The sequence below is a fragment of the Daejeonella oryzae DSM 19973 genome (genome assembly GCF_000422945.1).
Taxonomy (GTDB): Bacteria; Bacteroidota; Bacteroidia; order Sphingobacteriales; family Sphingobacteriaceae; genus Daejeonella; species Daejeonella oryzae.
Map to the genome: position 1 here is coordinate 1 of NZ_AUHA01000007.1, position 98882 is coordinate 98882.

The 98882-nt window shown below is 38.7% G+C and carries 89 protein-coding genes, 2 tRNA genes and 1 pseudogene; 43 read left to right on the plus strand and 49 right to left on the minus strand.

The features are described 5' to 3' along the window. Positions 1 to 757: 757 nt before the first annotated feature. Entirely contained in the window at positions 758 to 1927 is a 1170-nt protein-coding gene (locus G521_RS0112085; RefSeq protein ID WP_026898773.1) for a chromate transporter, read from the minus strand. 514 nt (positions 1928 to 2441) lie between these two features. Between G521_RS0112085 and G521_RS0112090 the strand changes: the two genes are divergently transcribed. From G521_RS0112090 to G521_RS0112115, 5 genes are all read left to right on the plus strand, one after another. Next, on the plus strand, positions 2442 to 5426 hold the full coding sequence (locus tag G521_RS0112090; protein ID WP_051189727.1) for a TonB-dependent receptor: 2985 nt from the start codon (positions 2442 to 2444) through the stop codon (positions 5424 to 5426). A 34-nt stretch (positions 5427 to 5460) separates the two neighbouring features. Continuing rightward, entirely contained in the window at positions 5461 to 6027 is a 567-nt protein-coding gene (locus G521_RS18370; RefSeq protein WP_245580867.1) for a sulfite exporter TauE/SafE family protein, read from the plus strand. Next, on the plus strand, positions 5976 to 6395 hold the full coding sequence (locus tag G521_RS18435; protein ID WP_262496287.1) for a sulfite exporter TauE/SafE family protein: 420 nt from the start codon (positions 5976 to 5978) through the stop codon (positions 6393 to 6395). Before G521_RS18370 ends, G521_RS18435 begins: the two co-directional genes overlap by 52 nt. A gap of 147 nt (positions 6396 to 6542) precedes the next feature. After that, positions 6543 to 6974 carry an RrF2 family transcriptional regulator gene (locus G521_RS0112100; protein WP_026898775.1) on the plus strand — a complete coding sequence of 144 codons (432 nt, stop codon included), beginning with the start codon at positions 6543 to 6545 and terminating at the stop codon, positions 6972 to 6974. A gap of 1003 nt (positions 6975 to 7977) precedes the next feature. After that, positions 7978 to 9321 (plus strand): sigma-54-dependent transcriptional regulator, encoded by a 1344-nt coding sequence (locus G521_RS0112115; RefSeq protein ID WP_026898776.1) that lies wholly within the window; start codon positions 7978 to 7980, stop codon positions 9319 to 9321. Here G521_RS0112115 and G521_RS17145 read toward each other — a convergent pair. Further along, positions 9318 to 10367 carry a PAS domain-containing protein gene (locus tag G521_RS17145; protein WP_051189728.1) on the minus strand — a complete coding sequence of 350 codons (1050 nt, stop codon included), beginning with the start codon at positions 10365 to 10367 and terminating at the stop codon, positions 9318 to 9320. The two genes, G521_RS0112115 and G521_RS17145, sit on opposite strands and share 4 nt — an antisense overlap. A 316-nt stretch (positions 10368 to 10683) precedes the next feature. Between G521_RS17145 and G521_RS0112130 the strand changes: the two genes are divergently transcribed. The 8 genes from G521_RS0112130 (at position 10684) to G521_RS0112160 (ending at position 19752) form a co-directional block, all read left to right on the plus strand. Further along, complete coding sequence (locus G521_RS0112130) at positions 10684 to 11040, plus strand: DUF7674 family protein (RefSeq protein WP_026898777.1); 357 nt, start codon at positions 10684 to 10686, stop codon at positions 11038 to 11040. Between the two features lie 103 nt (positions 11041 to 11143). Further along, positions 11144 to 11221, plus strand: coding sequence for a K(+)-transporting ATPase subunit F (gene kdpF, locus G521_RS18515; protein WP_081675079.1), 78 nt, complete (start codon positions 11144 to 11146; stop codon positions 11219 to 11221). Between the two features lie 166 nt (positions 11222 to 11387). After that, complete coding sequence (kdpA, locus tag G521_RS0112135; protein ID WP_026898778.1) at positions 11388 to 13085, plus strand: potassium-transporting ATPase subunit KdpA; 1698 nt, start codon at positions 11388 to 11390, stop codon at positions 13083 to 13085. A gap of 13 nt (positions 13086 to 13098) precedes the next feature. Further along, positions 13099 to 15141: a potassium-transporting ATPase subunit KdpB gene (gene kdpB / locus G521_RS0112140; RefSeq protein ID WP_026898779.1), complete on the plus strand. Its 2043-nt coding sequence runs from the start codon at positions 13099 to 13101 to the stop codon at positions 15139 to 15141. Between the two features lie 6 nt (positions 15142 to 15147). After that, positions 15148 to 15702 carry a K(+)-transporting ATPase subunit C gene (locus G521_RS0112145; RefSeq protein WP_026898780.1) on the plus strand — a complete coding sequence of 185 codons (555 nt, stop codon included), beginning with the start codon at positions 15148 to 15150 and terminating at the stop codon, positions 15700 to 15702. A gap of 66 nt (positions 15703 to 15768) precedes the next feature. Next, positions 15769 to 16842, plus strand: coding sequence for a porin (locus G521_RS0112150; protein WP_026898781.1), 1074 nt, complete (start codon positions 15769 to 15771; stop codon positions 16840 to 16842). Between the two features lie 21 nt (positions 16843 to 16863). Further along, positions 16864 to 17988, plus strand: coding sequence for a histidine kinase (locus tag G521_RS0112155; RefSeq protein WP_026898782.1), 1125 nt, complete (start codon positions 16864 to 16866; stop codon positions 17986 to 17988). 45 nt (positions 17989 to 18033) lie between these two features. After that, positions 18034 to 19752 (plus strand): HAMP domain-containing sensor histidine kinase, encoded by a 1719-nt coding sequence (locus tag G521_RS0112160; RefSeq protein ID WP_026898783.1) that lies wholly within the window; start codon positions 18034 to 18036, stop codon positions 19750 to 19752. 4 nt (positions 19753 to 19756) lie between these two features. On the opposite strand, the gene G521_RS17150 is transcribed toward G521_RS0112160, so the two are convergent. The 8 genes from G521_RS17150 to G521_RS0112200 all read right to left on the minus strand — a co-directional run bounded on the left by G521_RS17150 (position 19757) and on the right by G521_RS0112200 (position 24621). Then, positions 19757 to 20170 carry an SOS response-associated peptidase gene (locus G521_RS17150; RefSeq protein WP_245580868.1) on the minus strand — a complete coding sequence of 138 codons (414 nt, stop codon included), beginning with the start codon at positions 20168 to 20170 and terminating at the stop codon, positions 19757 to 19759. Beyond that, positions 20146 to 20550, minus strand: coding sequence for an Arm DNA-binding domain-containing protein (locus G521_RS0112170; protein WP_026898784.1), 405 nt, complete (start codon positions 20548 to 20550; stop codon positions 20146 to 20148). The genes G521_RS17150 and G521_RS0112170 overlap by 25 nt, the downstream gene beginning before the upstream one ends. Positions 20551 to 20765: 215 nt before the next feature. Further along, positions 20766 to 20839, minus strand: a tRNA-Pro gene (locus G521_RS0112175). 102 nt (positions 20840 to 20941) lie between these two features. Beyond that, a tRNA-Ser gene (locus G521_RS0112180) sits at positions 20942 to 21028 on the minus strand. A gap of 68 nt (positions 21029 to 21096) precedes the next feature. Then, entirely contained in the window at positions 21097 to 23181 is a 2085-nt protein-coding gene (locus G521_RS0112185; protein ID WP_051189730.1) for an HD family phosphohydrolase, read from the minus strand. Positions 23182 to 23294: 113 nt separating this feature from the next. Beyond that, positions 23295 to 23756 (minus strand): RrF2 family transcriptional regulator, encoded by a 462-nt coding sequence (locus G521_RS0112190; RefSeq protein ID WP_026898786.1) that lies wholly within the window; start codon positions 23754 to 23756, stop codon positions 23295 to 23297. Further along, on the minus strand, positions 23753 to 24226 hold the full coding sequence (locus G521_RS0112195; RefSeq protein ID WP_026898787.1) for a hypothetical protein: 474 nt from the start codon (positions 24224 to 24226) through the stop codon (positions 23753 to 23755). The genes G521_RS0112190 and G521_RS0112195 overlap by 4 nt, the downstream gene beginning before the upstream one ends. After that, positions 24226 to 24621 (minus strand): group III truncated hemoglobin, encoded by a 396-nt coding sequence (locus tag G521_RS0112200; protein WP_026898788.1) that lies wholly within the window; start codon positions 24619 to 24621, stop codon positions 24226 to 24228. The genes G521_RS0112195 and G521_RS0112200 overlap by 1 nt, the downstream gene beginning before the upstream one ends. Positions 24622 to 24762: 141 nt before the next feature. Here G521_RS0112200 and ric point away from each other — a divergent pair, with 141 nt between their 5' ends. From ric to G521_RS0112265, 12 genes are all read left to right on the plus strand, one after another. After that, positions 24763 to 25515: an iron-sulfur cluster repair di-iron protein gene (gene ric / locus G521_RS0112205; protein ID WP_026898789.1), complete on the plus strand. Its 753-nt coding sequence runs from the start codon at positions 24763 to 24765 to the stop codon at positions 25513 to 25515. 244 nt (positions 25516 to 25759) lie between these two features. Further along, the gene (locus tag G521_RS0112210; RefSeq protein ID WP_309425081.1) at positions 25760 to 28204 is read left to right on the plus strand and encodes a heavy metal translocating P-type ATPase; all 2445 of its coding nucleotides are present in this window, start codon (positions 25760 to 25762) and stop codon (positions 28202 to 28204) included. A gap of 55 nt (positions 28205 to 28259) precedes the next feature. Then, the gene (locus tag G521_RS0112215) at positions 28260 to 29189 is read left to right on the plus strand and encodes a 1-phosphofructokinase family hexose kinase (protein ID WP_026898791.1); all 930 of its coding nucleotides are present in this window, start codon (positions 28260 to 28262) and stop codon (positions 29187 to 29189) included. Positions 29190 to 29308: 119 nt separating this feature from the next. Continuing rightward, positions 29309 to 30049, plus strand: coding sequence for an outer membrane lipoprotein-sorting protein (locus G521_RS0112225; RefSeq protein ID WP_051189732.1), 741 nt, complete (start codon positions 29309 to 29311; stop codon positions 30047 to 30049). 20 nt (positions 30050 to 30069) lie between these two features. Next, the gene (locus tag G521_RS0112230) at positions 30070 to 31287 is read left to right on the plus strand and encodes an ABC transporter permease (RefSeq protein WP_026898793.1); all 1218 of its coding nucleotides are present in this window, start codon (positions 30070 to 30072) and stop codon (positions 31285 to 31287) included. 16 nt (positions 31288 to 31303) lie between these two features. Beyond that, the gene (locus G521_RS0112235; protein WP_220096073.1) at positions 31304 to 32506 is read left to right on the plus strand and encodes an ABC transporter permease; all 1203 of its coding nucleotides are present in this window, start codon (positions 31304 to 31306) and stop codon (positions 32504 to 32506) included. An 11-nt stretch (positions 32507 to 32517) separates the two neighbouring features. Further along, positions 32518 to 33240, plus strand: a complete 723-nt coding sequence (locus G521_RS0112240) for an ABC transporter ATP-binding protein (RefSeq protein ID WP_026898795.1) — start codon at positions 32518 to 32520, stop codon at positions 33238 to 33240. A 10-nt stretch (positions 33241 to 33250) separates the two neighbouring features. Next, on the plus strand, positions 33251 to 34402 hold the full coding sequence (locus G521_RS0112245) for a hypothetical protein (RefSeq protein WP_026898796.1): 1152 nt from the start codon (positions 33251 to 33253) through the stop codon (positions 34400 to 34402). Between the two features lie 95 nt (positions 34403 to 34497). After that, on the plus strand, positions 34498 to 34710 hold the full coding sequence (locus G521_RS0112250; protein WP_026898797.1) for a YtxH domain-containing protein: 213 nt from the start codon (positions 34498 to 34500) through the stop codon (positions 34708 to 34710). Positions 34711 to 34861: 151 nt separating this feature from the next. Then, a complete protein-coding gene (locus G521_RS0112255; RefSeq protein WP_026898798.1) occupies positions 34862 to 37381 on the plus strand; it encodes a cation-translocating P-type ATPase in 2520 nt (839 codons plus the stop codon). Between the two features lie 105 nt (positions 37382 to 37486). Further along, positions 37487 to 39112 carry a sensor histidine kinase gene (locus tag G521_RS17155; RefSeq protein ID WP_051189733.1) on the plus strand — a complete coding sequence of 542 codons (1626 nt, stop codon included), beginning with the start codon at positions 37487 to 37489 and terminating at the stop codon, positions 39110 to 39112. Between the two features lie 140 nt (positions 39113 to 39252). Further along, positions 39253 to 40311, plus strand: a complete 1059-nt coding sequence (locus G521_RS0112265; protein WP_026898799.1) for a response regulator — start codon at positions 39253 to 39255, stop codon at positions 40309 to 40311. A gap of 38 nt (positions 40312 to 40349) precedes the next feature. Here the strand turns inward: G521_RS0112265 and G521_RS0112270 are convergent, their stop codons facing one another. Both G521_RS0112270 and G521_RS0112275 read right to left on the minus strand, forming a co-directional pair. Then, on the minus strand, positions 40350 to 41570 hold the full coding sequence (locus G521_RS0112270; protein WP_026898800.1) for a hypothetical protein: 1221 nt from the start codon (positions 41568 to 41570) through the stop codon (positions 40350 to 40352). A 31-nt stretch (positions 41571 to 41601) separates the two neighbouring features. Next, positions 41602 to 42222, minus strand: coding sequence for a Crp/Fnr family transcriptional regulator (locus G521_RS0112275; RefSeq protein ID WP_026898801.1), 621 nt, complete (start codon positions 42220 to 42222; stop codon positions 41602 to 41604). 310 nt (positions 42223 to 42532) lie between these two features. Here G521_RS0112275 and G521_RS0112280 point away from each other — a divergent pair, with 310 nt between their 5' ends. From G521_RS0112280 to G521_RS0112315, 8 genes are all read left to right on the plus strand, one after another. Beyond that, on the plus strand, positions 42533 to 43015 hold the full coding sequence (locus tag G521_RS0112280) for a c-type cytochrome (RefSeq protein ID WP_026898802.1): 483 nt from the start codon (positions 42533 to 42535) through the stop codon (positions 43013 to 43015). A 130-nt stretch (positions 43016 to 43145) separates the two neighbouring features. Then, a complete protein-coding gene (gene nosZ, locus G521_RS0112285) occupies positions 43146 to 45140 on the plus strand; it encodes a Sec-dependent nitrous-oxide reductase (RefSeq protein WP_026898803.1) in 1995 nt (664 codons plus the stop codon). Positions 45141 to 45369: 229 nt separating this feature from the next. Beyond that, positions 45370 to 46410: a nitrous oxide reductase accessory protein NosL gene (locus tag G521_RS17160; protein WP_036679249.1), complete on the plus strand. Its 1041-nt coding sequence runs from the start codon at positions 45370 to 45372 to the stop codon at positions 46408 to 46410. Continuing rightward, a complete protein-coding gene (locus G521_RS0112295) occupies positions 46389 to 47636 on the plus strand; it encodes a nitrous oxide reductase family maturation protein NosD (protein ID WP_026898804.1) in 1248 nt (415 codons plus the stop codon). The genes G521_RS17160 and G521_RS0112295 overlap by 22 nt, the downstream gene beginning before the upstream one ends. A gap of 115 nt (positions 47637 to 47751) precedes the next feature. Further along, complete coding sequence (locus tag G521_RS0112300; protein ID WP_026898805.1) at positions 47752 to 48456, plus strand: ABC transporter ATP-binding protein; 705 nt, start codon at positions 47752 to 47754, stop codon at positions 48454 to 48456. A 93-nt stretch (positions 48457 to 48549) separates the two neighbouring features. Then, positions 48550 to 49317, plus strand: coding sequence for an ABC transporter permease subunit (locus G521_RS0112305; RefSeq protein WP_026898806.1), 768 nt, complete (start codon positions 48550 to 48552; stop codon positions 49315 to 49317). A gap of 2 nt (positions 49318 to 49319) precedes the next feature. Next, complete coding sequence (locus G521_RS0112310; RefSeq protein ID WP_036679251.1) at positions 49320 to 49763, plus strand: hemerythrin domain-containing protein; 444 nt, start codon at positions 49320 to 49322, stop codon at positions 49761 to 49763. Between the two features lie 3 nt (positions 49764 to 49766). Next, the gene (locus tag G521_RS0112315) at positions 49767 to 50168 is read left to right on the plus strand and encodes a group III truncated hemoglobin (protein ID WP_026898808.1); all 402 of its coding nucleotides are present in this window, start codon (positions 49767 to 49769) and stop codon (positions 50166 to 50168) included. Between the two features lie 23 nt (positions 50169 to 50191). Here the strand turns inward: G521_RS0112315 and G521_RS17855 are convergent, their stop codons facing one another. From G521_RS17855 to G521_RS0112330, 3 genes are all read right to left on the minus strand, one after another. Then, positions 50192 to 51751, minus strand: coding sequence for a L,D-transpeptidase family protein (locus G521_RS17855; RefSeq protein ID WP_051189734.1), 1560 nt, complete (start codon positions 51749 to 51751; stop codon positions 50192 to 50194). After that, on the minus strand, positions 51748 to 52131 hold the full coding sequence (locus G521_RS0112325) for a hypothetical protein (protein WP_026898809.1): 384 nt from the start codon (positions 52129 to 52131) through the stop codon (positions 51748 to 51750). The genes G521_RS17855 and G521_RS0112325 overlap by 4 nt, the downstream gene beginning before the upstream one ends. 266 nt (positions 52132 to 52397) lie before the next feature. Beyond that, the gene (locus G521_RS0112330; RefSeq protein ID WP_026898810.1) at positions 52398 to 52841 is read right to left on the minus strand and encodes an Hsp20/alpha crystallin family protein; all 444 of its coding nucleotides are present in this window, start codon (positions 52839 to 52841) and stop codon (positions 52398 to 52400) included. A gap of 352 nt (positions 52842 to 53193) precedes the next feature. Between G521_RS0112330 and G521_RS0112340 the strand changes: the two genes are divergently transcribed. The 6 genes from G521_RS0112340 to G521_RS0112365 all read left to right on the plus strand — a co-directional run bounded on the left by G521_RS0112340 (position 53194) and on the right by G521_RS0112365 (position 60073). Then, positions 53194 to 54036: a universal stress protein gene (locus tag G521_RS0112340; RefSeq protein ID WP_026898811.1), complete on the plus strand. Its 843-nt coding sequence runs from the start codon at positions 53194 to 53196 to the stop codon at positions 54034 to 54036. Between the two features lie 54 nt (positions 54037 to 54090). Then, positions 54091 to 54936: a universal stress protein gene (locus tag G521_RS0112345; protein ID WP_026898812.1), complete on the plus strand. Its 846-nt coding sequence runs from the start codon at positions 54091 to 54093 to the stop codon at positions 54934 to 54936. 35 nt (positions 54937 to 54971) lie between these two features. Next, complete coding sequence (locus G521_RS0112350; protein WP_026898813.1) at positions 54972 to 55814, plus strand: universal stress protein; 843 nt, start codon at positions 54972 to 54974, stop codon at positions 55812 to 55814. Positions 55815 to 55846: 32 nt separating this feature from the next. Next, positions 55847 to 56233, plus strand: coding sequence for a hypothetical protein (locus tag G521_RS0112355; protein WP_026898814.1), 387 nt, complete (start codon positions 55847 to 55849; stop codon positions 56231 to 56233). A gap of 234 nt (positions 56234 to 56467) precedes the next feature. Next, complete coding sequence (locus G521_RS17170; protein WP_036679253.1) at positions 56468 to 57475, plus strand: sodium:calcium antiporter; 1008 nt, start codon at positions 56468 to 56470, stop codon at positions 57473 to 57475. A gap of 9 nt (positions 57476 to 57484) precedes the next feature. Then, on the plus strand, positions 57485 to 60073 hold the full coding sequence (locus tag G521_RS0112365; RefSeq protein ID WP_026898815.1) for a cation-translocating P-type ATPase: 2589 nt from the start codon (positions 57485 to 57487) through the stop codon (positions 60071 to 60073). 124 nt (positions 60074 to 60197) lie between these two features. On the opposite strand, the gene G521_RS0112370 is transcribed toward G521_RS0112365, so the two are convergent. The 14 genes and pseudogenes from G521_RS0112370 to G521_RS18060 all read right to left on the minus strand — a co-directional run bounded on the left by G521_RS0112370 (position 60198) and on the right by G521_RS18060 (position 73193). Continuing rightward, positions 60198 to 60575 (minus strand): DoxX family membrane protein, encoded by a 378-nt coding sequence (locus G521_RS0112370; protein WP_026898816.1) that lies wholly within the window; start codon positions 60573 to 60575, stop codon positions 60198 to 60200. A gap of 188 nt (positions 60576 to 60763) precedes the next feature. Beyond that, positions 60764 to 60829 (minus strand): annotated as a pseudogene (locus G521_RS18520) (DUF1648 domain-containing protein); the annotation flags it as partial. A gap of 48 nt (positions 60830 to 60877) precedes the next feature. Beyond that, a complete protein-coding gene (locus G521_RS0112375; RefSeq protein WP_026898817.1) occupies positions 60878 to 61339 on the minus strand; it encodes a hypothetical protein in 462 nt (153 codons plus the stop codon). A 454-nt stretch (positions 61340 to 61793) separates the two neighbouring features. Beyond that, positions 61794 to 62354 carry a lysozyme inhibitor LprI family protein gene (locus tag G521_RS18050; RefSeq protein WP_162141794.1) on the minus strand — a complete coding sequence of 187 codons (561 nt, stop codon included), beginning with the start codon at positions 62352 to 62354 and terminating at the stop codon, positions 61794 to 61796. Between the two features lie 231 nt (positions 62355 to 62585). Further along, positions 62586 to 63062: a hypothetical protein gene (locus tag G521_RS0112390; RefSeq protein WP_026898820.1), complete on the minus strand. Its 477-nt coding sequence runs from the start codon at positions 63060 to 63062 to the stop codon at positions 62586 to 62588. Positions 63063 to 63215: 153 nt separating this feature from the next. Further along, complete coding sequence (locus tag G521_RS0112395) at positions 63216 to 63815, minus strand: hypothetical protein (protein ID WP_026898821.1); 600 nt, start codon at positions 63813 to 63815, stop codon at positions 63216 to 63218. A 9-nt stretch (positions 63816 to 63824) separates the two neighbouring features. Beyond that, positions 63825 to 64154, minus strand: a complete 330-nt coding sequence (locus tag G521_RS0112400; protein WP_026898822.1) for a hypothetical protein — start codon at positions 64152 to 64154, stop codon at positions 63825 to 63827. Positions 64155 to 64393: 239 nt separating this feature from the next. After that, positions 64394 to 65104: a hypothetical protein gene (locus G521_RS0112405; protein WP_026898823.1), complete on the minus strand. Its 711-nt coding sequence runs from the start codon at positions 65102 to 65104 to the stop codon at positions 64394 to 64396. A gap of 153 nt (positions 65105 to 65257) precedes the next feature. Further along, positions 65258 to 66169 (minus strand): DUF2268 domain-containing putative Zn-dependent protease, encoded by a 912-nt coding sequence (locus tag G521_RS0112410; protein ID WP_026898824.1) that lies wholly within the window; start codon positions 66167 to 66169, stop codon positions 65258 to 65260. Positions 66170 to 66353: 184 nt separating this feature from the next. Beyond that, positions 66354 to 67025 carry a DUF998 domain-containing protein gene (locus G521_RS0112415; protein ID WP_026898825.1) on the minus strand — a complete coding sequence of 224 codons (672 nt, stop codon included), beginning with the start codon at positions 67023 to 67025 and terminating at the stop codon, positions 66354 to 66356. An 88-nt stretch (positions 67026 to 67113) separates the two neighbouring features. Continuing rightward, positions 67114 to 68178 (minus strand): ribosome small subunit-dependent GTPase A, encoded by a 1065-nt coding sequence (rsgA, locus tag G521_RS0112420; protein ID WP_026898826.1) that lies wholly within the window; start codon positions 68176 to 68178, stop codon positions 67114 to 67116. A 218-nt stretch (positions 68179 to 68396) separates the two neighbouring features. Then, positions 68397 to 68585 (minus strand): hypothetical protein, encoded by a 189-nt coding sequence (locus G521_RS18155; RefSeq protein WP_155975791.1) that lies wholly within the window; start codon positions 68583 to 68585, stop codon positions 68397 to 68399. 1581 nt (positions 68586 to 70166) lie between these two features. Next, complete coding sequence (locus G521_RS18160) at positions 70167 to 70328, minus strand: tyrosine-type recombinase/integrase (protein WP_155975792.1); 162 nt, start codon at positions 70326 to 70328, stop codon at positions 70167 to 70169. A gap of 249 nt (positions 70329 to 70577) precedes the next feature. After that, positions 70578 to 73193 (minus strand): tetratricopeptide repeat-containing sensor histidine kinase, encoded by a 2616-nt coding sequence (locus tag G521_RS18060; protein WP_081675078.1) that lies wholly within the window; start codon positions 73191 to 73193, stop codon positions 70578 to 70580. Between the two features lie 674 nt (positions 73194 to 73867). Between G521_RS18060 and G521_RS0112445 the strand changes: the two genes are divergently transcribed. After that, positions 73868 to 77242: a choice-of-anchor tandem repeat GloVer-containing protein gene (locus tag G521_RS0112445; protein WP_026898830.1), complete on the plus strand. Its 3375-nt coding sequence runs from the start codon at positions 73868 to 73870 to the stop codon at positions 77240 to 77242. 473 nt (positions 77243 to 77715) lie between these two features. On the opposite strand, the gene G521_RS17180 is transcribed toward G521_RS0112445, so the two are convergent. After that, complete coding sequence (locus G521_RS17180; RefSeq protein ID WP_051189735.1) at positions 77716 to 78831, minus strand: WD40/YVTN/BNR-like repeat-containing protein; 1116 nt, start codon at positions 78829 to 78831, stop codon at positions 77716 to 77718. A gap of 110 nt (positions 78832 to 78941) precedes the next feature. Further along, positions 78942 to 80045 (minus strand): WD40/YVTN/BNR-like repeat-containing protein, encoded by a 1104-nt coding sequence (locus G521_RS0112455; protein WP_036679260.1) that lies wholly within the window; start codon positions 80043 to 80045, stop codon positions 78942 to 78944. A 277-nt stretch (positions 80046 to 80322) separates the two neighbouring features. Here G521_RS0112455 and G521_RS0112470 point away from each other — a divergent pair, with 277 nt between their 5' ends. Next, the gene (locus tag G521_RS0112470; RefSeq protein ID WP_026898832.1) at positions 80323 to 81213 is read left to right on the plus strand and encodes a winged helix-turn-helix domain-containing protein; all 891 of its coding nucleotides are present in this window, start codon (positions 80323 to 80325) and stop codon (positions 81211 to 81213) included. 417 nt (positions 81214 to 81630) lie between these two features. Here the strand turns inward: G521_RS0112470 and G521_RS0112480 are convergent, their stop codons facing one another. The 18 genes from G521_RS0112480 to G521_RS0112565 all read right to left on the minus strand — a co-directional run bounded on the left by G521_RS0112480 (position 81631) and on the right by G521_RS0112565 (position 96542). Further along, complete coding sequence (locus G521_RS0112480; protein ID WP_026898834.1) at positions 81631 to 82101, minus strand: JAB domain-containing protein; 471 nt, start codon at positions 82099 to 82101, stop codon at positions 81631 to 81633. A 313-nt stretch (positions 82102 to 82414) separates the two neighbouring features. Then, positions 82415 to 83479: a DUF932 domain-containing protein gene (locus tag G521_RS0112485; RefSeq protein WP_026898835.1), complete on the minus strand. Its 1065-nt coding sequence runs from the start codon at positions 83477 to 83479 to the stop codon at positions 82415 to 82417. A gap of 116 nt (positions 83480 to 83595) precedes the next feature. Further along, complete coding sequence (locus G521_RS0112490; protein WP_026898836.1) at positions 83596 to 84096, minus strand: hypothetical protein; 501 nt, start codon at positions 84094 to 84096, stop codon at positions 83596 to 83598. 697 nt (positions 84097 to 84793) lie between these two features. After that, a complete protein-coding gene (locus tag G521_RS0112495) occupies positions 84794 to 84970 on the minus strand; it encodes a hypothetical protein (protein WP_026898837.1) in 177 nt (58 codons plus the stop codon). A gap of 50 nt (positions 84971 to 85020) precedes the next feature. Next, positions 85021 to 86001, minus strand: coding sequence for a hypothetical protein (locus G521_RS17860; RefSeq protein ID WP_051189736.1), 981 nt, complete (start codon positions 85999 to 86001; stop codon positions 85021 to 85023). 53 nt (positions 86002 to 86054) lie between these two features. Then, positions 86055 to 87125, minus strand: coding sequence for a conjugative transposon protein TraM (gene traM, locus G521_RS0112505; protein WP_026898838.1), 1071 nt, complete (start codon positions 87123 to 87125; stop codon positions 86055 to 86057). A gap of 12 nt (positions 87126 to 87137) precedes the next feature. After that, positions 87138 to 87359: a hypothetical protein gene (locus tag G521_RS0112510; RefSeq protein ID WP_026898839.1), complete on the minus strand. Its 222-nt coding sequence runs from the start codon at positions 87357 to 87359 to the stop codon at positions 87138 to 87140. A gap of 2 nt (positions 87360 to 87361) precedes the next feature. Then, positions 87362 to 87976 (minus strand): conjugative transposon protein TraK, encoded by a 615-nt coding sequence (traK, locus tag G521_RS0112515; protein ID WP_026898840.1) that lies wholly within the window; start codon positions 87974 to 87976, stop codon positions 87362 to 87364. Positions 87977 to 88011: 35 nt separating this feature from the next. Further along, positions 88012 to 89208, minus strand: coding sequence for a conjugative transposon protein TraJ (gene traJ, locus G521_RS0112520; RefSeq protein ID WP_026898841.1), 1197 nt, complete (start codon positions 89206 to 89208; stop codon positions 88012 to 88014). A gap of 56 nt (positions 89209 to 89264) precedes the next feature. Next, entirely contained in the window at positions 89265 to 89915 is a 651-nt protein-coding gene (locus G521_RS0112525) for a hypothetical protein (protein WP_026898842.1), read from the minus strand. Next, positions 89902 to 90600 (minus strand): hypothetical protein, encoded by a 699-nt coding sequence (locus G521_RS0112530; protein WP_026898843.1) that lies wholly within the window; start codon positions 90598 to 90600, stop codon positions 89902 to 89904. Before G521_RS0112530 ends, G521_RS0112525 begins: the two co-directional genes overlap by 14 nt. Continuing rightward, positions 90587 to 91399, minus strand: a complete 813-nt coding sequence (locus tag G521_RS0112535) for a conjugal transfer protein TraI (RefSeq protein WP_456072973.1) — start codon at positions 91397 to 91399, stop codon at positions 90587 to 90589. The genes G521_RS0112530 and G521_RS0112535 overlap by 14 nt, the downstream gene beginning before the upstream one ends. Positions 91400 to 91432: 33 nt before the next feature. Further along, positions 91433 to 91807 (minus strand): hypothetical protein, encoded by a 375-nt coding sequence (locus tag G521_RS0112540; RefSeq protein WP_026898845.1) that lies wholly within the window; start codon positions 91805 to 91807, stop codon positions 91433 to 91435. A gap of 2 nt (positions 91808 to 91809) precedes the next feature. Beyond that, on the minus strand, positions 91810 to 94281 hold the full coding sequence (locus G521_RS0112545) for a TraG family conjugative transposon ATPase (protein ID WP_026898846.1): 2472 nt from the start codon (positions 94279 to 94281) through the stop codon (positions 91810 to 91812). 1 nt (position 94282) lies between these two features. After that, positions 94283 to 94603, minus strand: a complete 321-nt coding sequence (locus G521_RS0112550) for a DUF4133 domain-containing protein (RefSeq protein WP_026898847.1) — start codon at positions 94601 to 94603, stop codon at positions 94283 to 94285. Positions 94604 to 94616: 13 nt separating this feature from the next. After that, entirely contained in the window at positions 94617 to 94964 is a 348-nt protein-coding gene (locus G521_RS0112555) for a DUF4134 domain-containing protein (protein WP_026898848.1), read from the minus strand. A 44-nt stretch (positions 94965 to 95008) separates the two neighbouring features. Next, positions 95009 to 95521, minus strand: a complete 513-nt coding sequence (locus G521_RS0112560; RefSeq protein WP_026898849.1) for a hypothetical protein — start codon at positions 95519 to 95521, stop codon at positions 95009 to 95011. Positions 95522 to 95642: 121 nt separating this feature from the next. Then, a complete protein-coding gene (locus G521_RS0112565; RefSeq protein WP_026898850.1) occupies positions 95643 to 96542 on the minus strand; it encodes an RteC domain-containing protein in 900 nt (299 codons plus the stop codon). Positions 96543 to 97453: 911 nt separating this feature from the next. Between G521_RS0112565 and G521_RS17865 the strand changes: the two genes are divergently transcribed. Continuing rightward, entirely contained in the window at positions 97454 to 98182 is a 729-nt protein-coding gene (locus G521_RS17865) for a glycine-rich domain-containing protein (RefSeq protein WP_051189737.1), read from the plus strand. Between the two features lie 377 nt (positions 98183 to 98559). Next, positions 98560 to 98882, plus strand: a 323-nt coding sequence (locus G521_RS0112580; protein WP_026898851.1) for a KUP/HAK/KT family potassium transporter, incomplete at its 3' end; no start/stop codon positions are given.

Consider the following 98882-nt stretch of genomic DNA (forward strand, 5'->3'; position numbering starts at 1 on the left):
CATTTCCTTATAAAGAAATATAGTCTTTCTGAAGAAAAAGCATTTGGACTTGATACCAGTAATGTAGTAGTTGAAAAATTTCCACTTATCGTATCACCTGTTCCTGAATTAAATCTTATCAGGGTTAATAAACCAAATAGAATTCGAAATTAATAAGCACAGGAATGTAGAAGATAGTTTGTTAGGGGTTCTTTATAGAAGACCGGCCATATATTGTTTTAAATGATGGCCATTTTTAAATGGAAGAACAATTAGGTGCTACCTTAAATCTTCAAAATCAGGGGTAATTTTTGGCGAAACAACAGCAGGATTCAACTCTTATCTTTGCTAATTATTCTATTTTGATTCCCGTCTTTTAAAGACTCCTGAAATTCTTTTAGAAGGTTATTTTTGTTGCATCTCATCCTGGAGATTACTTTTCTGTTTAATTTATCCACCAGATCCGGATAACAATGTCCTGAATGGCTTTAGAAGTTTAGTTTGTTCATCCCCTGGCCTTCATGCAGTAAGTGCTTTTATACCTTACGTCAATGGTTTTCTGAATGCTTTTGGTAACTTCCAGCAGGGTAAATATTTTTTTGTCGGCGAGGAATTCGGGCATTTGAAAATGAATTGTTATTTGTGAAGTTAGGTTTTCAGCAATATAATAGAAAAAGGAGGTTTAAGGACCGGGAAAGCAGATTTTGTTTCCGTAGTTATTTTCAAGTATCCTCGTTGCAAATGAGAACAGTAGGAGTTGACAGATACGCTCCAGGTATTAGACCAATTTAACTAGTATACCAATTATAGCAGCAATTGCAATTATTGCTGGTTCTTGAATTTTCTTTAAATATATGAGTGCCAGTACACTGCATAAAGCAATGATTGCACTAGGAACATCTACAATAGACCGCATACCGATTACAATAGCGGCTCCGGTTAATGCACCTATCACCGAAGCTGTGATTCCGTCGACGAAAGCTTTTATGGCTGGGTTCTTTGCGATTTTCTTAAATGATGGAGCCAGCACCACGGTGAATAAATAGCAAGGTAAGAAGACCGCAAGAGCGGCAACGAAAGCGCCGGGGAACCCGGCAACGAGGTAACCTATAAAACCGACAGTGATCACGACAGGGCCTGGGGTCACCATGGCTACAGCAACTGCATCAAGAAATTGGTTCTCGGTTAGCCATCCGAATTCTTTGACTACCCCTCCATGAAGAAACGGTACAATTGCTAAACCACTCCCAAATACAAAGGCACCTGCTTTGGTGAAGAATATAGCGATATCCCAAAGCTTATCATCTGCAAATTGCCAAAAGCCCGTTCCCACCAGGAATACCGAAGGAACCAGGGGTGACGGTTTTTTCGTCCAGGCAGGTGGTGCTTTGATAAACATATAAACCAGGCCGGAAGCCAGGAAGAGCAGCACATCTTCACGTTCGGTAACTATCGTGATAATGACTCCGGAGATATAAAGTAACCAAAGGATCCACTTAGAGCGGATAGCCGCAAGTTCGAATTTACTGATGGATTTAATGGTGAGCTTATAGGCGCTCATGGCAATAATGCCGATCACCGCCGCACCTACTCCGTAAAAAACGGCCTGGATCCAGGCAAGACCGCTGTATAGCCGGTAAGCCATTCCTAATAAGACCACCATGATGAATGATGGGATAACGAAGGCAAAACCTGTTAAAGTAGCACCCAACAGACCATAATGTACAAAGCCCATATATATGCCGAGTTGAGCTGCAAGCGGACCCGGGGCAAGCTGTGCAAGCGCCAAACCTTCCCTGTATTCCTCCTCACTTATCCATTGCTTGTTTTCAACAAGGTCACGGTGCATATATCCAACTAAAGCGACCGGACCTCCAAAGCCCCATGTGCCAAGTTTGAGGAAGTATAGACTAAGATCATAAAGCGAATATTTAAGAGGCTCTTTCATTACTTATAGTTAGCGGAAATTGATATTCACTTTTTCTTACAGTGCACTTTTCTTCCGGATCGATAAATCTTGGATAAACCATGGGCAGGCAAGAGGGATAATAATAGGGGAGTTAGCGTGCCATTCCATTTCCTATTCCTCTACTTCTACCAATTGTTTTCCTCCTTAAACTTAGTAATAATTAGTAATGTAGTCTACTAAATCTATAGATTATAGAATAATTAAGCTGAAATAGTTAGTTTAAGAGACTTGTAGCTGATCGAGATCTTGTTGAATTCACTTCCAAAATACAGCTTTATACTACAAAATTGCGGTATTTAAAGAATATTAAACCTTTTTTGGCTATTTGAAAATGTTGTCTTATAATTGTCTACTAAATCAGTAGACTTTATTGTATGTACAGAAATTTACTTTTACTTTTCAACGGATCCGGCTTCTTCGGAGATAGTTTGTGTTGGTGATCGGGTATTCAGCAAGCATCCATCAATCACTCAAACACTAGCTATTAACAAATATGTCAAATCTATCAACTGCCAAAATCCAGGGAGTATTTCGCTCCATTCAAATCGTTCTCAGTTCAATCATTTTAATCATCGTACCGCAGTATGCGCTCGCCCAGGGGAATAACTTTATTGTGATTTCAGGTACAATCATCGAGGATGTGAGCAAATCGCCGATCCCCGGTGTTAGTGTCTCCGTTAAAAATACGGTCAACGGTTCATCTACAAACAACGACGGCACATTCAATCTTAAAACGAAAGCCACCTTCCCGCTCACCCTGGTGGTTTCAAGCCTGGGATTTCAAACCCAGGAGTTTGAAGTTAAGGGCGCGGATTCCCGGTTGAATATTGCTTTGATCACACAGACCCAGTTAGGCCAGGAAGTGGTTGTGACTGCTTCCAGAGTAGAAGAAAGTATTCTTAAATCTCCCGTCGCCATAGAGAAACTCGATATCAAAGCGATTCGGGAATCGCCGGCGCCGAGTTTCTATGACGCCCTGGAAAATGTAAAGGGCGTACAGATGACCACCTCAAGCATCACATTTAAGGTGCCTAATACCCGAGGGTTCAACATTCCCAATAATTTTCGCTTTGTTCAGCTGGTTGACGGCGTGGATATGCAGGCCGGCACTTTAGGTGTTCCGCTCGGAAATTCTATTGGCCCAACTGAACTCGATATCGCAAGCGTAGAGGTTACCCCCGGCGCTGCATCGGCTCTTTATGGCATGAATGCTATCAACGGAATGGCGAATCTCTTAACTAAAAGCCCTTTTTACTACCACGGTTTGAGCCTCTATCAAAAAACCGGACTTAATCAAAGCAACAGCGACGGAAATGAATTAAGTATTCTAACCGAAACGGCTCTGAGATATGCTAAAGCATTCGATAACAGGTTTGCCTTCAAAGTTAATCTGAGTTATTTAAGAGGGACCGACTGGGTTTCGGACACCCGAATAAACCAGAACCCCAATGGTCTGAACACCGCCAATCCGGGTTTTCCGGAATTAGCTGCTGACTTCGACAATCCGGCTTATGACGCATGGAACAAATACGGCGATGACGGAGGAAGTAATGCGGTTACTATTAGCGGCTTAAGTATTCCGGGGCGAACAGGTAATCAAAGTATCATCGTCAGACGAACGGGTTACTATGAAAAAGACCTGGTGAAGCCCTCGGTGGATAATTTGAAATTCGATGCTTCGCTGCATTACCGCTTAACAGAGAATGCTGAACTGTCTTACGGATACCGGACAGGCAGGATGGACGGTGTTTTTCAGCGCGGGAATAAGATCCAGCTGGACAACGTGGTCGTTCAGAATCATAAACTGGAGCTAAAGGGCGCTGATTACTTTATACGAGGCTACGCTTCTATTGAGAACACTGGTGATTCTTACAACCTAAAGCCCCTGGTCGATAACCTGGACATTACCAGCGGGGGCATTAATTCGGTTTGGGGGGCTAAATATAAAATGTCGCTGCAAAACTCTTTAAATGCAAACGTTCCCTTGGCTGAGGCATTAAGAACAGCCAGGGCGGCAGCTGATGCCGGCAGGGCAGAACCGGGAACGCCTTATTTCGAAGAATTGAAGAATACTATTGTAAAGATCAATAACTGGGATCATGATGCAGTATTGCCCGGAACAGGAGCAACTACGACCGGAGGCGCCTGGTTAACTCAAAAAAGCCGGACCTACCATACCGATGCGCAATGGAACCTGTCAAGCAAGATCAAAGTTTTTGATCTGCTGGTTGGCGCTGATGCCCGCATTTATGAAGTGATTCCGGATGGAAATAACTTTGTGGATTTTAGCAGGCCTGTAGCTGACCGGAATAAACCACTTGCGGATGGCAGTTTTGGCGATCATGTTTATTATAAGAAGTTTGGCGGATTCGCCCAGGTAACTAAAACCTTTTTCGCGGAGAAACTTAAGCTTTATGGCTCTTTAAGACTGGATTATAATCCGGAGTTTGATGCAAAGCTTAATCCCCGTATTGCGGCCGTATACACTTTAGCTGAGCGGCATAATTTCAGGGTATCTTTTCAAAACGGCTTCCGTTTCCCGGCTATATTCGAGGCGATCTCCTTTGTTAATAACGGCAATATCAGGCGGGTAGGTGGTTTATCTTACATAAACGAAGGGCTGAATTACCTCGATAATTCCTATACGCTAGCCTCCATAAACACCTTTAATGCTGCGGTAAACAAAGACCTGACCACCGGATTGCCGGCGAATGAAGCGGCTTTAAAAAACCGGAATCTTCTGGAAATAACAAGTCTGGGTGAAACTCGTCCGGAGCGGATAAATTCGTTTGAAGCGGGCTATAAGAGCATACTCCTTGATAATAAGCTGGTGGTGGATATAGACGCTTACATTAATCAGTATGAGGGGTTTTTGGGGCAGGTGGAGGTATCGGTGCCTTACAAGGCGGGTAGTGGGCGGCCACTTAGCCAGGTCACCGTAGGGTCTGATGAGGCAGTAATAGCCATGCTGGCGGCTAATCGCAGTGCTCAACAAACCCGCTACCGGGTATATACCAATGCAAAAAATACGTATAACAACTTTGGATCTTCACTGGGCCTTACGTATAATTTCTATCAGAAATACACCCTCGCGGGTAGTCTGAGCTACAATGATATCTCAGAAAATAAGCAGAGTGACTATTTTGTTACAGGATTCAATACGCCGAATCTTGCGACAAATCTCTCTTTCGGTAACCGTGAGATCGTCAAGAACGTCGGGTTTAATATCGTCTGGAAATGGCAGGATTCCTTTCAATGGGAAAGCCCTTTGGTCAACGGTGCGGTACCTTCATTCAATACATTCGATGCGCAGGTTAGCTATCGTTTTACTCAGGCAAAGGCAATCGTCAAAGCAGGAGGTACTAACATTTTTAACAGGAAGTACTTTCAATATGCGGGCGGACCCACGTTAGGCGGTCTTTACTATATAGCCCTGACGTTTGACGGATTGTTGAAGCAAAATTCAGTGAACAAATAGCTTGCCTTAGAAAGAATTCTCAAAAAAACAGCACATGACATTCAGCAAAGCAGAACATACGGTTGCCAGGGTTGTCCGGCAGGACGAGAAGAGATGGAAAAACATGGCATTTATGAGCCTTGCGCTGTTTTTGTTGCTAATCATCGGTGCAGCGATATTTGAACACCTGGGTGTTGACGTGGTAAAAGATTTAGCAAAAACCCATCTGGATAAGGCTTTCTTTTTCATGGTTTTAGTGGGATTCCTTGCCCAGATGGTGGATGGTGCTTTAGGAATGGGTTATGGTGTAATCTCTACGACACTGCTATTGTCGGGGGGGCTAAACCCGGCCGTTATTTCCGGGAGTATCCATACGGCGGAAATGTTTTCCAGCGGAGCCTCCGGATTCAGCCATTACCGGTTCGGTAACGTTAACAAAAAGCTCTTTAAGACATTGCTCATTCCCGGCGTTCTGGGAGCAATTGCAGGGGCGGTGTTACTAGGCACTTTAGGAGCCAAGTATTCAGATTGGATCAGGCCGTACTGGCCGCCTATACCTTCTTCCTGGGCGTGCGGATTCTGCTCAATGCTTTTAAGAAAGAGGGTAAGCCCACAAAAGTAAAGCGGGCGGGATGGCTTGCCGGTGCCGGGGGATTTTTAGATTCTTTCGGCGGGGGAGGATGGGGACCGCTGGTTACGAGTACTTTGATATCTAAAGGTCGAAGCCCGAAGTATGTGATCGGCTCGGTCAGTTTAACTGAATTCTTTGTAACGATGGCCAGCGCCTTAACATTTTTTGTGATACTAGGCGTGAGTCATCTGGGTACCATCTTGGGCTTAATAGTCGGTGGCATTATCGCAGCACCCCTGGCTGCGGAACTGGCTGGCCGGCTGCCAGTAAAGAAGATGTTTATGGGTGTGGGAGTGATTGTTTTAGTCTCCAGCATCCGTATTATCTGGAACTCTCTTGACAAGGTGTTTTTTAGGTAATAAAAATGTGTTTTCTTAATACCTGCAGATGAAAAGATATATATGATATGAAGGTTTCAATATTTTTAAGTACTATAGTAGAAGATTGTAAATCTCTTGTATAATTTTTGTACATGCATTCCAAACCCTTTAATTCATATTGTACTCTTGCTAACTAAAAAAACAAAATATGCACTAAGGGCCCTAATCGTATTGGTTAAGGCGAAGGATAATAAACCCATGCTGATCTCTGAAATTGCGGCGGTTGGATATTTGCCTAAAAGATTTCTGGAGGGAATACTTTTAGAGATGAAAAGAAAACAACTTCTTGGAAGTAAAATGGGTGCGGGCGGAGGCTATTATCTTTTGCAACCGCCTTCAGAGATTATGGTCAGTACTGTCATCAGGATTCTGGAAGGTCCGATAGCTTTACTTCCCTGTGTAAGCATAAATTTCTACAAGCGCTGTGAAGAATGCCAAAACGAGCGAACCTGCAGTATTCGCGAAATGATGGAAAAGGTAAGGGATGCAACTCTTAAAATCATGGGAACCACCAGTATTGCCGACCTTGCAATAAGGGAAAGGGAATTGACCCTATAAATTAGTAGATTCTTATACTTTCAGCAGTTCCTTCTTAGATCAATTTCTTTTTCAAATTATTTTGTTTAAAAATCACCTCAACTTCCTTTGAGTAGTATAAAATTTTTAGGTTGAAAGAATATCTTAAAAGGTTAAGTTATTGAAGAATCTATCATCAATGAATGTTAGAATATTAATAATCACATATCAGTTGAAAAGGAGAACGTTAAATTAAAGATGGAAATGATCTTTTAAACCCCAAAATCAACTAATTGCAGTTAAGATCTGAAAAAGAACTTAGGAATACGGATGACCAAATCACGACCGTATTAAGTTGTTATCCCCGGGCTCGACCCGGAATCTCTCAGATAATGCATTCATGCATTTGACAATGGGATTTGTCATTCGGCCCGACCGGGATCCTTATTCAAAGTCCTGCACATTTGATAGGGATTGCGGGTTCAGCCCGCAATGACATTTAGAGCTTCAAACGGGTGGTTCTTTATCAATAATATTAGCTTCGCTGAAATTATTGGATTTTATGAAAAGGATAATCACAACGTTTTTTATTTTGGTAAGGATTTTTTTAAACGTTCAGGAATGGACAGCATCAAGTTACCCGGTAATTTCAAAAGGCGACCAATATGGCGATGTTTGAGATTCGTTTCCTATACGCTGTAATTGGTTTATTGCTGTCTTGAAAAAACATTAAAGAAAATTGAGAATAACAATTTTTTTACTAAAATGAAGAAATGGAATTTCTTAAGAAATACAGATCATTTTTTTAAAGGTGGAATTTCTAAGGTTTAAGCATATCTTACAATAGAACTTATTATGAGCAATACAGTCGCGGGGATCAAAATATCCTCGTTTGCAACCAAGGACAATAAGAGGATAGTGTTGGTCCTTCCCGAAATGCTTAAAGGTACTTATGGGGATAAAGTGGATTCGATGATGAAGATAATAATATAGATATTTGTACCCTACTTCTTAATTACATTTGAGTCCTGATTTTTAGATAGTAATGACCCAGCCCTCCATACTTATTGTTGATGATGAAAATAAACTGCGTCAGTTGCTCGGGCGAATTTTACAATTGGAAGGGTATCGTGTTTGGGAAGCTGAAAATGTAAAAGAAGCTTGGAGAATTCTGGAAAGAGAAGAAATTACGTTGGTTTTAAGTGATGTGAAGCTACCCGATGGAAATGGAGTTGAACTTGCCGCTCAAATCAAATTAAAGTTTCCTGCATTAGAAATAATTGTTTTAACGGCTTTTGGAAGTATTGAAGATGGCGTAAAAGCTATTAAAAACGGGGCCTTTGATTATATTATCAAAGGAGATGATAATGATAAAATCATTCCGCTAGTTAGTAAGGCTATTAACAAATCCATTTTACAGCATAAGATTTTCCGGCTTGAAAATAAATTGCGACGGCAGTTTAGTTTTGAAAATATCGTGGGGAATTCCGCAGAGATTAAAGCGGCTATTAATATATCCCGACGGGTTGCGGTGACCGATACCACAGTTTTATTGCTGGGTGAGACAGGAACAGGCAAAGAAGTTTTCGCTCAGGCGATACATCAGGAAAGTCAGCGCCAGTCGCGGTCTTTTGTGGCGGTAAACTGCAGTTCTTTTTTAAGGGAAATTCTGGAAAGTGAATTATTTGGTTACAAAGCAGGAGCTTTTACAGGAGCCTTAAAAGATAAAAAAGGATTATGGGAAGAAGCCGAAGGAGGAACTATTTTCCTGGATGAAATCGCGGAAATGAGTATGGACCTTCAAGCAAAGCTTTTACGCGTGTTAGAGAACGGCGAATATATAAAACTGGGTGATACAAAGACAATGAAGTCGGATGTTCGCATTATTGCAGCCACTAACCGGGATTTAAGCCAGGAAATTGAAAAAGGTACTTTCCGTTCTGATCTGTATTACCGTTTATCAGTTTTCGCCATTAAATTGCCAGCTCTACGTGAGCGAGCGGAAGATATTAGTTTACTGGCAGAGCATTACCTGCGGGAGTTTTCGCATAAAACCAACCGGCAGATAACAGGCATGGATAAAGAATTTTTAATTAAAATATCCAGGTATTCCTGGAAAGGGAATGTCCGGGAACTAAAAAATACCATCGAGCGGGCAGTTATTCTTTCCGATTCTAATACCCTAACGCCCGATCTTCTTCCTATCGAATTTCACATAAATTCGGATTCTCTAAACCGGATGGATCTGGCATCGGTAGAACAAGCACATATTCAAAAAGTGCTGTATTACAGCAAGGGAAATAAGGCTGAAGCTGCCCGGCTTTTGAATATCGGCCTTACTACTTTATATCGAAAAATAGAAGAATATCAATTAGATACCGGCGTTTAAGTTTGTTTTTTTAATATATATAGTTTACCAACAGACTTGCCGGAGGTAATTATATCTAAGTCCGTATTTAATTCCGATAAATCATTTGAAGAGGCCATGATTTCCTGGATTTCTATTTGGTATTGATTGTTATTTATTATTACAGAACCACTTTGGTTGTTAGTGAATATTTTTCTCAATGGTCCGTTGTCATCAGAGAGTTTGGATACTTTAATTCCAATAAATTTCTTTCTGTCAAGATCAAAGAGTTCTATTGCCGAAGGACTGATGAAAATAATTTCAAACAAGTTGTTTATGCCAATTACCGGATCCGGAGATTGTTTTAAAATGGCATCGGTAAACAATTTTTCAACTGTCATGATGGAAGCATTTTCTGCATTCTGTTTTTCCAGGCTTTGTGCCATATTATTAAAAGCTTCAGAAACATCACCAAACTCATCCTTCCTATCAAAGTACAATCTTGTCTTATAATTTTTCCTGCTAATTTCCTCAATACCTTCAGTAATATACCGCAAGGGTTCTTCAAAAAAATCTGCCAGATTGAATACGAAGCTAAAGAGTACTATAAAGGTAATAGCTGATGCAACGCCAAGATAAATCGTGGCTTTTTTTATGGTTTGAGTTGAATTTTGACTTTTCCGTTCAATTGCCGACAAATTGAGTTTTTCAATTTGCCCCACATATTTAAGGACTTCCCGAGCCGCTTCCCTTTGCCGTTGTAAGCCTAAAGAGTTATTTGTTAAGATTCCAAAACTGCGGTTTAAACCTACGACAGCCTCGTTTTCACCTTTTTCTGTTATATTTTTTTGTTCTTTGATTAAAGCAGATTTGAATTTTTCAATTGCATCTGGTGACAAGGGTATATCATTTTCGTCCAACACAGTTCTCATTTGGTTGGTATAATCTAAGGTGGCGTAATTATCTTTAAGAATAACATCATTGCTTTTGGAAATCAATCTTAAATAGAACAATGAAAGGGCTCCAAAAAAGATAACTACAACGAACAGGAACCAAAATCCGGCGTGGAGTTTTTGTTTTAATTTCATTTAGAGCTCTTTAAAGTTGAGGTATTTTTTTGGAACCCAATGGTTTATTGAGTATTCAATTTACTAAATATTTCGCTATTTTTAAAGGAGACTTAGGGAAAACCAGTCAGGCCAGTATGGGAAGATTTGCAGCATTTCATTCTTACTAATATTTAGATCCTTTCATTTTGAAAAAACCCTTTCCATATTGGTAGGGATTATCTTCTATTTTTTTTCATATATCTAACCTTTATTGCCTTATCGGGCTGCTAACAGGCTTTTTAATATTCTGGCATTTCAATAGCATCGGGGCTATAAATAACAAATCAATTGTCCCATGATTAATGACGAACAAATTTGCGAGCTTCTGAAAAACGAAGTTCCGGAAATCAGCAAAGCTTTAAAAGGCAAAGGCAGCAAAAGCTGTATTGCCGGATTAAAATTACTTACTACGCATACCGCCAGATTAATTGAGAAAGGGAGTATAGATGGCGTAAGAAAGTTCTTTTTACTGGCGGAAGAGCTTATAGAAATTGGATCACAACTTGTAAAGTCGGTTCTAACGGTGCAGTTTCTGATAAGTATCTATCCGATGCTTAAAGCCGAGACTGTGCAAACGCAACAATTAAAAGAAATCTTAAAAAGGCGACTATTATGCCAGTACCGTTATTCGGTTAACATGGATAAATGGTAGCCACAAAAAGAAATAAATGGAAACAATCCTATTACTCCTGCTGGTTGCATTTTGCTTCTGGCTTTTTTACAAAACAGTAAACTACTTTGAAAAATTCTAAGTCATGACCGCATTATTAATCGTTGGCATAGCCGTATTTATCTATATGGTGTATGTACTTATCAAACCCGAAAAATTCTAATATGAACCATAACTTTTTACTTGCGGGCCTTACCCTGACAGCTATCTGGCTATTCCCTTAATCAGGCGAATTCTTAAGATATATGTCAGAAAGAATACTGTATCCGACCCTCTATTTATTTAACATCCGGGTATTATTTAAACTCTAAAAAATTTAAACACCACATATGAATACTGAAATTTTAAGTGTTGGATTAACTTTTCTTGTTACCATTCTCCCGGCCATTCCGCTGGGGAGGTACATTTCAAAAGTTTACAAAGGCGAGAAAACCCTGCTTGATCCGGTCCTCAATCCGCTGGATAAATTAATCTTTAAAAGCACGGGGCTTGACGCCAATCGCGAAATGAATTGGAAACAGCATTTATACGCATTGCTTACCGTTAACATGGTTTGGTTTTTTGTAGCCATGTTCCTATTAATGAACCAGGGCTGGCTTCCCTTGAACCCCGACAGCAACCCAAGCATGTCACCTCATCTGGCCTTTAATACCGCTATCAGTTTCCTGGTTAACTGTAATTTGCAGCACTATTCGGGCGAAACAGGGATGTCGTATTTAAGCCAGATCCTGTTTGTTACCTTTTTGCAGTTCGTATCTGCCGCAACCGGTTTAGCCGCTGCCGCCATGGTATTCAATGCGTTAAAAGAACGTACCACCGAAAAACTGGGTAACTTCTACAATAACTTTGTAAAATCGCTTACACGGATTCTGCTTCCGGTTTCGATCGTAGTCGCACTGATCCTGGCGTTTAACGGTACGCCGATGAACTTTCAAGGTAAAGACCAGTTTATTTCTGTTCAGGGCGATACCGTCAATGTTTCCAGAGGTCCTGCTGCCGCTATGATTGCTATCAAGCACGTAGGTACCAATGGCGGAGGATATTTCGGTGTCAACTCAAGCCATCCGCTTGAGAATCCGAATTATCTGACCAACGTGACGGAAATTATTGCCCAGATGATCATTCCCCTGGCCATGGTGTTTGCGATTGGTTTTTACCTGAAACGGAAGAAGTTATCCTGGATGATTTTCGGCGTGATGACTTTGGGGTTCCTGATGCTGGTTATTCCAACTATCTATTCGGAAATACAGGGAAACCCTCAAATACAACAGATGGGCGTTGACCAGCGTGCCGGTGCAATGGAGGGTAAGGAAACCCACATTGGTGCTGCGGCTTCAGCCTACTGGAGTATTGCAACAACCGTAATATCTACCGGTTCCGTCAATTCCATGCATGATAGTTCCATGCCCATATCCGGTATGATGCAATTGCTGGCCATGATGACCAATGCTTTCTATGGGGGTGTTGGTGTGGGGATACTCAATTTTTATGTCTTCATTATTATAGCTGTATTTATTTCCGGATTAATGGTGGGACGCACCCCCGAATTTATGGGCAAAAAAATAGAAGCCCGCGAAATAAAGATCGCCATGATCGTTGCACTGTTCCATCCCTTCTTAATATTGGTTGGAACCGCACTTTCCGCCTATGGGATCACTAATTTAAAGGATATCGCATGGCTCAATAATCCCGGCTTTCATGGCTTTTCAGAAATGCTGTATGAGTTCACCTCATCAGCGGCCAATAACGGCTCCGGTTTCGAAGGCCTGGGCGACAATACTCCATGGTGGAATATATCAACCGGGATAGTTCTTATTCTTGGACGCTTTATCCCGATTATTGGTCCCCTGGCCATAGCAGGCCTGCTGGCCACAAAAAAGAGCATTCCTGAAAGTGCCGGTACTTTAAAAACCGATACCACAACTTTCGGAGTGATGATCTTTGCCGTCATCTTTATTATTACTGCGCTTTCATTTTTCCCTGCCTTAACCCTGGGACCGATAGCAGAATATTTCTCTATCTATTAATAATCATATAAAAATGAGCATTCATAAACGTACAAGTCAAAATTTATTTCAGGGAGACCTGGTAAGAGAGGCTTTAAAGCAATCTTTCGTCAAACTGAATCCTATAATAATGTTCCGTAACCCGGTCATGTTTTGTGTAGAGATCTGCACTGTGATCATGCTGGTTGTTACATTTTTCTCGATCAGCGACAGTAGTCAGGGAAGTTTCGGCTATAATCTGACCGTATTCCTGATCCTGTTTGCCACCTTACTGTTTGCCAACTTTGCCGAGGCCATTGCCGAAGCAAGAGGTAAGGCACAGGCAAACAGTCTGCGCAAGACCCGGGAAGAAACACCGGCCAAGGTAGTCCGCGAAGATGGGGCCATTGAAAAGCGTTCTTCAAGTTCCTTAAAAAAGGGAGATGTTTTCTTATGCGAAACCGGAGATATTATTCCCACCGACGGAGAAATCATTGAGGGTATTGCAACCATTGATGAGAGCGCAATTACAGGAGAATCCGCCCCGGTGATCCGGGAGTCGGGCGGTGATAAATCATCTGTAACGGGTGGAACCAAGGTGCTTTCTGACCAGGTTAAAGTGATAGTAACTACAGAGCCCGGAGAAAGTTTTCTGGATAAAATGATAGCCCTTGTTGAAGGAGCGTCACGCCAGAAAACCCCGAATGAAATCGCCCTGACTATTTTACTGGCTGGTTTTACCCTCGTTTTCATCATTGTTTGTATTACTCTGAAACCCTTCGCTGATTATGCAAACACGCCAATAACTATAGCTGCTTTCATTTCGCTTTTTGTGTGCCTGATTCCCACTACCATTGGTGGCCTACTATCCGCCATTGGTATAGCCGGTATGGATCGTGCTTTAAGGGCGAATGTGATCACTAAATCAGGTAAAGCGGTAGAAACAGCCGGAGACCTGGATGTCTTATTACTGGATAAAACCGGCACCATCACCATTGGTAACCGTAAAGCAACTAATTTTTATCCAAGTGAAGGAGTAAATGCCCAACGTTTTAATGAAGCCTGTGTATTCAGTTCCATTTCCGATGAAACACCAGAAGGTAAATCGATTATCGAACTGGCTAAAAACGGAAATCCGAGTGCAATTTACAAGGCTCCTGCAGGATCCACTTTCATCAAATTTACTGCTGAAACCCGTTCAAGTGGTATCGACACCCCCGAAGGTTCCCGTATCCGCAAAGGCGCATTCGATTCCATTCGTAATATGGTGCTAAAAGCCGGTAATACGGTTCCGGCAGACATTGAAGAGAAGGTTAAAGTAATTGCCTCTAATGGCGGAACGCCATTGGTAGTTTCTGAAAGCGAATATGCTTTAGGAGTGATTGAACTACAGGACATCATCAAACCGGGAATTCAAGAACGATTTGAGCGTTTGCGTAAAATGGGTGTAAAAACGGTGATGGTTACCGGGGATAACCCGCTAACTGCGAAGTATATCGCTGAAAAGGCGGGAGTAGATGATTATATCGCGGAGGCAAAACCGGAAGATAAAATGAATTACATCCGCAATGAGCAGGCGCAGGGTAAATTGGTAGCCATGATGGGCGACGGCACAAACGATGCGCCGGCATTGGCCCAGGCGGATGTGGGGGTAGCCATGAACAGCGGCACGGCGGCGGCTAAAGAAGCCGGTAATATGGTCGATCTGGATAATGATCCGACTAAGCTTATTGAGATCGTAGAGATAGGAAAGCAACTCTTAATGACCCGCGGTACATTGACCACTTTTTCCATTGCTAATGACGTAGCCAAGTACTTTGCCATTGTACCGGCCTTGTTTATTGCTTCGATACCTGCATTGCAGGGATTGAACGTTATGAGGCTGGCAAGCCCCGAAAGTGCCATCCTTTCGGCCATTATCTTCAACGCCATCATTATCCCGATATTGATCCCGCTAGCCCTGAAGGGAGTTGCCTATAAGCCCATTGGTGCAAGTGCATTATTACGCCGAAACCTGTTCATTTACGGTCTTGGGGGTGTTATTGTCCCATTTATTGGTATCAAGCTTATTGATATGATTATCTCATTATTTATTTAAATCATCATGAAACAACATATTTTAACTGCCTTACGCCTGACAGCAATTTGTATCGTAATTTTTTGCGTAGCCTACCCGGCGCTAATCTGGGCTGTAGCCCAGGCAGCTCCCGGCCAGGGAAAGGGTGAAACTATCCTGAAGAACGGAAAAGTGATCGGGTATGAAAAAATAGGACAATCTTTTACTGAAGACCGCTATTTCAACTCACGCCCCTCGGCGGTTTCTTACAATGCGGCAGGTTCCGGGGGCTCTAACAAAGGAGCCTCAAATCCTGATTATTTGAAAGAGGTTCAGGCCAGGATTGATACTTTCCTGGTTCATAATCCGGATGTTAAAATAGAACAAATTCCGGTTGAGTTGATTACAGCTTCAGGCTCCGGTCTTGATCCGCATTTATCTCCAAAAGGAGCTAAAATACAGATTGGCAGGATAGCCAAAATCCGGAATATCAGGATCGAGAAATTGGTGCAACTGGTAGATCAGCATACTGATAAGCCCATCATGGGACCAGATGTCGTTCATATACTAAAACTTAATCTCGCACTCGACGAATTAAAATAATTAAAAATCACTTTGTCCGCTGGCTGTACCAGTTTACTGATATAAAACTTATAAATAAGTAATATAATGAAAAAACCATTTATACTTGCAGCACTCGCTGCTTGTACTATTTTAACTGCGAATGCACAATCTAATCCGCTTACCATTTCAGGTTATGTAGAAGGATACTATGTTCATGATTTTGCAATTCCTGTAAATAATCTACGCCCCTCATTCACTTATAATCATACCCGGCATAATGAAGTTAATCTTAATTTGGGTTTATTAAAAGCCGCTTATGCAACAGATAATGTGCGTGCCAATCTGGGCTTAATGGTAGGAACTTACGCCCAATATAACCTGGCTGCAGAAAGTGAGGTCTTCCGGAATGTGTACGAAGCCAATGTGGGTGTTAAATTAAGCAGGAACTCGGACTTTTGGCTGGATGCCGGTATATTTGCCTCCCATATTGGATGGGAAAGTGCAATTGGTAAGGATAACTGGACCTTAACGCGTAGTATTGCTGCCGAAAACTCTCCTTATTATGAAGCCGGCGCCAAAGTCAGCTATACTACAACAGATAATAAATTGTCCCTTTCAGGAATGGTATTAAACGGATGGCAGCGCATTCAGCGGCCGGATGGAAACCGTTCTGCTGCTTTTGGTACCCAGGTTACCTATAAACCCAGCGCTTCAGTTACTCTGAATTCCAGTACCTTTATTGGTAATGATAAACCGGAAGTGAGCCGCCAATACCGATACTTTCATAACTTTTATGGTATTTTCCAGTTGAATGAGCAGGTTGGATTAATTCTGGGTTTTGATGCCGGAGCTGAGCAAACATCTAAGGAGTCCGACGATCACAACACCTGGTATTCACCGGCAGCCATACTACGCTACAAGCCTTCTGAAAAAGTATCGCTGGCGGGTCGTACCGAATATTACAGTGATGAGAATGGAGTAATCGTTTCAACCGGAACACCCAACGGATTTAAAACCTGGGGTTATTCAGCCAATGTTGATTACAGTCCGTATCAAAACATGGTGTTCAGACTGGAAGGTAAAGTGTATGATAGCAAGGATGCGATTTTCACTAATGATAACAGCATTCCATCAAATAGTAACTCGGCCATAACTGCCGCGATAGCAGTTAGTTTCTAAGATTTGTATTTTAACCGAATAATGGCAGACAATAGCGAATCAGCCCAACATTTTCTGGATCTTATCCAGCAAAGCAAGAGAGGTAAGTTTAAGATCTACATCGGCATGAGTGCAGGTGTAGGTAAAACTTTCCGGATGCTGCAGGAAGCGCATACCATGCTCAGAAATGGCATCGATGTAAAAATAGGTTACGTTGAAACCCATGGCCGGGCCGAAACTGAAGTTTTGATTCAGGGTTTGCCTGTTATTCCCCGGAGAAAATTATTCTATAAAGGGAAAGAGCTGGAGGAAATGGATGTTCAGACAATCATTAACATTCATCCTGAAGTAGTGATTGTGGATGAGCTGGCTCACAGCAATATTGAGGGCAGCAAAAATGAAAAGCGCTGGCAGGATGTTGTTGATATACTGAATGCAGGGATCAATGTTATCAGTGCGGTAAATATTCAACATCTGGAAAGTTTAAACGAGGATGTTGAAGCGATTACAAGGGTTTCCATAACCGAGCGGATTCCTGATAAGATCCTGGAGATGGCTGATGAGGTGGTCAATATTGACCTAACATCCGACGAGCTTATTACACGGTTAAAAGAAGGGAAAATTTACGAACAAACCAAAATTGAAAGAGCCTTAGGAAATTTTTTTCAGCCTGAGCGGATACTTCAGCTCAGGGAATTAGCTTTAAAAGAAGTTGCTCACCAGGTGGAACGTAAAGTAGATATTGAAGTTCCCAAGAATATTAAATTAAGAAGTGAGCGCTTTCTGGCATGCATCAGTTCTAATGATAAAATTGCAAGAACCGTGATCCGTAAAACGGCTCGTCTGGCTTCCTATTACAATTCTAAGTGGTGTGTATTATATGTTCAAACCGGACGGGAGTCGGGGGATCGCATCAAACTCGATAAACAAAGGCATTTGATCAATAATTTAAAAATGGCAACGGAACTAGGTGCAGAGGTAATTAAAATTAAAGGTGATAACATTACCAAAACGATCATGGAAGTAGCGGAGCAAAAGGAAATTACGACTATTTGTATAGGAAAACCGCATATGGGTTTGTTTGAGGTAATACTAAGCACTGCCATATTTAGTCAGCTCCTGAAAAAACTCTCCTCTTCTGATATAGATTTAGTTATACTTTCCTAATAATGGAGAAGTGCTAACGCATTTCTGTAGTAAATACGAATACCAATGAAAATTAAAACAAAATTAAGGCTGGGAGTAGGATTATTGTTCGGCCTTACATTAATCGTATGTGTTTTAGCCACCTACTACCTTAATCGTCTTTCCGGGGATGCCAACGCCGTATTGAAAGATAATTATGAAAGCCTTCAGTATACTCATAATATGGCGAATGTGATTGATAATGATCGTCTCCGCTTGGATGAAAGTAACATTAAAGCCTTTGAACGTAATTTAAAAGCCCAAGAGCAAAACATTACAGAAGCAGGGGAGGCAGAGCAAACTCAAATTATCCGTGATCAGTTTAAACAGCTTCAAAATAAAGGGTCTGAAGATGCTCAGATAAGCCAGGCGAAGCTGGAGATCAAGAAAGCCCTCGGCAATGTCAATGCTGTTAATATGCAGGCTATTTACGATAAGAATAAAATTGTGTTGAATACCGTAAAAAATGCGAATATGTATTTAGCATTCATTGCTACCTTATGCCTGCTTATCGGCTTTACTTTTATTGTTAATTTCCCGGGCTATATAGCAAATCCAATACACGAACTTACTGAGGGTATTAAAGCGATAGCTGATAAAAATTATAAGCAACGACTTGAGTTTAAATCCAATGATGAATTTGGCGATTTAGCTACTGCTTTTAATACTATGGCCCGCAAACTGGATGAGTATGAAAGCAGCAATTTGTCAAAAATCCTGTTTGAAAAGAGCCGTATTGAGGCTATTATTGACCAGATGAGTGATGCCATCATCGGATTGGATGAAAAAAAGCAAATCATATTCTGTAATCCGATGGCCAGCCTATTATTAGGAATTTCCGCCCAAAAGCTAATTGGAAATTATGCCCCGGATATAGCTCTGCATAATGATCTGTTAAGAAACTTGTTAACCGAACAACCAAAAAAAGAATTAAAAATTTATGCTGATTATAAGGAGAGTTATTTTACTAAAGATGTAATAGAAGTTATATCCAATGATCAAGTCATTGGACGAGTAATCGTACTTAAAAATGTCACTGGTTTCCATGAGTTGGATGAAGCTAAAACTAATTTTATTGCAACTATTTCCCATGAGCTTAAGACACCTATTGCATCAATAAAAATGAGTTTAAAACTGCTTGAAGATAAACGTATTGGAGCTATAAATGCTGAACAGGATCAACTGATCAAGCACATTAGTGATGATGCCAACAGGCTTTTAAAAATAACGGGTGAATTACTTGATCTGGCCCAGCTAGAAACCGGGAATATTCAGCTGAATTTTGCAGCTGCCAAGCCTTCTGAAATTGTTGAGTATGCGATTAATGCTGTTCAATTTCAGGCAGAGCAAAAATCCATCCTCCTGGAACTTGATACAGACCCAAAGTTGCCTGAAGTTCAGGCTGATGTTGAAAAAACTGCTTGGGTACTTGTAAATTTTTTATCGAATGCGTTACGCTATAGTGCGGAAAAATCAAAAGTGATTATTGGAGTTCACAGGAAAAACGAGCTGGTAGAATTTTCTGTGAAGGATTTTGGAAGCGGAATTGAAGAGAAATATCAGAAACGCTTATTTGAACGATATTACCAAGTGCCTACTAATGGCAGAGGAAAGTTCGGGACAGGTTTGGGGTTGTCGATTTCTAAGGATTTTATTGAGGCTCAGCATGGTGAAATTTTCGTCGAAAGCGAATTGGGGGAAGGAAGCAAATTTGGCTTCTGCTTGCCAGTCACCCAAACAGAATAATAGACTAGCAAATTTTCATTAGTTCTAAATATTCTTCCTCATCACCTACTTTTTTAAGGGGATAAGCATCTAAAAATTCATCCGGTACCGGGCTTAGGGCATTTTTGCTTTCCTGGTAAGATAAGTCAGTATCGAGCCAGACTTTTACGGTTTCGGTGGTTAGGAATGCGGGCATCAGGCCTTTGGTGTTGTGGATTCCGGCCATTAGCGAGTTTGCCGGAAGGGTGATGATGGTGCAGCTCGGGATTAATTCCCCGGTTTCTTTGTTAGCCCATGCGGACCATAATCCGGCCATGTAGGTGAAACGGCTGTTTTTTGCTTTGATCAGGTGGGGATGTGATCCTTTCTTTTTTATGGGATCATCGTATTGCCATTCGTAGAATCCATCCGTAATTACCACGCAATGTCTTTTTCCCAACAGAGGCTTCCAGAGATTGGATTCTTCCAGTCGCTCGATGGTGGCGTAATACGGGGATTGGGGGTGATTTTTCCATTAAGGGTTTGGACGAATGTAGTCTGCTTATACAAGCAGGTAATACCTAAAAGATTTTTATGGGTTTTTTCAATCCGGGTGATCAGATCTTCCACTTGCTGGTAAAGCATCTGGTTCTTCAACCGCTGTTTGACCTGCTGTTTTTTCTGATCCCAAAGTACTGAAGGGATTAGCAATCTGGTGCTGAATTCAAATGGTTTTTGACCTGGCCGGATGATCTTGGCATACAGCGGTCCTTTTCCCTGGCAATCGATCTGAGATTTTTTAAGGAAGAGGTAAATGGTAAATTGTTTTACGGGCTCCATAAGCTTTGAGGTTTAGGGCACCCATCAACAAATCGATAAAAACTATGGCGAGTAATAGTATGGAATATTGATGACAAATAATTTTGCCATAAATTTTGCCATAAATTTTGCCATAAATAGAATGATTGGAATGCCGTTTATTAAATAGCTAAAAAAACAAAACCCTCTTTCTGATATAGAAAGAGGGTTTTTGCTACCGGATGTATTCCGTATCGTCGGGATGGCAGGATTCGAACCTGCGACCTCCTGGTCCCAAACCAGGCGCGATACCGGGCTACGCTACATCCCGAACTTTTCATTTGACATTGTGTATAAAACTCTGTCGTTTGAAGGTCTGCAAAGATAGTATTTCTGCAGTGACTGTCAAATATATTTAAAAATATATTTTCAGCGGAGAGAGAGGGATTCGAACCCTCGGTACCGTTGCCAGTACGTCAGTTTAGCAAACTGATCCTTTCGGCCACTCAGGCATCTCTCCAATTCAAAATTACGACCCTTTTGGGGTCTGCAAATATAGTAAATCAGTAATGCCTTCAAAAAATATTTTCATTTATCCAGAACATATTCGATTCGGACATGGTAAATCCCCATCAGCATAGTCTTAAAGATCAATTTTATGGTATCAATGTCTTTTAAAGTGATATTACTGTCGGTTAATTGATGCTGATCCAATTTATACTCTATAATGCGGTCTACCAGATCGCTAATGCTTTGCCCGTCAGGTTCTTTGAGACTTCGTGAAGCTGCCTCCACTGAATCTGCGAGCATCAGAACGGCTGTTTCTTTAGAAAAAGGAATTGGGCCGGGATAGCGGAAAATATTCTCATCCACGAATTTTTCGGGGAAATTCTTCAAAAAACTCTGGTAAAAATAATCTACCCGTGTATTGCCATGATGCGTACGGATAAAGTCGATAAGCATTTCCGGAAGATGATGGCGCCGGGCATTTTCTACCCCTTTATTTACATGCTGAATAATGATCTGCGCACTTTGCTCATAGGATAATGTATCATGAGGGTTAGCACCTTTATTTTGGTTCTCAATAAAATACTGAGGATTGTCCATTTTACCTATGTCGTGATACAAGGCACCGGCCCTAACCAGCAATGAATTTCCTCCGATCTTAAAAATTGCAGCCTCCGCAAGGTTTGCTACCTGAAGAGAGTGCTGAAAAGTCCCAGGAGCTTTAAAAGCCAAATCTCTTAGAAGTTTTGTATTTGTATTGGTTAACTCCATCAGTGTGACATCTGAGGTGATGCCAAACATCCGCTCGAATGCATAAATTAATGGATAGGCTAAAAGGGTGAGAAGCACGCTGAAAATAAAAGGAACAAAATTAAGCCATTCTATTACCTGCAGTGAGCCATCCCTGATCAGGGAAATTCCTAAGAATGTTACAAAATAGTTGCTGAGGATTAGTAATGCCGAGACAAGGAACTGTTCCCTTTTGATCAGGTTTTTGATGCTGTAAATAGCAACCATTCCTGATGTGATCTGTATAAAAGCAAATTCAAAGCTGTTGGGAACAAAAAAACCTGCAATTAGAACCACCAGTAAATGAATATTTAGTGCCAGACGAGTGTCGAATAATATCCTTATGATAATTGGAACAATGCAATAAGGGATATAATATAAGCTGGGAATGCTCAGGCGGATGGAATAGGATAAAACCAGCAGCATTCCGGTTATAACCATCAATATCAATGAGAGCTGACGGTTATCCATGTAAATATCCCTTCTGAAGAGATAAAGAAATGCCATTAGCAAGGACAAAACCAAGCCGACCAATAAAAACTGACCAAATAATACAAGTTTGCTGTTACCGCCAACTTTTGCATCTTCTTCATAAGCTGCTTTCAGGGATTCCAGCTTTTGATAAATTTCGCTGTTCACGTTGATGCCGTTGGCTACGATCAACTCGCCTTTTTGAACCATTCCCCGGGTTGTTGAGATACTGGTTAAAGCATCTGCCTCCAGTTTATTACTGATGCGCTCATCATAAATGTAATTCGCCTGTAAGTGACCTTTTAATAATTTAATCAGCCAGTTCCTGATTTCAGGATTTGCAATAGATTTAAATTGCTCATCGATATATTTTTCTGCGGTATTTACCGTGAAAACATCGATGCTATTGAGTGTAGCTGAAACATTATTTTTAACCAGACTGAAATTATAGTTTGGATCATCATCTTTCTGGTATTTTTTTACAGTATTAATTATACCTCTTTGATAGATTTTTTTTAGTGTATTAGTTCCCAGAATCTGATATTTATTTTTTTCAGAATCGATTCCTCCGGAATCTTTCCATTTGGTTTCAAATTCGGTTTTAAAATTCTCAAAAACATTCGCTACAACCTCTTCATTGTTCTGATAGACCGGAAGGACAGCTTTTAAAATTTCTTTTCTATCTTTTTCTATTTCTGAATTGGTTTTTTTTATTGCGAAATTGTAAGGAGAAACCAGATCCTTTTGCATCCATTTTTTACCTTTTTCGTATTCAAACCTGAACCGGGCTTGTTTGGGTAAAACCATGGTTATAATCAGAACGCTCAAAGCAAGCAGCAAAAACTTCAGGCTTGTAGAATATTTTCTATAAATAATAAGGTGTGAATTTCTTTTAAGTCTGGCCACGTTTATTCGATTTCTCCAAATTTAATAATTTATGTCAGACAGAGGGCTTGTGTTAATTTACAGGGAATAAAATCAGGAAAAGGAATTATCCACGATTTAAAATTAGGATGGGTTCAGTCGGTGGCCGCTGCAGACGAAAGCTCCATGTTATTAATAAAAGAAGTTCCGTCGCTCAGTTGGCTGGCAAGTTGCCCGATGGTAGTTTTCTGAAACGCATCCAGCAATGCTTCTCTCGCTATTTTATACTGATTATGCATCGGACAAGGATGCTTTTCTGAACATTGCTCTAATCCAAGTCCGCATTCTCTGAACACCGCCATGCCATCAATAGCATTCACAATGTTTATAACGGGTTGTTCCAATTGAAACTGATCAATGAAAAATCCACCATACGGGCCTTTAAGGGATGTAATTATGCGATGCTTGTTCAGAATCTGCAAAATCTTTGCTGTAAATGCTTCGGGCGCATCTACTTCTTTTGCTATTTCTTTCACATTCAGCTTTATGCCCAATTCTATTTTAGAAGCCACAAAAACTGTTGCTCTTATTCCGTATTTACATGCTTTTGAAATCATAACGATTGGGATGTATTTAAAGATTGAGATATCTTATCCTGCTTGTAATAAAATGTTTTAATTCCTAAAATCAACAGCAAAATAATTTTTAGTATTTCTCCTGCAACATAATATAAATGAATTGAACTCGGAGCTGGATCCGTCCCTTTTTGCATCATTGCAATCCTTAAATCCAGATTGGGCATTAACCAATACATTTGAATAAGTAATACCAATCCGGTTAAAAGAATAAGTTGGAGTATATATTTAGGAGTATCTGAAAAAAAATAACCGGCCAGCACTAACAGAAATAAAATGGTTTCTACGTTATTTAAAGCATGAAAAACTAAATTTCCAATTCCAACTCCGATTAGTAAGGTAACACCTGGAGCCTGGAATTTTAAAGGAGTTTCAATAAAGCTGATGCCCATTAATAAGCCTGCCCAAACAAAAGAAAGTGCCACGATTGCGAGTATCGCTACATTTTTCATTAAAATATTGGTTTTTTGTTTCCGGATTCAAGATCTTTTAATCTGATCTGAAACATATTTGCCATGATCATTCCTCTTTTTTTTGCATCCTCTGCAGTGGGGCCTTCAAAATTCGCATCAATAGTTTCATTAAACAAGTTTAACCAATGTTTAAAATGCTCTTCATTGATTTCCATGGTGGCGTGTTTCATAAACGGATTACCGTTATAACCTTTAACTCCAAAAAGTGCGGCATTCCAGAATGTGTACATTTTCTCTAAATGAGGAGTCCAGTGAGTGGAAAGCCGGAAGTTGAATATAGGAGCGAGGAGCTCATCTTTTTGAACTTTAGCATAAAACTCATCCACCATTAGCTTTATATCTTCAATTCCCCGGATATCGTGTTTTGTTTGCATTGTTATTTCAGGTATGTAATCTGAGAGCAAAGATAATAAAAAAACCAAAAAGGATAATTTTATCTTAAATAGATTTTGTAAGTTTGAAATGAGCAATCTGTAAGAAACATGATTTGTGATAAACCCTTAAATTTTTGCAAAATGATTAGTATAAACGATGAAACAATAGGCTCGATGGTAGCCCGGAATTACAAAGCGGCATCTGTATTTCAAAAATTTGGAATTGATTTTTGCTGCAAAGGAGGCAGAACTCTGGAGGAAGCTTGTAAGGAAAAACAAGTAGATGCAGAAACTGTAAAGAATGAGGTAGATGCTGTATTATCTAAAAAGGATAATGAATCTATTGATTTTAAATCATGGCCTTTAGATCTCCTGGCCGATTATATTGAAAAGAAACATCATCGCTATGTAACAGAAAAGGCTCCCGAATTAACTGCCTATCTTCATAAAATTAACAAAGTGCACGGAGAAAAGCATCCCGAATTAAATGAGATTTATAATTTGTTTGTCGCATCTGTTCAAGAACTGAGCAGCCACATGAAAAAAGAGGAGAATATTCTTTTCCCTTTTATCAGGAAGATGGTAGAAACAAAAAGTAAGGGAAGAGTATTAAATCCTCCTCAATTCGGAACAGTGAAAAATCCAATAGAGGTTATGATGCAGGAACATGTAAATGAAGGCGAAAGGTTTGAGCGCATTTCTAAATTAACAAATTCATATACTGCACCAGAAGACGGTTGCACCACCTATAAAGTTGCTTTTGCTTTGCTGAAAGAATTTGAAGCTGATTTACATGCACATATTCACCTTGAAAATAATATCCTTTTTCCAAAAGCCATAATACTGGAGAAAAACTTTAATGCATGCAGTATTCCGGTAGCATCCAGTCTGTAATGCAGTATAGATAAATTGAACGTAGATAGAGAAATAGCTTGGTATTAAGTTTAATGTTTTTTTCAGGCTGATCAGGCCGTTTATTCTACTCTGATAATTTTATCAGACAACTATTATATTGCGGAAAACAAAATGATAAGTACAGCATTTGCAATTTAGTGTAATGATACCTAAGCTTGTAATAGTTAGGGTTGAGAATGCCTAAGTATTTGAAGATCAACATTGCTGTACTTATTACTTTGGAATGGAAAAAACACAGATCAACCTGAATATATTATTGCCGGAAGTGCCTGATGAGCGGGACGCTTGCGTTGCCCGGCTTATCAATCAGATGGAAGGTCAAAAAGGGGTTGAAGAAGTTCATCTTAAACCACGACAGAATGGAACTCCCGCCCAGCTTTGCTTTCATTATAATGCTGATCTGATCAGCCTTGAGAAGGTAAAGTTTTATGCAGAAAAGGCCGGAGCTTCCATATCAAAGCAATACGGACATCTTATTGCAGATACCAGAGGCTTGAAAGATATGAACCAGGCCAATGTAATTGAAGATAATCTTAAAAAAATTCCCGGCATTCTGGATGTCTCTGTAGGAGGAACCGGGACAATACGAATAGAATTTGATCAGAATATTACAGATAAACACCAGGTAATATCTGCTATCGAAAAATATGACCTTAAGGTAAATGCTTATTTCCAGGTAATAGATCAGGGTCATGTTCATGACCATAATGCCGAAACTTCAGAATACCTGAAAATACATTCATCCGAGAGTGTACATGCACATTCACATGATGATGGTCATGATCACGACCATACTGAAGGTGCGGATCAAACATGGCGAATTTATGTGCCGGTTGCAATCAGCTCCGTTTTACTGATTTTTGGTTTAATAGCCGATAACTATCTAAAACCTCCATTTTTCAGCGGATTTTTACGTCTGATTTATTATATCATAGCATATATTCCTGTCGGCTGGCCGGTTGCATCCCGCGGGATTAAATATGCTGTTAAAGGAAACCTTTTTACAGAATTTTTCCTGATGACACTCGCCACTACAGGGGCTTTTTTTATCGGCGAATACCCGGAAGGAGTTGCTGTTATGCTGTTTTATACCGTAGGTGAGTTGTTCCAGGATTCGGCAGTAAATAAGGCTAAAAGAAGTATAAAGGCATTGCTTGATATCCGGCCAGAATCTGCTTCAGTATTTCGGGACGGAAAGTATCATCAAATTAAGCCGGAAGAAGTTCAGATTGGTGAAATTATCCAGATAAAACCGGGTGAAAAGGTGGCTCTTGACGGAGAAATGCTTTCTGAAAGCAGCAGTTTTAATACGGCTGCCCTTACAGGGGAGAGTAAACCTTCTACTCTTCGTAAAGGAGAAAATATTCTGGCGGGGATGATCAACCAGGAAAAGCTTCTGGAGCTGAGAGTGAATAAGCTTTACAATGATAGTTCTCTTGCCCGAATCCTAAACCTGGTGCAGGAAGCTACTACCAGAAAGGCCAAGACGGAACAATTTATCCGTAAATTTTCCCGTATGTACACGCCTGTAATTGTTTTTCTGGCTATCTGTATTGTCTTTCTCCCATATTTATTTGATAAGGATTATGTTTTCAATGAGTGGTTGTACCGGGCATTGGTATTTCTTGTAGTTTCCTGTCCCTGTGCATTGGTTATTTCCATTCCACTGGGTTACTTCGGAGGAATCGGGGCTGCATCACATGCCGGAATCCTGTTTAAAGGCTCCAATTTTCTGGACCTGATGACCAAAGTGAATATGGTGGTGATGGATAAAACGGGAACACTTACCAAAGGTGTATTCAAAGTACAGGAAGTGAAAAGCCTGCATGGAGATGAAAATGAATGGCTACCTCTTGCTGCAGCTTTGGAATCTAAATCTACACACCCGGTAGCACAGGCAGTTGCTGATTATGCAGCGGAGAAAAGTCATCAGGCTTCGGTTGAAAATGCAGAAGAAATTAATGGGCATGGCATCAGGGGGATGGTGAACGGAAAGCCATTGTTGGCCGGAAATGTCAAACTGATGGAGAAATTTAATGTAGCCGTACCTCAAGAGCTGAAAAACCTGGTTGATACAATTGTTTTAGTGGCGATAAATGGGGAGTTAGCAGGTTATATAATTATTGCTGATGAACTAAAAGAAGACAGCAAAGAAGCTATTGCCGCACTTCATAAGAGACATATTAAAACGGTAATGCTCTCCGGCGATAAGCAGGCGGTAGTTGATAAAATTGCAAGTGAACTGGGTATAGACAATGCTTACGGCGACCTGCTGCCTGAAAATAAAGTTCAGCGGCTGGAAGAATTAAAAAAAGACCTTGAAAATGTAATTGCTTTTGTCGGCGACGGCATTAATGATGCTCCGGTATTGGCTTTAAGTGATGTGGGTATTGCCATGGGCGGACTTGGCAGCGATGCCGCAATTCAAACGGCTGATGTAATTATACAAACCGATCATCCATCTAAAATTGCCAAAGCTATTGATATGGGAAAGGCAACAAACCGGGTAGTGTGGCAGAATATTTCTTTCGCATTCGTGGTTAAAGGTATCGTTCTTATTTTAGGTGCGGGTGGACTTGCCACAATGTGGGAAGCTGTTTTTGCGGATGTAGGCGTAGCTTTACTGGCTATTTTAAATGCTGTAAGAATCCAAAAAATGAAGTTTTAAAATTATTCACCCTGATCTTACATTGATTTTTAAATAAGAATTTAACCTGGTTTGTATGTCTGGAATAATAACGATCACCTTTAGTCCATGTATCGATAAAAGCACATCGGTACCGGCTTTGATCCCTGAAAAAAAGTTAAAATGCAGTATGCCTGTCCTGCAACCCGGCGGCGGGGGTATCAATGTGGCAAGAGCCATCAAATATCTTGGAGGAGAGGCGACAGCTGTTTTTCCTTCCGGAGGTTATACCGGCAAGTTTTTTAATCATCTACTGGAAATGGAAAATATCACTTCCCTTATTATAGAATCCAGTTCTGAAACCAGGGAAAATATTATTATCGTCGAAGAATCGAGTACGAATCAGTATCGCTTTGGGATGCCGGGCACCCAACTAAGCGAAGAAGAATGGAAAAAATGCCTTAAAGCGGTTGAAGAAAATGATTCAGCAGGATTCATTGTTGCCAGTGGCAGTTTACCTCCCGGAGTACCTGCAGATATATATGCGCAACTGGCCAAAATTGCAAAAAGCATCAATGCAAAACTTATTGTAGATACTTCCGGCGAAGCGTTAAAGCGAGCGGCTGATGAAGGCGTGTATTTATTAAAACCAAATCTTTCGGAATTGGGTACACTGGCGGGCTTAGAAAATATAGATGCAGGAGCAGTGGAATCAATTGCTAAGAAGCTGATTCTTGAGAATAGCTGTGAGGTGATGATTGTTTCGCTGGGAAGTGAGGGGGCCATATTGGTTACAAAAGAAGAAAGCTACAAGGTCAAACCACCAAAGGTTGACCGAAAAAGTACAGTTGGCGCCGGCGACAGTATGGTAGCAGGAATAGTCATCAGTTTATCAAGAGGTATGAGTTTAAAAGAAGCTTTGCAGTATGGAGTGGCTTGTGGTTCGGCGGCCACAATGAATGAAGGCACAAGTTTATGCAGAAAAGAAGATGCTGACAGGTTGTTTGAACGGATCAAACTTGAGTAATTATGATTTTGCCCAAATGATAGAATTGATTCCAATTTTTATCATTGAACAGGCTGATTATAATCATCAGTTAATATTCAACATCCATTTAATTTTATTTTTCTTAATATATAACTGAAATGAGCTTACTCTTTTTCTGTATGGCAATTTGTTTTTCAACTATTCTGAAGGATCAAAATGCCGCAGAAATAGTCCAGAAAGCAGATCAGAAAATGCGTGGGAGCACCATGCAGGCAGAGATGAGCATTAAAACCACAAGGCCAACCTGGTCGCGGGAAATGAAATGCAAGGTGTGGACAAAAGGAAACAGCCTGTCTATGATCCTGATCCAATCGCCTGCCAGAGATAAGGGCATCTCTTTTCTCAAAAGAAATAAAGAAGTATGGAACTGGTTGCCCGCCCTGGAACGGAGCATCAAACTACCTCCGTCTATGATGAGTCAAAGCTGGATGGGAACGGATTTTACCAATGATGATCTGGTTAAGGAATCGTCAATTGTAGAGGATTATGTGCACACCCTGAAGGGAGATACGGTTATCCAGAACAGGGAATGCTATATTATTCAGATGATTCCAAGGCCGGAAACAGCGGTGGTGTGGAGCAAAGTGATCGTCTGCATTGATAAAAAAGATTTTATGGAACTTCATAGCCGTTTTTACGATGAGGAGGGAGAGCTTGTTAATACTATGAATGGCTATGATGTGAAAATGATGGATGGGAGGCTGATACCAACACGTTTTGAAATGATTCCAACCGGTAAAAAAGGACAAAAAACAGAAATGATTTACTGGTTTATCAAATATAACCGGCCAATACCTGATGAATTCTTTAGCACTGAAAAAATGAAAGCATTGACTTAGTACTAACTAATCTATGAAAGATGTGGATGATTCAAATGGCATGGAAAAACATGTGGCGCAATCGAAGCCGGACCATCATTACCATGTCGGCGATATTCTTCGCCGTCATTTTATCCATTTTAGCAAGCAGTTTACAGGATGGAATTTTTAAAAATCTGGTTAAGAATGTTGTAAGTTTTTATACGGGCTATGTACAGGTTCATAAGCAGGGTTATTGGAATGAACAGATTTTGGACAACAGTTTTCAATCCTCAGTATATTCAGAAAAGAAAATTTTAGTAAATAAGTACGTGGCTGGTCTTACCGCCAGGCTGGAATCATTCGCTTTGGCTTCTTCTGGAGAAATTACAAAAGGATGCTTGGTTGTTGGGATAGATCCTGAAAAAGAAAATATAATCACTTTACTTAAAGACAAGGTTGTTAAAGGAAGCTATCTCAAAGATAATGACCGGGCAGTATTACTTTCTGAGGGTTTGGCGGAGCGGTTAAAATTGGGTGTTAATGATACACTGATTTTAATAGGTCAGGGCTATCATGGAGCTACGGCTGCAGGCAAATATTTAATAAAAGGTATTTTAAAATTTGGTTCCCCCGATCTTAATGAAAAGGCCTTATTCATGCCTTTGCCTATTGCGCAGGATTTTTATGGGGCATACGGAAGGGTTACGTCCTATGTTCTTGCTTTAAATAATTCCGGGGAAATGCAATCCACGGCAACGGATGTTGGTAAAGCGCTGGGAAGCAGTTTTGAAGTAATGACCTGGGAGCAAATGATTCCGGACATTAAGCAGCATATTGAATCTGATTCAAATAGCATGAAAAATATTCAGGGAATTTTATACATGCTTATTTGTTTTGGGATTTTCGGGACTTTACTGATGATGATGGTTGAACGAAAATTTGAAATGGGCATGCTTGTGGCCATCGGTATGAAGAAGAAGTGGCTCATTATTCTACTTCTGTTCGAATCTGTATTTACGGTGCTGGCCGGCTGCATATTTGGCATTATTGTCTGTATTCCTCTTGTTTATTACTTGAACAGAAATCCTCTGAAGATGGGTGGAGAAACCTCTAAAGCTTACGAAGAATTTGGATTTGAACCCATTTTCCCCACATCAATTGATGCGGCGAATTTTATAAATCAAGGGCTAATTGTTCTTGTTATTGGTTTGTTACTATCTCTATATCCCATTTATAAAATACTCCGGCTTGACCCTGTAAAGGCAATGAAACGCTAAACTCATGATTATAATAATGGCATGGCGAAATATATGGCGTAATAAGATGCGAAGCATGGTTATTATATTATCTATAGCGGTCGGATTGTTTGCAGGCATTGCTGTGCTCGCCTTGTATAAGGGAATGATGAAAAGCAGGGTACGGACGTTGATTTATGCTGAGGCTGGTCATCTGCAGATACATGACAGCAATTTTAAAAAAGATTATGATCCCCGATATGTGATTATTAATGGGTCTAAAATAATAAAAGAAATTGCATCAGCGCCAGGGGTTTTACTGGCTGCACCGCGAAGCATCACTCAAGGTATGCTGGCCACTACCACGGGTAGTGCGGGTGTTCAAATTAATGGTGTAATACCTGAATTGGAATATGCTGTATCCCAGTTAAAAAGAAAAATTGTAGAAGGGGCAAAATTTAACTCTGCTAAAAAAAATGAAGTCCTGATCGGGAAAAAACTGGCTGATAAAATGAAATTAAAACTTCGCTCCAAGCTTGTTCTGACATTTACAGATTCCTCCGGAACAATAGTTTCCGGGGCCTTTCGGGTAGCCGGTATTTTTCAAAGTGATAATGCTCCGCTGGATGAAAAAAATGTTTATGTTGATATAAAAGATTTAAATGCCTTGCTAAGTATTAGTTATGCTTTTCATGAGATTGTTATTCTGCTCGACAGAGATGAAGATGTCAGCAGCATTCAGGATAATTTAAGAAGAAGGTATCCGGGTTTGTTAATTGAATCATGGAGAGAAATATCACCCGAAACGGATCTCTTAGTAAAAACCACAAACCAATATTCCTACATCATCATGATAATCATTATGATTGCCCTGGCCTTTGGTATCATTAATACCATGCTAATGGCCATAATAGAAAGAACCAGGGAAATTGGCATGATGCTCGCTCTGGGTATAAACAGGCTGCGGCTATTTACTCTTATTTTGCTCGAAACTATTTTCCTCACTCTCGCCGGAACTCCTATTGGAATTCTGGCAGCCTGGCTGATTATTAATTACTATAACAAAAAGGGGCTTAACTTATCAGGTTTGGGTGAAGAAATGATGAGCAGCTTTGGTTTTGGAATGATCATTTATCCGGAATTTCCCATCGATAAATTAGCCGGAGTGCTGATTATAGTAATTGCTACAGCCATTATTTCCTGTTTATTTCCGGCTTTAAGAGCTTTGATGCTTCAGCCGGTTGTGGCCTTAAGAAGATAAAAAATTAAACGATGGACACTGTGATTGATGCTCATAATATCAGCAAGGTATATAACCCTGAAACCATACCGGTTTATGCTGTAAATAATGTGCATCTGCATTTAAAAAAGGGTGAATTTACTGCTTTGGTAGGTCCTTCAGGCTCAGGTAAAACAACTTTACTGAATTTGATAGGTGGGCTAGACAAACCAGATGAAGGGAATATTCTTATAAATGGGATAGACATCACTAAATTATCAGCCAATGATCTTATCGATTTCAGACTCCACAACATCGGTTTTGTCTTTCAATCTTTTAACCTAATTCCCGTTTTAACGGCGAAGGAAAATGTAGAATTTATCATGCAGCTGCAGCGCATAAATAAAAAGCAGCGGGATGAACGGATTAAACAATTGTTTAAAGAGATTGATCTGGAAGATAAACTCAACGAACGGCCTTCGAAACTTTCCGGAGGACAGCAGCAGCGTGTAGCGGTAGCAAGGGCTCTTGCCTCCAAACCAAAGTTTATTCTGGCTGATGAACCTACTGCCAACCTTGATTCTAAATCGGCCTCCAATCTGTTAGATATAATGGACAAACTAAACCGGGAGGAAAACATAACCTTTCTTTTCTCTACTCATGACCAGCGGGTTATTGACCGGGCCAGAAGAGTAATCACATTGGTAGATGGAAGAATTGTGAGCGATACGGCAGAGGTTTCAACCAAACATGAAGATGCAGATATGAAGCACTAAAGACTACAGGATGAAAAAGCTGATGCTGTTATTCTTTTGCATTACGGTCCAAATCCCTTCACTTGCTCAGGATAGCCTGATTCTGCCTAAACAGCTGGAAGTAGATGGATATATTAAGAATCTTCAGAGTCTCAATTTTGATAGAACTTTTAAAAATTTGATAACACTTAATCTCCTTCACAACCGTCTAAATTTTAAATGGAAAAGCTCTGAGCATTTTATAGCGGTAACCGAACTGCGAACCCGGGTGTTTTGGGGGGAGGAAGTAAAACAAACCCCGGGATTTGCTTCATTACTGCGAAATGAAATTGAAAAAATAAATTTACAAACGACCTGGATAGACAATGAATCGCTGGTTGCACATACTAATGTGGAGAGGCTTTACCTGGATTACAGGAAGAATAATTTAAATGTGAGATTAGGACGTCAGCGAATTAATTGGGGTGTTACAGGCACATGGAACCCCAATGATATTTTTAATGCATATAATTTCCTTGATTTTGATTATGAAGAACGCTCCGGAGTAGATGGCGGGAAAGTTCATTTAGATATACGCCCCTTGTCCAGTACAGAAATTGCGTATTCTTTTAGCGGAAAAAAAGGGAGTGTCGCCGCAATCAGGTATTCATTAAATAAGTGGAATTATGATATGCAGCTAATCACAGGCTGGTATAATGACCGTCTTACAGCCGGACTTGGATGGGCGGGTTATATTAAAGATGCAGGTTTTAAAGGCGAAACTCAGTATTACTTTGCCGCAAAAAATACCGCATCTCATATCAACCTGACCCTGGAAGGAGATTACATGCTTAAAAACGGCTGGTACTTAAATGCCGGATTTTTATTAAACCAAGAAGGTTTAAATAAGCCTGTAAGCAATTGGGAGGATATTAACCTGAAACTCTCCTCAGAAAACCTGATGCCCACTAAATGGAATTTCATATTAACTACAGCCAAAGAATTGAATCCCTTGCTGTCGGCAAATGTAGGGGTTCTATACGCCCCCGGAACAGAACTGCTGATATTGCTTCCTTCGTTTAATTATAATATGTCTCCAAATCTTGATGTAAATCTGCTAGGTCAATCATTTTTTGCTTCCTTAAACGGGAACATGGAAGCAGTTAATCACCACTTTTTTTTAAGAGTAAAATGGAGTTTTTAGCGGATGTGACAAACGTCATAATTATTAATGAGGATAGTCAATTTTAATTTACAACCTGACTATTAACTTGTAATCTCAAATAAATCATTTCTATTATGAAAAAGTCATCTAAAATACTTGCTGCGATGGGCTTTGTAGCTTTTGCAGGTGTGATTGTCGGGATTATGATTGCTCCTGATAAAGGCAGCAGAACCATCAGGAAAATTAAAGACAAGGGTAGAAGAATTGCTGATGATTTAGAGGATACCGTCCGAAAAGGTAAAGAAAAACTTCATGATCTCAGAGAAAAAGCGGATGAGTTTATTTAAAATCTTAGCATTTTATAATATACAAGGTCTTTCAAAGGATTTAAATGGTTCTCTTCTTAAATAAAATTTAAGAGAATTCTGATAATTTTTAAAATTGAATCTATTTATTGAGAGTTGTTTCTATTCAGAACATTAAATATTCTGCAATCTTATGCCGGAAAAGGTAATTCATTTACATAACATTCAGGGATTATCTGATCAGCAGGTTAACGAACTTCGGGAAAAGTATGGAGAAAATATTTTTCATGCTGATTCCTCCGGCCGCTTTATACATATAATTTGGGATATCATTAAAGAGCCGATGTTTATACTTCTGGCTATTGCATGCTCTTTATATTTTATTTTGAATCAGCCCGAAGAAGGTTTTTTGATGCTTTTGGCGATGATTTTTGTGTCAGCTATTTCTTTTTATCAGGAAGTGAAAAGCAGCAATGCCTTAAAAGCCTTAAAGCAGTATACAGAGCCGAAGGTACGGGTAATTAGAAATGCAGAGGAATTGACTATATCGTCGCAGGAACTTGTTCCCGGAGATATTATTTTGCTGGAAGAAGGCATGAATATTCCTGCAGATGCGGTCATTCTGGAGGAAAATGATTTTACGGTAAATGAATCAATTATTACGGGTGAATCTTTGCCGGCTGATAAAGAGGAAACGGAAGGAAAAAACCTCTTATATCAGGGAACCACAATCAACAGCGGGAAGTGTACAGCAAAAGTTACCACTACCGGCAACAATACTGTTTTAGGTAAACTTGGTAAATCTTTGGGGAGTTATAATCCTCCCAAAACAATGCTTCAACAGCAAATTAATGTATTTGTGCGCCGTCTTGCTTTATTTGGTTTACTTGGGTTTTTTATCATTTTCATTGTAAATTATCTCAATCACGGCGAATGGGTTATAAGTCTTTTGTTTGCTTTAACCTTAGCAATGTCTGCCGTACCCGAAGAAATTCCTGTCGCATTTTCTTCTTTTATGGCATTGGGCGCTTATAAAATGAGCAAGCTGGGGATTATTTCCAGGCAACCTCAGGTAGTTGAAAATCTTGGAGCGGTAAGCGTCATCTGTTTCGATAAAACGGGTACAATCACAGAGAATAAAATGCAGGTTAAAACTATTTATGACTTTGCCAGCGATGCCTTAATTGATCTGGATGATTCTGTTGATCTGAAAAATAAAAATGTATTGCGTTTTGGAGTTTTGGCCAGTGAAAAGAATCCATTCGATGCAATGGAGAAAGCAATTTGGGAGGCATTTTATTTGTTTGCTGATGGCAAAGGTCATGAAGTGCAGAAAATGATATTTGAATATCCATTGGAAGGGCAGCCGCCTATGATGACTCATGTTTATGAAATCAATTCAGTTAAGGTAGCCGCCGGAAAAGGTGCAGGAGAGCGGATTATAGCAATCAGCAAATTGAAAGAAGCTGACCAGGAAAAAATAGCCCAGCATATTAAAACGCTGGCTTCAAAAGGGTACCGTGTTATTGCCGTTTCGAGTGCGGTGTATTCAGGTCTTCAGCTTCCTGCACATCAGAACGATTTTGACTGGCAGTTTGAAGGTCTGCTTGCTCTTTATGATCCTCCCAAAAAGAATATCAGGGAGGTACTTAAAAAATTTGATAACGCCAAAATTGATGTTAAACTTATCACCGGCGATTATCCCGAAACAGCAATCAACATAGGTGGTCAGGTTGGCATCCCCAATCACCTTAAATTCCTCAGCGGCGAACAGGTAATGAGCCTGAGTACAGCGGAGCTTCAACAAAAAGTTAATACCATTCATATTTTTGCCCGTATGTTTCCGGATGCGAAATTAAAGGTTATTGAAGCCTTAAAAGCAAATGGAGAAATTGTAGCCATGACAGGCGACGGAGTAAATGATGGCCCGGCATTAAAATCTGCCAGCATTGGTATTGCAATGGGGCAAAAGGGAACGGAGATTGCCCGACAGGCTTCAGATCTGATCCTGACGGATGATAATATGGAACGGATGGTTACCGCCTTATATGAAGGAAGAAAAATTTTCAGTAACCTTAAAAAAGCCGTTCGATATATTATCTCCATTCATATTCCTATTGTGCTGGTTGCCTCACTGCCTGTAATTCTGGGCTGGACCTATCCCAATATTTTTACCCCTATTCATGTTATTTTCATGGAATTGATAATGGGTCCCACTTGTTCTATTTTTTTTGAAAGAGAACCTGTAGAAGAAAATATTATGCAGCAAGGTCCAAGGGAAAGAAAAGGAAGCCTGTTTACGCGGAACGAACTTCTGGTGAGTATTATTCAGGGACTGATGATTGCCGCCGGAGCATTAATTCTGTATTTTTATTATATGAGTAATGGTTCCAGTCTCGAACAAACCCGTACCATTGTTTTTACAATGCTGATACTAAGCAATATTTTCCTAACGTTTGCCAATAGATCATTTACTAAAACACTCTACTATACAGTACGTTATAAAAATAATCTGGCGCCTTATATTTTAATAATTTCCGCATTTTTCCTGATTTGTCTCCATTTCGTTCCTTATGTTAGAAATGTGTTTCAACTTAGTTCTATAACATTAGTACAGTTTTGGAATTGTTTCGGAGTAGCACTGCTCAGCGTATTTTGGTTTGAGCTTTACAAAATCAGATTCTTACATTCAGCTGTAGATCTTAAATTCTAATAATCACAAGTTTATGTTTTTTATTTCCATTAATAATCTTTGAATTTTTGTTGATTCTGAACAAAAAACCTTAAATTAATTATTATAAAATCGTGATATCTCTTTATGAACAGAAATGAAAGCTCAAATCATTTTGAAGCATTTTTTGAGTATGCTACTATGGGAATCCTGGTTACAAACAAAAACGGCGAAATTACCGCTATCAATCCTTTTGCAATTCAGGAGTTCGGGTATTCTGAGCGAGATCTGATTGGTGAAAAAATTGAAAGATTAATTCCCTCTAGATTTCATACCAGGCATATTGTTCATCGTGGAAAATTTTCCAAAAATCCACAGACAAGGCCCATGGGTTTGGGAATGGACTTATATGCACTAAAAAAGGATGGTACCGAATTTCCGGTAGAGGTTAGTCTGGGTAATTATTTTAATGAAGGAAACAGATTTGTAATTGCTTTTATCAATGATATATCCGTCCGTAAGGCAGCGGAAGCTAAAGTAGAGAAACTAAATAATGAACTGGAAGAAACCGTTGCACAGCGCACCCGGGACTTACAGGAAACATTACATCAACTGAATATTTCCAAAGATAAGCTGCAGGATGTGCTTTCTTATCAAAAAGCTTTGCTGGATAATGCAGGAGCATTAATAATTGCCACTGACGTGAACGGTATAATCAAGCTTTTTAATCCCGAAGCTTCCCGTCTTACCGGGTACAGTGAATCTGAAGTTATTGATAAGGCTACACCTCTTTTATTTCATGATCAGAGCGAAGTTGAAAAAAAGCGCATAAAATTAGAGAGTGAATTTGGACTAAAGTTTACAAATGATTTTGCAGTATTGGTTGAAAAATCCAGACGAAATATTCATGAAGAAGAACAATACACTTACATAACCAAAAGCGGAGATTCATTTCCTGTATCCTTAACTATTACTTCTATACGAGATGTTACAGGAGAAATTACCGGTTTTATGGGCATTGCAATTGATATTTCAAAAAGAATAAAAGCGGAGGAGGATCTCAGGGAGTCGCTAGAAAAGGAAAAGGAACTGAATGAACTGAAATCAAGGTTTGTTTCTATGGCTTCGCATGAATTCCGAACACCATTAAGTACGGTTCTCTCATCAGCTTATTTAATTGAAAAATATAGGGTTATAGAAGATCAGCCACAGCGTGAAAAACATCTTCAGCGTATTATTTCTTCGGTAAGCATGCTGACCGATATTCTGAATGATTTTTTAAGTGTGGGAAAAATTGAAGAAGGTAAGATTCAGGTCAGGATTACAGAATTTGACATAGAACAGCAGCTCACTTTGATTTTATCGGAAATTAAGCATATCCTAAAAGATCGTCAAAAAGTACAGTATGTTCATGAAGGAAGTTCTCTTGTGTTTTTGGACAGTTCGCTGCTAAAGCATATTGTTATGAATTTAATCTCCAACGCAAGTAAGTTTTCACCGGAGGATGGTGCTATTGAAATCAAAACCATACATAACGAACAGCATATTTATCTTTCGGTAAAAGATCATGGAATAGGAATTTCTAAAGACGATCAAAAACATTTAATGGAACGCTTTTTCCGTGGTACAAATGCAGGCCATATTCAGGGTACAGGTCTCGGATTGCATATAATTTCTAAATATGCCGAGCTGATGAATGGTGCCGTTCAATGTATAAGTGAACTTGAAAAAGGTACAGAGTTTGTCATTACATTTAATACTAAAAAAGTGTAATTAAATAAACGACTTTCACATTTATACATTGGAATAGTGAAGATGATAATGCTGGTTTTGTTTTTATAAATTATTTGATATTCACTGATTAAATGCCTTTTAAATATTAATTAAATAGAATTTAAAATCAATCTGTTCGGATGAAAACGATTTTGCTGATAGAAGATAATGACGATATCCGCAATAATACGGCGGAAATTCTGGAACTGTCAAATTACAAGGTAATAGTGGCAGAAAATGGAAAGACGGGTATTGAAAAAGCCCTGAAATACATGCCTGATTTAATCATTTGCGATATATTGATGCCCGTACTGGATGGATACGGAGTATTGCATGCCATTCATAAAAATGATAAGATCAAGAATATTCCTTTCATTTTTCTAACTGCAAAAACAGAAAGATCTGATTTTAGAAAAGGCATGGAGCTTGGAGCGGATGATTATATAACCAAACCTTTTAATGGAACAGAATTGTTAAATGCCGTTGATAGTCGCCTTAAAAAACTGGATTTATTAAAACAGGACCTGACTCCTGATTTACAAGGTCTTAAACAATTAATTCAGGTTTCATTCGGGAAAAATGTATTGCAATCTCTTACCGAAGAGCGGAACATAAATAAATACAAAAAAAAGCAAATCGTGTATTCAGAAGGCAATCATCCCAACAGGTTGTATTATGTAATAAAAGGGAAAGTGAAAGCCTATAAGACAAATGAAGATGGTAAAGAACTGGTAACTGATCTTTTTAGTCCGGGAGATTTTCTGGGACATATTGCTTTGCTGGAGGGAACAGTGTACAAAGACATGGCTGAAACTTTAGAAGAAACCGAACTGGCAGTGATTCCTAAGGAAGATTTTGAAGAAATAATTAATAAAAATCCGGAAGTAGCCAAGAAATTTATTCAGTTGCTGGCAAGGAATATTTCTGAAAAAGAAAGCCACTTATTGGGACTTGCTTATAATTCACTTCGTAAAAAAGTGGCCGATGCACTGATTATGCTCCAAAATAAATACCAGGAAACTCAGGAAGAAAAGTTTGAAATACATATCAGCAGAGAAAGTTTGGCTACTATTGCAGGTACGGCTACAGAATCACTTATCAGAACACTCAGCGATTTTCGTACTGAAAAGATGATAGATATTAAAGACGGTAATATTACTATTATTAACAGAAGTAAGCTCGAGCATTTGCTTAACTAAAACAAATTAAAAAAATGTAATAAAACGGTTTATAATAATCACTGATATTGCTTTTTTAACATGCTTAGGAATATGATGCTAGTTCCTGTGAATAAAATTACTGCAGCCACAAGCAGCATCAGATTTATGTGGGGCACAACATTATATATTAAAGCTGCAACTCCCTGTAACATTAAAAGAATTTCGTTAATAAGAATACCTGCAATAAAAATGTAAGCGCCCATTTTTATTTTTTTTGTAACAGCTATCAGTTCAAAGGAAAAGATATAGCCAATAATAAATATGCTTGTCACAGCCAATAAGACCAGATGAAGGTAACCGATTATGATGGGCCTGAAACCATATGACAACTGGCTTAATGCTGGGTGAACAGAAGCCGTCTGAAGTAGCAGCTTAATTGAAAATGCTGTTCCGGAAAGAAACAACAATATTTTACCGTGTTTTGAGAACTGTTTATTTACAATGTCCTTATTTGTGATCCAGAACTTAATTATTAAAAACCAGCCTGCCAACTGTGCAATTACAGCGAAAATAATAATTCCATAAGTAAATGCCGACATGGGTATCCATAGTATGGATAACAAGTATGCGGGGATGCATGCAAAACAAAAAAGTAGGAATGCAAACTTTAAATTTTTAACGGATTTATACAGAATTTCTAATCTGGATACAAGCAACCCTATTCCAGCAAACAAAAACCAGCCATTATATTGAAAATGTAAGTAAAAATAGATGTTTGCCAGGTGCCAGTTCTGATCGGTTAACCGGTTTATCATCATGTAAGCCAGGCCAAACGTGCCCAAAGATGAAAAAACACCGAAAGCGAGTGCGGCCTTAATCCATAGAGAACTTACTTTATTTTCCTTGATTCTGTTCAGATCTTTCCAGTAATAAATAGCAAAGCAATAAGAAACCAGAATAGACAGGGTTGAAAAACTTATAGATAAATAATTATAACCCTGTAAAAAGAAACTTATGAGCATACCATAAGCTGTAACTACATTAGCATAAAGTAACCAGCGGTATTTTTTTAGAATCTGTTCTCCGTGTGTTAAAGCTAAATGGTGAATCAGTAACACCATTAAAGTTTGCGTAATCCAGCCTGCAAAAGCAAAATGAGAATGACTGTGTAAGACGTATTTCTGTTCTATGAATGGAAGGGAAAATTCAATTTTATAGCGAAGGATAAATCCAAGAACGGCAACCAGCAATAGGTTTAGAAAAGAAACAGTTAGCCACCTGTGTAAGAATTTACTCATGCAATTTTTCTCAAAATAACATCAAAGAAAATTAAATGAGTATGACTTCAATCATATCGGTAAAAAACACTTTTCCTTTTGCTATGGTCAGTTCTCCCTTATCATGCATATGGCGCATCGTTCTGATCACAGTTTCAACCCTTAAACCCGTCATGTCTGCAATTTGCTGACGGGTTAATTTAAGCTGATTACAATCATTACAAAAGTTTTTATTTTCGGATTTTAGATAATTGAGAAGATTTGCTATCCGTGTTTCCGGACAATGAGAGCCGAACGATTTTATAATTGATAATTTAAAGCGAACTCTTTTTGCAAGCAGCCGCGTAAAAGCAAATTGAATTTCATAATTCTCTTTAATCAGATCGAGAAAGATGGGTTTGTAAAGTCTGATTACTACGCTTTTGGTATCAGATATAGCAGTTGCGGCATATGGACCGTCATCAAAAAGCGGTAATTCGCCAAAGGATTCACCCTGTTCGACAATGCTGTGAATACATTCTTTACCGTCTTCATCAATATTAACCCACCTTACATTGCCGCTTACTAATTGATAATAGTAACTGCAGGATTGACCTTCACTAAAAATAGTTTCGTTGGCACTTAGTTTTTTATAAGTAGCTCCCCATGCTAATAATCGGTCTATTTCAATCATTTGTTATTAAAGTTATCTGCTTATAAACTTTACCAAAGTTAGCCCGGGGCTTAGCTTTCAATTATGACTTGGATTAATTAATTATATGATCTTGCTTATTTTTTTATGCAGGGATTGCTTGGTAGATTTAATTTCTACATGCTTATTAAACTTTGAGTTAACTTCTGTTTAATAAACCTGATTATCAGCAAGGTACGGTCTTTTTTAGATTTATAAGCGTTCTTTTTTAGTTTATGATTGAACGCATAACAATCTATTTTTTCTATAGGTAAACTTGCATAATCAAATTTTAAATAAAAGATAAAATCACATGAAAAAACTGATTGTACTAAGCCTGGTAGTGTTTTTTATAGGATTTTTAGTTGCCTGCGGAGGTAACAAAAGTTCCGATAATACAGCTGATGAAAGCACTTCAGAAGAAGTAAAAACGGATGAAAATCCGTCTTATGATCCCCAGCGGGGTGAAGGGAAGTTTACAAAAATTGATGTTAGCGCCACTTTAGATGCAGAAAAAGCAGAACTTGGAAATAAAGTATTTCAGGTGAAATGTGGGGGCTGTCATAAACTTACTGACGAAAGGTTAGTGGGCCCGGGATGGGCTGGAGTAACCGAACGCCGGGAACCCGAATGGATTATGAATTTCATCACGAATACCGACGAAATGATTGATAAGGATCCTAAGTTGCAGGCTCAACTTGAATTATGCCTGGTACGGATGCCAAATCAAAGCCTTACAGATGATGACGCCAGAAATCTCCTTGAATTTATGCGTAAAAATGACGGCGTAAAATAGGATAAGCTCCCTAAAGCTCCTCCAAACTTTACAGAAAATTATAATTCATATGAATAGCGATTATCGCTTAACAGGATTTTTATGCCCTGTAAAATGCAAAAGCTCAATTGTCCAATTTAAAAAAGATAAAATGAAACTAATCAAAAACAGTGTATTTGGCCTTTCGGCCCTTGCATTATTATTAAGCATGAACGCATGCAAGCCAAAGGATGCAGGTTCTGTTGTGAGTGGCGATGCAGCCTCCAAAACGTATGTTGCTCCAGGCAAATATGATGAATACTACAACTTTGTATCCGGTGGTTTTAGCGGGCAATTGGCCGTTTACGGATTGCCAAGCGGTCGGTTATTACGTGTAATCCCGGTTTTTTCGGTTGATCCTGAAAAAGGATGGGGCTATAGCGAAGAAACAAAACCAATGCTGAACACGTCGCATGGCGAAGTTCCCTGGGATGATTTGCACCACGTATCTATGTCGCAAACAAAGAGTGTAATTGATGGCCGATGGGTATTTGTAAATGGAAACAATACACCCCGTGTAGCTCGTATAGATCTGAAGACATTCCGCACAGCAGAAATTTTAGAACTGCCAAATAGCGGCGGTAATCACTCATCACCATTTATTACTGAAAACTCTGAATATATTGTTGCGGGCACGCGGTTCAGTATTCCTCTTGATGACCAGAATGGCGATGTACCCATCAACACCTACAAACAAAATTTTAAAGGAACCATCAGTTTTATAAGTGTAGATAAAGATAATGGCAATATGGATGTTGCATTTCAATTGAAAACCCCTGGCGTAAACTTCGATTTAAGTCGGGCCGGAAAAGGTAAATCGGCCGGATGGTTCTTCTTTAGTTGCTATAATACCGAACAGGCCAATACTTTACTTGAAGTAAACGCATCCAAAAATGATAAAGATTTTATCATGGCTGTAAATTGGAAGAAAGCAGAAGAGCTGATTAAGGCGGGAAAAGGGAAAAAACAAGCTGTTAAATATGCAAGCAACCGTTTTGACGAAAAAACGCACACTGCAACTTCTAGGATGAAAAACGAAGTAACCGTTTTGGATATTAAAGATCACCCCGGATTGGTTTATATGATACCTTGTCCTAAATCTCCGCACGGTGTTAATGTAGATCCAACAGGCGAATACATTGTAGGCAGCGGAAAACTGGCAGCAATACTTCCGGTATTTAGCTTTGATAAAATGCAAAAAGCAATCGCCAATAAAACCTTTGAAGGAGATTATCAGGGAATTCCGGTTATTAAATACGAAGCAGCTTTACATGGCGAAGTTCAAAAGCCAGGTTTAGGCCCTCTTCACACGGAGTTTGATGATAAAGGCAATGCTTATTCAACCATGTTTGTATCCAGTGAGGTAGTAAAATGGAATGTGAAGACCTTAAAGGTGTTAGACAGACAGCCAACATATTATTCTCCGGGCCATTTAATGATCCCTGGTGGGGATTCAGGTAAACCAACGGGAAAATACATGGTTGTTTATAACAAAATTACAAAAGACCGTTTCCTGCCAACTGGCCCGGAATTATCACAAAGTGCACAATTGTTTGATATCAGCGGAGATAAGATGCAGTTGATACTCGACTTTCCGACCATAGGAGAGCCACACTACGCCCAGGCGATAGCGGCCAGCGCAATCCGCGAAAATTCAACAAAACTCTTTAAAATTGAAGAAAATAGCCATCCTTACGTATCTAAAGGAGAAGGCGAAACTAAAGTAGTACGTAAAGGTAAAGAAGTACATGTAAACCTTACGTTGATCCGTTCTCATCTTACACCTGACAATATTGAAGGAATTAAAGTAGGTGATGAAGTATATTTTCATGCAACCAACCTGGAGCAGGATTGGGATGTACCGCATGGATTTGCTATTAAAGGAGCATTAACCGCTGAGTTACTGGTAATGCCGGGCGAAACTACCACCTTAAAATGGATACCTAAGAAAGCGGGTATGTACCCGATGTATTGCACTGATTTTTGCAGTGCTCTGCACCAGGAAATGTCGGGATATATCAGAGTTTCTCCGGCGGGAAGCAACGTGGCAATAAGCTACAGCACAGGTACAAACCAGCCTAAATCAGCAGTTACTGCTAAGAAGTAGTGCCTCATTAACATGCTAATTGGGCAATTGCCTAAAAACTTGTCAGGTTTAATGCCTGACAAGTTTCTAATTCCTGATTATACTTTTTTCTTAAACGATCCATCAGATTTTACACAACAATCCTTTTGCCGCCTTTTCGACTCAGTTCAGGATAGCCAAGAGGATTTCGCTTCAATCCATACTGCTAAATGAGCAGGACAGGATTTTATGATGTTAAAAACTCCAATTTATGAAGGTTGATCTCAGCACTCACAACTCAACACTTACTACGCTTTCCAGAATCACGCTTTTTATTTGCGGACTGGGTTTATTGGTGGTTTTATTTGCACCGATCTGGAGAATAGATTTAATGGCTCCGCAATACCCGGAAGGGTTAAGATTGCTGATTTATGCCAATAATTTAGCCGGCAACGTGGATATTATTAATGGCCTGAACCATTACATCGGTATGAAGACCCTGCATGCAGATGATTTTGTGGAATTTAAAGTATTACCCTATATCATTGTGTTCTTTTCTATTTGTTTTATTGCTGTGGCCATTGCTGCAAAAAGAAAATGGATGAACATTCTATTCGTGCTATTTGTGGCTTTTGGTATTCTGGCAATGGTTGATTTTTGGAGATGGGAATATAGTTACGGACATGATTTAAACCCGGATGCAGCCATCAAAGTGCCCGGAATGGCCTATCAGCCTCCTTTAATTGGCTATAAACAATTATTAAATTTTGGAGCCTGGTCTGTACCTGATATTGGCGGATGGATATTTATTGCCGTGGGTGCATTACTATTATCAGCTGTGGTTTATGAATGGAGGAGGAGAAAAAAAATAATCACGCAATTTGGCACAACGCCTTTATGGTTTATTGGTGTTCTGACATTGGCGCTTACTGGTTGCAGTACAGATCCCGAACCCATCCGAACAGGGCAGGATAACTGCAATTTTTGTAAAATGACAATTAGCGATAAACGTTTTGGTGCGGAAATAGTAACTCAAAAGGGTAAAATCTACAAATTTGATGATGCTCATTGTTTGAACGCTTTTATGGATTCTAACAAAGTAGGGAAAGCGGAAATTGCAGGGGTTTATTTTACAGACTTCATCCAGCCGCATGAGCTTACAAATGTTGAACAGGCTTATTTTTTGCAAAGCCCCAAATTAAAAAGTCCTATGAACGGAAACATAGCCGCTTTTAGCCGGGAGGATAGCCTTACTAAAATGTTGCCCCAGTATCCTGGTTTCAAAATAACATGGGAGGACGTGCAGAAGTGAAACATTGCCTGTTTATATTATCCCTGTTTTTTTGTTATGCCACATCGGCAAAAACTATACATGTGGGTTCAAGTCATCCATACAAAACGGTTACCGCAGGCCTTGAAGCAGCGTTAGCCGGAGATACGGTGCTGGTGGATGCCGGTCACTATAAGGAGAAAAACCTGGTCATCAATAAAAGAATTTTTCTTATCGGAATAAATTATCCGGTATTGGATGGAGAAAAAAAATACGAAATCATATCCATAATGGCGGACGCCGTAGTGGTTGATGGCTTTAAAATCATAGGCTCTGGCATTTCAAGCCTGCAAGATCTGAGCGGCATAAAAATTTACGACAGCAAAAAAGTTATCGTCAAAAATAATATCCTTGAAGATACTTTTTTTGGCATCTACACACAAAATGGTGTGGACTGCACCATTGAAAACAATCGGCTTATATCCAGCAGTAAAGGAGAACAGCAAAACGGCAACGGTATCCATTGCTGGAAAAGTGAAGGTATGCGTATTATCGGCAATCAGGTAACCGGACACCGCGACGGAATTTATCTGGAGTTCGTAACAAATTCAATTATCTGGCGCAATACTTCCATAAAAAATGTCCGCTACGGCCTTCATTTTATGTTTTCTAATGATGATACCTATGTGGCCAATGTTTTTAGCAACAACGGCTCTGGTGTGTCGGTCATGTTTTCACAACGCATAAAAATGTTAAGCAATTATTTTGAAGAAAACTGGGGCGATGCCGCCTATGGAATCTTGCTTAAAGAAATATCAGACGGCTACATGGAGGGCAATCATTTCAGAAAGAATACAAGCGCCATTTACATGGAAGGCGCCAACCGCATTTTAATGAAGCGAAATACTTTTGAGAACAACGGCTGGGCATTAAAGATTCAGGCAAGTTGCATGGATGTGGTTTTGGAGCAGAATAACTTTGTAGGCAATACATTTGATGTTGGCACTAACGGCTCTTTAGTGTTAAACAGGTTTACCAATAATTATTGGGATAAATACGAGGGGTACGATCTTGATAAAGACAAGATTGGCGATATTCCATACCGTCCGGTAAGTATGTTTTCCATGATCGTAGAAAAATACCCAACGGCTATGATCTTATTCCGGACTTTTATAACGGCTTTATTAGATAAAACAGAAAAAATATTGCCAAGTCTGACACCGGAAAACTTGAAAGATACAGCGCCGTTGATGAAAAAAGCGTTTTGAAGTTAAATATATCTTCAGCAATCAGGAAAAGAAACAGAACAGGTGGAAGTTCTATGATTTCTTATTCTAAAGCGGATAACTGGGTTAATAGCTAAAAGCCCGATAAATAAATACAATGATAATTGCAACCAACATCAGTAAACAATTCGGGAAACTGAAAGCACTTGACCATGTTTCCACTACTTGTAGTAAGGGTGAATGTATTGCTTTAATTGGCCCAAACGGCAGCGGTAAAACTACTTTCATAAAATCAATTTTGGGCATGGTGGTGCCAGATAGCGGTACAATAGAATTTAAAGGTAAAAATATCCGTAACCAGTGGCAATACAGAGATGAGATTGGCTACATGCCTCAAATAGGAAGGTATCCGGATAACATGACCATCGGTCAGGTGCTGGATATGATGACAGATATCAGAAATAAAAAAACTGCCTTGGATGACGATCTGATTCAGGCTTTTTCATTACACAATTTGCTGGATAAAAGAATGCGGACATTATCTGGTGGCACCCGCCAGAAAATAAGTGCGGCCCTTGCCTTTTTGTTCGATCCTGCGGTGCTTATTCTGGATGAACCAACAGCCGGGCTGGATCCGGTTTCATCTGAATTATTGAAAGAAAAAATCATCGCCGAAAAGGAAAAAGGTAAATTGGTTTTGATCACTTCGCATGTATTAAGCGAGTTAGATGACCTGGTAACCCGTATTATTTATATGCAGGATGGGAAATTGCTTTTCCAAAAAAGTATTGAAGACCTGAAACAAGATACAGGAGAAAATAAACTTTCAAAAGCAATTGCCTGGGTGATGACGAATGAATAAGTATTTTTTCTAGCTGCCAGCTTTCAGCCATTATATTTCAGAACACATAACTTAACACGAATATCCAATAATCATTACATAATACGATCCTTAATGACCAAAATAATAAAATATGTAATAGCTGATATCTTGCGCAACAGGATGGTACTTGTTTATACTCTGTTTTTGTTAGCATCCTCATTTACGGTATTTAGTCTGGAAGATAACAGCAGTAAAGGGCTGTTAAGTTTGTTAAATATTATCCTGATTGTTGTGCCCCTGGTGAGCCTCATTTTTTCGACCATTTATGTGTATAACAGCGCTGAGTTTGTTGAGCTGCTGGTAAGTCAACCTTTAAAACGAAAATCCATCTGGCTAAGTTTATTCTCCGGATTGGCCGCTTCGCTTTCTATAGCATTTTTAATAGGCGCAGGTATTCCGCTTTTAATTTACCAGGCTAACATGATTGGTTTCACTATGATCATGGTAGGCATCATGCTGAGCATTATTTTTGTTTCTATAGCCTTATTAGCTACTGTAAATACCCGAGATAAAGCAAAAGGAATTGGAGTTGCAGTAATGCTGTGGTTGTATTTTTCATTACTTTTTGATGGATTCGTTCTGTTCCTGTTATTCCAGTTTGCAGATTACCCTCTGGAAAAACCAATGATTGCGGTAAGTGCTCTTAATCCAATAGATCTCAGCAGGATATTAATCTTGCTTCAGTTAGATGTTTCCGCGATGATGGGGTATACCGGAGCTGTATTTAAAGATTTCTTTGGCACGTCCACCGGCTTAATATTTTCAGTTACAATTTTATTTTTATGGATAGCATTACCGGTATGGTTCTCTACCCGTCAGTTTAACACTAAAGATTTATAAGTATGAAACGGCATCCTGCACTTATTCCCTTGTCACGTGAACATCACGGAGCTTTAATACTGGCAAGATTGATTCAAAAAGATGCGCCTGCGTATAAAGGTCTTCCAGAAGATCATGAATCAAAATCTATATATGCTTTAAATTTTTATGAGAAGGAGCTGATTAAGCATTTTGAAGAGGAAGAAAAGGTTTTTAAACTGGTAACAGGCACAACCAAAGACCTTGATTTATTGATTGAAACAATTTTACAGGAGCATCAGGAATTACATGGTTTATTCCGGTCGATACCTAACCATCCGGATCTCAAATCTCATCTGCACCAGCTTGGTAAATTTTTGGAAGCACATATTCGTAAAGAAGAAAGACAAGTTTTTCCGCAGATGCAGGAAACCTGCAGCGACGAACAATGGGCAACAATTGAAAAAATAGTATCCTTAACACATTGAAAATTGAAAAAGGATATTGAAAACCGGGCTGATATCGAACTGCTGGTTAATACGTTCTATGAGAAAGTAAAGGCAGATAAACAGCTAGGGTTTATTTTTGAGGAAATTGCTCAAATAAACTGGTCAGCACATTTACCGGCCATGTGTAATTTTTGGGAAAATATTCTTTTTTATACAGGGTCCTATACAGGAAATCCGATGAATCTGCATAAGCACCTGGATCAAATAACCCGCTTAAATGATGCTAATTTTGACCAATGGAATAAATTATTTCTTGGAACAGTTAATGAGCTTTTTGAGGGGGAAAAAGCAGAGATGGCAGGGTCTCGGGCAATTAGTATCTCCAAAATTATAAAACAAAAACTTTCAGATCACCGGAAAGGAGATACAGCATCTGATTTATAAATTTGGGAAAAAGTTCGTTGTTATTATTCTCTTTTAGCCCAGTTAAATTTCCTGTAAATATCTTCGAAAAAAAGCAACCTGCCGGAAGAATCAATACCTGCCGGATTATACCAAACTAATACAGGCATTTTTTCATCTGCCAGAACCGAAATTGGCGATTGATTTCTTACACATCCCTTTTGGTTAACTGTATCAATTGCTACAGAATTATTTTTTAATATAAGATGAGCCAAATCCATGGGTTTCTCCATTCGCATGCAGCCATGGCTAAAAAATCGGCTATCCTTTTTAAATAAAGTTTTTGCAGGTGTATCATGGAGGTAAACGCTGTATGGGTTGTTAAAATTGAGTTTTATCAATCCCAGGGCATTGTCACAGCCGGTACATTGTCTGATGATATATGGGAAATACCTCATACTCAATGCCCGCCAGTTAATGGAATAAGGATTCATGATTTTACCTGCTTTATTCAAAACCTGGTAATTATTTTTATCTAAATAGGAAGGATCACGCTTAATAGAAGGAAGTAATTCTTTAATAGCAATGCTTTTCGGTACATGCCAATACGGATAAAGTATCACTTCATTTACCCGGCTGATTAAAGTGGGAGTGGGTGTGGCGGGTTTACCAACTACCATCCGCATTTCCAATATTACTTTGTTATTTTTATAAACTTTTAAATAAGCAGCAGGAATATTTACCACAATTACAGATTGATTCTGTTGTATGCAATTCAGCCATCTGTAGTAATTCAGCGAAAGATCTAATTGTTTAAGTCTCCACGCAAGCGGCACATTTAATTCCTTCAGAATAGCATCGTCAAGAACGGTATTTTCCGGCAGATTAAACTGTAGCTGTGCTTCCTGCAGGCTTTTTCTTACAATTCTTGGGGATAGTTTGCTTGCTGCGGTATCCAATAATCCCAATTGGTAAAGTTTGAAAATTAGATTTGTATTCGTTTCATTTACCTCCCTGGATCTGACAATAATTTCTTTAAAATTATCCTGATTAATAATGGCCAGATACCATTTTATTTTACTCTGAATTATGGTAATTTCTGTAGAGGCAGGTGCAAACTGAAGCATTATTTCCTGCAAATTATTCTTTAAAATATGGTCTGCCAGTACAGTTGATATATTAAAGCAATTGGGCTTATAACCCAGCCCGTTAAATCCCAGGACAGGAATAGTATTTCCATATACCATATCACTGTAATAGTGAATTGCGGCATCAGTTAAGCGTATTTCAGCTTTAAGAGAATCTTCTTTGGTTTGTAAACTGACCTTACGATTTAGAAAAGATTGGATAAAATCAAAGTGGTAGTCTTTTTCTCTCAGACCGTTTTCGGCGGACTTTTTTAAAGAACTAATTAATATGCCCAGATTAAGGGTATTGCCCTTTTTAATCCATGCGTTAGTGTAGTTTAAACGGGAATAAAACTCCTTAATTTCAGTTTCGTTATTAAAGCTGTTTTCTGAAATTATTTTATGCAAATCATCCGGGGTCATTTGTGCAACCGCAGCAATACTCCAGAAAAATGTTGTAAGTAAAAGAAGTATGTTTTTTATTTTTTTGTGCTTCACCCGTATTTCATTTTTTTTGACATGTAGTGATTGAAGGAGAGTTTTAAATTACCAAATTGTTTCTCCGCATTCACAATATTATTACGGAGGCTTTTTAATTTAAAATCTATCATATTCAGAATTATCTCATCCTCATATCGTTCTTTTAGCAATGCGTCAATTTCTGCAATGTCATTTCGCAATAAGCCAATAAGCAGGTCTTCTTTTATAAAACTGCTTTGAAAACGCTCTACTTCTTCCAGTAAATTGGTGTCAAAATCGTCTTTGAGTATTTCAGCAAGCCTGTTTTTCAGATGAGTATTTTCATCCATCATAAAAGACAGCAAGCGTTTCCAGGTCTCGCTTTCATACTTAATTTGTTTTATTTTAGACGCTGGCATACTTTGTTTGTATGAATATATAACTTGTAAAGATATTGTTGTTGAAAAGCCAGTCTAAGAATTTTCATCAGGAAAATACCTGATTTTGGTCAATTACACAGTTCACCTTCAGTCATTCTGATAATTAAATTAAATATGGATGATACCGGTGTTAAAAATAGTATCAGATTTGAACTCATCAAGAATTTAAATCTGCATCGTGTATATAATCCATAAAAACACCCCGACAGTGAATGGCGGGGTGCTAAGATTTTATTCGTCAGAATTTATTTAACAGAAATCTGTTTATTCAGATGTCTTTTAGATTCTTCTTTGCGGGGCAGTGAAATTTTCAAAACGCCATCTTCATATTTAGCTTCTATTTTTTCCTGGTTAATTTCTTCAGGCAATGAAAAACTGCGGCTGAAAGAGGAATAGCTATACTCTTTGCGTGTAAATCTTTTATCTTTTTCTTCAGAGCTTTCTTCTTTTTCGCTGCTGATGCTTAGCATATTGCCTTCCAGATCAATTTTAAAATCGCTTTTTTTCATTCCCGGAACAGCCAGAGAAACCAGATATTCATCTTTGCTCTCGGTTATATTTACTGCCGGAACATTCATAACCCTGTTTAATAAATTACCGCCATCAAACCATTCATTCCATGGCTTGAATAAATCTTCAAATACAGTCGGCATTCTTTCGGCTGCTTTGGCTAATGATTGAGTTCTCATGATCACCTCCTTTTGGTTTTAAAATCAATTGTTTTTGTTTAACAAATGTATTTTTATCAGCAATAGCGATCAAAGACAGTGGTCAGGCGAAACAATGAGATTGGTCAGGCTGCAGAATTTCATTAACGGATTAGTAATTAAAAACAACTTTTCCTATCTGAATCACTTTAATTTTCGATTGGTAATCATACAATTCAATGATGATGGTCATTCTTAATCCTCAGTCTATAAAATATTTTTACTGTATAATTTGTTGCGGTAATGCATTGATTATTATGTTTTGGATTGGGATCAAAATTTTTGAGATCAATAATCCGCCAACAAATAAATTTTTCCTCGAAAGCTATTTCATATGAAAAAATTTTTAGCTGCATTTGATGGTTTTAAAATGTCAAAAAGTACTTTGGAATATGCCATACAGCTAACAAAAATTGCTGATGCACATTTAGTAGGGGTTTTTCTGGATGAATTTTTTTACCGAAACTATAATCTGTATAAAGTGCTTACAACTTCTAAAAATCCTGATAAAGTAATCAAAGAACTTGACGCCAAGGACAAGAAGAAAAGGGATGAAGCCGCCATACTTTTTCAAAAAACATGTGAGAAAGCGAAGATCAAATTTTCCATCCATCGCGATATAAGCTTTGTAGAACAGGAGTTGCAGCATGAGAGTATGTTTGCAGATCTGGTAATTATTAATGAATATGAAACATTTGCCAAAACCAAAGAAGGTCCTCCTACACATTTTATGAAAGATTTTCTGGCCGATGTACAATGTCCGGTACTGGTGGTGCCGGGCGCTTTTAAGAAGATTGATAAAATTGTTCTGTTATATGATGGAGGCCCTTCGTCCATTTACGCAATAAAAATGTTCAGCTATCTTTTTGGAAATCTGCCGGATGTGCCTGTTGAAGTTTTCACTGTAAAAGATCGCTCTTTGGGAACATTAAGACTTCCGGATAATAAATTAATGAGGGAGTTTATCAAGAGACATTTTCCGAAAGCTACTTATATAATCAATAAGGGAGATGCCGAAAAGCAGATTTTGGGTCATTTGCGAAATTATAAAGAAAACGAACTGGTGGTATTAGGTGCATATCGTCGGAGTGAATTGTCTAGATGGTTTAAAACCAGTATGGCAGATGTTTTAATGAAAGAGCTGGATACTCCTTTATTCATTGCTCACAATAAATAATTGTTTGCCGACAGATAAAAATGAAAGTTGTGTTGACTGCTAAATTTTACTCCGATGAAAAATATATTAATTACTACTGACTTTTCAATTTGTGCTGCTAATGCTGTTGATTTTGCAGTCCAATCCGCCAAATATCTAAAATCAAACCTGATACTAATCCATTCTTTTGAATCATCAGGAAGTTTGTATACGGATTACCAGGGTGTAAACACCGAATTTAATCAAAGTCTTTTTCTGCAGGCAGAACAAAAATTGAACGACCTAAAAAAGGAAATTCTGCAGCAGGATGGAATATCAGTTGAAGGTTACGTTTATAAAGGATCATTAAATGAAGCGTTAACTCAGGCGGTGACAGAGAAAAATATAGACCTCATAATAATGGGTACATCCGGCGCAAGCGGAATTAAAGAAAAGTTTAGAGGAAGCAAAACAGCTGATGTTATGGGAAAATGTAAAATTCCGGTAATGGCAATACCTATAGAATACAAATGGAAAAAACCGGAAAAAATTCTGATGGCTATTAATAACCTGTTAGATGAGGAAATTAAACTGGACTTTCTTTTTGAAATAGCATTATTTTTTGAAGCTCAGGTAGAAGTTGCAGTTTTTACTGATGATGAAAAAGATACAGCAATTACTTATTTGGAAAATACCCGTAAAATTCCCCGGTATGAACGCATGCTAAAAGAGCAATATCATGCAGAAACGCTTACTGTAACACACTTTTTTGGCCATGAATTTGAAAAAACAATGAAGGACTATATTGGTCAGAATGAGATAGACATTCTTGCCATGATTATTCATAAAAGGAAATTCCCTGATTCCTTATTTCATCCCAGTTTAACCAAGCAAATGGCTTATCACACAAAAATTCCTTTGCTGTCTATTCCTGCTAACTGAGAATAATTCAAATTTTCTTTAGTGAAGAAGATACTATGAAAAGACTTTTAGTGCCTACAGATTTTTCGCCCACATCGGAAAAAGCTTTCCGGTTTGCATTGGATATAGCAAAAAGAAGCAAAGGCATGATTTTTCTTTATCATGGAATCACCCCGCACCAAAAAAAATCAACAGAATCAGAAGAATACAGTAATAACTATACTACTGAATCAGAAATCATCATTGTTAAAAGACTTTTGAGATTAAAAAAAAAAGTGTTACAAGATACACCAGGTATTCTGATTTCAGTAGGGCTGGGCGACACACCGCTTGTACCTAATATTTTGGAATTTGCATTGCATAACCAGATTGATTTAATTGTAATGGGAACCCAGGGAGCAAGAGGTTTGAAAAAAATAATTATAGGCAGTTTGACATCAGAAATTATAGAAAAATCATGTATTCCGGTACTCTTAATTCCTGAAAAGTATAAATGGAAAGAACCTGAAATTATCGCTTTTGCAGATAACTGCTTAAAAACAGATAAGCAGGCAATATACAGCATGCGCTCCTTTGCACATTATTATGATGCCTCATTTACTATCGTTCACATTTGCAAAGAAGCTGCAGATGAGAATATCGCAAAAATTGAGTTTGAAGAATACGTTTCAGAGATGAGAAAAGAGTTTTATCCTGTTGAATTGAATTTTCAACGGGTAAAAGCATTATCAGTAACAGAAACAATGGAAAATCTTCATACGATAATACCTTATGATTTATTGGTCATGCTTCGCCGCAAAAAGACTTTTATTAAACGGTTTCTTCACGCAAGTTTTACAAAAAAAATGGCTTATGTTACACATTTGCCATTGTTGGTAATACCTGAATTAGAAAATTAATTCACTTCATTATTAATATTAATAATCAGATTATGTTTTATCAGGATTTATATTCAGAATTAGGAAAGTTGTTTTTTTTAATTGCATCAGTTGATGGTAAAGTAAATCGGGCAGAGCGGCTATCATTAAATCAACTGATTCAAGATACCTGGAAGCCCATGGAGAATTTTACCGACAGGTACGGAACTGACCTGGCTTATGAAATAGATTATAGTTTCGATTATGAAGAATCAGAACTTCCGGAGGAAGATATTTTTGAGTCGTTTAAGGATTTTTATCAGGAAAACAAATCAAAATTTACTGATGAAATTAAAGGCCGGATTATGAAAACAGCGCAGGCTATTGCTGATGCATTTCACGGAAAGAATGAACAGGAGAGGGCTCTTTTAGAAAAATTAACTATTCTGCTTAAAAACTGAATACGCTGTTAAAGCAAGCCTTCATTATTTTATTTCCTAAATAAAATACGACCGTATTGGGGATTGAGCAGCTAAATGGATGTTATGCGGAGTATGGCATTGCATGATTAACTAGTGCATATCCGGCACAACGGGAATGGCTTGAAATGGAAATAATAATCCATTTTGGGAAATAAAGAATAGTAATTATAGTGATGATTAACCAGGGATTAATCCGGGTTTCAAACAATAAAATTGGACAACTTATTCCTAAGCATTCTGGGATTTTTAGCCTGTGCCGCTATTATTGTTTTTAGCGGATCTAAACTTGCTAAATACGGAGATGTCATAGCGGAATTAACCGGCATGGGCAAAGCCTGGTTTGGATTAATTCTGATGGCTGCGGTTACTTCGCTTCCCGAATTATTTACGGGCATAAGTTCCATTTTAATAGTTGATACACCTGATATTGCTGTGGGAGATATCCTGGGAAGCTGTGCCTTTAACCTGCTAATTTTTGCTGTATTGGATTACTTTATTCCGGTCAGACCTATAAGTTCTGTAGTTACCAAGAGCCATGTACTTGCAGGTTTAGCAGCAATTTTTCTGGTAACACTTTCGGTAATTACAATTATTTTCAGCACAGTGGTTCCGGTGATTGGGTGGTTCAGCAGTTCTTCTTTATTCCTGGTAATATTATATCTGATTTCGGTACGAATTATTTTCAAAAATGAAATCAGAACAAATGATCATAAAACCATCCCCGTAATTCATAATACCTATTTACAAATAGGTCTGAGACATGCAATAAAACGATACAGTTTTTTTTCCTTATTAGTTATTATAGGAGGTATAGCCTTGCCTTTTTTTGCTGACCGCCTTGCCGAACAAGGCGGTCTGAGTAAATCTTTTGTAGGAACATTTATGGTAGCTACTGCTACCTCTCTTCCAGAATTAGTTGTAGCCGTTGCTGCCGTTAAACTGGGGAGCATAGATATAGCAGTAGGAAATCTCTTGGGCAGCAATATTTTCAATATGCTCATTTTAGCTCTGGATGATTTTTTGTACACAAAAGGGCCTCTTCTTTCAGTGGCTAATGAAAATCATGCGTTAAGCGGACTTGCAACTTTATTAATGACTTCAGTGGTTGGTATTGGTATTCTTTATTCATCGCATTCCAAACGATTTGCATTGGGCATAGATGCAATTCTCCTTATTCTGGTTTATATATCGCTCATGCTGGCACATTACAGCCTGAGATAAATTATTGTTATGAACTGGCACCGCTTAAGTATAGAAGAAGTTTTAGAGATGCTAAATTCGGATGCCAAAGGCCTGAGTTCAAGTGAGGCGGAAGAAAAGCTCCTGCAGGCAGGTCCCAATGAGTTAGAGGAAGGCAGGAAGAAAAGTATTATCGAAATATTTTTGTCTCAATTTAAGGATGTAATGATCCTGATTTTGCTGGCTGCCGCGATTATATCTGGGGTTATAGGAGATCTTACAGATACCATAGTTATTCTGGTTATAGTTTTATTAAACGCCATTATTGGTTTCCTTCAGGAATACCGGGCCGAACAAGCAATGGCGGCTTTAAAGCAACTGTCCGTAACCCAGGCCAGAGTTTTGCGGGATGGAAATACATCCTGGCTGCCCGCAAATGTATTGGTTCCCGGAGATGTAATTCTATTGGAAGCAGGTAATGCCGTTCCGGCAGATATCCGAATTATTGAATCTGTTAATTTAAAAATTGAAGAAGCGGCTTTAACAGGCGAATCTCTGGCAACAGATAAAATTACAAAGGGTCTGGAAACAGATAATTTGCCTATTGGCGACAAAAGTAATCTGGCTTTTAAAGGCACATTTGTAACTTATGGAAGGGGAAAAGGCGTAATTGTAGGAACGGGAATGGATACGGAATTGGGCCGTATTGCAAAAATGCTCCAGGAAGACGAAACTCTAACTCCTTTACAACAAAGGATGGCCGTTTTCGGGAAAAAGCTTTCTATCCTGGTTTTATTTTTATGCGTGTTGTTCTTTGTAGCCGGCTGGCTTCGCGGAGAAGAAATCACAAAAATGATTCTTACCAGCATTTCATTGGCGGTTGCTGCCATCCCCGAAGCGCTGCCGGCTGTAATTACAATTTCTCTTGCTCTGGCGGCCAGGAGAATGATCAGGCTAAACTGTTTGGTAAGAAAATTACCTGCTGTAGAAACTCTGGGTTCTGTTACTTATATCTGCACGGATAAAACAGGAACCCTTACCAAAAATAAAATGCATGTCGAGCAGGTTTTCGTTAACGGACATTTGTACGAAAGGGATAATCTATCCGCGGTTAAAAAGGATGAAAAAATAGCCTTACTTCTAGCTGCTTTTGCTCTTAATAACGATGCTGAAATTACAGAAAATCAGGTTATTAGGGGAGATAGTACCGAAGTTGCCTTATTAGAGGTGGCGGTAGAACATAACCTTCACCTTAATAAATGGCCCCGTGTATCAGAAATTGCTTTTGATGCTGAACGAAAATTAATGACCACTTTCCACCGTCATGATGATAAAATCATTTCTATCAGTAAAGGTGCCCCCGATGTTCTGCTGCGGCGCTGTGCAGATATTGATCTTCCTGAATTATTAAAGCAGGTGGACAGTATGGCCGATCAGGGTTTCCGGGTATTGGGATTCGCTTACCGATATTGGGATGAAATACCGCAAAATCCGGATATTGAAACACATGAATTTGGTTTAAAATTTCTGGGCCTGGCCGGTATGATAGATCCGCCAAGGGAGGAAGTTACTGAAGCTGTTGCTCAGTGCAAAACAGCAGGTATTGTACCTGTGATGATAACCGGCGACCATCCGCTAACAGCTAAAACAATTGCCGCCCGCATTGGAATTTTAAGCGACAAAGACAGGGTAATTACTGGGCAGGAGCTGGCTGAATTAGATGATGACAGTTTCCTTTCTGTCATAGAAAAAATCAAGGTGTATGCCCGTGTCTCTCCGGAGCAAAAACTGCGTATTGTTAAAATGCTGCAAAAAAAGGGACATTATGTGGCAATGACCGGAGACGGAGTAAATGATGCACCCTCATTAAAAAGGGCAAATATTGGTATCGCCATGGGAATTACGGGTACAGATGTTTCAAAGGAAGCTGCGCATATAATTTTGCTGGATGATAATTTTTCGACCATTGTAAGGGCTGTACGCGAGGGGAGAAGGATATATGATAATATTCTCAAGTTTATTAAATACCTGATGACTACAAATTCCAGTGAAATATGGACCTTGCTGTTAGGACCAATGCTGGGTTTACCCATTGCATTGTTACCAATTCATATTTTGTGGATCAATCTGGTTTCAGATGGCTTGCCGGCAATTTCACTTTCGTTTGAAAAAGAAGAAAAAAACATTATGAACCGTCCTCCTCGGCCTCCGCAGGAAAATATTTTTGACAATGGCAGGGGATTTCATATGATCTGGGTCGGGATATTAATGGGTGCTATTGCGCTTTCTATGCAGGCATGGGCTTTTGAAAACGGACTGCACTGGCAAACAATTGTTTTTAATGTTCTTTGCCTGAGTCAGATGGGACATGTTCTGGCAATCCGTTCAGAAACGAAATCATTATTCAGAATCGGGATTTTTTCAAATAAACTGATGCTGGGGTCGGTAGTGCTGGTTATGATTCTGCAGGTTATGATAACGTATATTCCTTTATTACAACCAATATTCCATACAGAAGCTCTTACCTTAAAAGAATTTTTAATGGTCGGGGCGGCATCTTCAATCGTATTTTTTGCAGTAGAAATTGAGAAAGCTATTTTCAGGAGAAAACGTTCCTTTAATAGTACGGGAGTTCAGTAAGCCGGATTATGCATATCGCAAATTCAATGCTTGCGTCTCATTGTTTTTAATTATTTCTGAACCTCCATTTTAGATTCTGCATTTTTTTGCAATTGACTGATTTATTAAAGAGAATATTTATTATTTATTGGATCATCGGCAAGTATTTTGCACGGTTTTCTATAATTACCCAAAGATTTATCGCTAGAAGAATTAATGTTAAAGGAAGCCCTGATGGGGCATTCATTATGCTGGTTAAAAGTATCCCGATCATGATCGGGAAAATAATTATTGCACCAAGCGCCCTGTATTTATTTGTGATGAAAAGTATTCCGCCCACTATTTCGGCAATTCCAATAAGAGGCATTAACCAACCGATTGTCATAACCGCTTCCATTACCTTCATCAGGTTTTCCGGCAAATTTTCTGGCGGAGGCATATAATTAAAAAATTTATTCAGTCCGGCATTAATAAACATCAATCCAAAAAGGAGACTTACTCCAAATAAAATTTTATTTTTCATGGTTTCGCTATTGCCTAATATATATATGGAATTTATATAAATGTTCATTTAGAATAACCCTTAAATATGGATGGCTACAAGTTTTCGTCAAGGTTTTATCTTGAATGATTTAATCACAAAATAAATCAGCGGAATAAAAATAATTCCCATTAATCCGATATATAAAATGGTTAAAATCAGTATTAAAGTCAAAATAGTCGCTTCCCCCCAAACCCGTCAGCCTGACCTGCTCCATTATAATGTATCGGAATACGCTATCCGCTTTTATATCATGTCAGTCTTTCTTCGTCCTTAGTATGGGGTCAATGTATTTCACACATTTCCTTCAGCTTTTCGAGAGCTTTTGGATAGGTATTATTCATATAATCTAAAAAATCTTCTGTCGTGTCTAAATCAACTGTAACTAAAGTTGATCCATTGCTTTCATCGAAGGTATAGTTTTCAAATCCGTTTGCCCATTTTTCCACTTCTGGTCCCTCTGTAATTTCCTTGTCAGCTTTTACAAGACCATAATGTTGAATCGAAACGAACCGGTTGGGAATGTTTTCAACTATCCTGGAAACCATTCCTCCCTTTTCTCCTTTTTCATCTACTCCAATAAATAGAATTTTATTTCCCTTTTCCCAGGTTCCCTCATAGGTAGATGTCGGGTTAAACAAAGAAGTCCATTGCTCATAAGTTGATTTTTTGTTAATGCCAAGCATAAAATCATATATCCTGGTCACAGGAGCATTAATGTTTATTTTGTATTGTAACTTTTTCATAATGGTTAATATTTGTTAAATGAAATTTTTCAATTTATTGATCTGGGTCAATCAGCCTGAAACGGTTTAGGCTAAAGCAGTTTCGTTATTAATTGGCAGACTAAATGCCCCAACATTTTAAAGTTTTGAGGTAATACATAAAGTTCATTTAATTTCTGAATATTATTTATTTGCACGAATTAGCTGTATAAATACAACCAGAAAAAAGAGGAAAAAAAGCCAATCATTAATACCATAAATTGCGTAATATATGCCTGCCATTTTATCTTTCGCAAAAACTTCTGATATACTGTTGTGCATCACCCAATTTGTCCAATGCAAAGCATAGATCAGCTTTTCGATTATAAAGACTCCAATTAGAAGCGGTATTTTGTCATAATTTTTGGATACTGATAAAAAAATAAAACCCCAAACCACAATCATCAACAGTCCGAAATTCGACATAGCCTGAGTATCATATTCTGGTATAACAGCATTGCTGAAAAACCTTGAAAATATTAAAACTCCTGAAATATTCATTATTCCAGCCAGTATAAATCCTTTTTCTATGAGCTTGTTTTTTATATACATTGCCTGGTGCATATTTGTCAATCGTTAACATGTCGTAGTACCCTTTTATTTCTAATGCTCTTTGTTTAACAATTTCACAAGAACGTCCGGCGGCTTCCACACGCCACATCGTCCCTTGCATATTATAGTACATTGTACCAGAAAATTCCATTTCTTTGTCCCGGTAGCTTAACCAGGCATTTTGTGATGCTTTTAGTTTTGTTCCTTCGCCTGTTTGCAAAGTGTCCATGAGAAGTTTGTAATACTTGTTCATTTCAATGTTCCATTCATCTCTGGCAATTGCTTCGCAGTTCATCATTCCATAAGTCGTCTGATTTGAATTGATGGTATGACATTTATCTAGTCGGATGTCAATAGGATGTTTTTCCTTTGATTTGTTATCCTGCCCGAATGAAGGCACAGTTATAAGACCGAATATTGCAAGAGTTATTGTCTTTAACGTCATAATATATTCTGTTTTAGCATTAGGCATAACGGTTAGGTTATTGCCGAAGGCGGCGGATAGAAGGCACATCACTGTCGCCCTATTACTAAAGTAATTAAAAAGCAGAACAGAACAAGAACCACATTGCCCGGGCATAATGCATACCTGATGTTAGTCCTCGTTTTGTTATATCATGCATTCGATCAGCGGTCAAATCCTAGTTTGATAAAACTATGTTGCTCCAAATTAAATTCAGTCTTTTACTTCCTTCAATCCAATTATTCTAGTTAGTTTCTTTAAACCTGTTTTTGATATAAACCGAAAACTTAATTCAAGAAAAACAAATCTGATAAATAATATCACCATAACTATTGGGACAATAATTCCGATTGATTTTTCAATTCCTTGCAGGGCGATTGCAATTACAAACCCGACAACCGGCATTAGCATTAGAATAGAAAATAATATTTTAAATGCACTATTTATTCTTATCTCAACCGTTCCAAAAGAGTCTTGAAAGTCACCCTCAAAAACACAAAGTGCCCCACGTCCAATTTCGGATGATATTATTTTAAACCCGAAGTCATCTACCTGTCCGATAAACTCTTTGTCGGTGTAGTCAGAAACCAATTTGTTAGTCAGTTTTGTGTTGCGCCTTAATTCGTCCAATGATGTCGCTCTATCATTTCTTAATTCTATTAGCAAACTTTTACTTGGAAACACGTCCATTGAGATTGTGTTGCTTTTTAAATGTTGCCCAACGGTTTGCAGGTTTAAGTCGAGCCAAAATTTACTTGTAGAATTTACCCATAGCACTAATGTAAATAAATGGTTTAAATTTTTGTGTCCGGACTTCGCTCAAGGCTTAACTTAAACCTGTTGTTATAGGCTGATTTGTTGTAATATTTTTAAATTTTCAAGCTCTTTTAGAATTTCTTTTTGGTCATTAATTACCGAAGCTTCATTTAAAGGGTTTTCTGCTTTTCCCGAATTGATACGTCTAAACAATTTATGATTATGAAAATATTTTCTGCTTTCGTAATATTTGGAATTACTTCTGTCAAAAGGCAGATGATATTGTTCAAAACTTTCGAAAACGAATAGGAGCCGTGAATTATCGAGATAATATTCCCTTACCAAACGAAAGGTTTCTCCCATTTGGTCGGTTCTTATTTTTTTAAGTTCACTGTTCAAATAGAAAAACTTTGCTTCACCACCTTCATTTGTTCGCTCTAGAAATTCTTTTTTGATTTTATCCCATTTTGTAATTTTATTGATTTGATTAAAATTGCCTCGTATTTCATTGATTAAACTCTCGACTTGTTTATTGTTTAGGCTATCTTTTTTAACAGATACTGGATTTATTTTATCTGCTAATGTTTCAAGATTGTTTTTTGTCGACACAATACTTTTGTCGTGATTTGTACAACTGATGCAGATTACAGAAATAACTAATAAAAGCTGGGCTGTCTTTATTTTCATTTGTATTAGTCAATAGCACGATTGCTTCGAATCTTCAGCTCGCTTCGATAATGAGACAAATGCCATAAGTCCAATGGTAAAAAGGAATATTAGCATGTTGCCAACGAGTCCAACTCTATTTTGAATTTTAGCTTTATTTTCGTCAGGCTTTTCTTTAAAGCCAGTATAAATTCCGATAGTCGTAAAGGCAAAAGCTACGAACATACAGAAAGCTAAAATCATAGTGTATTTCTTGTCAATGCGATAATAGGAAAATAGTGTAGCTGCCAGGAAAACTAAGGCTGTAATAGAAATTATTGCAATAAATATTTTGAATGATGCCGGTTTTTTTGTCATCATATTATTTTAGATGTTGTTTCCGGTGTGTCGTCCGTTAAGGTTGCCCATAACGGTTTGCAGCTACCCGAATGGCGGGACTTTTACCACAAAACTTGATTTAAAATCTAATGTTTGTTTTGCTCAATAGTAACTTTGGAAGTCAAAAGCCCATATTAGGGTAGGTGCTTCTATAGCCAGTTTTATTATTCCTTATTAAGCAATTTATAAAATATATAATAATACATGTCGGAAAACCTAATTTAGTTCAGTGCTATACCCACTACAAGTCCCACCCAAGGTTTGTTATTATATATCCAGATTTTTCTGTCTTGACTCAGAAGATAATCATAGCCTACAGCGAATCCAAAACTAGCTATGCTAAATTCTATAAAACCAGCAATTCCACCTTGAATTATCATTCCATTATATTCATCAGACCTATTATTTCGGGTAGAAAAAGAACTAATCAACGTGGTGCCTGGGCCTGCAAAAACTCCAAAATCGTATCCGCGATTATTAATTTTATAAGAATTTTTACCTAAAGGATCTTTATTACTTATTATTTGATAGGAGTCATACCTCCAACCAGTATATAAAGCAGTGTTTAAATCTGTAGTCAACTGTGCAGGTAACCCATAAACAGATGGACGGTATTTTAAAAAAATTGAGGTAATATCAATGTCAAGGCTTTGCTTTTTAAAAATTATTGGATTAACAATAAGACTGTCCGTTTTAATTAAAGGAATTGTCAAAAATATTTGTTTATCCGGTTGTTTTTTTATGTGATGATAAACATCTATCTGCTCATTTGTAATATCTAAATAAACATTCTGGGAATTTTTATTTTCAGATTTCATTTTATAATACCCACTATTAAAGCCATGAGTGGAAGCTTTCTCTAAAGTATTGCAAGAAGCTAGAAGTCCAATAATGCAAATTGCAATAACAATGTATTTATAACTGATCTTCATGATTAATCAAATAATGTGTTATTATTTCATTTTTATCAAACTCTTTAGATACAATTAATTCTTCTGCAAATTTAAGTAGTATTCTTAATTGGCCAATTCGTTATTTTTCCCTTCACTGCCCAAATTAAGTTGAGGTGCTTTTAGAGTTAGTTTTTATTCGTATTTACTCAGCTCTAAGATTTTGTCTGAACTAAGGTTTGACCAGGTGTTTGATTTTAATTTTTTGTTATTTGTCAATGCTTTTAGAACAATGTCGTAACCTAACGAATAGCCACCCCAAACAGGGTATTTTTCTGAACCGAACATTATCTCCATTTGATAACCTATGTCTTCACTTTGCAATTTCGGCTTAATTTTATTCCATAAATCCTTATTTTGATTATCACTCAATGCTATCGTCCAAGGAGCCACTACATTTGGGTAAAGTAAGTGGGCAAAATAGTCGCCTCTTCCTTCAAATACCAAGTAGTCAAGTAATGTCCATTTTTCTGATTTCCCGAAGTTCACATTTGTCCAATAGGCGTGATTAAATTCGTGAGCAACAGCATATTCAAGCATATTTTCCCAGCCCAATATATCGGGTTCAATTGTCAAAATGATTTGTTTCGATCCAGCAGTCAAACCCATTATTCCCGTCATTGATTTTATAATACTTTTATTCTCAGGACTCACAGGTATTATGTAAATGGTCAAGCTGTCATTATCAATATTTTGTCTGCTCTTTTTTAATGCTCCAATTATTTTAGATTTTATAACTTCTTGGTTTAAGTTAATTCTGTCGATTGATTTTGCTAGTTCAGAAGTGTTTTTTATTGGCGTAGCAAAAAAGTCCTTAACAATGAAAGCATATTCACTTTTTTGAAAGTGCTTTTCGAATATTGTGGTTTGTATGTGTTCTTTATAAATACTATCTGAATTCTTATTATCCGTTTTTACTTTGTTTATGAAAGTTGTATAGACGTCAGTTAAAAAAACTATTTTATCTGTGTTCGTTTGTCCAAAGGCCGTTGTCAATTTTATAGTTAACATAGCTATTAGCAAAGCGATTTTAATAGTTATTTTCATAATTTTTTATTTTATGTATGACCTTAAAGTACTTAAAATGTTACAGTGTCGATGTTAAAAAATTAGCGCTAACCAGAAGAGATTCCTGATGTGCCTGCAATAGAAAAATTGAAACAAAAATGTTGAATTTAAAACTGTAATCTCCACTATTGCCAATACAAGGTTAGTGGATCGGGCATTATCTTTAGTGCCATTTCCTTTCGTCATTAATTGTCGTGTCAAAATCAACGCGTTTTTTAAGCAACACAATGGCAAGTATAGCATGCCATAATTGATGCCCGTATTGCGAGGCTCGTTCCATAATTCCAAGGCCAGGTGTCGGACTGTTTTCATAAACCAATAAAGCCTTTGGAACTGCGAATACAACCATTATTATCAGCAATAAAATGGTCACTATGGAATAATAACGAAACCAGTTTTTAAAATAAATAGCGCCCAATATAAGACTAACCAGGACGAAAGGGTTTATTGCCAGAATTCCATGCATCGTGTCGGTAAATGTTGGTGGAATTCCACGCATGTGCATGGGGAAGAAGTTCCATAAGAGCAGGCTGTTTATCGCATTTCCAACTATCATTATAGCTAATTCCTTAAGCATACGCTTACCACCGGATAGTAACCAAATGCCTGAAGCGAAAGCCAGAAAAAATAAGCTGGAAATGGTAAAAAGTATTACCACTAATTGACTGGTTGGGGCGCCTATTGCAAACAATTCACTCACCGTTTGCTCGTTAAAGCTGTAGCCCTTGTAAAGATTACCGGCAATAATGTCCGTAAGGGGATAAAGTAAAGCACCTGCAATTCCACAAATCAATAAAAAAATTACGGTTTTCTGATGAGCATTTACTGTATTCATTTGAAAATACTTTTAGCAAAAACTCCATTGATGGGTAGTAAAGTAACAACAAACGCATGTTTCCGGTTTGGGCTTCTCTGTCAGAACATCATTTTTTCTTATTAATGTTCTTTTTGTAATTCTTTACCATTTTCCCGAATGCCTTTTCTTTTTTTCGTCTTTCAACCAACGAAGATTCAAAATGAGATTTCTCTCTTTCCAGTTTTAGGTAATTTTCGTAAGAACCACGGTCTATTTCTTCCTTTACAACGGCTTCAATTATAGCACAACCTTCCTCATTGGTATGCGTACAATCTTTGAACTTACAATGCTGAGCAAGCCTGGTAATCTTATCAAATGTAATTTCTAATCCGCTTGTTGAATCGGCAATACCTACGTCTCTCATTCCCGGATTATCGATTAATATTCCGCCATTATCAAGGATAATTAATTCCCTGTGACTGGTTACGTGTTTCCCTTTATTGGTACTCTGGCTAATTGTATCTGTTCGCATTACAGCTTTGCGGGAAAGATTATTTAACAGCGTGGATTTACCAACACCTGAAGACCCCAGCATACAATAAGTTTTGCCTTTTTCAATGATCGCTTTTAGTTGGTCGTACCCTTCTTGCGATTCGTTACTTATGGCAATAATTGGAACATTATTAATTCTGGCTTTTATTTTCTCCAATATTTCAACTGTCAGAGGTTCATCAATTAAATCGATCTTAGTGAGCACTATAATGGGGCTAACCTTTGATGAATTGCAAATTGTCAGATATCTTTCCAATCTATTAATATTAAAATCCCTATCAGCGGCCTGCACCAATAACGCATAATCAATATTTGTTGCTATTATTTGTATCTCTCCGAATTTACCAACGGCCTTTCTGGAAATAACAGAAAATCTCGGTAATATGCTGTGAATAATTGAAAAAGTTGAATCATGAATTGTTATTGCAACCCAATCGCCCACGGCTGGAAAATCTTCACGACTTTTTGATGAAAATCGTAAATCTCCTGTTATCTCGGCTTCAAATTCTCCTTTTTCAGTCTTTACAATATATCTTTCTTTATGTTCCGATATAACTCTTCCAATTTCAAACCCTTTAAGGTTATTCTCATTCCTTAAATTTTCTAGTTTATCATTATATCCTAAATCTTCTAATGTCATTTCAATATAGAATTGATTAGTTTATTGGATACTCACGGTCATCTTTTAGCCTGACCGCTAACGTTTTGGCGCTTGGCGAAGCTGGCCTTTTTCACCACAAATGTTGATGAGGAGAACCAAACTTTAATTAACCACAAGTGTGTCTGGGAGCACTGAACCGCCACTTTTGCCAAACCCGTGTTAGAACCTGTTGTTTTCTCTTTCATTCTGTTTTATTGTCAAGGTCCGCAACAGCCCAATTCAAATCCTTGTCTGTTGTTAAATACTTGAAGTGTTATACAGTAGTCGGTCATTCCTGAGTCGCCTTCGTCTAAAATAATTTGTGCGTTTCTGTCGTAATACTTGTAAACGCTGTCTTTTATGCCTTCTTCGTAGCCACTATAATCGTTTGAAAGTCGTCCACGCATAACCACATTTTCATTTTCCTCTTCTGTATAAAAACTTTTGAACTGATATGGATTATAGTTTATTACTGCAAAACAAGATATGTTATCAAGTCGTTTTTTGTCTTGTACTTTTGGAATTAGTGCAAAATCCTTTTTGTTTATGGTTAGATTGTAAGAAGCTCGTATTGGATGCCACCGTCATTTTCGCACCAAAACTTGGAAATGCAGTTTGATATATTACTCAGCGTTATTAGTTGTCCTCTCTCGTCAAAAAGAATTATTGTCTGTAGAGGCAGGTTAATATTGCTGTCTTTGGTGTAATTTGATGTGTCACGATTTGATAAGCTGTCGGAAAGATTTGAATTAGGAAATCTTATTGTCAATGAATACGAGTCGCCAATAGCAGTGTCTAAGTAAGCAACTCCAATACTATTTTCTGGAAATAAGTTATCAGTTGTGATTTTATGTTTTGATGTGTCAGCAGTCTTCTCCACTTTCTTGCTGTCACACGCAATAAAACTAATTGAAATTGTCAGTAGTAATATGATTAACTGTGTCGTCATACAATAATTGCCAACGTACGATTATTGCCGATGTTGTGGGATTTGAAAAATGTCAGCAGAGTACAAGTACTTAAAGTAAACTTGAAAAACAAATGAACAGGTACTTCCGTCAGCCCACAATATTGGCAATAATATGTTGGCAGTAGTTTTTATTTTGCGTCCAGTTTCAATATCCTTAAATAGCTGCTAAATTCAGTGTCTTTCAAGTTTTCCACCACTACTTTTTATTAACTTCAAAAACCATTACCATACAGCCTACTTCCATCGTAATACTTCCAATTCTTTCTCCGACGGTTTGTCTGAACCTGATCCAACCTAAAACTTCGTCCAATTTTTTTAAAGTATATATCTTTCGTCAAAGTCTTCAACTGTGCCTAAACCATTAATTTAAAAATGCTAAATTGCTATTGTCAAATTCTGAGTAGCCTTATTAAAGTTTCTAATTAGCCTCTTTTGAAGAATCTTTCTGAAATTTTAAAAAAACTGACTTAACTTCTTTGTCCTTTCCACAGTGTACAATCACCGAGGTTTTAACTTGTATTTTATATCGTTTTGTCCTTATTGTTATTAAATTTTTTCTTTGAGAGCAAAAGAAATATCATGATAACAACAAAGGGGATAATATTTTTGAAATATATCTTTCCAGTCAAAAAGTAACCAGATATTGTCAGAATAATTGGCAACACAACAGATAAAATCAAAAGTCCGTAATATAAACTAGAGGTAAATTTTAACTGTTTGTCCGTTTTGTTCGAGTGTTCTACTTTTTGCATATTTTTATTTTTTTTGAAAATATTTTTTGAAACAGCCCATTTGAAAATATGATTTTATCGTTTGTGAGGTCTCTGTAAAATTACAGCCAACTAGTAGATATACGCTGTCTATTGCATATATATATACTATAAGTGGAGCCAACATACAGATTATTTCAAATGTTTAAACTATCCAGCGGACTTTTTATTTGGCTGATGTGTTTTGTGCTCACATAGGTATAAATTTCTGTAATCTTGGTATTGCTGTGCCCAAGCAGTTGCTGAATTTAACGGATGTCTGTTCCGGCTTCCAGTAAATGGGTGGCAAAGGAATGCCTTAACCAGTGCAGTGTCGCTTTTTGCTTGTAACCTGCCTTATTGCAGGCTGGTTTTGTTATGACATGGGATATATGTATCTGGATGAGGATAAAGTAAGAATAGTAGGGCATCAGAAATACATGAAGGGCTAATGAAATCTTTTTTACTCAGTTTTCTAAGGTATGCTATACAATTGCGAAATTATTAAGCCGTATTAATTCGCAATTGCTAATCCGGAGGGTAAAAGAGTGATATATAAAACAATGAAATAGAATATTTGTGGCTGTTTGCGATGTTCTGAATTAAACATATATAAATGCATTATATGAAGTTTTTGGCTGTCTGGTTTTACTAAGTACCGGCTCATTTGTTTTTTAGCGCTATGCCGGCAGTTGAATGATAAACTCCGAGTATTCTCCTTCTTTTGTATCAACTGCAATGTCTCCGCCGTGGCCTTTGGTAATTATGTCATAGCTCAGCGACAATCCCAGGCCTGTGCCTTCGCCGGCAGGTTTGGTAGTAAAGAAAGGCTGAAAGATCTTATTCAGCGACTTTTGAGGAATGCCTGTTCCATTATCTCTAACGTGGATTTCCACATGACCGTTCACTCTTTTGGTATTCATAATCACTTCCGGATCAAACGATTGACCCAGTTTTTTCTTTTTCTGGCTGACGGCATAAAACGCATTGTTATAAAGGTTAAGAAAAACTCTTCCAATTTCCTGAGGCACCACCTTAACTGTTCCGACATCATTACTTAAATGGGTTCTTATTGCTGCACTAAAATTTTTGTCTCTTGCCCGCAGACCATGATAGGCCAGCCACATATATTCGTCAGCCAACTTGTTAATGTCTGTAGGTTGTTTTTCTCCCGTAGCTCCCTGACTGTGTTCCAGCATACTTTTTATAATAGCCGCCGCCCTTTGTCCATGTTTGACAATTTTTTCTCCGTTATCTTCAATATCCTGTGCAATAGTTCTGGCTTCTTCATACTTGCCATTAACCAGTTCTTCTTTCATTTCTGATACCAGCTCTTGATTAAGACTTGCGAAATTATTGACAAAGTTCAATGGATTTTGTATTTCGTGAGCAATGCCGGAAGTGAGTTCGCCCAATGAGGCCATTTTTTCGCGTTGTATCAGTTGGGTTTGGGTATTTTTCAACTCGTTAAGGGCTCGCTCAGTTTCACTCTTTTGCTTTTGAAGCTCGGCGTTGGCTTTTTGCTGTTGGCGGTTGTTGCGAAGTATAAAGAAGGAAAGCAACAGAAATGCAATTGCCCCGATGAGGTAAATGTTTCGCTGAGACCGCTGGACCGTTAATTCTTTATCTTTTAACAAAAGCGCCTGTTCCTTTTGCTTCGAGATTAATGTTTGTTTCTCAAGCTTCGACTTCTGCAAAACTTTTTCCTGCTCTGCCAGTGTCAGCCTTTTTTCTTTTTGCTCGTTACTGAGCTGCAATTCTGCCCTTGCCTTTAAAAAGGTAAGCATCTGCACATCTTTTTCCCGCTCAGTTAGTTCAAGCGCTGCCTGTTTAAGCTTCAGATCCTGCTGCTGTTTTTTTGTAAGAAGAGTTTGTTTATCGAGTTGTTCGGCTAGGAGTGCCTGTTCTAGCCTTAAGGAATCCTCTTTCTTCGAAAATGCATACTGCATCCGCTGTTCAAGTAGCTGTTTTGCCGATTCTGCATTTACCATACTGTCACGATAGTTTATAAATTGCTGATAATTCATAAATGCCGAAGCGTAATTACCTGTGGCTGTATCAATTTGTGAAAGCAGCTTATACGATTTGCTTATTATTTCTTTGTATCCAACCTGCTTGGCAATAAGTAATGCCTTATCCAATGACTTTTTGCTTTCATCCATGTTTTTCATGTCGAAATAAACACTTCCGCTTTCAAGGTATGATATGGCTACAGACTCTTTTGAACCTATTGCTTCAAATCGTTTCCTTGCTTCCTCAAAGCTTTTCAAAGCCTCATTTGGTTTGCCCATTAAGCTATAAATAGTTCCTAAATTTCCCCGGGCATTAGCTATCCCTTTGGTATCATTTGTAATTTCAGAAAGCCTCAGCGCTTCTTCAAATGCATTTAAAGATTCATTAATCTTTCCCAATTCCCGGTATGCATTTCCCAGGTTATTCCAGGCACCTGCAAGTACAATTTTATTATCCTGTTCTTCAGCAGCTTTTTTTGCCAGGAGATAACTATTTAATGACTCTTTCCAGTTTTTCTGATTTTCATACATTAAGCCAAGGCCGGTATGAACATTATATATTCCCACTTTATTGCCAGTTTTTTCGAAAAGACGCAGGGCCGAATAATTATCTTTTACAGATTGCTGAACATTCCCTTTTTGATTATTGAGACGGGCGCTCACTACATAGCAATTGGCAAGACCTGTTTCATTTCCTGATTCTGTGTAATATTTTATAGCCAGATCCTTGTAGAGGGCAGCCTGAGTGTATTCACTTTTCCGAATCAGTACAACTGCGGTAATATAGGCGATTTTACCCGTCAGATTTTTATTGCCGGTTTGCTGAACTGCCTGTAATCCCTTTTTAAAATAACCAAGTGCTTCATCATAGTTAGTTCGCTGTAGCAGCAAACCCAGTGCATAATAAGTTTCAGCCAACTGCTCGTGCCGTTTCATTTGCTCATAGAGTTTCTGGGCGGACATGTAGTTTGATAACGCATCATTTGCTTTAGCTATGCCTGCATAAGCCTGCGCTACAGAGAAATAAGCGTCGGCTTCGCCCTGTGTGAAATTTATTTTTTGGGAAAGGGTAAGGGCAGAAGAAGACAGTAGGAGGGCGCTGTCAGGTTTGCCGCTTTTAAGCATTTCAGAAGCTAAGGTATTAAGAATCTTAATCTTGGTAGTATCTTGCTTAGCTGTATAGAGTGCCTGTCGCAGGGAATCGGCTCTGGACTGCTCTTTCTTTTGTGCGAGCAGGGCCGCCGGCAAAAATAATAGCGTGAGGATGATCAGCGTTCTTTTCATGTGCCAATAATGATCCGGAATGATACAATTAATTTAAGAAATTGTATTTAAAATCAGAGCAAAACGGAGAACAGATTTTTTCACCGCGAGTTTAACTGGGGAGAAGTTCTAGGTCTAATCGAGCGTTTATATTAAGTTTTGGAAGCTTTTATTCGAATCTGTATTGGTTCGATCTTTAGCCAAAAATTGAGTTTTGATTGATTAAAACAAAAAATTCAATGAAACGGGCGGTTTTATGTACGAGATTAACAGCCAGTTAGATGCAAAAAAATAACCAAATCAGTCTTCTATACAATCAATATACTTTCTCTTGATTCTCCTGTAAATGCAATATCTTCAATGGATATGAAACTGTCCTTTAAAACCTCAGTCCCTAAACTAATTTAACCCCTGTTCGCAATTAATATTTTATAGGATTAAAAGCGCTTTGCCCTTAAAATATTACTACATCCTCAATTGATGAAAACCAGGGGATTCTTTTGATTTTGATTAGAATAAGGTTATTGCTTTCTATTAAGATTATCAGTAAATTCATTAGAGTTTAATTCGGCTTTCGATACGTATCAAAATCCAATGATCACGCGATTTCTACTCCATCTTTCGTATCTCGTGTAATTTCCCAATATTATACCTCTTTCAGTCTTTGTACTATTTCCATTCATAAAATCGAGCTTATGAAAAAGATATTACTTCTGATGTACTTAGCTGCGGGTTTTTTTGCAGTAAAGGCGCAAACGCTTTACACAACCACCACTTCTGGCGGTAATTTTGGTGGTGGTACGCTCAATAAATTTGTTACCCAGACCAATTCGTTAAGCGTCCTTAAATCATTTGACTATGATCCAAAAGAGTTATCAATAATTGACCATCTTGTTTTAGCACCCGATGGAAAATTCTATGGTACTGGATACGGTCGCCGGGAAGATATGGGAATTATTTTTTCTTTCGACCCTGTTTCGAAGGCCATTGTAAACCTCCATAATTTTGACGCGTTAAATGGAAGTAATCCCGCCGGGGGCATGGTGTTAGCGGGTGACGGGAAAATGTATGGCGTAACGAGAAGCGGCGGGGCAGGTAACAATGGAGTTATTTATTCATTTGATCCTGCAACTTCCGTTTATTCAAAGCTGAAAGATTTTCAGGGTGCCGACGGCAGTTATGTAAATGGACGGGGATCGCTGATCGAAGCTTCAGATGGGAAGCTATACGGAGTGACATCAAGAGGTGGGAAAGACAACTTCGGGGTACTATTTTCCTATGATCCCCGTTCCGGTGCATATTCCAGTTTCTTAGAGTTTAACGGCACAAATGGTAAATATCCGGATGGAGGGCTGGTTGAAACTCCCGATGGCCAATTATATGGGATGATACGAAGCGACCAAATCACCCAAGACGGATTAGCCATTTTTGTCTTTAACATTACTACGAGGCATCTTTCTTTTGTGAAAATATTTGAAGATTACTTTGGAAGTACGGGCAGTGGAAGTATGTTATTGGCTAAGGACGGAAAGTTGTACGGATTGAAGATTATTGATGAGGTTGGTTTTGGAGGTACATTATTTTCATTAGACCCGGCCTCTGGGGCTTTCAATACATTGAAAGGATTTCATTACCGGGATTACGTGCATAATGGATTAACACTCGCCAGCAACGGGAAAATTTATGGTACAACGCTCGGACTTGGGGAAGTACAATATGACAACGGGACAATATTTTCCTATGACCCCTCTTCCTCGGAATACAAGGTGGAGTTAGATTTTAATGATGTGATTGGTAGAAACCCCTCTGGAGGGCTTGCCGAAGGACCGGGCGGAAAATTATATGGAATAAGTGAAGATGGATATAATAGACATTTTTTTTCATTCAATATATCCTCCGGCATTTATTCTAACGAAACTGCAATTGGTACAAATGCGTCCGGCAGTAGTCCGACAGGACCTTTGACATTAGGGGCCGATAAAAAATTGTATGGAATGACCACTTATGGAGGGAGGAAGGGCTATGGAACTATTTTTTCATACGATCTTGCCACTTCAACATTTAAAAAGCTCAAGGATTTCGACTATGCTGACGGCACTCACCCGCAAGGCGGCCTACTGCTGAGTGGTACGGATGTTTTATATGGATCGACACACACCGGAGGAAGTGGCCGTGGAGTGATATTTTCGTTCAATCTCGCTACATCAACTTATAAAAAGCTGAAAGAGTTTACTTATCGGGATGGCTCAGGTTGGGAAGGCTCAGGTTCCTACGGTAGTCTCATTCGTGCTGCTGACGGAAAACTCTATTGGCTATCGCCCGGGTTTTCTGCGGGGATTTTCTCCTATGATCCTAAAGACTCAACGTTCAGAAATTTGCACACTTTCGTAAATTCCGAGGGAACCAGCCCTTTTGGTAGTCTGCTAGAGGCAAGCGATGGAATACTTTATGGCCTGACATCCCAAAGCACTATTTTTTCCTTCGATCCTAAATCCTCTGCTTTCAGCCTTATTTATAATCGCGTCTGTTGCGAGCCGAAGGGAAGCTTAATTATGGGAGCCGACGGGAAAATGTATGGCATGACAAGTATAAGACAGAACTATGATCTGGGTGTGATCTTTTCAGTCACGCCATCAGTGGAAAAATCTTATCGGGTAGTATATAATTTAAATTCAACCGATGGTTCTTATCCGTATGGAAACCTGATGCAGTCAAAGAACGGGAAACTGTATGGACTCACAAGCGGTGGAGGGAGCTGCGGATTTGGAGTTATCTTTTCTTATGATCCTTCATCCCGCCGTTATACCAAACTCAAAGACTTTAACGGCAAAAATGGGGCTGTACCGTTGTATGGGTCGGGATTCCTGGAAGTAAGCGATGCCCCGGTAAATACTCCGCCAATTCTCTCCGGCATCGGTAATAAAACAGTCAACGAGTTGCAGAGGTTGAAGTTTGTTGCAACAGCCAGTGATAAAGATGATCCGGCTGATTCACTCAGTTTCCGGCTGGCAAACGCAGCAAACCGTACTTATCCTGAAGGAGCAACCATCAACGCTAAGACCGGGCTTTTTTCATGGACGCCAACAGAAGCACAGGGCCCTGGAACTTACCGGGTAAAAGTTATCGTTTCTGATGGCAGTTCCACGGATGAAGAAGAGATTGAGATTGGAGTGCTGGAAACAGCGGCCCACCCCGTCCTGGCTACTATAGGGGCGAAGAGTGTAAACGAAGGTACGACTCTAAATTTTACAGCAATTGCCACAGATTCTGATCTGCCTGCTACACCTCTAAGATACTCTCTGGTTAAGGTAAAAGGAACGAATTTCCCGGAGGGAGCAACCATAAATCCGGAAAGTGGTGCATTTATCTGGACTCCTGATGAGTTTCAGGGACCGGGAGAATATTGTCTGATAGTGATGGTCTCGGATGGTGAATGCACGGATGAAGAGAGAATTCTGATCACCGTGAACGAAGTCAATTCACCTCCATCGTTTACAAAAGGACCGGATGTCACCATATTCGAGGAGTCACGGCGCCAGGTAATAAACGCCTGGGCAAAGGATATTTCTCCCGGGGCCGGGGATGAAAAAGATCAGACAGTGCATTTTTTAGTTAGCAATAACAATAGTCAACTGTTCTCAGAGCAGCCGGCCGTATCTCCGGATGGAACCCTGACTTTTGCTGCCGCATTAAACATTTGCGGAATTGCCAAAGTAACTGTTATATTAAATGATAGCGGAGGTTCCGCCTTAGGGGGGGCCGACCAGAGTCTGCCGCAAACTTTTTTGATTACGGTTAATTCAGCTAGCATTAACTTGTTTGCTTACCCCAATCCATTCGGGAAAAATACAACGGTTGGCTTTACATTGCCGGCACCGGAAGATAGAGTTGTTTTGGATTTAAATGACTTGAAGGGAGCACTTATTCAGCGCATCTATGTAGGAAAAGGCGAAGCTAATCAAACTCAAAAATTTGCATTTGACGGCTCGGGCTTCTCTCCGGGAATATATTTTTTACGGCTTGTGACTTCAGGTACCGTAAAAAATTTCAAAATCATTATGATTGAATAGATTTATTGCTGCCATGTTTTTTTGCCCAATGGCTTCAACTTCTCACAAGCTGTTAGATATGTTTGTGAGTTCGATTGTTTCCCACGAAAACGAGAGTTTTAGATTGCGCCCTGGCGTATGTAAAATATCAATGCTAGGTTCAAGTGATCCTTATAGGTATCGTCCAAAAAAGGGGCTATGTTTCCATAAACCCCTTTGCTTTGATAAGTACTCCCAATTAATGTAATATCGAACCGATTTTTGACTGATTTGAAGAAAATTGCCGCTTTATTGATTTAAAAACCAACTTCTATATTATCAAACCGATCGCATATATACAAAGTGAAAGAAAGGGAAATAATAAATCACGCTTTCAATTTTTTGTTCACACTATCTAAATAAACGTGTTGAGTTTGAAATTCACTATTCAGCATTTCCCGCAGGGATGAGTAGGTTGAACGGGCGTGTTAGATTTTTTTTCTTGTTGATAATTATCAGCATCCGGCACTCCCCGCCACAGCATAAAATACATTACCGGAAACATATATTCTAAATACATTTTCAGGTTCACTATTCCATGTTCTTACAAATTGAAACTCTTTTTTATCAACTTTATCAACATTGGGAAGAACACTTTTCCAAGTTTTACCCATGTCGGATGACCGGAATATGCCATCCGGATGACCAACCATTAAATATTTGCCTATTTGTTTGATCGATGAAATGGACATAGAAGGCCGAAGTCCTTGGTCAATGGCTTGCCAGGTTTTTCCACTATCCAATGAAATGCGTAGCCTTCTGGATTTGGTTCCTGTGTTATAGGTTATCGCAGCAAATCCACCTTCGATACGTTCAATAGCTATTCCCACGCCTCCCTCGCTGATTACCCATTGCCAGTGCTCACCATTATCTGTCGAACGCATGATACCGTTTCCACCTGTCGCAATGAGAACTCCTTCTGTCTCCACCAAATTCATAACCAAGCCTCTTTGTACTTGTTTCCAGTTTTTTCCTTTGTTGGTAGATTTGTAAAGACCGTGGTCGTAACCAAGGAATACCGTTCCATCAGATGTTTCAAAGATAGTTCGCATCGAATGTTTTTTGAAATTTGTATGTATCGGCAGCCAGGTTTTTGCAGCGGGTGTCTTTTGATAAATTTGTCCTTCAAAGTTGTAGGCAATGACGCCGGAGAGATTGATTGCAATAGAAGTGGAGGGCCTGGAGGACGCACTTTTTAGATCAGGAACATTCTCATTTTCCCAAACAGGAGTTTTAAGATTACTCTTACTGTGATACATTACATTTTTTGCATTCAAATAGAGATCTGATTCTCCTGCATAAAAATTTACACCCTGTTCAATTGCAGGCAGTCCTTCGCTAATGTCTTGCCATGTTTGTCCGCCATCAGTAGATTTAAGAATGATGTTTACTTTGGCAACAGGGACTTTTGCGGATGGATTTATCAACGACTTATCATGAAGCGTCACACCTGTAAATGATTTAGAAGTTTCGGTCATTTTCTCCTCCGCTTCCTTTTCTTTTAGTCCAAAAGAATTTAGTAGAAATAATACCAGGAGGATGGCAGGAACAAACACAAATGATCTTTTCATTTTTTAAATTTAAAGTAAAACATATTGATTAGTAAAGTAGCCGAAAGTAGCAGGTCAGGCAATACACATTATTTAGGAATCTCATAACCTTTAAAGTCCTTAAACGTCTTTCAACATCCTCTATTGGGTATGGCAAAAATCACGTTGCCTGATACAGATAACTGGAAGCCCCTATTTTCTACGGAAGGAAGTAACTGTTTCCACGTTTTGCCCATATCAGATGACCGGAATATACCATCTGGGCGACCACATATTAAATATTTGCCCACTTGTTTGATTGATGTAATATACATTGAAGGCTGAAGTAAGCCTATTTGCTTAATGAATGAATTATTAGAAGAAAGCTGAAGTCCTTTATCTACGGCATCCCAGGTTTTTCCATTATCCAATGAAATGTGTATTCTGTTGGATTGGGTTTTTGTATTGTAGGCTATAACAGCAAATCCTCCGGCGATATGTTCTACAGCAATGCCAACACTTCCTTCACTAATCACACGGTCCCAGTTTTCACCATCATTAGTCGATCTTAATATTCCTTGTGAGCTGGCAGCCAAGAGTACACCATTGGACTCTACCAGTTTCATTACCCAGCCTCCAACAGGCACATATTTCCAGGTTTTTCCACTGTTGGTGGATTTATAAAGGGCGTTGTTGGAGCCGATAAAAACGGTGCCTCCGGCAGTTTCAAAAACGCTGGATACTTGCTTTTCGTGAAACTTCGTGTACATCCAATCCACCGTTCCGTTAAGGCGTATGGCCTGCTCTTGAAAATTTGTGTACATGGGCAACCATTGACCTGTTCCGTTTATTTTTTGTAAAAATTGGCCCCTGAAATTATATGCAAATATTCCCTTCCTGCCAGGTACAATGCTAAGCTGTTTACCAGGGAAAATCTCTTTTGTCCAAAAAGGAGTTGTGGAATTTAGTTCACTGTGATATATCCCATTTCCCGCACGTAAATAGAGCCCACTGTCATTTGCAAAGAATCCATCGCTCTGCACACCTTCTCTCAGCAATTTTTCAGGCAGCCCTTTGCTAATGTCCTGCCATGTTTGTCCGCCATCAATAGATTTAAAAATGGTGGGGACAAGCCTTGATGATTTACCCTCTTTTATTGGTTTCTTTTTAGCTTCGTTTCCTTTTAATACAAAAAAAGAATTTAGTAGAAATAATACCAGAAGGATGGCCGGAACAAACACAAATGATCTTTTCATTTTTTTAAATTTAAATGAACAATTGCTGACAAAATTTTGAAACAGAAAAGAGAAGTAGTAAAAACGTTTCCTTTATTTTTCATCTGTCTATTTTTTGCTTTTTAATGGTGATGAAGCGATCATGATTTTAATATTCATACCGTGCGGGTTTCGGCAAAATCTTGATGGTTTCATATCCTGTTAAAATTGATTCAGCGAATCTACTTTGATATTTTTCGGTTTGAGAGATCTGGATTGTAAATAAAAATGTAAACTTTGTAAATAAAATCTTGACATCATGCATGTTAGCCAAAATCTCATCTCCGGGAAACGTAATTACTTATTCGCATTAGTACTACTGATGCTTATCTCTGTAATCTGCGTGGCTTTCAGTATGACGGGCAATGACGAATTTGATATCGCCAGAAGAGAAGTTTTGCTCCGAAGGATCGGACATGAACTGCTGTTACAGTCTGGCGACAGTATATCAAGAGTACTCCCGGTAAAAAAGGTCGCAGAAAATGAATACCAGATCAGGTTTGAGAATGATCTTACTTTTCAACCAGACTCTCTGGTAAATACTACTCAGCGTTTGTTAGCCAAAGATCCGCTCACACATGATTATGTTGTTAATGTTTTAAATTGTAGCAACTCCACCATAGCCTATGGGTATGCTATATCAAAAAATAGAAAAGATGATATTGTAGCCTGTATAGGAAGGAAGCAACCTACAGCATGTTACATAATTGACGTTAAATTTAAACCATCGGGCATAAATGCAACCAGAAACGGATATATTTTTAGTGGCCTTTCATTTTTAGCATTTGTTGGTTTAATTTTTTTGAGATCTGTTAAGCCGCGAAGAGCTTTGCCTGTCGGTCAGAAAACTAGTATGTTCACTTTGGGCTCGGTATTGTTTGATGCGAAGAATCGGAAGCTCATAGTAAATGGAAAAACAGTAGACCTGACCGGAACTGAAACCCGTGTATTGCTCATTTTCGCGTTGTCTCCAAACGAGATTATAGAGAGAAGTAGGCTGCAAAAAGAGATATGGGAAGATGATGGGATTATTGTGGGGCGTAGTTTGGATATGTTTATATCAAAACTTAGAAAAAAACTGGAATTTGATGCGAATATCAAAATTGTTGTTATACGCGGCAAAGGATATAAGCTTGAAATTAACTCTTAAGAATAATCTTCCCGCTCCTAACTGATCTTATTTAAATTCAATTTGGCATTTGTAAAACTCTATCGTGAACTACTAATGTTGTATCAATGAAAGAATTATTCTTTCCAGCTCGAACCAAAAACGACGTTTTTCAAGCGATAAGCCACGTTGAAAATTCTCTAAAAACTAAAATCGCCTCTATGATTAATAACAGCGGTTATGTGTTCCCGATTAATGTAATATCGAACCAATTTTTGACTGTCTTAAAGAAAATTGCATCTTTTTATTTGATCAACTTTACTTATAATTAATATTGAAAATAACGAAATAGAATTTTTGTAAATATTGTTGTGTGATCAAAAGTTAGAATTTTTAAAATCTTGTCTAAAGACTCGCATGGCTAGTTGGTTCATCGATTACTTAAATTTGAAAAAAGGGCTAAATTAGCCCTTCATCAGCAAATGAAAAATATCCCGTAGAGGTAATGATCACATGATCCAGAACACTGATATCTAAAAAATTTCCTCCTTCTTTAATTTTTCTGGTGATTCTAAGATCTGCATCACTAGGTTTTAATTGTCCTGAAGGATGATTGTGTGATATTATAATACCGCTTGCGCAGGTTTTTAGAGCAATCCCAAAAATTAATTTGGGATCTGCAGTTGTGCCAGATATACCGCCGGAGGATACTTCAAAAATTCCAAGTACTTTATTAGCCCTGTTTAACAGGAGGATCTTAAACTGTTCAAGGAGTTCTATTTTATTCATATCCCAACTTTGAATAAGGATTTCATAAACATTTTTAGAACTGGTGATAGCCGGTCTTTCGGAAGCTTTGAATTTCGGTTTGTAAACCACATTGATTTCTGATACCTGGAACAGGGAGATCTGATTTTGTTGCTTTTCCATAATTAGCTGATTAAATGAATGAATTAATTATGGCGCTCAATCAGGTTTTGGGCAATCAAGTCTAAAAAGCAACGGAATAAATGGGTCAGAGAAAGGGCAGGAGCGTTTATGCCGGAATTTTTTGGACGCTGTTGCAGCCCAAAGCCTAAATTGTGGTATGATTAATATTTGAATAAATTTTTTTTGATCGAATAAATGATTCATTGAAGAGTTATTTGAATCACTTATCAAAAGTTTACAAACACTTAAAAGCCCGGCAAATGAATCCAATGGTGGCTTGTCCTTTCAAAAGCTAAGGGCTTGCGCCCTTGCTTTAAAAAAGGTAATTTAATGCACCAATGCCATGCCTGGAAAACCGATCGCAAATGTCAAAGGCGGTTTGTGAACGCTGCAAACCTGTACCGTACATGATGGATTTGAATTTGCTTTCATCGTCCTTGTAATTCCGCACATTCTGAAAATAGCCCGTCACGGCATTATAAGCGCCAAACAAAGTTCCTTTGGTGGTGGCTTCTTGTTGAGTCGGACTTGAAAAGGCGTATTCCATTACGCTGCTAACCACATTATTATAAGCGGTTGATAATTCATCCTTATGGTCATTTTGCAGTTTTTGCAAAACCTCTTTATTGGGTGCCATTGCGATTTGTACCAAACGTTTAACATCAAGATCAGTAACGCGAATAGTTGACCAATGGTTAAGCACTTCTTCAAGTTCAGCAGCTAGCTGATTTGTGATGCCCAATAATTTATGGGCCTGGTTTAACCTGTCCTGTGCGCTTGCCGTATGCTTTATCTTAATGCAATTGCTATGATTTTTCAAAGCGGCATTTAAAGTATTGGCGCAAACAATGCGAACCGGTGTAAATGCTGCGGTTATACTGCCGTAACTATCATGGGAGGTTGTCAAAAATAAATATTGTTCAATTAAATCATCTTTTCCGACCCTGATATAATCAGGAAGTTTAGCTGTAATAAAAATGCGTTCTCCTTTACCCAATGCCCCTGCGGTTTCGTAAAGAATACCATTCTTGTTTCCTACAATGCTATCAAAAAAAGAAAAAGCATCGATGTTCTGTACCACCTGATAATCTTTTCCGACAACCCCCAAAACCTGTTCTGTGTCGGTTCGAATGGTTGCATAATGCTCGGGGACTTCAATTTCAGGGATTATTAAATCTGATTTCCCATTTTGATTATCGTTGTCAAAGGTGAACAGAGCTCTTTTTTCCACCGTATAATTTAGCCCTGCGAATTGAATCGCTTCTGCGCTGGTCGGGTAATCGCTGATGATCTGCCCGAGACTATGCCATGCTTTTTCTTTGACGCTAAAAAAGCTGTACTTGTCTGTCTGCTGGTTATAATTAAGATTGTGTGCCATGGTTTTCGTAGATATAAGGATTTAAAAATCTGTTAATTCTGATTGGAATTTTCTCTTTCCATTGTTAGGTCAATGAAATAAACGCCGCTTCCCAAATGGATAGCGGCGATTAAGGATTATGCAGGAATTGTAATTCCCGCCTCGATTTCTGCAAGTCTGTTGATGCACATACTGTTTACATACTGAGCTACTGAAAATATGATCACAGGGTTTTTAGTTGTGAACTTTCTGCGGGTATCGTCCTCAATAGTTAAAACACAGCCCTGAAAATGGTTGCTGTCTGTTTCTTCAGCATCTTCCTTTTGTGCTACTTCAAAAGCTTCTAAGGTTTCAATAGTTTCTAAAAGCTTGTCCCTTTGGATTTTTCGGCGGTGTAATTCCACTACCAGTTTTAACGTGCTTTCCAGATTTAGCGCAGGCTTTTCAAACCTGATTTCGGTTTTATCTTCTTCCTGGGATTTTCCCTGTTCTAATGCTTTTGACGATGATTCAGGATCCTTTTTTTCAGTTTCTACCTTACCATTTTTGGCACCGTTACTTATAGATGAATTTAATGAGATTGCATTCGTTTGGATTTTGTTCTCTGCGGTCTTGCTTTGATTTTCTAAAGTTTTCATGATTTTGAAATTTAATGAAGGGTTTAAATATTTATCCTAAGTGTGTTCTTTCCTATCTTCGGTGGGTCTCTGCCTTTCATGGTTTCCTTTCAAATGAATTTGCCTGATTTGCTAACTGCCGTCGGCTGAAGCCTCCTTTGGCTTTTTGTTAAGCAGCTCACCTGAAATAGCCATGATTGGATGCAAGGCTTTTTGGAAAAAAATACGCTTTGGAGCGTAGCGGAATAGGAAGATTTTTTTTCAAAAACCCGTAGGGGCCCGGCCTTGCAGACAGGCATGGCGTTCAGAAATTTGCTTTGCCAAAAAGCCTATGGTAGGGTATTGAAAACGGTTAAGAAAGTTTAAAGATATTAGACGACATACTTCTTATAAATATCAGGAAGTGTGGAGGAGGCACGGAGCCATTCTTCCATTAATGCAGGGAAGCTGCTGAAATGAGGTACGAATGAAGCGGACGGACCTGCTGAATTAGAATCTGAAAGCTATATCAGACTTTCCGAAACATTGGGAAAACCTCAACCTTATAAACAGCAGGAAGTGAGACGGAGGTACAAGAGCCATTCTTCCTTCAATGCGGGGAAGGTGGTGAAAGAGGTACGAATGAAGCGATTGGACCCGCTGATGTAATTAAAATAAAAATAAATCAACAAAAAAGGCCCGGTTTTTTCGACCGGGCCTTTCAATAGTTTATAAATTTTTATTGAACATTTTTCTTCTCTGTCACTTCCGTTCGAATCTCTTGTGCCAGTCCTTTTAATTCCTGCATCGCTTTACGGAGACGTGTACCGGCAGCTTTGTTGTCTTTGTTGTAAAATAATTCGGCATCTTTTTCTATCGAAGCGATCTGCTCTTTTATTTTTGTGAATTTTTCCATAATGTATTTTTTTCGAATTGAATTAATTGATTTAACGTGATTTTCTGAAATTATATTTTCAAACTCTGGATTTCTGCTTCTTCCTTGCTCTTTCCTTTGCCAGTAGATATTTTATTATTTAATACCGGTTCTTTTAAAAACTGCTCCCTTTTTTCTGGTTTCCCGCTTTCGGTGAATAAATTGATCTGGCTATAGCGAGGAACAGCTTCAATCATCAACTTGATTTCCTGTCCATTTTTTTGGGTGGTAATCAAAGGACGGTTTCCGTTTTTTAATGCGTCTTCCAGCTTTTCTCTTTTTGCAGGATCAGAAAGCTCTTTAATATCGAATTTATCCAATACCTTTTTCAAGTCGAATCCATAAGAAGGATCGTGATATTGGTTGGTAGTAAAATTCTGATGGCGGTCTTTTGGCTTATCAAAATCGAGTTTGATCCAGGCTTTATAAGGTATCCCGCCAACATTTAGTAAGTCATCACGATATACTGAACGACCCTGTATTAGATTCGCTGCTTGCTCAGCAGTAAAGCCTTTACCTTTTTCTACATAAAAAATCTGGCTGACAGGGGGAGTGTAAAAGGTTTTATTAAATTCTTTACTGACAAAGTTCACTTTGCCATTCTCCATAGTGGCAAGAATGGTTTTATTACCCGGATCTTTACCCAAAGCCAGTTCGCTGCTTGCTGTTTGTTCTTTAAAATATGCAATAGCTTTATTTGGATTCTCAAAATTACGGAATATGGGTTTATCTTTTTCTCCGGGTGAGATGACCATGTACTTCTGTCCTTCCTCAAGGGACTTTCCATTGTTTAACGAAACTTCATATTTATTAAAATAGTAAAAGTCTGACTGTCCCGATTTTTTAAAATGCAGTGTAAAATCCGTTGATGCTTTACCAGCAGGAAGCTGATTTTGAAGCTGAAATTCAGGAATATTTTTTCCCATGTTTTTTTCCATTTCCTCAATAAGCTTATTCTTGAAGCCCAGAGTTTTCATTTCCCCTTTCAGGTTTTCTAAATTATTTAGGTTCATAGTCGATAAAAATTATTAGCTAGTTATAATATTAAATGCTGTTGAATGACTCCTTAATGATGCTGATTTGTAACAAGTTTATTGTTCCTTAAAAGGACAATATAACCTGCCTTTAGTCTGGCTTTAACGCGTTGCGTTTTTCCACTCAATAGTCCTTTTGCCGCATTAATCCCGGCATCAGCAACCTGGCCTGCAACTGACGAATCATAACCGGGTAGTTGTAAGCTTTTTATGACTTGATTGGCGGTTTTATTTCCTGCGTTTTTCATGTAGGCTTCCGGTACGTTAATTCCTTTCATCCCATCCATATCGAATACCGATAGATCAACTGGTACAATGGAATTACCGATACGTATATTTTTAATATCGAGGATGAGCCTTTGATTAGTAATTTCAGAAATGCCGAAGATTAAATGATCTTTTGGAATTGTTGTTCCATTGAGCAAAACCGAATCCATCACGCGGAGCTTAATTACCGATCCCTGGGTTACTTTTTGATTTTCTTCAATTATTGCAGGAATGGCTTTAAACCAATTATCTTTTGATTGGGTAATGTCTTTATTGTATTTTTCTTCGAGCCGCTGAGGATGCTGGATATCCAGTATCTTTTCAAGCATCTCGTTCAGCTGCGTTATCTCCGGATCTTCGGCAGGGCTTTGCTGCATATTGCGCATCAATGCTTCTAACCGATCAACATCATCTTTTATTTTAATTGATTGACCGGAGTTGCGGTTTGACGTAAATTGTCTCGGGACTTCAACTTCTTCAGGACGATTAATTTCTCTGTTCAGGTCTTCCAGTCTCTGATCAATCAGTTCTGTTTGCGTACTTTGTACCGTAGATGAAAAGCCCAGGCGGTCTGCCACCGTTTTTATTTCGTTTCCACTATGCTTTGCAGAATCCCTTTCAGCCTGCTGGTAGTAAGCTAACTTATCCTGCGGTTTAGCCGTTTTAAAGGCTGCATCCGGCAGGTTGGTATTGATGCCTTTTTGGTTCTGGCCCTGCATTGGGGATGCATCGCTTCGATCTCCGCCCATGGCATAAAATGCGAGAGCCAGAAAAGGAAGGATTAATAGCGGCAATACCAACAGAACCTTGCGTTTGTCTTTAAATTTTGTTTCCATATTTATGATTTTTTAATGATTTATAAATGGGTTTAAAATCAGATATAGGCAATAGCCGCCGAAGGTCACAGTGAACAGGAGCAGGGCTAAAAGCAAAATTCTTCCCGGTACCTTTTTAACCCTTTTGTTCATGCAATCCGCTAAACGGCACTGAATTTTTATTATGTGACTGGCTACCTGCCGGGCAATCTTATCATTTACAACAGGTGCCTTGATTCTTTTAAAAATTTTCATGGCTATGGTTTTAAAAGCTCATTCCTGTTATCCAAAATCTCCCATTGCTGTATCAGGAAACCATGTGGGTTATTATCTGACCGGGAAACGTTACGCAAATAACCTTGAGAGATCAGCTTTCTGGTCACTGTTGAAGTGGAACGGATAAGCTTTTGTGTGGCGTAACAATGGAATACAAAAGGGTACTGGTTAATATCCAGTTCAATACTATCAATGCTAATCTCCTGGGAGATATTAGCAGAAATCAGGTTATTATAGAAGCCCTTTTCCTTTAGATTATCATATTGTTTCTTGGCACTTTCATCGGCCAGGTCCATGGCTTTGGAGATGTTTGCCTGTATAACTTTATCATCCGGGTCCATAGTAAAAAACCAGTGATGAAACATTTTGATATGGTCTTTGGCTTCCACCGTAATATTGTCTTTCCGTTCTGCTGAAAAGGCTTCCAGTGCTTTGCCATTGGCCAGGATGTAGATCTTTTCCTGCATAGAACCGACCATTTCAAAACTCTTGTAAATGGCAAATCCAGAGACCAGAGTGCAAGCCAAGATCAGAAAGATGCTAAAGGTTTTGATATGCTTAAAAGCAGAATCAATGTTCTTTAATTGAGTAAACATGTTGAATTTTTTAGATTATTGACTGACCTTTAATATTATTTACCAGAAAGCCGGTCGTGCTGATGGCCTGACCCTGGAGTGGCTTTATCCGGGAAGTAATCGGAATTTCCAGAACCGGCAAAACCCTGATAGACTTTTCTTGCACCATCGCCCATTACGTCAACAGCCATTCCGGCACCTGTTGTCGCAGATTGTGAAGTGTTGCTAACGATGGTGTTAACACGCTGAAGTATGGTATTCCCACCTCCCGCATGTACCACGTAGTTTGCTACATTGGGAACAGAAAAATAGCCCATAATGCCGATCACCAGGAAAATCAGATAAGCCGTGTCCGTGCTGCTGAAGAAGGTGTCCCCCTGTTGACTGATCTGGTCAATATCCAGTTTGAGCATGTTTTCCTGTATTTTGCCCAAAATACTCCCGAATATGTTTGAGATGGGCAGCCATAAAAAGATGTTGATGTAACGGGCAAGCCAAACAGTAAGGGTATGCTGGAACCCATCGAAAACAGCAAAGCCAAAAACCAGCGGGCCTAAAATTGCCAATACGATCAGGAAGAAAGTCCTTATCGTGTTGATGCACAAAGCAGCTGCTGCGTAGAGGATTTCCATCACCTGACTCATCCAAGCTTTGATACTGTTCCGGAAATTATAGTTCTGCTTGTCCATCCAGAACTTGATGTCGTTTCCGATACCGTCCATAACGCTTTCATTCTCACGGTCAGGATCATTCGGATGGGTGTATTTATACCATTTGTCGCTGTCGCCGCTCCCGGTTTCGCCGACATACATATCATAAAATTTGCTGTCTTTAATGGCCTTTTCTTTTTGCTTGAGCAACGCGGCGATAGCTTTGTTTGAGGTACCGACCATATCCCCAGTCGCCCTCACAGTAGGTTGTAATACCCCGTTCATTATTGAGATCACGGCAGGAAACATAATAATTGCCATTCCTAGAGCGAAGGGGCGGAGCAGAGGATAGAAGTCAATGGGTTCTGCAGCGGCAATCTGTCGCCAAACCCGGCTGGCGATATACCACAATGCCCCGAAGCCGGCAATCCCCCTGGCTACCCCGATCAGACGGCTGCACAACGGAAGCATTTCATTATATACTTTGTCAAGTACAGGTTGCATGCCGGATATGGTTTGCGCCATGTCCTGGGCAAGGGAATTTTCAGGCAAAAGTGTGGCTGATGCCGTCAGAAATCCAGCGGCTAATATTTTAGTTTTCATCGTAATGGCTTCTTTATTTAAGGTGATGAAGATCCCTTAGGGGATTTTTTATAATATCAGTTTAAGTCGTAGTATTCCTTTGTAACCTTTAAATCGACCTCCTCTTTGGTTCTTTGCAGAATGAGAATGCCGGCCTGTTTGTTAAAATCCCGCAAAAATTGAAGTTTGTCCTGGGACTCGGCAAAAATGCGGTCGATGGCTTGAAGACGTTCATCGTCGCTCATCCGTAATTTTGAGGATGTGATAACCGTGGCCAGTTCGTCCAGATTGTTTAAGCTTTGGTTAAACAGTTGTTTATATACCTTGCTCAGGTATCCGATCTCTTGTGGATTGAAATTCCCTGAGCGTTTAAAACGGTTAAACGCAGATTTGTACTCCTTCACAATATCCTTTTGATTGCTGATAATATTTCCAACACGGTGATACTTTTTTATTTCGGGACTGACCAATGTCAAGCCTTCCAGAAAAACCTCATGCAGAGAGAAATTGCCTTCCGATATATCCTTTACGGCATTGTATCCATTATTGACGATCACATAGCCTTTTTTCATATCGGTCAGGATATTTTTTAACTGGCTTAATTTCTCCACGTTTAAAAGCAATTGCTGCACTTCAGTTGATTGCGCTTTTGTTATAACGGAAGTAGTCGATATCACAAGCAGTAATATCAAACTGACAAACCACTTTTTTCCTTTAATCAATTCCATAACTGTGTTTCATTTGATTTACAGATCGTATTTCTTTATCCTTTTGTCGGATTAAAAGGTCAACCATTTTGGAAAAACCTTGGGTAAAGGCGGATTTATTTCTCATGCTTTCATATATCTTATCAAGGCGTTCCAAGCGCCCATCATCATTCATTTCTACCCTGCCGGAAGTGACAATCAACAGCAGTTCTTCCAGATCACCGGCACATTCGCCCATTACCTTATTTCTGACCGATTGAATATAATCCCTGTGGGAAGCCGATAAACCCTCGCTTTCAATTATGCCCTTAAATGCGTTTCGTATCTGTAGCTGGAATATTATGATTTCAGCGACACGGACATCATTTCGTATAGCGGGATTGATTGTTTTTAATGAGGTGAAAAAAGACCCATGAAGGTTGAATTCCCCGTTGGAAATATCTTTGATCGTTTGTAGTCCCGTTCCGGCAATGTCATAGCCTTTTTTTATATAGCTTGCATAGATTTTTAAGGATACAATCTGTTCAAGGAGGTATTTTTTCTGTGTTTCCTTTTGCTTAAAAATTTCATCCCAGGTCTGGCTTTGGCCAGAGCAAGGAAAAAGGAATATGGATGAAATGAAAAGTAGTACTGCAACTTTAAATTGATTTTTTAGTATCCTTAATCCTTGTTCCTTTATCCTTTGTCCAACCTTAATCAATTCCATACAATTCTTTTAAATTAGCTACTTCATCCACTGATTTTGCCCGCTGAATACTCAATTTGATGTTTTGCGTATTGAACTGCTTTAAATCGCTGAAATTAATGTCCATTTTGTCTGCGGCCGCATTGATGATTTCCAGCCGTTTCCCATCGCTCATCTGGGTTTTGAAGCTGTTTGTAACCAGAAGGATCTGATCCAGGTTTTTGATACTTTCATCAAGAAGTCCCGAATAAACTTTTTCCATATAAATCAGTTCTTCAGCAGTAAAATGATTGTCTTTTTTAAATAATCCCCAGGCCCATTTATATTCGTCAACTATAGCAACTTGTTTTTCAGTTAGGTCTTTCAAGCGTTTATAATAGGTGATTGCAGATTTTACCTGCCACAATTCATTGTAATACTGGCTGTAAAGGTCCCTTTGTTTTTCTGTCCAATCGGAGATCTCGGTTAGCTTGAGTTTGGATAGCTGGTTTTCTAAAACTTTTTGTGCGTTTTGCAGCCAGATAGTTTGGTTCTGTAAACGCTGTATTTTAAGGTCAATCGCCTTTATGACCTTTTTTACCCCGGCCTTAATCACCTCTGTAACCGCGATCTGTGCATTTGCACCTTTGGGCAGCGAAACAAAGATTGTCATGGCACTCATCGGTAGGATGACCATGTATTTTTTCATAGCATTTAGTATTTTTTTCATCGGTTTTAATTCCTGGTTGTCATTATTAAATCGGTACTTGTACTTTATCCAAAAAAGGTTTTTCTTGGGCAATGTGGTTCCATGTGCTTCACTTTTGTTTAAGTGAGCCATTAGATTTTTTTAATGAGTTTTTTTTTCTATGTTCTATTTTACCTTCTGATATTCCCGCCTAACAACTCTCATCCGGTTTGTTTCGGGATAGAAAGTGATGGTTTTCCCTGTTGAAATTTCGGTTAACACCCCGGTTTCGGGTTCAAAAACTGCTACCCATTCATCAGTTTCATATTGATCTTTGCCCGGCTTCCCATCGTCGATCCTTCTAAAGCCGGTTTTTCGATGAATGAGGTAATTGTTGCTTTCCTTCTCAGAAAGCTCAATGATCAATGTGTCAAAGGCAACGCTGTATTCACTGGAAGCACTGTCCACGTAAATACCGGGTATATAATCAGGTAATTTGTCTCTACTACAGGCTGTAAACAAGGTTGCCGCAAGCAGAATCAAAAGGATGCTTGTTTTCATAGCTATGGATTTTGATTTTGATTTTTAATTTCCTCTGCCAGCATTGCGATGCCTTGGTGGATACTGCCGTATTTTTGGGTGTATTCCTTCACTTTCATCTTTTCGCTTTCCTCTGTCGTGTAGGCCAAATATTCTTCTAGCGATACTTCCGTTCGGTACACCTTACTATATTGCCCGCCTAAGCTGATAAACACTTCTTTGTATTTTCTTTTAGGATCGTTTGCTTTATTCATGGAAAGGACCTGCGCTTTTTCTTTTTCAGTCAAACCCAGAAGTTCCTGGATACTGTCGAACTTGTTCTGATACTTGCTTTGGTCCAACAAGATTTTGCAGTCGCTGTTATTGATGATAGCTTGCTTTACAATGGGAGAACTGATGATATCTTCTATTTCCTGCGTAACGACGACCGCTTCACCAAAAAATTTTCGGACCGTTTTGAACAAATACCTGATGTATTCCGCCATGCCTTCTTTGGCAATTGCTTTCCAGCACTCTTCTATGAGGATCATTTTTCGTATCCCTTTTAGTTTGCGCATTTTGGAAATGAACACCTCCATAATAATCAGCGTAACGGCCGGGAACAAGATCGGATGGTCTTTGATATTGTCCAGTTCAAATACAATAAAGCGTTTGTTTAAAAGGTCGAGGTTTTCGGTTGCGTTGAGAAGGTAATCAAACTCTCCACCGCGGTAATAGGGGTTAAGAACATACAGGAAATTGGAAATATCAAAATCTTTCTCCTTGACTTTACCATTTTCAAGAACATTGAGGTATTCGTCATTCAGGAAATCATAGAACGTATTGAAGCAGGGGGAGATGTCCGGATACTTTTCTAAATGCTGATAGTAGAGGGTCAGAGCATTGGATAAAGCGACATATTCTGAGCGCCTGAAGGTCTCATCATCTTTTTTCCATAAAGCAAGTAACAGCGTTTTAATGCTTTCTTTCTTTTCGGTATCGAGCACATCGCCATCTGCTAGTTGAAAAGGATTGAATTTGATCGGGTCGGTTTCCGAATAAGTAAAATAATATCCGTTTACCAAATCGCAGAGCCCTTTATAAGAATGGCCCACGTCCACTAAAATAACGTGTGTGCCCTGTTCATAATAACTTCGTACCATGTGGTTGGTGAAGAAACTTTTACCAGATCCGCTGGGGCCCAAAATAAACTTGTTGCGATTTGTGGTATAACCCTGCTTAATAGGTTCGTCAGAAATATCTACATGGATGGGTCTTCCGCTTAAGCGGTCTCCTAAACGAATACCGAACGGGCTGATGCTGCTCCGGTAATTAGTCTCCAGGTTTAAAAAGCAGGTTGCCTGTTCTACAAACGTTTCCAGGGTTTCATTCATGGGAAAGTCTGCCTGGTTACCCGGGATTCCTGCATACCATAATTGTGCTGCTCCGTCCGATTCCTGCTTCGCAACTGCATCCATTTGTGCCATGGCTGAGGATACCTTGTTTTTAAGGTCCTTGACACTTTCTCCATTATCTGACCAGGCCAGGACATTGAAATGTGCTTTAATTGGTAAGCGCTGCTGAGCTATCGCTTCATTCAGGAAATTATTGGTGGCATCCCGGCTGATTGCGTTTTCCCTGGAATAAGCAGACAGGGCTTGCAACCTTAGTTTTTTGGCTTCAAGCCGTTTAAGAATGACCGGTGCATCCTGAATAAAAATATACTGATTGTAAATGTGGTTGCAATTGAGCAGTTGGCCCAGAGGGCTGGCAAAGCCGATACTGAATTTGGTACGGTCGGTGCTATACTTGTCGTAGTTGATGCGGCTTCCACATAGCTGTGGCAGATTGTCCGCATCCGATAGGGTATAAAGCTGTACATGCTTATCTCCAATCCTTATTTCATTTTTTAGATGAACATCCCGAATGACTGAATGCTGATCCGGCCTTAGAAGAAAACAGTATTGCTCAATGATTCCTGGCTTATTGGCTGTACCGGCAAGCTCATCATCCGTCAGTCTTCGAAGCTGCACGAAACCGTTGTCCTTCAGTATCCGCTCAAATTGCCCGGCGCTGTCTAAAAAATCCTGAAAAAGAAGTGGGTTAACGGTTTGTTGCGGGACAATGGATTTACGTAAAACATTGCAATACACAGAACTGGAAAGTTTCCTGCCCTGTGGTTTCGTTGTTAGAAAGATAAAGTTTTGGTGGTTCAGGCAGGGGCGTTCGTTAAAAAACCGCTCACTTGATCTGGAAAGAAAACTGATATCCGTCTTTTCAAAATCAGCCTTGTAACTGCTTTCTATAAACCAGTCCTGCTTGTGAAAAATACTGTGCAGGGGCAAGAGTTTAATCGCTTTTATCAGTGACTGATGATAGGCTTCGTAATCCCTGTCGGATAAGGTAAATATCTCCGGTAGTTTGGCCTCGAATGCAATCGTGATATCACCTTGCATAGAAACAATGGCATTGTGTTCCACCTTATATATTGGCCATATTTTTTCTGCTGCAATCATCTTAGCCTTTTTTAAGTTGGGTGAACAAACGCCTTGATTTGAATCTGAGATAATGGGGCAACCGGTGTTTAGCGAAATATTTCATCAGGCCATGCTCGCCGTATTTATGGCTCAACTTGGTAAGGATTATGATTAAGGCTGTTCCAGTTCCGAATAGCAGGGGGAGGATTATAGAGATATTTAATCCCGATATGTAGAGGATCGCAAAAGCAATAAGTAATAATACAAGACCAGCCGCTAACCAGGCTATATATTGTGCTTTGAGCCCTTTAAATTCGATTGGTTTGTTAACTCCTTTATTGATTTGATAGATGCTTGCCATGAGCCTGTTTAATTTAGATACCGAAAAATGATTTTAACACAGTGGCAACCACCACTAAGAAAACACAACTGCCAAACCAGGCAGCAGCGACCTTATTGGTATCAGGTTCTCCAGCGTTCCATTTATTGAAAACTTTGATAGCTCCAATGATTCCCACCACTGCACCGATGGCGTACATTAAATCGGTGCCTGTATCAAAATAGCTTACAACCTGATTAGTAGCTTCCTGTATTCCGGCATTCGCATCCTGGGCGAAGGTTACTTGATTGATGAAAAAAATGTTGCCAATTAATAGGGTAATAACAATCACCCATATTTTAAACGGAAATGGCTTTTTAAAATAGATACAATGGTTTTTCATGAGATTATTTTTTATGAAATGAGTTTTAAGATTGCCAGGTGTTTTTAATCCCACATATTTTCAAGCTCTTCTTTAGTTAGCATGAAAGGGGCATTTTCACGTACAAAATCATTGATATGTGAAATATTTGGATTTCTACCAATCCCGGCATGTTTGGCTTTGGTCAAAGCAAGCAGTGAGAAAAAATCTGATTTGCTTCCGTCTTCCTTTTGCAGGATATTGAAAATCGTTTTTAGTTCCTCCAGTACATCAGGCACCACACCTAATTGCAGGAATTTAGAGGAGTTATCTTTTGGACTAAAACCAAACCCGTTCATAGTGACGTTTTCTAGCCCCTCAGGTTTTGCAGGTTTGCCCATCAGGTTATCTGCAGGAATTTCATCAACTTCATCTTGCCAGGCATGTGGCAATGGTTCATTCTGTAGATTAAATTCTTTCCCCAATAAAAGGATCTTTAAATCTTTTCGGAAGTAGAGCAGGACAATGGCAATGTACCAAAGAAGGCTGAGGATAAGGGCTGCGATGAGAAACTGCGGCCAGGTGAAATGTTCTAACATAATTTCTCGAATTTTCTTCCTGCAACTCCATGATGCAGAAACTTCAGGAACAAAGATTAGGCTACTTCAAATTTTCATTTAACACCTTAATAGGAGGGTGTTATAGATTTTTCAATTCTGATTATTCCTGCCTGAAAGGAGGTTTCTGTAATTTGATCCCCCGGTTCGGTTTATATTCCAAATCTTCCTCCACGCGTTTATGGATAGCTTCCCGCATCTGATCCAAAAATTTGGTGTAACTAATGGTTTTACGCCTTCGAATATCAATGAATTTACGGTGTACGCTGCCCATTTGAAGGTTTAGGCTGTCTTCCAACCATTTAATGATATCAGCCACATCGCAACTTCCGCCATTAATTTGTCCTGTATAATAGAGACCATAAGCTAGCTCAGCGATATTGACCTTGTCTCCGGTCCAGGTTAGTTTTTGCTTTTCTTCGGCAGGTTGATCAGGTAAAAGCATTATTTGCCTATTGAAAGCACTAAGTCGTTTCAAGAGCTCTTTGCTGAGCATTTCATAGGCGATGAATTTGGAGAATAAATAATCGCAATTCGTGGGATACGCCGGATATACGGGAGGGATTTCAGGAGGCAGTCCAGTTTTACCATGATTTGTGGGCATGAAATAAAGTTGATCCAATTCAGCCATGCCATTACGATAATATTGATACAGAAATTGATTTTGATGAAAAAACCTGTTGATAAAATTCAGTTCTCCTTCAAAGTATTCCTGAATAGTTTCCATGGTACCAATTGGTTTTGCATTGTCAATCTGATAAAGGTCTACATAGTAAATGAGCCAGGAATAAAATTTAGGTTTTGTGTGTTTATAGAAATGGACTTCTTCCTGAATACTTTTAAATGGATGCTTCTCATTAAAATCCTGCAATGTCTTAATAGCAGTACGTACTTTGCTTATAGCTTCTGATACTCGTTTAAATGAATTTTCTTCATTTCTGTCGATGGTTTGCAACTCCTCTGTAAGCTGTAGATACAGTTTATCACCAAAATGATTTTCCATAATATTTTAGGTTATAGTGAATTTCTTCTCAGCTCGGAAAGCCAATATTTAAGAATCACTGAGCAGTTATTGTAAAATAAATACATAAGCTAATTCTATTTCTTATTCAAAATTGGGTTTAAAATAAGCAGTTGTAAATACCTTAATAGACGTATTTGACTAAATAAAAAGGATTATAATAAAATTTTGTATTTATTAAGAAAAGGTGAAATTGTCGACTTATAACTCTCCACTAGAAGTATTTCTAATCATAGCCCGACGAGCAATACACAAAGCTGCGACTAGAAAATCGGCTCGTATTGGCAAGTTTTTTTGGTGCTCGGACTGGTTGAGGCAGAAGATAACTGCGAATGGAAATGAGGACCAAAGACAGAAGGCATGACGAAATAGTTGCCCTTCGACAGGCTCAGGGTGATCGGTTCCTGGAGGGGAAGCCTGGCGGAGGGAAACTACCCGCAGGGCGAAATAGCTATTTTTTCTAAAGAAAATGGCTATGAGTTTTGGCGGGACTTATGCGGGGACGAATTGAGGAATGCCTTATTACCTGGTGCGGTGGGCAAAGTGGTGGGATAAAGCAAGGGAAAGGCAATGAGGGGGAAATGTGATTAAGGGAGATTGGCTTTCTATTGCTTGTGCGTTGACGGAAGCTGGTGCCTTTGGGGTTTTGTGGAGGGGTAGCACCGGCTGGAGGCAAAGGGGATATTCATTGTCTTAATTAAATATACGCAATTAAGGTTTATTGAGGGCGATACATCACCGGATTGATGCGAGAACGAAAGACAAAAGGGCTACCGTTACCAGCACCTACACATATGTAGCGGTTCAATCGCTATTACTTCGGAAAAGCTTGCTTATATTAGAAGTAAGGTACAATGATGCAGAAAACTAACCAACAATAAATAAAAACAAATATGGATAAAAAAGAACTTTGGTTAAATATTGCCAACTACCACTTTGACAACCTGGTTCCAACTCAGCTGTGGGATGAAATTGCTGTAAAATTTGGAGGGCAAAACCCATTTACAAAAGCCTTTGCTACTAAACTTTCCAGAAAACTTAACTGGGGAAAACATTTCGCTTTGAAAGCCATATACGAGTACAAAAAATTTGTATACCTGGGAGTAATAAGTGATTTTAGCGTAACTCCGTCCAAAGTCGTTGACCAAGTATGGCATGAGCATTTATTATTCAGCTCAGGTTACAGAAAATTTTGCAAGGAAATAATTCAATATGATTTTGACCATAATCCTGAATTAGTATCTGTTGGTAGTCAGACTGAAGCATTTCAATCACAATATTTCCAAACAATAGAACTTTATAAAAAAGAATTTGGGTTTGAACCACCTCCAGAGATATGGGATGTCACAAAATTCAAAGGGAAAATAGATAATGTAAAAAAGCCCACGAAAAAACATAATGATTCTGTTTATTCTGATAATTATGTTGGAACAGACTCTCTTATTACCATGTTTTCATCTGCCGAAATTAGCGATGTTAAATTTGGAGGGGGTGAATTCGGCGGTGGTGGAGGTAGTGGAAGCTGGGATGTTTCTGGTAGCGATAGTTCTGATGGGAATTCTGGGGATAGTTCGGAAAGTGGTAGTTCCTGTAGTTCAAGTTGTGGAGGCGGAGGTGATTAAATATCCAGAATAATAGCTTGTAGTATATGGACATCAAATGTAATAGCTACTACTTAGCCTAACAATTGGCCGCTTTTAAAATGTCATATTTGCTTTTGGAATTTAAAAATCTATCAGACCCAGAAGAATAACAATTTATTTTACTAATGAGCGATACAATCGCAGGGATCAAATATCCTCGTTGCAAACGAGGACAATAGGGGATTTTAAAGTATCCACTTTGCAAACGAGGACAATAGGATTAGCCAGTTGATACATTCAGTATATTTCTAAATTATTCATGAATAATTTGTTGATTTGCGGCTTATTATATTTCGTTATTTTTTTCTAATATCAGTCTGTTTGAGACTTGTATTTTAATTAAAATACAGCATATTATGATTACAAATCATTCAAAGGTCTCAATAGCGGGTCTGTTAATTGCATTAGGAATTATTTTTGGAGATATCGGTACTTCCCCTTTATATGTACTTAACGCAATAACCAAGGGGAAAACTATTAATCCAGACCTAATTATCGGTTCTCTGTCATTGATAATTTGGACACTAACTCTTCAAACAACTGTAAAGTACGTTATCCTTACGCTTCAGGCAGATAATAAGGGAGAGGGAGGAATATTCTCTCTGTTTGCCCTAATCAGACGATTTAGGGGAAAGTGGCTGGTTTTGCCGGCAATGATTGGCGGGGCTGCATTGTTGGC

Coding starts and splice junctions, on each gene's coding strand:
- G521_RS0112490 (WP_026898836.1), bottom strand. CDS start 84,096: ATGAAAACTTTAGAAAATCAAAGCAAGACCGCAGAGAACAAAATCCAA.
- G521_RS0112215 (WP_026898791.1), top strand. CDS start 28,260: ATGTCTGGAATAATAACGATCACCTTTAGTCCATGTATCGATAAAAGC.
- G521_RS0112160 (WP_026898783.1), top strand. CDS start 18,034: ATGAAAATTAAAACAAAATTAAGGCTGGGAGTAGGATTATTGTTCGGC.
- G521_RS0112535 (WP_456072973.1), bottom strand. CDS start 91,399: ATGGCTCACTTAAACAAAAGTGAAGCACATGGAACCACATTGCCCAAG.
- rsgA (WP_026898826.1), bottom strand. CDS start 68,178: ATGACATTAGAAGATTTAGGATATAATGATAAACTAGAAAATTTAAGG.
- G521_RS0112280 (WP_026898802.1), top strand. CDS start 42,533: ATGAAAAAACTGATTGTACTAAGCCTGGTAGTGTTTTTTATAGGATTT.
- G521_RS0112330 (WP_026898810.1), bottom strand. CDS start 52,841: ATGAGAACTCAATCATTAGCCAAAGCAGCCGAAAGAATGCCGACTGTA.
- G521_RS0112170 (WP_026898784.1), bottom strand. CDS start 20,550: ATGGAGCCCGTAAAACAATTTACCATTTACCTCTTCCTTAAAAAATCT.
- G521_RS0112445 (WP_026898830.1), top strand. CDS start 73,868: ATGAAAAAGATATTACTTCTGATGTACTTAGCTGCGGGTTTTTTTGCA.
- G521_RS0112390 (WP_026898820.1), bottom strand. CDS start 63,062: ATGGACGTGTTTCCAAGTAAAAGTTTGCTAATAGAATTAAGAAATGAT.
- kdpA (WP_026898778.1), top strand. CDS start 11,388: ATGAATACTGAAATTTTAAGTGTTGGATTAACTTTTCTTGTTACCATT.
- G521_RS0112145 (WP_026898780.1), top strand. CDS start 15,148: ATGAAACAACATATTTTAACTGCCTTACGCCTGACAGCAATTTGTATC.
- G521_RS0112270 (WP_026898800.1), bottom strand. CDS start 41,570: ATGAGTAAATTCTTACACAGGTGGCTAACTGTTTCTTTTCTAAACCTA.
- G521_RS17160 (WP_036679249.1), top strand. CDS start 45,370: ATGAAGGTTGATCTCAGCACTCACAACTCAACACTTACTACGCTTTCC.
- ric (WP_026898789.1), top strand. CDS start 24,763: ATGATTAGTATAAACGATGAAACAATAGGCTCGATGGTAGCCCGGAAT.
- G521_RS0112510 (WP_026898839.1), bottom strand. CDS start 87,359: ATGAAAATTTTTAAAAGAATCAAGGCACCTGTTGTAAATGATAAGATT.
- G521_RS17180 (WP_051189735.1), bottom strand. CDS start 78,831: ATGAAAAGATCATTTGTGTTTGTTCCTGCCATCCTCCTGGTATTATTT.
- G521_RS0112265 (WP_026898799.1), top strand. CDS start 39,253: ATGAAAACGATTTTGCTGATAGAAGATAATGACGATATCCGCAATAAT.
- G521_RS0112540 (WP_026898845.1), bottom strand. CDS start 91,807: ATGAAAACAAGCATCCTTTTGATTCTGCTTGCGGCAACCTTGTTTACA.
- G521_RS0112525 (WP_026898842.1), bottom strand. CDS start 89,915: ATGGAATTGATTAAAGGAAAAAAGTGGTTTGTCAGTTTGATATTACTG.
- G521_RS0112295 (WP_026898804.1), top strand. CDS start 46,389: ATGGGAGGACGTGCAGAAGTGAAACATTGCCTGTTTATATTATCCCTG.
- G521_RS0112340 (WP_026898811.1), top strand. CDS start 53,194: ATGAAAAAATTTTTAGCTGCATTTGATGGTTTTAAAATGTCAAAAAGT.
- G521_RS0112555 (WP_026898848.1), bottom strand. CDS start 94,964: ATGAAAAACCATTGTATCTATTTTAAAAAGCCATTTCCGTTTAAAATA.
- G521_RS0112250 (WP_026898797.1), top strand. CDS start 34,498: ATGAAAAAGTCATCTAAAATACTTGCTGCGATGGGCTTTGTAGCTTTT.
- G521_RS0112365 (WP_026898815.1), top strand. CDS start 57,485: ATGAACTGGCACCGCTTAAGTATAGAAGAAGTTTTAGAGATGCTAAAT.
- G521_RS0112085 (WP_026898773.1), bottom strand. CDS start 1,927: ATGAAAGAGCCTCTTAAATATTCGCTTTATGATCTTAGTCTATACTTC.
- G521_RS18160 (WP_155975792.1), bottom strand. CDS start 70,328: ATGCCCTACTATTCTTACTTTATCCTCATCCAGATACATATATCCCAT.
- G521_RS0112350 (WP_026898813.1), top strand. CDS start 54,972: ATGAAAAGACTTTTAGTGCCTACAGATTTTTCGCCCACATCGGAAAAA.
- G521_RS17860 (WP_051189736.1), bottom strand. CDS start 86,001: ATGAACCTAAATAATTTAGAAAACCTGAAAGGGGAAATGAAAACTCTG.
- G521_RS0112225 (WP_051189732.1), top strand. CDS start 29,309: ATGAGCTTACTCTTTTTCTGTATGGCAATTTGTTTTTCAACTATTCTG.
- G521_RS0112355 (WP_026898814.1), top strand. CDS start 55,847: ATGTTTTATCAGGATTTATATTCAGAATTAGGAAAGTTGTTTTTTTTA.
- G521_RS0112150 (WP_026898781.1), top strand. CDS start 15,769: ATGAAAAAACCATTTATACTTGCAGCACTCGCTGCTTGTACTATTTTA.
- kdpF (WP_081675079.1), top strand. CDS start 11,144: ATGACCGCATTATTAATCGTTGGCATAGCCGTATTTATCTATATGGTG.
- nosZ (WP_026898803.1), top strand. CDS start 43,146: ATGAAACTAATCAAAAACAGTGTATTTGGCCTTTCGGCCCTTGCATTA.
- G521_RS0112495 (WP_026898837.1), bottom strand. CDS start 84,970: ATGGAAAAATTCACAAAAATAAAAGAGCAGATCGCTTCGATAGAAAAA.
- G521_RS0112415 (WP_026898825.1), bottom strand. CDS start 67,025: ATGAATACAGTAAATGCTCATCAGAAAACCGTAATTTTTTTATTGATT.
- G521_RS0112240 (WP_026898795.1), top strand. CDS start 32,518: ATGGACACTGTGATTGATGCTCATAATATCAGCAAGGTATATAACCCT.
- G521_RS0112305 (WP_026898806.1), top strand. CDS start 48,550: ATGACCAAAATAATAAAATATGTAATAGCTGATATCTTGCGCAACAGG.
- G521_RS0112310 (WP_036679251.1), top strand. CDS start 49,320: ATGAAACGGCATCCTGCACTTATTCCCTTGTCACGTGAACATCACGGA.
- G521_RS0112130 (WP_026898777.1), top strand. CDS start 10,684: ATGATTAATGACGAACAAATTTGCGAGCTTCTGAAAAACGAAGTTCCG.
- G521_RS0112410 (WP_026898824.1), bottom strand. CDS start 66,169: ATGAAAATAACTATTAAAATCGCTTTGCTAATAGCTATGTTAACTATA.
- G521_RS0112395 (WP_026898821.1), bottom strand. CDS start 63,815: ATGAAAATAAAGACAGCCCAGCTTTTATTAGTTATTTCTGTAATCTGC.
- G521_RS0112275 (WP_026898801.1), bottom strand. CDS start 42,222: ATGATTGAAATAGACCGATTATTAGCATGGGGAGCTACTTATAAAAAA.
- G521_RS0112115 (WP_026898776.1), top strand. CDS start 7,978: ATGACCCAGCCCTCCATACTTATTGTTGATGATGAAAATAAACTGCGT.
- G521_RS0112200 (WP_026898788.1), bottom strand. CDS start 24,621: ATGCAAACAAAACACGATATCCGGGGAATTGAAGATATAAAGCTAATG.
- G521_RS0112455 (WP_036679260.1), bottom strand. CDS start 80,045: ATGAAAAGATCATTTGTGTTTGTTCCGGCCATCCTTCTGGTATTATTT.
- G521_RS0112565 (WP_026898850.1), bottom strand. CDS start 96,542: ATGGAAAATCATTTTGGTGATAAACTGTATCTACAGCTTACAGAGGAG.
- kdpB (WP_026898779.1), top strand. CDS start 13,099: ATGAGCATTCATAAACGTACAAGTCAAAATTTATTTCAGGGAGACCTG.
- G521_RS0112400 (WP_026898822.1), bottom strand. CDS start 64,154: ATGATGACAAAAAAACCGGCATCATTCAAAATATTTATTGCAATAATT.
- G521_RS0112480 (WP_026898834.1), bottom strand. CDS start 82,101: ATGGAAAAGCAACAAAATCAGATCTCCCTGTTCCAGGTATCAGAAATC.
- G521_RS0112195 (WP_026898787.1), bottom strand. CDS start 24,226: ATGAAAAATGTAGCGATACTCGCAATCGTGGCACTTTCTTTTGTTTGG.
- G521_RS0112230 (WP_026898793.1), top strand. CDS start 30,070: ATGTGGATGATTCAAATGGCATGGAAAAACATGTGGCGCAATCGAAGC.
- G521_RS0112245 (WP_026898796.1), top strand. CDS start 33,251: ATGAAAAAGCTGATGCTGTTATTCTTTTGCATTACGGTCCAAATCCCT.
- G521_RS18050 (WP_162141794.1), bottom strand. CDS start 62,354: ATGACGTTAAAGACAATAACTCTTGCAATATTCGGTCTTATAACTGTG.
- G521_RS0112210 (WP_309425081.1), top strand. CDS start 25,760: ATGGAAAAAACACAGATCAACCTGAATATATTATTGCCGGAAGTGCCT.
- G521_RS0112560 (WP_026898849.1), bottom strand. CDS start 95,521: ATGTTAGAACATTTCACCTGGCCGCAGTTTCTCATCGCAGCCCTTATC.
- G521_RS0112550 (WP_026898847.1), bottom strand. CDS start 94,603: ATGGCAAGCATCTATCAAATCAATAAAGGAGTTAACAAACCAATCGAA.
- G521_RS18370 (WP_245580867.1), top strand. CDS start 5,461: ATGACATTCAGCAAAGCAGAACATACGGTTGCCAGGGTTGTCCGGCAG.
- G521_RS0112325 (WP_026898809.1), bottom strand. CDS start 52,131: ATGCCAGCGTCTAAAATAAAACAAATTAAGTATGAAAGCGAGACCTGG.
- G521_RS0112090 (WP_051189727.1), top strand. CDS start 2,442: ATGTCAAATCTATCAACTGCCAAAATCCAGGGAGTATTTCGCTCCATT.
- G521_RS0112530 (WP_026898843.1), bottom strand. CDS start 90,600: ATGGAATTGATTAAGGTTGGACAAAGGATAAAGGAACAAGGATTAAGG.
- G521_RS17865 (WP_051189737.1), top strand. CDS start 97,454: ATGGATAAAAAAGAACTTTGGTTAAATATTGCCAACTACCACTTTGAC.
- G521_RS17145 (WP_051189728.1), bottom strand. CDS start 10,367: ATGAAATTAAAACAAAAACTCCACGCCGGATTTTGGTTCCTGTTCGTT.
- traK (WP_026898840.1), bottom strand. CDS start 87,976: ATGTTTACTCAATTAAAGAACATTGATTCTGCTTTTAAGCATATCAAA.
- G521_RS0112345 (WP_026898812.1), top strand. CDS start 54,091: ATGAAAAATATATTAATTACTACTGACTTTTCAATTTGTGCTGCTAAT.
- G521_RS0112405 (WP_026898823.1), bottom strand. CDS start 65,104: ATGAAGATCAGTTATAAATACATTGTTATTGCAATTTGCATTATTGGA.
- G521_RS0112545 (WP_026898846.1), bottom strand. CDS start 94,281: ATGATTGCAGCAGAAAAAATATGGCCAATATATAAGGTGGAACACAAT.
- G521_RS17155 (WP_051189733.1), top strand. CDS start 37,487: ATGAACAGAAATGAAAGCTCAAATCATTTTGAAGCATTTTTTGAGTAT.
- G521_RS0112470 (WP_026898832.1), top strand. CDS start 80,323: ATGCATGTTAGCCAAAATCTCATCTCCGGGAAACGTAATTACTTATTC.
- G521_RS0112255 (WP_026898798.1), top strand. CDS start 34,862: ATGCCGGAAAAGGTAATTCATTTACATAACATTCAGGGATTATCTGAT.
- G521_RS0112190 (WP_026898786.1), bottom strand. CDS start 23,756: ATGATTTCAAAAGCATGTAAATACGGAATAAGAGCAACAGTTTTTGTG.
- G521_RS0112155 (WP_026898782.1), top strand. CDS start 16,864: ATGGCAGACAATAGCGAATCAGCCCAACATTTTCTGGATCTTATCCAG.
- G521_RS0112485 (WP_026898835.1), bottom strand. CDS start 83,479: ATGGCACACAATCTTAATTATAACCAGCAGACAGACAAGTACAGCTTT.
- traJ (WP_026898841.1), bottom strand. CDS start 89,208: ATGAAAACTAAAATATTAGCCGCTGGATTTCTGACGGCATCAGCCACA.
- G521_RS18155 (WP_155975791.1), bottom strand. CDS start 68,585: ATGCGTGGACGACTTTCAAACGATTATAGTGGCTACGAAGAAGGCATA.
- G521_RS0112370 (WP_026898816.1), bottom strand. CDS start 60,575: ATGAAAAATAAAATTTTATTTGGAGTAAGTCTCCTTTTTGGATTGATG.
- G521_RS18060 (WP_081675078.1), bottom strand. CDS start 73,193: ATGAAAAGAACGCTGATCATCCTCACGCTATTATTTTTGCCGGCGGCC.
- G521_RS0112375 (WP_026898817.1), bottom strand. CDS start 61,339: ATGAAAAAGTTACAATACAAAATAAACATTAATGCTCCTGTGACCAGG.
- traM (WP_026898838.1), bottom strand. CDS start 87,125: ATGGAAACAAAATTTAAAGACAAACGCAAGGTTCTGTTGGTATTGCCG.
- G521_RS0112300 (WP_026898805.1), top strand. CDS start 47,752: ATGATAATTGCAACCAACATCAGTAAACAATTCGGGAAACTGAAAGCA.
- G521_RS0112235 (WP_220096073.1), top strand. CDS start 31,304: ATGGCATGGCGAAATATATGGCGTAATAAGATGCGAAGCATGGTTATT.